Below are 111,099 nucleotides of genomic sequence, written 5' to 3'. Positions count from 1 at the left end.
CTACAGCGGAAAGTCGAGGGTGTTGAGATCGCCATCTGCGGGTTCTTCAACGGGAACGAGTTCATTGACCAGGTCAATTTTAATTTTGAGCATAAGAAACTATTCCCGGGCAACATCGGTCCTCAGACCGGCGAAATGGGGACGTCGATGTTCTGGGGCGGCCAGAACAAATTATTCAAAGAGACCTTCGGCAAACTGGAAGACTGGCTCGCCAACGAAGGATACGTCGGGAGCATCGACATCAACTGCATCGTGAACGAAAACGGGATCTACCCGCTGGAGTTCACGCCCCGGTTCGGGTACCCGACGATCGCCTTACAGGAGGAGTCGATCGAGTCGTCGACCGGAGCGTTCTTCTCCGATCTCGCGCACGGCAACGAGCCCGACGTGGACGTTCACAACGGGTATCAGATCGCCGTGCGAGTCGTCCTTCCGCCGTTCCCGTTCGACGACGAGAAGACGTACGATGAGAACTCTCGGAATGCAGCTGTGGTGTTTGAAACGGATAGCCGCGACGGGATCCATCTCGAAGATGCGAAGAAGGTTGATGGTCAGTGGCGCGCGGCGGGCGACAACGGAATGCCCATCGTCGTGACCGGTAAGGGCGACACGATGCAGACCGCGCGCGAGCAGGCGTACGACCGGATCGACGACATCGTGATGCCCAACATGTACTACCGCGACGACATCGGCGAGCGCTGGGTCGACGGTGACGGCGACCGACTGCAGGCGTGGGGGTACCTCGGACCGTAGACCGAGGGCGGGGAGCGGGCGGGAGAAACGCGGTCGACGCTCCCTGATCGCTGCGCGCTCCTCCACGACTTTTTAACCGTCCGGGTCTACCACTCGCGGTATGGCGAAGTACTCGACCGGCGGTGGCGGTGGCGGCGACGACGGCGACGCCTGCGAGCTCTGCGGACGCGAGACAGCGGAGCTCCAGCGGGCCACGGTCGCCGGCGCGAAGCTCCTCGTCTGCTCCGACTGTCGTCCTCACGACGACGCCGGCAACGCGCCCAGCGGGCACGGCGAGTCGGACAGATCGGGCGGGAGCCAGGGCGGGAGTTCCGGCAGCAGTCCCGGCGGCGCCAGCGCCGAATCGAGCGGCCCGGAGAGCCGGAAGAAGGAGCTCGCCCGCAAGCAGGCGAAGATGTACGACTCCGCGACCGGCGACTCCAAACACTGGGAGGAGGGCGGAACCAACTACGAGTCGGACCGGCTCCCGTACCTTGTTTCCGGCTACGGCGACGACGTGGCGGCGGCCCGACAAGAGGCCGGGCTCACCGTCGAGGAACTGGCCGAAGAGCTCGACGTCGACGAAGACGACCTGTTCGCGGTCGAGGACGGGCGCGCCGCGACAGCCGGCGTCGGCGGGTCCGTCGTCCGCGCGCTCGAAGAGCGGCTCGGCGTCGAGATCGTCGACGAGTAGCCGAGTCCCGGATCGCTCGGCGGGAGTCGCCGATCCGCTATCCGGATGGACGGGCTGGGTCTCGACCATCGACGATTCCGCCCACGTCCGCGCGGCTGCGAGCGAGGTGTTCGGACTCCGCGGCGACGGGGCGCGAGTCGGAGGTCAGTCGTCTCGGGGTGCCGGGACGGTGAAAACCGGGCGATCGGCCCCAAGGATGATATCTTGGATCACGCTTCCGAAGACGGCCTTCCCGGTCGGGCGTCGCTTGCGTCCGGAGACGCAGATCGCGTCCGCGTCGATGTCGGTCGCGGCCGCGAGCAACTCGTCCGAGGGGTCGCCGCTCGCCTCGTAGTGGACGCAGTTGATGCCGGAGTCTTCGAGGATCTCACGGGCGCGTCGCACCGCCGAGACCTGATGGACGGAGGCGCCCTCCGGGTTCTCCTGGAACACGTGACACAGATGGGCGGTCACCGCGCCCTCTTCCGCCGGGAGGTCCACGATCGCTTCCGCCTGTGCGACCGCACGGCTGTCCTCCGCGTTGTCGATCCCGATGAGTACGTCGTACATGGGCCACCGTTCGAGCACCTCACATATAAATCGTGCCGGCCGTTCCAATTTTCAGCCGCGAGCCGATCCCGGAGAATTCGGTCTCGACCGCTACCACTCCCGTCGCTTTTATCCCGGGCCGCCGAACGTCGACGCATGATCACGGTCAAGGACACCGTCCACGACCACATCGAGATCGACGGTGTCGCGGCGGACCTCCTCGACACCCCCGCCGTCCAGCGCCTCCGACACGTCAAACAGCTGGGGACGGTCCAGCTCGTCTACCCCTCCGCGAACCACACCCGGTTCGAGCACTCGCTCGGCGTCTACCACCTGGCCAGCCGAGCGCTCGACCATCTCGGGATCGAGGGAGCGCGCGCGGACCGGATCGAGGCGGCGGCGATGCTTCACGACGTGGGACACGGCCCCTTCAGCCACAACCTGGAGCCGCTCACTCACCGCCGCACGGGGAAGTACCACGACGACGTCGACGAGCTGCTCGCGACCGGCGCGGTCGGAGCGGTGCTTCGCGACCACGACCTCGACCCCGACCGGATCGCCGGGCTCGTCGCCGGCGAGGGACCGTACGGCGGACTCGTCTCGGGCGAACTCGACGTGGACCGGATGGACTACCTCGTGCGCGACGCCTACCACACCGGCGTCCCGTACGGCACCATCGACACCGAGCGGTTCGTCCGGGAGCTGACCTTCGTCGACGACGGCACGGGCGACGACACCCTCGTCTTGGACGAGGGGAACGTCCAGACGGCCGAGAGCCTCCTGCTCGCCCGCGCGCTGATGAATCCGGTCGTCTACACCCACCACGTCGCGCGCATCTCGAAGGCGATGTTGCGCCGGGCCGCCACGGACCTGCTCGACGCGACCCCGACGACCGCGGCCGAGCTCCGCCGGATGGACGATCACGACTTCCTCGCGGCGATCCGGTGCTGCCCGGAGACGGCCGAGCTCTCCCGGCGTTACGACGAGCGCGACCTGTACAAGCTGGCGGTGTGGGCCGAGTACGACGACGTGCCAGAGCGCGTCCACGAGGCCGGCCACGACGCCGAGACCGCGCTGGAACGCGAGATCGCCGAGGAGGCTGGCGTGGCACGCCAGCACGTGATCCTCGACGTACCACCGGAGCCGTCGATGCGGGAGTCGACCGCGCGGGTCACCGTCAACGGCGAGGTGCGCCGGCTGGAGCGGCAGTCCCCGCTGGTCTCCGCGCTCCGGACCGCCCAGCGCAACCAGTGGCGCCTCGGCGTCTACGCCCCCCGACCCGCGACCGATCGCGTCGGTCGCGCCGCCGCGGACGTGCTCGGGCTTGACCCCGACGGGCTCGTCGCGGAGGTGCGCGGCGCGATGCCGACGACGCTCGACGAGTTCCGAGGGGGGACGTGACCGGTCGCGGCGTGACCCCGCGAGCCGTGACCGAACGGGGCGAGCCCCTGTCGTGACCTTTTACCCCGCCGCTGGCGATTCTCGGGTATGCACCTAGAAGGGACCGTTCTGGTCGGTCCGGAGTTCGAGCCGGTCGAGGGACGGGTCGTCGTCGCCGACGGTGAGATCGTTCGGATCGAGGAGGAGTCGGTCGAGAGCGACGACGTGGTCCTCCCGGCGTTCGTCAACGCCCACACCCACATCGGCGACTCCATCGCCAAGGAGGCCGGAGAGGGCCTCTCGCTCGACGAGTTGGTCGCACCGCCGGACGGCCTCAAACACCGGCTCTTACGCGAGGCGAGCCGCGAGGCGAAGGTCGCCGCGATGGCGCGCAGCCTCCGATACATGGAGTCGACCGGGACCGGCACGTTCCTCGAATTCCGCGAGGGCGGCGTCGAGGGCGTCGGCGCGCTCCGTGACGCGGTCGCGGGCGAGGGGGTCGAGTTCGGCGAGCGCGCGATCGATCCGGTCGTGTTCGGCCGCGACGACCCGGACGTGCTCTCGGTCGCCGAGGGGTACGGCGCCTCCGGCGCCCGCGACGCCGACTTCGACGCGGTGCGCTCGGAGGCCCGCGACGCCGGGAAGCTGTTCGGGATCCACGCCGGCGAGCGCGACGCCGACGACATCAACCCCGCGATGGATCTGGACCCGGACTTCCTCGTCCACATGGTCCACGCCGAGAGGATTCACCTCGAACGGCTCGAAGACCGCGAGACGCCCGTGGTCGTCTGCCCGCGCTCGAACCTCGTGACGAACGTCGGCGTCCCGCCGATCCGCGACCTCGCCGAGCGGACGACGGTCGCGCTCGGCACCGACAACGTCATGCTCGACTCGCCGTCGATGTTCCGCGAGATGGAGTTCGCCGCGAAGCTCTCCGATCTCCCGGCCAGAGAGATCCTGCGGATGGCGACGGTGAACGGAGCGGAGATCGCGGGGCTGAACCGCGGCGTTATCGAGCCCGGCTCGGACGCCGACCTGCTCGCCCTCGACCGCGACTCCGACAACCTCGCGGGCGCACACGACCTCGTCCGCGCGATCGTCAGGCGCGCCGGCGCGGCCGACGTTTCGCGGGTCGTGATCGGCGGCGAGCCGGCCGGGAGAGAAACGGTTTAGTCGCTGGCTCGTTCCCGTCAGGGCATGCACGCGATCACTCGATCCGGCTGGATCGAGGTCATCTCGGGATCGATGTTCTCGGGGAAGACGGAGGAACTTCTCCGCCGGCTCCGTCGTTCGGAGATCGCCGGGCAGTCCGTCGCGGTGTACAAGCCCGCCGTCGACGACCGCTACGGCGAGACGACGATCGGGAGCCACAACGGCCGGCAGTGGGACGCGACCGTCGTCGACAACGAGGGCGACGGCCCGCTCGCGATCCTCGACGACGACCCGTACCCCGAGGTCGTCGCGATCGACGAGGCGAACTTCTTCTCCGACGCGCTCGTGAAAGTGTGTAACGCGTTGGCGGATAACGGGACCCGCGTGATCGTCTCCGGCACCGATCAGACGTTCCGCGGCGAGCCCTTCGAGCCCCTCCCGGAGCTGATGGCGACCGCCGAGTACGTCGACAAGCTGCAGGCGATCTGCTCGCAGTGCGGCGAGCCCGCCTCTCGGAACCAGCGCCTCATCGAAGGCGAACCCGCCCACGTCGACGATCCGACCATCCTCGTCGGCGCCGAGGAGTCCTACGAGGCGCGGTGTCGCGACTGCCACGTGTTGCGGACGGGAGAGCGCTCGGAGGCGGACCGGGCGTACTTGACCGACGACTGACGGGGTCGGGGGTCTCGGCGGCGTGTCGCGCCCGCGCGTCGCCGCTCCGCCAGCGACCGCCCGCCTACCCGCCGTCGGGCGCGTCGCGGTAGGCCCACAGGTGTCCGTGCCCGTCCGGGAGGTCGACCGGGCGGTACGTCCGCAGGAAGACGCGGCCGTCCGCGAGGGCGATCCGCTCGTCGTCGACTGGCCGCCGCGCGTCGACGATCGCTTCGATCCGGTCGACGAACGACCCGGAGTCGTCGAACAGCTCGCTCATCTCGACGGCGAACCGCGCGCAGTCGCGACCGATCGCCGCAGCCGGATCTCCATCGAGATCGAAGAGGTCGTACAGGTGACGGTTGACGCGGAGGACCCGCCTGTCCGCGTCCTCGGCGAGCACTCCGACCGGGAGCGTGTCGAGCACCGTCGACAGGACGGCGTTCGTGCGTTCCAGTTCCCGCTTGCGGTCCGTCCGTTCGGTGACGTCCTCGAACTGCGAGAAGACGCGGATCACCTCACCGTCGTGGCCGGTCACCACCTGATTGTGCCACACACAGCGGATCCGCTCGCCGTCCGCGCGCACGTTCTCGTTGACGCTCTGGTAGCCGCCTTTATCCGAGAGGAGCCGCCGTTCGACCTCCGCGACGTGGCGGTGGAGCTCCTCTGGGACGAAGCGCGTCCACGTCCCGTCGACCAGCTCCGACTCCGAGTAGCCGAGGATATCCTCCGCGGCCGGGTTCACCCGGACGATCCGGAACGCCTCGTCGTACTCGATCGTCCCGAGCGGCGACTGCTCGATGAACCGCGAGAGCCGTTCCTGACTCGCCGCCAGCGCCGCCCGCGAGCGGGCCTGATCGACCGCGTTTCGGACCCGGTTCGCGAGCACCGTGTACTGGTCGGTCCCCGATCGCTTCTGGATGTAGTCGGTGACGCCCGCGGAGATCGCCTCGCTCGCGATCTCTTCGCTTCCCTTCCCGGTGAAGAGGACGAACGGCACTGTCGGCTCACGCTCTCGGACGCGTTCGAGAAACGCCAGCCCGTCGGTTTCGGGCATCTCGTAGTCGCTGACTACGCAGTCGATCGACCCGGACTCGACGGCCTCAAGCGCGGCGTCCACGTCCGTCTCCGACCGGACTTCGAACGCGTCGTCCATCCGTTCGAGGTACGTCGCCACCAGATCGAGAAACGCCGGCTCGTCGTCGACGTGCAACACCCGGACGACCGATCCGCGATCGCCGTGTGGACGAAGGGCCCGGTCCGACATTGCCAGACCCTACCACGACGCCGCAGAAATACGTTCGGGTGGACCGCGTTCCGTGGGATCAATCCGTCAGTCAGGCGGTGTTTCTCGGATCGGCCGCGACCGATGTCTCGTCGGCGCCGTCACCCTCGTCGGCCGGCTCGTCGTCCTCGGCCGTCGCAACGCCGTACAGCCCAACGAGCGCGGCGAGGACGACGACCGCACCCTCGGCGCGTGCGGCGGCGTACACCCACTCGCGGGGCTCCGCGTCGCCCGCGTTCCGGTACAGCGCCTTCGTCCAGGCGCGCACGACGGCCCGGGGAACGAGCGTCTCGATCAGTCCGCCGATCCCGGCGACCAACAGCAGTAACGCCTTCATACCCCCCTTTCGCGGGGTGAGTGCAAAAGCGATGCGGCGCCCGGTCACGCTCGCGTCGTCTCGAACCACGAGCCCGTCACACGGGGTCTGCCGCCGAGAGGTACCGTCGGCAGGTCTCGGCGGCCCACTCACGGACTTCGGGGGCGTCCGACCACAGCAGCGCTGCGAGCCCTCCCTCGTCGAACAGCCCGACGACGGCGCGGTCGTCGACGAGAAGCACCCCGATCGGGGAGTCGCCGTCGTGACGGTACGCGTCGACCCCGTACTCGGCGAGGATCGGCTGTACCAGGGTCCCCGACGCGCTGGTCAGCCGATTTGCGGCCTGCCCGGTGAAGGCGAGCCGGATCGTCCCGCCGCTCCTGCCGTCGGCGTTCCCCAGCAGCCGCCGTGCGAGGGCGGGATCGACGCGAGGCACGACTCCGACGAGGGAGTCGCCCGGGCCGACGAGCGCGGAGAGCCGAGCCGCCGGCCCCGGGTCGTCGCCGCGTTCGGCGAGGTCGGCGGCGAGCGCCCCCCGGTCGGTCTCCTCGACGCCGACCGCCTCGGCGACCAGTCTCCGGAGGACCGTTCCGGCCGTGTCGCCGTCAGCCATCCGTTCGCTCCGCACCCGTCTCGCCCCGTCCGTCGACTTCGTCCTCCGTACTCCCCTCGCCGGGACGGGGCGGGTACGTCTGCCGCCCGCCGGTCGACCGTCGCGCGAGCAGCCGGGCGGTCGCGCGTCGGCGGTCGTCGGGGCGCTCCTCGGCCGTCTCGTCGTAGTACAGCACCGTCAGGCCGAGCCCGGCGCGGAGCAGCTCGTTGGCAGCGAATCGATAGCGGTCGGTGCTCGGCCCGGACGGGGTCGCGTCGGCCGACCGCAGGTGTCCCTCGACGAACAGGTAGCCGCCGGGCGCGAGCGCCTCAGTCAGATCGGCGAACCGGTCGAGCGCGTGGAAGAAGCTCATCGTGATCAGCTCGTACGTCGCCGCCGGGAAGCCGTGCGTCGAGACGTCGGCCTGAATCGTCTCGATCCGGTCGGCGACCCCGCGCTCCGCGGCGCGCTCGCGGACGATGGAAAGCCCCTCGCGGGAGGCGTCAAGGGCGTCGACCGCGTAGCCCGCCTCCGCGAGGTAGACGGCGTTGCGGCCGGTGCCGGCGGCCACGTCGAGCGCGCGGCCGTCGGGGATCGCGGGCTCGTACGAGCGCAACACGGCGGACGGCTCCGGCGCTCGCGGATACTCGCCGGACGCGAAGCGGTCGTCCCAGTCGGTCATGGCGGCGCTTGCGTCGCGGCGAGCGTAAACCCCACGGGCGTGGGGGCCACAGCGAGGGCATGGACGAACGCGACGAGTCGGCGCCGATCGAGGAGACGCTCGGCGACCTGCTGACCGACCGCGGTGAGACCCTCGCGACCGCCGAGTCGCTGACGGGCGGGCTCGTCGGGTCACGGGTGACCGACGTGCCGGGCGCGAGCGCCTACTTCGACCGCGGGTTCGTGACCTACGCGTACGACGCCAAACGCGAGGTGCTCGGGGTGTCCCGCGAGTCGCTCGACGCCGAGGGCGCCGTGAGCGCGCCGGTCGCCGAGCAGATGGCGGCGGGCGCGCGCGACCGCGCCGACACGACGTGGGCGGTCGCCACGACCGGAATCGCCGGTCCGGACGGCGGCACCGAGGACAAGCCGGTAGGGCTCGTCTACGTCGGAGTGGCCTACGCCGCGCCGTGGGGGACCGAGGAGTCGTTCGTCCGCACGGAGCGGGCCGTCCTCGACGGCGACCGCGGGACGGTGAAACGGAAGGCGGTCGACACCGCGCTCGCGGCGCTCGTTCGGACGGTCCGCGAGGTCGACGGCGAGGAGTGAGAGGCCGAGCCGACACACCATCCGGCAGGCCGCGTCGCCCGCTCACTCGATGTACGCGTGCCCGACGACGGCGACGAGCAGCGCGGCGACGACGATCCACGCGAGCGGCTCGGCGGCGAGCAGCCGAATCGGTCGGGCCGCGGACTCGTCGAAGCCGAACAGCGCCCCCGCCGACAGCACGCCCGCGAGCACGAGTGCGGCGACGACGCCGGAAACGCCGAGGAGCACGGCGTCGATCCGGTCCATACGCCGGATCCGCGGGGGACGCATATAAACGGATCTCCGCGGAACGGGAACGACGGAACAGGGAGGGGTCAGAGCCAGGGCAGGGACACGACCGGAAGGTTCAAAGTCCAACTTATTAAAGATAAGGTATCCCCAAAATGCCAGATCATAGGAAGCAAATCAGAAATCTCCATGACAAGATCGAGACGAGTAGTGACATCAAAAAGGAAGATAAGGATCTGTTGCTTGCCTTCAGTGATCGTCTTGACCTCCTGAAATCGGAGTATAGTGATGCACGGCACAACAAACTCCTCAGACATTGCACCATCATGGCCGAGGAAGTTGGTGGACTCGCCGAAGCGCTTGAGGATCGGTCCACGACGGAAGATCTCGTTCGGTGGATCAACCGCAATTACGATAACGAAAACACCAACTCGGACTACCGAACCGCTCTCCGTGTTATGGGGAAGCGTGTCACCGATGACAATGGGTATCCCCCAAGCATCGAATGGATCCCGTCTGGGACCTCCAACAGCTACAACCCCGTCCCTGATCCGTCGGAGATGCTTGATTGGAACGAAGACGTCGTCCCAATGATCGAGGAAACGCGTAACACCCGTGACGCCGCGCTCATCGCGATGGCGTTTGACTCCGGGGCTCGAAGTGGCGAACTCCGGGATCTCACGGTCGGCGACGTGAGCGACCACGACCACGGGCTCATGATCCGGGTCGACGGGAAAACCGGACAGCGCTCCGTCACCCTCGTGCCGAGCGTGCCGTACGTCCAGCGGTGGATGACCGACCATCCGGCACCGGATGATCCCGGCGCTCCCCTCTGGTCGAAGCTGTCGGAGCCGGAGGGGATCAGCTATCGGCAGTTCAAAAACTGTTTTGAGGACTCTGCTGACCGTGCAGGGGTCAAGAAGACCGTCACCCCGACCAACTTCCGGAAGTCGAACGCAACCTACCTCGCCCGTCAGGGGATGAGTCAGGCCCGTATCGAGGATCGACAGGGACGGAAACGGGGGAGTGACGCGACGGCCCACTACATCGCCCGGTTCGGAGGGGAGGCTGACTCCGAATACGCGCGGATACACGGAATGGAGGTCGAAGAAGAGGAACCCGACCCCATCGGGCCGGTGGAGTGTCCGCGCTGTCACGAACAGACCCCCCGGGAGCATGCGACGTGTGTCTGGTGTAATCAGCCGCTCGAATACGGAGCTCTCGGCTCGATCGAGGAGGAGGAGCGAGAAGTCCGGCAGGCCGTGTTCAGATTTGTCAAAGACAACAACGATCTTCTCGACGACCTCGAACAGTCCCGAGCGTTCTCCGAGCTCGTCGACGATCATCCCGAGCTTGTCGAAGACGCTCACGAGTTCGCGGAGGCGCTCTCGGAGGAATAGCGGTCGAACGATACCTCTCCATCGGCGAGTTTCGGCAGACAAAGCGGCTTGCTTCACAGTGGTGTGGTGCTGACGTGAAAACGGTCTGTTACCGGATCTCTCTGCGGATCTCGTCCAACTGCGCTTGGACCTCGTCTATTGCCTCGACGGAGCCGCTGTTGGCGAGTAGCGCGAGTGCGTAAGCTCTCGCCTCCTCGTCACCGTGGGCGAGAACGCGTGAAATGAACTCGGTGTTTCTACTCGCATACTCGGTTAGACTGTCAGATCCTTCTCTAGGCATGACGGACCCCCGTCGTACTGGACTGATGTGTTTTAGTGGCGATACGATTGCGATGGTTGACACTGGTGGCTTTTTTTGACATGGTGTGTCGGGCATTCTCAATTACCGGCTGAGGGAGCCGTGGGGAGCACATCGGACAGCCTCCACGGCGAAACTGCCGCCGTGTCGTGCTGTCATGTGTACCCGTGTGCTTCGATTACCGTGGATGTACCTGGATGCCGTAGTATTATAAAAATAAGCTTCTTAGTGGTGCCGGATCTTCTTGCCGAAACCGCACCAAGAGAGCCAGGTGTTTGTTACTATTCAGGACTAAATTAGAAGAATTCATTTATAAAAATCTCGCCGGGTAGCCCTTCCGGTTACGACAACCACTAGAATTCCTGTGAGGGGTCGTATATGGACGTATCCGTCTGGCCTCTCGTCTTTTTGCGGTCTTGATTAGGTGTTTCCGAGCCTTCGAGTGCTGGTAGTTCGTCCGGATTCCGCTTCACGTAGCATTGGATCGCCCGACGGATCACCTCCGAGCGGAGGGTACCACTCTGTTCTACGACCGCATCGACTTGTTCACTAAGCGATTCCGGCAACCGACATGAGACGTTCGACTTCACGCGTCAACAAACGGATACGGAGATAATGGGAGTTGGTGAAACGTTGGTAGTTAGGGTCATCTGGGTTGTAGTGAGTGAGATCCGATATTTCGACCGACTCACTCCAGTCTGCTTTGTGAATCCGATGACGGCGTGGGATCACTGTATGGAATCCTGCTCGGGGTTGTAGACTGCGGCGGTCAACACAAGTTCGCTCCTCTCGTCGAGCGCCAAGTCGATTTCCAGACTACGATGAGCGTTGGTGGATGGTCTGACTACTCTGCTATCGAGCCATACCTTGCAGAGCCGACCGAGGCCCGCATCGGAGAGACGATGCGGACATAGCGGAACGACATTAACACGGCCCAAGGCCAGCACGCCGTCGTTGGATCAGCTCACCGTCAGAGTTTTCAGATAGTTTCCTAATAGGAATTGTATGCCTAATAGGAAAGATTCTATCTCGATAGCGTTGCAATATCCGTTTCCGGAGGAGCGGGTATTCCGATACCAAGCGATGCAGGACGTTCTCGACGTTCTCATCGATCAACCGTATGCGACGTACTCGATGAGCGAGCTCGCGAACCTCACGGGGGCAAACCAAGGAACGATTTCGAAGGCGGTCAGGCTGCTTTCCGATCTCGACGTCATCGAGACTGCACAGAACGGACGGACCCAGCAGGTCCGGATCAACCGAGACCGGCTCACAAAACCGGACCCGATTCTCTCGATTCCGCAGGCCGAGTTCCACCAACCAGCCCGGGCATTCCTGGAACAAATTCAGGACGAGTTGGACGGGTTAGTCGGAGTGGTCCTGTTCGGAAGCGTCGCTCGGGGGGAAGCAGATAGGACCAGCGACATCGACCTCTTGGTGATCGTTGACGAAGACAGGACGGCAGCTCGCCGAGCTGTTCAGTCAGTCGTTAGTGATCTCGAAGACCAACGGTTCGAGGGGAACCGGTACACGTACCAGCCGCTCGTCGAATCGACGGACAGCGTCCAACGAATTGGTGACCAACTCCGCCCGCAGTTCGACGATGGGATTACCTTGGTGGGCTCCGACCAACTCTCCGAGCTTCGGACGGAGGTGTACGCCGATGAATGATAATATTCGAGATCAATTGATGGAGGCTGAGCGGACCTTCGAGGGCAGCCCTGGAACGATCGAGGAGGGACTCGACGTCGACGACGCAGAGTTGGTCCAACTTCGCCGTGCCTGCCGGCTGTTGGAGGTCGGCTCGAACCTCCTCGACCAAGGGTACTACACGGTCGTGATCGAGTCGGCGTTCGTCGCCATCGAGCGCACTATCCAGTTCCGGTTGATCCATGATGGGGCCATGTCCGCCGCAGAGGTCATCAGCAGCCACCGACGACTCTACCAACGTGGTGCCGAGATTGGCCTCTACGACGACGCGTTTGGGGAGGACCTTGCCGAGCTGTGGAACCGGAACCGAACGAAGACCTACTACAGGCTTGGGATCGCGACGAAGGAACAGGCCGAGGCGATGTACCGGCTCGCCGACGACATCCACCGGCATCTCGTCGATATGACTCGAGTGTCACACGAGTGTCTCTGTCGGGGGTGAGGTACTTCTCTATGCCACCAACGTCTACCGAACGTCCTCCACCGTTTCCACGGCCCTGTCGGCGCGTTTGAGGGCCCGGATACCTGCGAGGAGGAGCTCCCCGGCGTCGATGCGGTCTTGGATGTGCTTATTAAGGTGGTGAACCCCAACCGGAAGCTTCAGCCCCACAAGGGTTCGTCTGAAAGCGAGCCCCCGAGAGGTGGACATCGCCGACCCCGATGCTTCAACCCCACAAGGGTTCGTCTGAAAGACGGTGGTCGTCAGCTCGGACTTGATGTCTTCGAGGCTTCAGCCCCACAAGGGTTCGTCTGAAAGACGCGAGGTGACGCGGGCGCGGCCCGCGGACGTCGCTTCAACCCCACAAGGGTTCGTCTGAAAGGTCTCTGTCGAGTCGAGCGTAGAAATCGACTGGTCGCTTCAACCCCACAAGGGTTCGTCTGAAAGTCCCGGCTGGCGGGTAGTTCGACACCCCGAGCCCCTGCTTCAACCCCACAAGGGTTCGTCTGAAAGCACGGTGACGGTGAGCATCGGGCCGTCCTCCTCGCCGCTTCAACCCCACAAGGGTTCGTCTGAAAGATGAGTAGGTATATGATCCTCCTTCAGCATCAACAAGCTTCAACCCCACAAGGGCTCGTCTGAAAGTCGCCCGCTTCGCCTTCCAGTTCCAGATCAAGGCTGCTTCAACCCCACAAGGGTTCGTCTGAAAGCAGACGGTCGCGAGTCGTATTCTTCGCCATGGTAGCTTCAACCCCACAAGGGTTCGTCTGAAANNNNCCCCGGCCGCCATGACGATCAGCGGCGCCCACATGCTTCAACCCCACAAGGGTTCGTCTGAAAGCACGATCTCGGTTCATCGCGGGACCAACTCCTCTCGCTTCAACCCCACAAGGGTTCGTCTGAAAGCCGGCAGCGACCAGTCCGAAGAACACGAGGAGCAGGCTTCAACCCCACAAGGGTTCGTCTGAAAGAACTGCGGTCGATCCTTGTTGCGCTGCCAGAGGTCGCTTCAACCCCACAAGGGTTCGTCTGAAAGTGCTGTCGGCCTCGCGGACCGCTCCTCGATGTATCGCTTCAACCCCACAAGGGTTCGNTTCAACCCCACAAGGGTTCGTCTGAAAGTGCTGTCGGCCTCGCGGACCGCTCCTCGATGTATCGCTTCAACCCCACAAGGGTTCGTCTGAAAGCGCCCGTCGCCAGTTACGGCGGTTCTGTCGGTTCGGCGCTTCAACCCCACAAGGGTTCGTCTGAAAGAACCGTGATCGGCCTAAGGCTGTCCTGATTGATGCTTCAACCCCACAAGGGTTCGTCTGAAAGCCGGCCGTACTGGCCGGGGAGAATCGCCATCGCGAGGCTTCAACCCCACAAGGGTTCGTCTGAAANCCCCACAAGGGTTCGTCTGAAAGCCGGCCGTACTGGCCGGGGAGAATCGCCATCGCGAGGCTTCAACCCCACAAGGGTTCGTCTGAAAGGCGGGGAGTGCGGTGCGGAATACGACTGGTAACATGCTTCAACCCCACAAGGGTTCGTCTGAAAGTACATCGAGAAGATCGAGAAAATCACTGCGTGTCCCGCTTCAACCCCACAAGGGTTCGTCTGAAAGGCGATTGATCCCGACGAGTATCGCGAGACGATCATGCTTCAACCCCACAAGGGTTCGTCTGAAAGAAGTCGTTCGTCTTTGATGCTGAACCGGAGGACTCGCTTCAACCCCACAAGGGTTCGTCTGAAAGCCCCATTATTCCGTAACAGGTCAAGCATCCGAGCAGGCTTCAACCCCACAAGGGTTCGTCTGAAAGTATACGGACGCTAAGGTTGCTGCCATCGAGGAGCTGCTTCAACCCCACAAGGGTTCGTCTGAAAGAGCGGCGAGCCTGTCGACGTGAAAGGCTCGATGACGCTTCAACCCCACAAGGGTTCGTCTGAAAGATCACCCAAGAGGAGTGGAACCAACTCGAAGAGCAGCTTCAACCCCACAAGGGTTCGTCTGAAAGCGGCGACGGACAGGCGCGGAAGCGGGGCTACTACGCTTCAACCCCACAAGGGTTCGTCTGAAAGCGCTCTGGCATGTCTCCGCTGATGTGGTCGTCTCTGCTTCAACCCCACAAGGGTTCGTCTGAAAGGACAGTAGACATCCTCTCGGGAGGAGTTGTCTCCGCTTCAACCCCACAAGGGTTCGTCTGAAAGGAACAGTGCGAGCTCGACGGCGCCGAAGATCATGCCGCTTCAACCCCACAAGGGTTCGTCTGAAAGTGACCGTGATGCTCGTCTCGGAGCTCGCCGAGTAGCTGCTTCAACCCCACAAGGGTTCGTCTGAAAGGCGTTGCCCCACACCCAGAGCGCGATCCCGTCCACGCTTCAACCCCACAAGGGTTCGTCTGAAAGTCCAGTGCCCGTATCTCCAGCTCGCTCGGAGCGTTGCTTCAACCCCACAAGGGTTCGTCTGAAAGTACGTTTCAGTAAGGGTCGGTGCTACTTGTACGCCGCTTCAACCCCACAAGGGTTCGTCTGAAAGGCTCTCTCGTCGACGACTTCGACGACTGGGCGGAGGCTTCAACCCCACAAGGGTTCGTCTGAAAGGCCATCGAGGAACTCGGCGGCGGCGCGAGCATGGAGGCTTCAACCCCACAAGGGTTCGTCTGAAAGGCCCGCTCGTGACACGGCTTACAGTAGTAGTAGCCGCTTCAACCCCACAAGGGTTCGTCTGAAAGTGATGCAGCATTATCATTCCTCTTACTGCTCTACGCTTCAACCCCACAAGGGTTCGTCTGAAAGTAACCCAGCGATGAGGAGCTGGACAACTAACGCGAGCTTCAACCCCACAAGGGTTCGTCTGAAAGGCGGTACTCGTTGTACTCGGTCGCGTTCACCGCGCTTCAACCCCACAAGGGTTCGTCTGAAAGCCTGTTCTCCGTGGCGTTGCTGTGGGTCGCACAAAGCTTCAACCCCACAAGGGTTCGTCTGAAAGGAATGGACAACGAGCGAGGCAACGGGGTGATCGCATGCTTCAACCCCACAAGGGTTCGTCTGAAAGGTCTGTAGTTGCGTGTTTCATAGTCCTCTCTCGTCGCTTCAACCCCACAAGGGTTCGTCTGAAAGAACTCTAAACACCTCCGGCGCGGTTGTTGATGACTTTGCTTCAACCCCACAAGGGTTCGTCTGAAAGCACCTCGAAGCGGAGTTCTTGCGCGCCCTCGTACTGGCTTCAACCCCACAAGGGTTCGTCTGAAAGCACACGATTACGGTCGCGGAGTACGGCGCGGGCGGCTTCAACCCCACAAGGGTTCGTCTGAAAGGACTGATGAGACTGACGGTCCCCTTGTTGCTGGTGCTTCAACCCCACAAGGGTTCGTCTGAAAGCGTCGTCGCCTTCGCTCGCCTTGTTGGCGCGGTTGCTTCAACCCCACAAGGGTTCGTCTGAAAGCACTCCGTCAAAGTCCGCGTCGACGGGAAGCGTGGCGCTTCAACCCCACAAGGGTTCGTCTGAAAGCCGGCCGTACTGGCCGGGGAGAATCGCCATCGCGAGGCTTCAACCCCACAAGGGTTCGTNCCCCACAAGGGTTCGTCTGAAAGCCGGCCGTACTGGCCGGGGAGAATCGCCATCGCGAGGCTTCAACCCCACAAGGGTTCGTCTGAAAGACTCCGCGCCGAGATCGTCGACCCACCGGAGAGGCTGCTTCAACCCCACAAGGGTTCGTCTGAAAGGTATCTGGAACCGTTCCTACGGGCTCATTATCAACGCTTCAACCCCACAAGGGTTCGTCTGAAAGTATCGAGGTTCCGACCGACCCGGACGAGGAGCTTGAGCTTCAACCCCACAAGGGTTCGTCTGAAAGGATGATCGAAAGCTTTGGGTAGGTAATCCGACCAAGGCTTCAACCCCACAAGGGTTCGTCTGAAAGCCGCCTCCGCACGTGGAACCTACAGGACAAGCGTACGCTTCAACCCCACAAGGGTTCGTCTGAAAGCGTCCTTACCACCGACTCGCCGGACCGCCCGATCTTGCTTCAACCCCACAAGGGTTCGTCTGAAAGAGCGGTCCCGGGTCCGGGTCATCGTCGGGAGGAGTGCTTCAACCCCACAAGGGTTCGTCTGAAAGTACGCTCGACCAGATCGACAAGGTCGAGGTAATCGTGCTTCAACCCCACAAGGGTTCGTCTGAAAGCCTACTCGGGAGCGTCCCGTACACCTTCGACAACGCGCTTCAACCCCACAAGGGTTCGTCTGAAAGGTCGCCGATGAACTTGAGCGGGTCATCTTGAGTGCGCTTCAACCCCACAAGGGTTCGTCTGAAAGCGGCACGTCATGCGCCGTCACCTCGGAATTCGTGCTTCAACCCCACAAGGGTTCGTCTGAAAGGGCTTCCTCGACGCCGAGTCGTGGCTCGCGCGCTCGCTTCAACCCCACAAGGGTTCGTCTGAAAGCGCCGTCGAGCCGCGGGAACAGCACCCGGTCGGAGCTTCAACCCCACAAGGGTTCGTCTGAAAGCGGCGCCAGCTCGTCGCGCGGCGGGTCGGGCTCGTCGCTTCAACCCCACAAGGGTTCGTCTGAAAGCCGGTCACGTCGTCGCTGACGCGATCGCCAGCGAGGCTTCAACCCCACAAGGGTTCGTCTGAAAGACCTCAGTGACGGGTGTCGGCTCTGGCACGGCGGCGCTTCAACCCCACAAGGGTTCGTCTGAAAGGATCCCGGCCGACCCCTACCTCGAAAGCGAGTTTCAGCTTCAACCCCACAAGGGTTCGTCTGAAAGGACGTGCCGTTCACCCCGGTTGACCTTGTGTGTTGGCTTCAACCCCACAAGGGTTCGTCTGAAAGCAGACCTCTCGTCGAACTACGCGACGCCGCAGGCGCTTCAACCCCACAAGGGTTCGTCTGAAAGGACCCGAGTGGGTACATTGGTGTGCGTGGCGAACTCGCGCTTCAACCCCACAAGGGTTCGTCTGAAAGGATTGATCGCGGCTCATGCCCTCACCCCGTCCGGGATGCTTCAACCCCACAAGGGTTCGTCTGAAAGGACGTAGGCCGTCGCGAGGACGGTCCCGATGCCGATGCTTCAACCCCACAAGGGTTCGTCTGAAAGGAGCAGGTACGCGCTTCGGCGGGCTCGCAGACGATGCTTCAACCCCACAAGGGTTCGTCTGAAAGTCGTTACGTCGTTCCAGACGTGCTTTACCCGCGAGGGCGCTTCAACCCCACAAGGGTTCGTCTGAAANGCTTCAACCCCACAAGGGTTCGTCTGAAAGTCGTTACGTCGTTCCAGACGTGCTTTACCCGCGAGGGCGCTTCAACCCCACAAGGGTTCGTCTGAAAGTGCGCTACTCCCGCCGAGCCGTCCACCGAGCGCTCGCTTCAACCCCACAAGGGTTCGTCTGAAAGGGTGGCTGCTTTGCGCACCACAGGCGGTCTATTGGGGGCTCACACACAAATTTTTCTGTCGACCTTCAATAGCCCCCAAACCCCCAGGGGGTCGACGACGCTCGCGGGATTCCCCCAAGAGGCCGAGCCACTCGTTCGCCGATCGCCGGGTGGATATTCGAGGCGTAGGTGTCACTACCGGCATGAACTCGGACGTTCCTGTCGATCAGCGCGATATCTCACCCGACGCGACGTCGACGGTCACGGGAACAGGGCGCTTCGACAGCGAGCGCTCCGGGTCGATTTCGATCCGTCATATCGATCTGAATCTCAAATGAACTATCTATGGGGGAAAATATATTAACCAAGCTATAGTCGGCACAATATGCAACTTATTGATGATTCAAACACATATTGAACGAAGGATCAATCGATGCGCGTCGTAGCGCGGCTGTCGGCACGGGCAGACACCGCGTACGATAACACGTACCACCACAAGCTCCGCGGACGGGTGTGGCGCGCCCTCGACGGAACGGAGTACGAGGCCCCCCACGACACGAACGAGCCGCCGGGATTCACGTTCTCGAACCCATTTCCACCCCGAGATATGTCGGAAGGCGACGAGCGAACGCTGCTCGTCGCCTCACCGGACGAGGAACTGCTCACGCACGTGGCTCAGAATCTCCAGCAGGAGCCCGAACTCAATATCGGTCAAATGCCTTTCACGGTTGATGACCTCTCGGTGATCGAGCCCAACGTCGGTGAGCCCGGAAGCACCGGTGTCCTCGAGAGCGGTACCGGACTGCTCATTCGGATCCCTCCGTGGCGATGTGAGGAGTACGGCATCGACCATCCCGGCGGTGACACGGCGACCTTCTGGCAACCCGAATTCGGTATGGAGCCACTCCGAACGCAGATCGAGTCCAATCTCGACGCCAAACACGGGCGACACGCACCCGACCATCTACCGGGGCCAAGCGACCGACCGGGAGAGCTCTTCGACGGCTACGAGTTGATCAAGACGTTCGCAGTACCAGTCGAGGTGACACAGGGGCAGACGATGACGTACGTCCTTAGCAAGTGGCGACTTCCCTACACGGTTCGCGACGACCACCACCGTCGTCATCTCAACCTCGCGCTCTCGTGCGGGCTCGGCGAGCGGAATGGGCTTGGGCTCGGCTTCCTGAACGTCGCCGAGAAGCGAAGCCCGTTCGGCGAGCCGGCTCCGGAGGAACACAGCGGATGAGCCTCCTTCCGAAACCGGCGGAGTTCAGGAAGACGTACAGTGACGACGAGAACCTCGCCGCCGAGCTCCCCGATCGCCCGATCGCTTCGCTACGCGACCTCCAGTACCTCTACGGCCGGCTCTACACGCTCGCGACCGCCGGTGGCGGCGAGTTCGCGCCGTACCTCACGCCAGAGAAGTCGACGGACCTGTTCGGCGAGCCGGAGAGCCTAGCAATCCTCCGTGTCGACCTCACGGGTGACGACCCGAAACTCGACCCGAAGCACCCGGTCGAATTCCAGAGCTACTCGCGTGAGGACGTGGAAGCGGTCGCACACGCGTGGTACGACGCGGCACGGGGGTTCGACCACAGTATTACACACCGCACCGGTGCGGGCAAGGAACCGGAGAAGGTGGCCGAGTACCTCTACCAGCGGCTTACTTACTGGGCAGCCGACGAGGTAATCCAAAAGGCCGCCGCCGAGCACGAAGACGGCTGGATCGTCGAGGAGCTCGCCGAACTGGGCGATCGGGACGGTGTTAAGGAAACTATCGTTGACGCCGTCAAAAGACAGCTTGAGGGATCGACGACGGCACTGACGACCGTCGCGGTCAAGCTCGAACCCGACAGAGATTACGAGCTACCGGGTGCGTGCGGGACTACGGTGTTCAACGAGGCGATGCGTACGCGCAAGCGCTCGAAGCTTGTCTCGAAGAACGCCGCGACGAACTCCATCGGCCAAGCGACGGACCTCGTCACGGGGCAGGACGGACCGACCGTCGGAACTGCTGAGGACCCGCTAAACTACTTCCTCGGCAAGCAGCTTGAGAAGTTTCCTGGACTCGACCCCGACGAGGCGTGGCGATCGCACCCCGTCTCGGAGGACGTCGCCGTCACGCTGATGAACGCTTCGACGTTCATCGACGTCTGCTCGTACTACACACTGGAATCGAACGTCTACTACCTGCCGTACTTCTTCGGGCAGCCGACACCCGGAGACGCGCGGGAGCTGTACACTGCGCTGTACAAGGTGGCGGACGAAGAGGATCTGACTCCTGTTGAGCAGATGTACAGCGACTACAACCCTCAGGAGTGGGACGATCCTGATGGCGACCGACTTCAGTTCTACGTCGCCGCTGTGCTTCAACACCAAACCAAACGGTACGACGTGTTCGGCGATGAGATGAACGCCTCGCTGATGCACCCAGTCGAGCTCGCCCGCGAACACTGTGCGATACTCTCCAGTTGGGCCTTCGACGACACTGCGGACCTCCCGAACCCAGACGTTCGACCCGCGCTACCTGTACACGAGGAGTGGTCGTTGCTGCGTACAGATGTGGAGACGATGCTCGGTTTGATAGCCGGCGGTACCTACTTCCAGTCGACGTTCGCGACGCCGGATGACGACGACACGGTGTCCGCGGACGACCTCCGCATTCAAGCGCTGGTCGCGTCACTCTCCGGAGGATCGATCCCCGTTGAGCGCGTGCTCGAGGAGTATGCCGACCGTCTGATCGAGGAGAGCGACGAGGATGATGAGGGCTTCCCGTCGATGTTTGTCGCCATGCAGCACGCACAGCTGTGTGCGTTCGCGGCGGCAGGTCTGCTGACGGGCGAGGACGAATCGCTGACGAAACCGGCGGAGTACGCAACATCCCAGATGCAACTCGACACGACACAACGCGCTCGAACCGACGGCGGATCGAAAGCCGTCAAACGCGCACAGAAACTCGAACAGTTCCTCGATGACACGCCGGCGCTTGCGACCGAGAACCCGCAGCGGCGCGGAGGATTCCTGCTCGGCGTACTCGTCGGACAGGTCTCCAGCTACCAGCAGTCCTCGGAGAACCGGTCGACGACGCTCGTCGACCAGTACTCGATCAAATCCGTCACCGGCTCGAAGATAGAGCGGCTCGCGAGCGATGTCCTCGACAAGAACGTCGTTTACTCACGCGAAAACCGGATGTCCTCGACGATGTATGCCGAGGTCGTCGACAAGCTCGTCGAGACGCTCCCGCGCGCGGAGCGCGACGGCGGCTGGGACATCGACACGAGCGAACTGCGCTACTACTACGCGCTCGGCGTCGCCTACGGCATGAACAATTGGATCTCGGACGAGGAGGCCGACGAACAGACTGACGACGACGCAATCCCCGACACCAATGAGTGAACACGCCTACGCTGACGACGAGTACGAGCCCGTGGAGAATCGTTCGGAGATCGTTTTCTGTTACGACGCGGTCGACGCCAATCCGAACGGGAATCCACTAAGCGGGGCGAACCGCCCCCGGATTGACCCCCGGACGGAGCAGGCTATCGTCACGGACGTGCGGCTGAAACGCTATCTCCGTGACCAACTCGACGCCGACGGCCACGGCGTCTATGTCCGGAACGTCAAGGGAGAGGGTGGCAACCAAGCCCAGCGATGGGAGCTTCTGGAAAACTGTCTCAAGTCACTCGATCCGGATGAGTGGGACCTCGACGATCTCGACGAGGAGGAGGCGGCCGAGCTCCGTGAGGAGGTATTTGGTACCTTCCTCGACGACGCCGCCGACGTGCGTTACTTCGGGGCGACGATGAGTATGGACATGCAGGGAAACTACGAGGGATTCGAGGACTACCTCCCGGACCACTTCACGGGGCCCGTACAGTTCTCTCCGGGGAAAACGATCCATTCGGTTACCGAGAACGAGGAGTATAACAGCCTGACGAGCGTTATCGCGACTGGCGCCGATAAGGAGCAAGGTGGGTTCGACCTTGACGACCACCGGATCCAGTACGGCTTTATCGCGTTTCACGGACTCGTCGATGAGCATGGCTCGGACGATACGAAGCTGACGCCTGCGGATGTCGAGCGCCTCGACACACTCTGCTGGCGAGCGATTAAGAACCAGACGATTAGCCGGAGTAAGGTGGGACAGGAGCCTCGACTCTACCTCCGCGTCGAGTATGCCGACGAAGGGTTCCACATCGGCGGGCTCACTCGCGATCTCGCGGTCGACGAGTCGACATCGGAGCCGGTCGACGAGATCCGAAACGTTCGGGACCTCACGGTCGATCTGACCGACCTCGTCGAGCGGCTCGGCCGACACGCTGACCGCATCGAGCGCGTTCGCGTCGCGACGAGCGACGTGCTGGACGTGGCCGTCGACGGTGAGCGTCTCGCTGCCGGCGCCGAGGTCGGCGACCACGGGCTCCACGATGTCCTTCGTGACGTAGTCGGCGATGACGCCGTCAGCGTGGTCGACGTGTATGACGAGGCCGCCGAGACGATGCCGAGCGCGGACGACTGATGACCCAGCACTCGCTCGGCGACTGGGACGACGACAACTTCGGCACCGAGTCAGCTGAGTGTCTCTCGTTCGAACTCCGTGGCCAGTGGGGACACTTCCGGCGGGTCGAGGGGAACATCGTCAAACAGACGTACCGAATCCCTCCCCGGACGACGATTGCCGGGATCATCGCCGCGATCCTCGGGCTCGATAGGGACAGCTACTACGATGCCTTCGCTTCCGAACGCTCCGGGATCGCCGTTCAACCGACCGAGGAACTGCGCACGATGAACCTCCCACAGAACACGCTGTCGACGGCGAAAGAGGACATGAAGAGGGTACCGTCTCGCGGCCACGCGCGAATCTCGATGCCGGACTCAACCGAATTACGCCAGCAACACAACTATGAGGTACTCGTTGATCCCGCATATCGAATCGATGTCCAGCTCGACGACTCCGAGCTGTTCGGGGATCTTCGGACGCGCCTAGAGGAGGGGACGAGCCACTACCCGCCGAGCCTCGGCCTGTCGGAGCATCTCGCCGAGGTGGAGTACCTCGGAACGTTCGAGGCCGAATCATGTGAGGCAGAGGATACGGACATCGACTCGGTCGTCGTTGAGGCGATCGACGATGTCGAACTCGCCCCCGGAAATCCTGTTCGTGTGGAGCGGTCGCCGGGGTTTATGGCGGCCGACGCTGGCGGGCGCACGACGACGAAGTTCCTCTCGCTGGCCTACTCGCCGGACGCGGAGCCGGTCCACGTCCACGACGTCGAGACCTCACGTGTGGATGGACGGCGGGTGATGTTCAGTTGAACGGATTCGACATCGACGCACCACCGTCACACTTTCGCGAGCGTGACGGCGTCGACGTGCCACTGGACGTCCACCTCGCAGATGTCGCAGAGCGGATCGAGACGTTCGTCCCAGAGAGAGCGACGACTGTAGCCGGCAGCGCTGTCGTCGACATCGGTCAGCGGATAGCATGGATCCATGACATTGGAAAGCTCACCACGTGGTTCCAGAAGCACCTACACGCGGACGATGACAGCCGTGAGATAGGTGGGCCGTCCCACCACGCGCCGCTCGGTGCGCTCGTGGCATACTACGTGCTCGACGCGGCCGGGTTCGAGAGCGACGATCCGCTGGTCGGCTTTCTTACAGTCGCGAGACACCACGGCCAACTCCCGGACACAGCTGACTACGTCCGCAAGGCAACCGCCGAGCGCGACGAGGGGCCGCTCCACCGACTGTTCCGTGAGGATACCTTTGAGCAGGTCGCAAACATCGACGCGAACGAATCCACCGTCGCCGACGCCCTGATCGACCGCTCGACCGGCGGTGAGGGATCGTGGGAGGGGTTCTGTGAATGGCTACACGAGATCCACGAGCAGGACCGATTTACGCAGATCGGCAAGCACGTGCTTGGCGGTCGAAAGCTGTCCTTCAAAGAATCCGAACAACTGTCCGAAGAGTTCTACGATGGGGTTCTCCAGACCTGGAGCGCGCTCGTGCTCGCGGACAAGACGAGTGCCCGTCATTTGACGAGTGAAGTGGATCTGCCGTCGGAGATGATATACGGATCACCCACGCCGAGACGAACCGCGATCGACGCGAAAGTTCGGACGCTCCAGTGGGACGCCAAGCGCTCGGGTGTGGACGATCGAACGCGCTCGTTGAATGAGAAACGGGAACAGGCACGCCGAGAAGTTCGTTCCCGAGCGGAGGATTTCGCAGAATCGAGCGATTCCGTCGCAACGCTCACGCTGCCGACGGGGCTTGGGAAGACGCTCACCGGGCTCGATGCCGGGCTGACCGTTCTCGACCGAAAAGCGGGAGACGGACGGCTCGTGTATGCGCTTCCGTTCACCTCCATCATCGACCAGGTGGCCACAGAGAGTGAGTCCGTGTTCGACGTCGATCGTGTCGACAGCGACGTGTTGACCGTCGACCACCATCTCTCCGAGACGCGCGTGCCGCTTCCCGGATCGCCCGAGGAAGTTCCCGACGACACTCGGGCCGACGCGGAGGCAATTCTCGGTGAGAGCTGGCGGTCGGGAATGGTCGTGACGACGTTCGTACAACTGTTCGAGAGTCTCGCAGGACCGGGAAACGTCCAGTCGATGAAGCTGCCGTCTCTCTACGATAGCGTCGTGGTACTCGACGAACCGCAGGCGCTTCCCCACCGGTGGTGGGCGCTCGTCGAGCGACTTGCTCGCCTGCTCGTTGAGGAGTACGATGCCACGGTGATCGCCATGACGGCCACCCAGCCGAAGCTGTTCACCGGAAGCGAGGACGATGAGACAGCAGAGCTCGTTCCCGATCCCGAACGATACTACGAGGGGCTCGACCGCGTCCGGTTCGAGCTCGGCCCGTCTGTGGAGGCTGCGCTCGATGGCGAGCCGGCACCGCTCGACTACGACCGCGCCGGCCAGCGACTAGCTGAAGTCGCAAGCGAGGGTGCGTCCGTCCTTTCGATCTGCAACACTATCGACAGCGCGCGAGAGCTGACTCAGTCAGTCGAGCAGCATGCCAACCCGCTCGTAGTCAACGACGTGTACGACCGTGTGCTCGCGAGCGAGGGCGGGAAACCCGCCGACATATCGCCCGAGCTGACCGTCGAGCGAGCGCTCGATGGATGGGATAGTGACCGGCCGCTGCTCGTCCACCTTACAACGCGACACCGGCCAGTGGACCGCAAGCACCTCATCGACGTTGCAATCGAGCTGACGGAACACGAACTGCCGGTCGTCTTCGTCTCGACACAACTCATTGAGGCGGGAGTCGACGTGAGTTTCGACCGCGTGTTCCGGGACTTCGCCCCGCTTGACAGCATCGTTCAGGCGGCGGGCCGATGTAACCGATCGTTCGACCGGGAGACGGGTCTTGTAACAACTTGGGTCCTCGAACCGCCGGAGGGGAGAGAGCGAACACCATCCGCAGCCGTGTACGACTACGGCGGCGACAGCCTGACGAAGATCGCTGCGCTCGCGCTGGCAGAGGTGTACGACGGGGACCCGATGGACGAGTACACCGTCACGCGAAGTGCCGTCGAGTCCTACTTTGGGAAGCTCAACGAGCGCGGAGTCGGGAACCCGGAGTACCTCAAGCACATCAAGAAGGCGGACGCCGAAACGCTCGGACGTCTATCGCTGATCGACGAACCGCCGTCGGTCGAGGTTATCGTCACGCGTACACGTGAGGAGAAAATTCACATCGACGAACTCCGAGACGCCTATCGCGAATACGATTGGGAGACGGTCGAAGCGAAGACGGAGCTACTGAAACCGCTACAGGTCTCTGTGCCGATGTACGGAAGCGACGACGAGGAGTTGTTCGCTCACTGCTCACCGATCGACGAGCGAGACGATCGCCTCCATATCGACGCTCGACAGGCACGGTTCGACGACTACTTCGACGCGACCGAGGGAGTCGTCACGCCCGATGACTCCGTGGAGGCACGACTTCTATGACCCCGACAAACGGGGCAGGTGGAAATAGAGATAGAAAATCCGGTGCTGCTGGAGGGGATTTCGACGGCGTGGATCCCGTCAAGCGTCTTCGGGAGACCGTCGCCGGAGAGCGCGACGATGACCCCTTCCGCGTGACGGGTGTGATGATACAGTACTATGTCGTCTGCGAGCGCGAACTCTGGTTCGCTAGCCGGCATCTCGAGATCGACCGAGAGAATCCCTCCGTGGTTCGCGGCACTCGTGTCGACGACACGGCCTACGAGGAGGAACGAGACAACCTCTCGCTTGGGATGGTGTCACTCGACCTCCTACAGGACGGACGCGTCGTCGAGATCAAACCCTCCTCGTCGCTGGTGGAACCGGCGAAGATGCAACTGTCGTACTACCTCTGGTATCTCGAAGAGTTTGTGGGCGTCGAGCGCGACGGTGTGCTCGTTCACCCGACCGAACGAACACGCGAATCGGTCGAACTCGACGACGAGCGCCGCGAAAAGGTAGAGGACACGATCCGTGGAATCCACCGCGTCGTCACGAACGACACGCCGCCCGAAGCCATCGAAAAGCCCTTCTGCTCGTCGTGTGCCTATCACGACTTCTGCTGGTGTTAATATGGACAAGAACTACCACGTATTCTCCGACGGACACATCGAACGACGAGACGATACGCTTCGCGTCGTCACCGATGATGGCGAGAAAAAGCATATTCCGATCGAACACGCGGAGGCCGTGTTCCTCCACGGGCAGATCGATTTCAACACGCGCTTCGTTTCGTTCCTCAACAACGAAGGGGTCGCAGCCCACGTGTTTGGCTGGAAGGACTATTACGCCGGCTCGGTCATGCCGGAGAAAGGCCAGACATCCGGTCAAACGGTCGTCGCTCAGGTCTCCGCCTACGAGGACGACGATCACCGGCTTCGAATCGCCCGTGAGTTCGTCGCCGGAAGCATTCACAACATGCGCTCGAATGTCTCCTACTACCACAACCGTGGACGGGACCTCCAACGAGCGCTCGACGGACTGGATGATGCCGCCGAGCTAATTGACGACACCGACAACGTGCCTGAGCTCATGGGCGTCGAAGCTACGGCGAGAAAGGCGTACTACAGAACTTTCTCAACAATCCTCCCCGACAATTACCCCTTTAATGGGCGACACTTCGACCCCCCGACAGACGAGGTGAACAGTGTAATTTCGTTCGGTAACTCGCTCGTGTACGCAAACTGCGTCTCTGCCATTCGTGCCACCGCGCTTGAGCCCTCCGTGAGCTACCTCCACGAGCCCGGTGAGCGGCGCTATTCGCTCTCACTTGACATCGCCGACCTGTTCAAGCCGGTGATCGCGGACCGCGTGATGTTCCGGCTGTTCAACCGTCAACAGCTCTCCGAATCGGACTTCCGCTCCGAAGTCGGTGCCTGTCTCCTCTCCGAATCTGGCCGCAAGACGTATACGAGAGAATTCGAGAAAACCCTAGAGGAGACGGTCGACCATCCTCGGCTCGATCGAAAGGTGAGCTATCAGTACCTCTTGCGACTGGAGGCCTACAAGCTCAAAAAGCACCTTCTCGCCGACGAGCCGTATGAGGCGTTCCGGAGGTGGTGGTGATGTACGTGGTATTAGTCTACGATATGGAGGCGGAACGGACCCAACGGATGTTGAAACTCTGTCGGCGCTATCTCACCCACGTACAGAACTCGGTGCTTGAAGGTCACATCACAGAAGGAGACCTCTCAAAACTTCGAAATTCTATCGAAGACCTCCTCATAACCGGTGAGAGTGTGATAATTTACGAACTCTCATCAGAAACGCTTGTGGATCGAACCGTGTATGGTGAGGACCCTGCCGAAGACAGTCGGTTTCTCTAGTCTGGGCAGACGAGTATCATCGACCCTGTGGATCAGAGGTTACTGGAGGTCGACGGAACGCTTGTGTGTGAGGAGCCAGTAGACCGGCCATGGTGCCTAAATCAGCCACCGTTTCAGACGAACACTTGTGGGGTTGAAGCTCAGGGTCAACACGTTTGCCGACGAACAGACCAGGAGCGTTTCAGACGAACCCTTGTGGGGTTGAAGCTGCCTTCGAGGACGACGACATCCAGGGGGAGACCACTTTCAGACGAACCCTTGTGGGGTTGAAGCGTCCTCGACCTTGGTTCAGATGTACAGTCCAACGCACTTTCAGACGAACCCTTGTGGGGTTGAAGCGCCGCGCGGATCGCGGCGCCGGTCCAGACAGCGGCTTTCAGACGAACCCTTGTGGGGTTGAAGCTACGAGAAGTACACCGAGACATCGCTGTCGAACTCCTTTCAGACGAACCCTTGTGGGGTTGAAGCACCCGTGAGGGGCTGGGCAGCCAATTCCGCGACGCTTTCAGACGAACCCTTGTGGGGTTGAAGCCCGTTGTAGACCACGCTCGGGTCCCCGCCGATATCCCTTTCAGACGAACCCTTGTGGGGTTGAAGCAACCTCTGCCACAACCTGATCGACTCGGACGTGCTTTCAGACGAACCCTTGTGGGGTTGAAGCAAGAAATTGCGTCAACCGTGTATCGCCGCGCAACGAGCTTTCAGACGAACCATTGTGGGGTTGAAGCCTCGGCGAGCTTGCGCGACAGCGTCGTCGACGGGATGCAAGGTTTCAGACGATTCTTGTTGGATTGAGACGTTACGTCAATCAAATTGATTGCGGGATCGTCGAAGCTTACAGATGGAATTTTGCGGACTGAAGCGCGCTATAATTTGTTGGAGAATTTGCTACGGTAAGCAACGGTAGCAAGGCGCGCCGAGTCAGGCGCGCCGACCTCCTGTGTTTTTGCTGTAATCTGCCGAGCGAAGCGAGGCAGTGGTTTACTCCAGTGGCTCCTTAGCCACACACCTAACGGAGAGGTGGGTACCCCACCTCGGAGTTAGGGCGGTGCGGGAGAAAGTGTAGTCACTCAGGGAGCGAGAGATCGACGAACTAGTCGCGATCACCGTCAGAAAAGAAGCAAAATAATCCGCTAACTACCCGAATCGATAGTGATGCCTCTCACGAGGTGTCGCGCTAGCCGGGGGTTCCTAGCGCGTCGGCAAAGTGGCGGGGTTCGTATACGCGACCGTCGACGAGAGTGATTTTTGGCGCGAACTCGAACGCGAACTGCCGAAGGTCCTCGCCCGTCACCTTCGACCACTGGCTCGCCCCACTCCGGAGGAGACGACGCGCCTCAGTGAGAGTATCGGCCCGGAATCCGATGTCGAGATCATCCGGATCGGCACCCTCGGTTCGGCTGATCTCCCCGCCGTATCTGTCGAGCCACCGACTCCACGGGTCGTCGTCACCGGCGTGAGCCTCCGCTCTGGTGAGCCCGTCAAGAGCGTTCTCCAAGCCGGACTTGATGCTGTTCGACACCGAGTCGATGTAGCCCGTGAGCTCCTGGGCGATGTACTTCGATCCGAGTTGAACCTCCCCGTAGGTATGATCCACGAGCGGCGAGAGCCGCTTGAGAGCGCGATAGACGGTGTCGATATGAACGTCGATGGATTGGGCCAACTGCTTCGGAGATGTCTCTCCGCCGTCCGTGAGGAGCGTCTCGACCAGCTCTGTGTCCGTCTCGTTCATCCGCGCCGCCGTCGCGAAGATCTGGTCGTCTTGTTTGTCCTCGATTCGTGGCAGACGGTCGGGGAGAAGCTTCCGCCACCGACGAGAACCGGTCACCTCGAAATAGTCGTCGTCGACGAACATCTGGCCGTCCGGGCGGGTCGGAATGCTCGACCAGTTGAGAACGTTCAACAGCGCCTCGTCGAGCTCCGTGACGAGCGTGTCGAGGTCGTTCCAGTACAGCGTGTCGTCGTGGATCGAATTCTGGAAGGAGACCCCGATCTTCGGGTTTTCGAGTGGCGTTCCCTCGACGGCGTCGGGGTTTCGCATGTGATAGTGCTTGAACTCCTTCGCCAATTCGTGACCGCCGACTAACTCGCCGGCACGACGAGAATCGATGGTCGCGGTATGGTAGTGACCGGGACACTCCCGGTCGTCACGGACGGACTTCGCGTACCCTTCGCGGTCGCCGGCGAGCAACAGGGAGATTTCGTGAAGCGTTCCGTCGTACGCGATGACCTTACCGGTCTCTCCGTTGAGTACTCTGACGTACAGCTCCGCGTCGACGATGTTCGACGACTTATGAATCCGATCCTCATCGAAGTCGCTCGGATAGATCGGGGTCGGACTGTTGAACCGGAATCCCTGACGCGTTGCGAGCGCATCGAGCGACTGCCGGAGCACCGTTGGATACTGCTCGAAGTCCCAATATGAGCCCTCAACTTCCACGTCGTATCCCTCCAAGTCGTAGGGGTTGGACATCGCACTATACCCTTCCTTAGTCTCGATATCCGGCCACCGGGGAGAGATACGGAAGTACACGCGCTTCCGTGCCTCTGACTTGGCATCTACGTACGAATCATACCCCTTCGGATACACGTAGACTTTGTACTCTCTCACCTCTTCGAGTTGGAAATTTTCGACATTTCGGGGGGCAATACCGCAGCGTTTGAATCCGAAATCTACGTTCCACTCTTGACCATTGATTTCCGTCGTCGTTTCGAGCGGACCATATTCTTCAAAGTCGTGTTCGCCCTGTAGCGACCGAAGCCCGAAGTAAGACCGAAGCGGATTGTCAAGATCCGAACAATCCCATTTGAGATACGCGTGGAACTCGTGGGGTTGTGGGTCGATGAACCGCCGAGAGAAGTGTTCGTCGCCGGAGTTGGTCTCCTCATCGCTGTCGGCCCCATCCGACTCGGCCTCGTCGTCGAGGCGTTTCTCGGCGCGCTCGTACGCCTCACAGGTCTTGAGATGAATTTCTGGGTCGTCGGTCCGGGTATGCACCTCGCCGCAGTATCGACACTGCGTGACCGGTTCCGCGTCGCATCTGCCCTCGTGTCTCGCCGCGATGCGGTGTTGTTTGAATTTACTCTGACAGAAGCGACATCTGGCGATGTATCGGGGGTTAACGGTTCGTCGCCGTGACCCCGTAGATGTGGTTGAGTTGGCTGTCGTATCCGCATCTGCCCGGAGTGCATCCGCTTCCGTCTGCTCGACCGATGTTTCGACAGAATCCGTCTGGTCGTCAGTGACTACCTCGGCCTCGTCGAGCTGCCCGAAGAAGTCGTCCGGGTCGGTCACTGCGACCACCCCCTTCCGTCGCAGCTGGCGCGCGGAGCCACGGGTCGGCTCGCACGACACCCCATTTTATTTGGGTGGACACTAGTTGTATTAGGTGCGAACTCCCCTTTAGCAGGGGAAATTGAACGAATCGTACGAAGCCAGGGCAGGGATTTGAACCCCGGAAGTCTCGATTACAAGTCGAGTGCATGAACCGCCCATGCTCCCCTGGCGCAGGCGGGCGTACTCGGTCCTCCTATGAGTGCGTGTCGCTTTCGGCGAAGGTGACGAGACGCGATGTCGTCGTCAGGGCCTCGCGATGTCGCGGTCAGTCGCTCCGGTCGTCGCCGTCTCCCTCTCTCCCGCCTCCGTCGTCAGCGCCGTCTTCTTCCTCCTCGCCACTCGCCGTCAGCGACTTCGTCAGCTCCACGCGGTGCGGCTCGTACCCCTCCGCCGCGTAGAACTCGCGGGCGCGCTCGTTAGCGGCGAGCGCCTCCAGCGCGACGGTCTCGGCGCCCGCCTCGCGGAGGGCTCGCTCGGCCGCGTCGAGCAGGTCGGCGCCGATCCCCTCGCCGCGTCGCTCGGGGACGACGAACAGGTTGCTCACGACCCCGCGGGTGCGGTCGCGCTCGTAGCCGCCCCGATCGAGCTCGAACCCGACGAATCCGACCGGCTCGTCGTCGTCTTCGCGCGCGACGAGGATCTCACCGGTGACCACCGAGCGCGCGACCCACTCCCGGACCGCCCCGCGGTTCCCCTCGGACAGCAGCGTCGACCCGTGCGCCCGCTGTCCCTCGGCGAGAGCGACCCACAGGTCGGTGAGGAGGTCCACGTCGTCGACGCTGGCGGGCGTGACGCGCACGCCGTCGCTGTCATCCATTCGATCGGCCTTCGGCACGCCGGGCGTTTGAGCCTACCGGCGGCAGAACGAGGCGGTGCCGGCGGATCGAGTCACACCTCGCGACACTCGGGACAGACCGCCTGCCCGTTCGCGCTCACGAGGTCGGGGACGAGCGCCCCGCAGCTCTCGCAGACGCCCTGCGTCGGCGATCCCGACGCGTCGGTAGAGGACGCCTCCACGGCGGGGTCGACGCCGCCGTCAGACCCCATCATCGCCGTGTCTCCGCGTCGGGGCTCTCCGGTCGCTTCCCCGTCGCTGAGGGGGTCGTGGACGCCGTCGCCGCTCCGGGGCGCGCCCGCGGCGAGCACGTCGCCACCGGTGACGACGCCGACCGCCTCGCCGTCTTCGACGACGACGATCCGGTCGGACCCCTCCGCGACGAGCCGCTCCTCGACGGCGGCCAGCGAGTCGTCGGGCGCCACCGTCGGGAGCGGCGGTCCCATGACCGACCCGACCGTGAGGTCGCCGTCGCCTTCGCCGCCTTCGCCGCCTTCGTCGCCGCCCGTGTCGAGAAGTGCACCGAGGGCGTCCCGACAGCCCAGCCGACCGACGGACTCGCCGCCCCGGAGGACGACGAGGCAGTTCGTTTCCTCGTCGACTAAAAGCGCCGCCGCGTCGCGCAGCGGGTCCGACTCGCTCACGCCGAGGAACTCGCGATGCATCACGTCGCGAACCGTGGTGTCTGTTCGCATAACCCGTGGTTCCGCAGCGAACGGCTAAAAGGTGCCCCCGGTATCGTTATACGTATTCCGGGCGTAGACTGCCGATCGGCGGGGAAACCGCGTGAGGCGGGGCGGAACGGGTATGCTTCTCGGGACGGGGACGTTTTTAGCGATCGCGAGCGCGTCGAGGACGGCGACGAAAAGGAGCCTTCAAACCCTCCGACGCCCGAGTCGGGGGCATGACCATTCCCTCGTTCGTGATCGGGATCGCGGGGGGGACCGGCGCGGGGAAGACGACCGTCTCACGGCTCGTCACCCGCGACCTCGGCGACAGCGTCACCCGCATCCCGCTGGACAACTACTACGAGGACCTCTCGCACCTCGACTTCGAAGAGCGCCAGTCGGTCAACTACGATCACCCCTCGGCGTTCGAGTGGGAACTCCTCAGAGAGCACCTCGAAGCGCTGCTGGAGGGCCAATCCGTCGAGATGCCCCAGTACGACTTCGAGATCCACAACCGGAAGGAGGAGCGCGTTACGGTCGATCCCACCGACGTCATCGTGCTCGAAGGGATCTTAGCGCTGTACGACGAGGAGATAAACGACATGATGGACCTCCGGCTGTTCGTCGAGACCGACGCCGACGTGCGGATCCTTCGCCGAATCCGCCGTGACGTGATCGACCGCGGCCGCGACCTGGAGGGCGTCATCGACCAGTACCTCTCGACGGTGAAACCGATGCACGAGCAGTTCATCGAGCCCTCGAAGAAACACGCCGACCTGATCATCCCGGAGGGCGCCAACAGCGTCGCGGTGAACCTCCTCGAAGAGAAGCTCCGCGCCGAGGTCGACGGCGACGCCGTCCGGAGCTGGGAGCGCGGGAGCTTGGAGGAGGAGCTCGGCGAGAAGCGCTCGCTCGACATGGACGGCGACTGAACGAATTCGACGGTTGCGTTGGATCGGCGGGGTACGCTTCCGAAGGCCCAGGTGCTCGCTTATAAGTGGTTACTGACAGCGAATCGGCGGTGACCACCTCCAAAGCCCCAGCCGTGAGGCTGCCCTTTTGAGTCCCACCCGACCGCACCGCCGGAAGACGGTCGCCTCGCTTCGCTCGGCGCTGCGACTTCCGTGCTCCCGCTCGCTATCGCTCGCGGGAACGCAACCGCAGCCTCACACCTCCCCAGCCTCGTCGCTGGCGGCTGCCGCCGCCAGCGACTCCCTCGCGCGTGCGACTCGCGGCCTACGGCCGCTCGTCGGCACGCGCCACCGTACCGATTTATACGTAATCGTCGCGGCCGCTCGGACTGAATTAAATATCCTCCCTCGGATGGTCCCGCTCAACGCCGGCGGCTCGCGACCCGCTCCTCGGCGGTCTCCGCGCTGACGACCTCGTAGAGGGTCGCCCGACCGTCGTCGTCCTTGGGTCGGAGCACCCGCCCGAGCCGCTGGGTGAACTCCCGCTCGCTGCCCGACCCGGAGAGCACGACCGCGACGTTCGCGTCGGGCACGTCGACACCCTCGTCGAGGACGTTGGCGGCGACGACCCGACCGTAGGTCCCATCGCGGAAGCGCTCCAGTATCTCGCGGCGCTCCTTCGCGCCCGTCTCGGCCGTGATCGCCGGCAGCAGGAACCGCTCGGAGAGCCGGTAGACGAGGTCGGTGTGCGCGGTGAAGACGATCACCCGGTCGTCGCGGTGACGGTCGAGGATCGCTTCGAGCCGATCGACCTTCCGGCTCGCGTTCATCATGATCTCGCGGGCGTCCTGCTTCGCGAGGAGCGCCTCGCGGGCGGCCGGGTCGTTGCCCGACCGCTTGACCAGTTCCCGGTAGTCGCTCCCGCTCGTGAACGTGATCCCCGCGTCGCGGACGTACTCGACGAAGGTGCCTTGCTTCGCGTCGTAGCGCTCGCGCTCGTCGGGTGTCAGCTCCACCTCGATCCGGCGGATGTCGTAGGGCGCGAGGTGATCGCCGGCCAGGTCGTCCGCGTCGAGGGCGTACACGCGGTCGCCGATCAGCTCCGCGACCGCCTCGTGGGCGCCGTCGGGGCGCTCGAAGGTGGCCGTGAGCCCGAGCCGCGCGGGCGCCGCGAGCAGTCGCGCCACGTTTCGGTACCCCTCGCCGCCGAGGTGGTGGACCTCGTCGAAGACGACGAACTCGAAGGCGTCGCCGACATCCTCGACCTTGAGATACGCCGAGTCGTACGTCGACACCGTGATCGCCTCGCGGCGCTGCTCGCCGCCCCCGAACCGACCGATCGGAACGTCGAACTCCGCCTCCAGCTCCCGCTGCCACTGATCGAGGAGGTCGACCGTGGGAACCACTACGAGCGTCGGCACGCCCAACTCGACCATCGCCCGGATCGCGATCACCGTCTTGCCGGCCCCGGTCGGGAGTTCGAGCACCCCGCGGTCGCCGGCGTCGCGCCACGCGTCGAGCGCCTCGCGCTGGTACTCCCGGAGGTCGTAGTCGGTCGAGAGACCGCCGGCGAGTCCCGCGTCCGCCCCCGCGCGGTCGCTCGCGTCCAGCACGTGGTCCTCGACGGTCACCCCGGCGACCTCAAGGGCCCGGCGGATCGCGGCGTAGCGGTGGGCCGGCGCGCGGCCGGTCCCCGACCGCGGATCGCTCTCGACGCCGGGGAGCGGGGGGAGCGACTCCGGCGCGCCGCCGGCGGCGACCCGGATCGTCCCGTCCTCGTAGGTCAGCCGGACGTCCATCGGCGGACGTTGCCGACCGACTTACAAAGGGGCACCGCCTCCGTCCGCCATGCGCGCGGACGAACTCGACCCCGAGATCGCCGCCGTCGTCGACGAGATCGCGGCGCTCGGGCTCCCGGAGTGGCACGAACTCTCGGTCGACGCCGCGAGACGCGTCGAGGACGAGGTGTTCTCCGGCAACCCCGAACCGCCCGTCGCCGACGTGCGAGACCTCGCGTTCGACGGTCCGCACGGCGAGGTGCCGGTGCGTGTGTACCGCCCCGAGGCCGCCCTCGACGCCTCGGCCGGCGGCGGAGCGCGTGACGAGAGCGACGGCGCCGGCGGCGCCCGCACCCTCGTTCACTTCCACGGCGGCGGGTGGACCCTCGGCACGCTCGACTCGATCGACGGCCCGTGCCGCGAGTTGGCGAGCCGAGCGGACGCCGTCGTCGTCTCGGTCGACTACCGGCTCGCCCCGGAGCACCCCTTCCCCGCCGCGGTCGACGAGGCGGCCGCGGCCGTCGAGTGGGTCGCGCGCAACGCGACGGCGTTCGGCGGAGACCCCGACAGGGTCGGCGTCTCCGGCACCAGCGCCGGGGCGACGCTCGCGCTCGCGTCTGCCCTCCACGCCCGCGAGTTCGGACCCGAGTCGCCCGGCGTCGACTCCGTCGACATCGCCGGCCAGTTCCTGCTCTATCCGATCGCGGGCCACGACTTCGAGACCGACTCGTACCGCGAGAACGCCGACGGCCCCCTCCTCACCCGCGCCAACATGCGGTGGTTCTTCGACCGGTACCTCCGGAGCCCGGTCGACGCGCATAACCCCTTCGCCGTGCCGCTCCGCGCCGGCGACCTCGGTGACCTCCCCCCGGCGACGGTCGTCACCGCCGGGTTCGATCCCCTTCGGGACGACGGCGTCGCACTCGCGGAGCGGTTCGAAAGCGAGGGGACCCCGGTCGAACACCGCCACTACCCGGCGATGGCACACGGGTTCTGTAGCCTCGCCGACCGCGTCGACGACGCGGAGGCGGCGCTGTCGGCGGTCGCCGGCGACGTGCGGGAGCGGCTGTAGGGCGGGAGGGGACTGGAGGGCGGGAGCGGCTGTAGGGCGGGAGGGGACTGGAGGCCGGGAGAGCCGGCGAGCGATTCCGATCCCCCGCCGACGGCCCCAAGTGGCTCGCCCCGAAACGGAGGCCCATGAGCCTCATCGGATCGGCCGTCACGTTCGCAATCGGCCTGCTCGTCGGCGGGCTGGCCATCTTCATCGCCGCGGCGGTCGTGACCGGCACGCGCGACTACGGCCACGCCGTGTTCACGGCGCTCGTCGGCGCGATCGTGTGGGGGCTCACCGCCTTCTTCCTCTCGTGGGTCCCGCTGATCGGCGAGTTCCTCCCGCTTCTCGCGTGGGTCTGGGTCATCCGGGCGCGCTACGGGGCCTCGTGGGTCCACGCGGGGATCATCGGGTTCGTCGCGTGGGCGTCGGCGGTGCTGGTGCTGGCGGTGCTCCCGTTCGCGGGCGTCACCGACGCGGTCGGGGTGCCCTTCGTCCGGACGCTCGGCGCGATCTGATCGGTCGCGTGCGGCGGGAACACCGACCTGCTACTGCCGCCGTGGACTCACGCGGGGGAACGTTTAATCACGGCCTCCGCCGAAGTGGGTGACATGGCTCGAACCGCCGTCAGTGGGGGACGGTGAGCGTGGCGGGATCTGTCTTCTGGGTGCTCGTCGCGCTGGCGACGCTCACCAGCCTCGCCACGGCGTGGGCGCTCGGCGCCAACAGCAACTCGCCGCCCTTCGCCCCCGCGATCGGCGCCAACGCCATCTCGACGATGCGGGCGGCCTTCCTCATCGGTATCCTCGCCGCGCTCGGTGCGCTCACGCAGGGCGGAGCGATCTCCGAGACGGTCGGGGCGGGGCTCATCGACGGCGTCCAGATAACGTCGCTGGCGGCGACGGCGGGGCTGCTGACCGCGACCGGGTTCATGGCCTTCGGCGTCTACAGCGGCTACCCGGTCCCGGCGGCGTTCGCGACGACCGGAGCGATGGTCGGCGTCGGGCTCTCGCTCGGCGGCGACCCCGCCATCGACACCTACCGCCGCATCGCGCTGTTCTGGGCGCTCGTTCCCCCCGTTTCGGGTGGGCTCGCCTATCTCACCGCCACGATCCTCCGGCGCGACGACATCCCGGAGACGGTCGGCGTCCCGCTGCTCGCGGCGGTCGTCGGCGGCATCATCGCCAACGTGCGACTGGGCGTCATCCCCTCGCCGCCCGACGCGAGCCAGAGCTCCGTCGCGGGGTTCCTCGCGCGACGGGTCGAGACGCCGACCGTCGCCGACGTCGACCCCGTGGTGGTGCTCGTGACGCTGGCGGCCGCCGCGGCGTGGTTCTACCTGATTCGCCGGCGGACCCAGGCGTCGGTAGAGGGGGGTATCCGGACGTTCCTCATCGTCCTCGGGAGCGTCGTCGCCTTCTCCAGCGGCGGGAGCCAGGTCGGACTGGCGACCGGCCCACTCGAGAACCTCTACGGGGTCGAACTCGGGCTCCCCAGTATCGTCCTGCTCGCGCTCGGCGCGACCGGTATTCTCGCGGGCGCCTGGATGGGAGCGCCCAAACTACTCCAGGCGACCTCCCGCGAATACGCGCAGTTGGGAGTCAGACGCTCCATCGCCGCGCTGGTTCCCGGGTTCATCATCGCGCAGCTGGCCATCGCGCTCGGGATCCCGATCTCGTTCAACAACATCATCATCTCCGGCGTCATCGGCGGCGGACTCGCCGGGGGGTCGGCCGGTGTCTCCCGTCGGAAAATCGGCGTCACTCTCGCGTTCTGGCTCATCACGCTCGTCGCTTCGATCGCGATCGGATTCGGGCTCTACAAGGCCTTCGCCGCGGTTCTCGGCGGATGAAGTGGACCGTGTCTGGGTGAATCAGCGAACGACGGTCACGGTCACCGGTGCCTCGCCGACGACGCTCGTCGCCACGGTTCCGAGCAGTCGCCGAGCGATACTCCCTCGCTCGCCCCCGTGTCCCCCCATGACGACGTGGTCGACGTCGTGGGCGTCGACGTATTCGAGGATGGTCTCGGCCGGGTCGCCGGTCTCCACCACCGTTTCGATCTCGCGGTCGATCTCGGTGGCCCGTGACCTCGCCTGACTGATGACGCGGGCCGCCCGGTCACGTGCGTCCTGGCGGCGCTCCTCGCCGGATTCGAGAATCCCTCCCTCGCTCATTCCCGCGTCGAGCGGCGTCACGACGTTGAGGACCGTCACCCGACAGTCGAAGAGTTCGAGCGCCTGCGTGAGTGCGTCGTCCGCCAGCGGCGATCCGTCGAGCGGGACGAGGACGTGCGATGGCGCCATACCCGATCGTAGACCCCCTCACACAAGTCGATAGTGATCGTCTGGCACACGTGGGGGTGACGGCGTCACCCAGAGACCGTCGTCTTTACGATGCTCACGGGCGCGGTCGACTGCCGCGAGACGCGCTCGGTGACCGAGCCGAGCATCCGGCGGTAGTCTCCCGACCGGGTCTTCGAGCCCATCACGGTCAGGTCGATGTCCGCGTCGTCGATGTACTCGAGGATCGCCTCGTGGGGGACGCCGTACACCAGCTCGGTCTCCGTGTCGACGCCGGCGTCCGCGGCGTGCGAGGCCACCTCGTCGAGCGCCTCGCGGCCGCGCTCCTCCAGCGTCTCTTCGGCGCCCTCAGAGCCGTCGACGAACTCGTCGCCGGAGTAGGCGTTGACCACGTCGCTGTCGACGACGTAGAGCACGTGGAGGGTCGCGCCGTAGCGTTCGGCGGCGTCTATCGCGTGGTCTATCGCGCGGTCGACGCCCTTGCTGCCGTCCGTGGGGAGCAGTATCCGGTCGTACATACGCGAGGGTTCGTCCCGTCACCGAATAAATCGGTCGCCGTTTCCCGAACGGTTAACACGCTCCCACCCCCGGTCTCGCCCATGACCGACGCCGCGGACCGACTGTTCGTAAACGGAGAGGTACACACGCTCGCGGCCCCCGATCTGACCCACGAGGCCGTCGCCGTCCGGGACGGCGAAATCGCTCGCCTCGGCCGGAGCCACGAGGTGCGGTTCCTCGAAGGGGTCGACACCGAGGTGATCGACCTCGACGGGCGCGTGCTCCTCCCCGGGTTCATCGACGCGCACACCCACCTGACGACGGTCGGACGCTACCTCGTCCACGCCGACCTCTCCGTCGCCGACTCGCCGGACGAGGCGATCGATCTGCTCGCTGAGCGGGCGGCGGAGGTGGAAGACCGGGACTCGGAGGCGGCGGAGGTCGAGAACCGGGACTCGGAGGCGTCCGACGACGAGTCCGGCGATCCCGCGACCGACTGGGTCCTCGGCTACGGCTACGACGAGTCGGCGTGGGACGAGGACCGCTACCTGACCCGCGCGGACCTCGACCGCGTCTCGACGGAGCGACCGGTCGCGGCGTTCCGCGAGGACATGCACGTCGCAGCGGTCAACGGGGTCGTCCTCGACCGGTTCGCGGACGAACTGGCGAGCGCCCCCGACGAGACGGTGCCGACCCACGCCGCCGGCGAGCCGACGGGCGTGCTCTTGGAGAGCGCGATCGACCCGGTCTACGAGGCGGTCGAGCCGGGCGCGGAAGCAACTCGCAGCCTCGTCACGGCCGCGCTCGACGACTGCGCCGCGAAGGGGGTCACGGGCTTTCACGACATGGTTCGGGGCTCGCACGCCCCGCGCGTCTACCGCGACCTCGACGCCGCCGGCGAGCTGACCGCTCGCGTTCGGATCAACTACTGGAGCGATCACCTCGACGCGCTGCGGGAGGTCGGCCTGTCCACGAACGCCGGGAGCGACGCGGTCGAGACGGGCGCGATCAAGTCGTACACCGACGGGAGCTTCGGCGGGCGGACCGCGCGGATCTCGGAGCCGTACGCCGACGCCCCCGACGAGACCGGTCAGTGGGTCGTCGACCCGGACGAGCTGGCGGCGACGGTCGCGGACGCGACCGCGGCGGGCTATCAGTTCACCGCTCACGCCATCGGCGACGAGGCGGTCGACGCCGTCCTCGACGCCTACGAGGAGGCCTCCGAGGCCGACCCCGGCGAGGCTCGTCACCGGATCGAACACGTCGAACTCGCCGACGAGGCGGCGATCGAGCGGCTCGCGGAGACGGGCGTCGTCGCCAGCGTCCAGCCGAACTTCCTCAAGTGGGCGGGCGACGGCGGGCTCTACGAGGCGCGGCTCGGACCGGAGCGCACCGCCGCGACGAACCGCTACCGCGACATGCTCGACGCGGGCGTCCGCCTCGCGTTCGGCTCCGACGGGATGCCCATGGACCCCTTACTCGGCGTGCACCACGCCGTCAACGCCCCCGTCGAGGCGCAGCGGCTCACGGTGACCGAGGCCCTGCGCGCGTACACCCGGGGCGCGGCGTACGCGGGCTTCGACGAGGACCGGCTCGGCACGGTCGAGCCCGGCAAGCGCGCCGACTTCGCCGTCCTCGACGCCTCGCCGTGGGAGGAGTCGGCGGCGATCCGGGAGATCGAGGTGTCGATGACGGTCGTCGACGGCGACGTGGTGTACGACGGGCGGTGAGGGCGGCTCCCGACGGGTGTCGACCGGCACCCGTCCGGCGTCTCCCCGAGAACATCGCAAGCGCTGCCAGAAGAGCGTGTTTATTAATCATGTAGGATGTACGCGGAGGTATGGCCGAGATCGCCATCGAGTACGCCGCCGGCAGTCGCCTCCGGTCCGAGGCGGAGACCGCTCGACGCCTGATCGACTCCTACCTCGGCGACCGCCCCGACGTCGACCGAGTCACTCTCGCGCCTTCCAGCGAGTCCGTGTTCTGCGTCAGCGTCGAGGGCGACCGCATCTGGTGTACGGATCCCCGCGAGTGGATCGACGCCGTAGAAGCGGTGACCGCGGCCCGGCGACGGCTCTCGGAGCTGTCGTAAATCCCGACGCGATCAGCGTACAGGCCGACGCGATCAGTCGTCCCGGGCGGCTGCGTGCGACCGTGCGAACTCCCGGAGGAGCTTTCCCGCCAGCGCCGCCGCCTGCCCGTCGTCGCGGTCGTTAACCTCGACGACGTCGAACCCGTCCGCGGCGGGCGCGACCGCGCGGACGAGGTCGCGTACCTCCCGCGGATCGAGCCCGAACGGCTCTTTCGTTCCCGTTCCCGGCGCGAATCCGGGGTCGAGCCCGTCGATGTCGACCGAGCAGTACACCGACTCGCCTTCGAAGGCGGCCGCGTCGATCCCGTCGACCCACGCCCGGGCGTCCTCGGGCGGGACGACGGTCACGTCGGCGGCGGCTGCGCGGTCCCACTCTTCCTCCGAGCCGGTGCGCGCGCCGACGATCACGACGCGGTCGACGCCGAGGTCGTCGAGGGCGCGCCGGGTGACGCAGGCGTGGCTCAGCGGGTTCCCGTCGTAGGCGTCGCGCAGGTCGAGGTGAGCGTCGCAGACGACGAGCACGTCGGGGTCGACCGCTTCGACGCCGGCGTGCGTGACGGTGTGTTCGCCGCCGACGAGGAGGGGGACGGCGTCGTCGTAGGTGACGCTTCGAAGCTCGGCGGCGAGGTGGTCGAGGTACTCCTCCACGTCGTCCCACGGGCGCACGTCGCCGGCGTCACAGACGCCGAGCGCTGAGAAGTCGCTGTCCGTTCTGCGGTCGTAGTCGTCGTAGGTCTCGGCGAAGCGCCGGACCCGGTCCGGTCCGAACCGGGTGCCCGGCTGAAAGGTGGTCGTGGCGTCTAAGGGAGCGCCGACGACCACGTACGAAGCAGCCTCGCGGTCCGCCGTCGCTCCCGGAAACATCGACCTCGATTACCCGACGACCTTTCGCTGGCCCTCGTACTCCAGGTACTCGATGTTGTCGTCGGAGTTGAAGTCCTCCCCCTCGGGGATGCGCATGGTGAACGTCTCGTAGGTGTCCAGATCCATGACCTGCGCGTCGTTCCCGGAGACGGAGACGACCTGGCCCTGCTTCCGCTGGATGATCGGGACCCAGACCTTCGCGTCGACCGGCTGCGAGAGCGAGCGCTTCTTGTCGTCGAAGACGCCTTTGCCCTCGACGCGCGCCTTCGCGCTCCCGTGTTTCCCGGGTTTGGCTGTGCTGTAGTGGTTGATCTTGCAGGGCGAGCTGTCCATCATGACGTAGCTTCCCTCCTGCAGTTCGCGAACCTGCTTCTGCTCTCGCGGCATAAGCGCTACTTCCGGAGGCGCGGGTATAAACGGTTTGGAACGCCGTCGCGGGGGATCGGGAGACGGGATCGGCGGGCCGGAGCCGCTTCGGCCGTGAGCCGATCAGGGATCCATCTCGTCGACGTACTCGTCCTCGTCGGCGTTCCCGTCCGGCGGGACGAACTGCCCGGTGAGGAGGTAGCTGGCGACGAAGAGACCGATAAAGCCGACGCCGACCGCGGCGGTCGTCCGGACCACGAACGGGAAGTCGATCCACCAGAGCGCGCGGTCGGCGATCATCATCACGACGGCCGCGGCGAACAGCGCCTTCTGCTCGTCGGTCGGGTCGCGGACGAAGCCGACCACGTCCTCCTTGATGTCGCTGAAGAACCCCATCTCAGGCACCCCCTTCCGCGTCGGCGACGCTCGCGTTCTCGCCCTGGATGACGCGGCTCACGCGGTCGAGCCCCTCTTCGAGCTCCTCGGTCGGGAGCCCGAACCCGATCCGGAACCGGTCCGGGAAGCCGAACAGCCCGCCGGGCGCGAGCACGACGCTCTCCTCCTCGACGACGGCCCGACAGAACGCCTCGCCGTCGTCGAATCCGTCAGGAACCGTGACGAACCCGTTGACGCCGACGGGGTCGTACCAGTCGAGGCCGTGGCGGTCGAGCCAGTCGGCGACGAGCGCGCGGTTCGTCTCCGCCAGCTCGCGGTTCTCTTCCAGGATGTTCGGCTCGCGTCGACCGAGCGCCTGCTTCGCGACGTGTTGCCCGAACAGGCTCGGCGAGATGGTGGTGTAATCCTTCCAGCGCCACGCGCGCTCGACGACCGCCTCGGGGCCGGCGATCCAGCCGAACCGAAGCCCGGCGAGGCCGTACGCCTTCGTGAGGCTCGTCGTCGAAATGCCGTGAGACCCGAAGCTCGCGACCGGCGGCTGCGGCTCCTCGGCCAGCAGGCGGTACACCTCGTCGGCGAGGAGGTACGCGTCGCGATCGACCGCCACGTCGTAGACCGCCCGCATCGCCGCCTCGTCGTGGTATCGGCCGGTGGGGTTGTTCGGGTTGTTCACGACGATCACGGCGGTGTCGTCGCGGGCGGCGTCGGCGATCGCGTCCGGGTCCAGCTTCCACTCCGGCGGCTCCAGCTCGACGCGGGTGACCTCACCGAACGCGTCGGGGACCGCGTGGAGGGCCTGATACGTGGGCGTGACGACCACCGCGTGGGTTCCGGAGCCGACTCCGGCGGTCGGGCCCTCCGCGTCGTCCTCGCTCCCGTCGACGGCGCTCTCGTCGCCGAGCAGCGAGAGGAACGTCAGGAAGTTCGCCTCCTGCGTCCCGCAGGTGAAGAGCACTTCGTCGGCGCTCCGGCCGTATCGGTCGCCGACTGCGGCCCGGAAGTCGGGGTCCCCGTTCGTCGGGATGACGTAGTCGAGTTTCCCCGGGTCGAGGTCGAACCGACTCGCGTCGAGCGACCGGATGCCGCTTTCGGCCAACATGATGTCGGCCTCGTGTTCGTACTCCGCGAACCAGCGTTCGAGGCCGAACGGGTCGATGCGCATACCGGACGTGGGAGTGGCGCGAGGTTAGGTGCTACGGTCCCCAGTGGCGGCCTCGGAAGGAGAGACCCGGAACGCGGCGGTCGACACCGCCGTCGCGACCGCTCAGAACACCACCACCGCAACGACTTTTGCCGGGGGATGTGAGGCCGGCCTATGGTCCTCAACCGAGGGCGGCTGCTGGGCGCGCTGTTCGTGGCGTTGGCCGCGCTCGCGGCGGTCGTGCTGGCGGAAGTGCTCCGGACCGTCGTCTTCGCGGTCACCGTCGCGTACGTCCTGTACCCCGTTCGTCAGTGGCTCGTCGAACGGGGGCTGTCCCGACGGATCGCGTGCGTCACCACCACCGCCGTCGCCTTCGTCGCCGCCGTGCTCCTCGTGGTTCCGCTGCTCTACGTGCTGTATCGGCGGCGGGCGGAGCTGATCGAGATTCTCGGGCAGATACCCGACATCGTCCCGATCAGCGTGGGCGGGTTCGAGCTGGTCATCGAGACGGTGCCGTACGTGGCGGCCGCCGAGGTGTGGCTCCGGCAGGTCGCGATCGCGATCGCGGCCGCGGCGCCGCGGCTCGTCTTGGAACTCGTCGTCTTCACGTTCCTCGTGTACGGGCTCTTCTACCGGCCGAGAGCGGTCGGAACGGCCGTCTTCGGCGTGGTCCCGGCCGAGTATCACGACATCCCGACGCGACTCCACGAGCGGACGCGGGAGACGCTGTACTCGATCTACGTCCTGCAGGCGGCGACGGCGGCGGGGACGTTCGTGCTCGCGTTGGCGCTGTTCGCGCTCCTCGGGTACGATTCGCCGGTCCTGTTGGCCATCATCGCCGGTGTCCTCCAGTTCATCCCCGTCGTCGGGCCGAGCGTGCTCGTCGTGTCGATGGCCGCGGGCGACCTCCTCGTCGGGGAGACCGGGCGGGCGGTCGCCGTGTTAGCGCTGGGTCTCGTCGTCGTCTCCTTCGTTCCCGACGCGGTGATCCGGACGCAGCTCGCCGACTGGGCCGGCAGGATCTCCCCGGGGCTGTACTTCGTCGGGTTCGTCGGCGGGATCCTCACGCTCGGCGCGGTCGGGCTCATCGTCGGTCCCCTCGTCGTGTCGCTGCTGCTCGAAGTGATCGACATGCTCTCCGAGCGCGACGCGCCACCGGATCGACTCGGGGAAGCCGGGGAGTCGACGGAGTGACTGACCTCGCGCTCTCGGGTCGGAGCCAGACCGTCTGACGCGCTAACGGCGCGTTCGCCGGGCTCTCCCTCAGACGCTGGGCACGCCGCGACGTGCGGCGGAACGGTGAGCGTGTCGGGGTTCGATAGGGGATAAATAGCCCCTCAGAAGCATAAGCTCAGAAAGATATTAATACGATAAATTAAACAATTTCTGTTGGGTGTTATCAGCATGCACAGACGGCAGTTCCTTCGGACCGGTATCGCCGCGGTGAGCCTCGCGGGACTCGGATCCACGGTGAGCGGACAGTCGGGCGGTCGCGACTACCGACCGGGTGGCCCGTGGGCGCCGAACGAGCGCGCGATCAACTACAACGCGTACCTCGACAACGAGGAGCTCGGCAAGCGACTTCAGAAGATCGACCGGCGGAGCGACCGCATGGAACTGGACCAGATCGGTGCCTCGGCCGGCCGCGGAGACCCGATCTGGGAGGTCACGATCGGCGACGGCGACGAGAGCCTCCACCTCATCAACCAGATCCACGGGGACGAACCCTCGGGCGCCGAGGCCGTCGTGAAGATCCTCAACCGGCTGGCAACGGGCGGCTCGCGGCAGGTCGAGGAGATCCTCGACAACCTCACGATCACGATCGTCCCGCGAGTCAACCCCGACGGCGCCAACTTCGTCGGCGACGACGGGCTCGGCACCGACGGCGAGCTCCGACAGCGCCGGTACAACATCAACGCGTGGGAGGAGGGCGACTCGCGGTACCTCAACGCGCAGTCGTACTACTCCGGCGACGTGCCGGGGTACGACCTGAATCGCGGGTTCAGTATCCTCCCCGGCTTCGAGCCGGGCGACGAGGACGAGGACTGGTGGTCCGTTCTCGACGATTTCCCGGAGTTCGGATACCTGAACGTCCCGGTCGAAGACATCTCGCTCGACGTGCGCGACCCGAGCGGCGAGAACCCGTACGACGAGCTGTTCGGCGTCGGGCTCAACCTCAACCCCGAGACCCAGGCAGTGACCGAGTCGTTCCTCGACGCCGACCCCGACTGGGCGATCACGCACCACCACCAGGGCGCGAACGTGGTTCCGGAGTCCCCAGACAAGGGTAACGGCCCGCAGTGGCAGTCGATCATGAGCGTGATGGCGCCGTTCGGCCCGAGATACGCCGGCCTCGAGGGCGTCGACTACGCCGGTTACGTCGGAAGCGGAAACCCGTACCTCTCGGAGGACGCCCAGCGGCGCTCGCTGCAGCTCAACCAGCTCGTCAACGAGCGCGCCCAGCAGTTCGGCAAGGGCAAGTTCAACACGCTCACCCGGTACGGGTACGGGCCGCTGTGGGGGTCGTACCTCGACGCGCTGTGTCCCCGGACCGACGCCGCCGGGATGCTCTACGAGGTGTCTCACCAGAGCGACGAGCGCGGCCACAAGGCGATCGGGACGACGGTCAAGATCACCGTCGAGGGATTCATGGCGACCTTCGAGCGGATCGCCGACGGCTCGATCAGCGAGGTCGACGAGCTGGACTACTTCGACATGCCGCTGGCCCAAGGCATCGACAGCCCGTTCGATCGGTGAACCGCCGCGACACCGACGGGTCGCGGACGCCGAGAGCGCCCTCATCTCGGCGACCTGCAGATTCAAGGGCCTTACCCACCACGTGAAATCATGGCAGGACCGGACCCCGCCGAACTCCGGCGGGTCGTCGACGCGTTCCCCGCTGCGCGGGTCGTCGACGGGGCGGACCGCGTCGACGGGGCGGACCGCGTTGACGACCTCCTCGACGGGACGTACGGCAGGCTGATCCGCGAGTGGTATCCGGCGCTCGTGGCGGTTACCGAGGCGTTCGCCGACGGCGACGCCCTCCGCGAGGAGGTGCTCGCGCACGTCGAGTCGGTGCCGTCGTTTCGGCTCGCGGACGGCGCGGCGCCCCTCCCCGACCGCCGGCGGGCGCTCGCGGAGGCCGACGCGCTGCTCGACGAGGTGACCGAGATCGCCGGCTGGTACGCGACCCTCCGGTCGCTCGTCGACGACGACCCGGACGACCTGACCCGCGTCGAGCGACTGCTCCACGGGTTCGGCTACGCCCTCGCGCACGGGCTCTTCCTCGGCGCGTCGTCGCCGAAGCGCGTCGTCCGGCGGCTCCGGCTGGCGTATCGGTCGGTCGGCGTCGACATCGACGAGACCGAGAGCGAGGCCGGCGCCGAGCGGACGACGTTCACCTGCCCGTACCGCGACGTGGGCGCGCGGATCTACGGCGACAAGTGGGTGTGCCACGAGAAGCTCGACCGCGTCGACGACGGCTACGTGACGTATCTCGGGGAGCGGGGGATCGACTACCAGCGACCGCGGGACTGCGACGGGAGCGAGCGGTGTTACTCCACCGTCGCGCGCGACGGCCCGGAGCTGTGGTGGCCGAAGACGCCTCCCGCGGCGGTCCGCGCCCGCTCGTGACCCGAGACCGTCGGCGTCCGCAGTCGCGCTCGGCGGCGTCGCGGTCGCGCTCGGAAGGTGGGTCGCGCTCCGGGGGTGAGTCGGACCCCGAACACGACGACGAACCCGCGGTCCACCGGATCCAGCGCGGGTACGCCGCGTGGGCACGAGTCTACGACTGGTTCGCGCGAGCGACCGCCTCGGTCGGGGGCGTCCGCGCGGGCGGCGTCCGGGCGCTCGACCTCGACCCCGGCGACACCGTCGTCGAGTTCGGGTGTGGCCCCGGCGTCAACTTCCCAGCGCTGCGCGAGGCAGTGGGGCCGACCGGTCGCGTCGTCGGCGTCGACCTCACCGGAGCGATGCTCGACCGAGCCCGCGCGCTCGTTGAGCGACGAGGGTGGGAGAACGTCGAGTTCGTTCGGGGCGACGCCACCGTGCCGCCGGTCCGCTCGGCCGACGCCGTCCTCGCGACGTTCGTCACGTCGCTGTTCCCGGACCCGTACGCGGTCGTGAGCGACTGGTGCGGCGTGGCCGACAGCGTCGTCGTGGCGGCGTTCGCACCGCGGGGGACCCGCCCTGCCAACGCCGCCCTCTCCGCGTTCGCCCGACTGAACGGCCGGCTGTTCGACGCGGGAGGTGGCGACCCGCTCGATCAGCTCGACGCCCGGACCGCCGCGGCGCATCGGGCGCTCGCCGACAACGCGGAGGCGGTGACTGAGGACCGGTACCTGTTCGGGACGATCGGGGTGTGCGCCGGGCATGGGTGCGCGAACGACCGCCGCGAGTGACGGACCGACCCGAACGGAACGCAACGTTTAGCGCGCCCCCGACCCCACACCGCCCATGGACTTCTTCGAGACGCTCGCGGACCGGATCGAGTCGACCGACAGCGTCGTCTCCGTCGGGCTCGATCCCGACCCGAGCCGGCTCCCCGCGTTCGTCGCCGACGCCGACCTGCCGCGATGGGCGTTCAACCGCCGAATTATCGACGCGACTCACGAGCACGCCGCCTGCTACAAGCCGAACGCCGCCTTCTACGAGGACGCCGACGGCTGGCGCGCGCTGGAGGAGACGATCGCGTACGCCCACGGAAAGGACGTACCGGTCCTCTTAGACGCCAAGCGCGCCGACATCGGCAACACGACCCGCCGCTACGCCGAGGCGCTCGACCGCGCCGACGCGATCACGGTGAACCCGTACCTCGGTCGCGACTCTCTCCAGCCGTTCCTCGACCGCGAGGCGAAGGGCGTGTTCGTCCTCTGTCGCACCTCGAACCCGGGCGGAAGCGACCTCCAGGACCTCGAACTCGCCTCCGGCGAGCCCCTCTACGAACGCGTCGCGGCGCTCGCGGACGTGTGGAACGGCAACGGCAACGTCGGCTTAGTCGTGGGGGCAACCGCGCCCGAGGAGTTGGCCGAGGTCCGCGAGATCGTCCCCGAGATCCCCTTCCTCGTCCCCGGCGTCGGCGCGCAGGGGGGCGACGCGGAGGCCGCGGTCGAGCACGGGCTCGCCGATCATCCCGATGCCGCCGTCGACGTGGGGCTCGTCAACTCCTCGCGCGGGATCATCTTCGCGGGCGAGGAGTCGAGCCGACCGGGCGACGAGGCGACGTACTTCGGCGCCGCGGGCGACGCCGCCAAGCGGCTCAAAAAGCGGCTGAATCGGTACCGATAGGCGAGGCGTCGCCGGCGCGGTGCCCCTCGACCTCACTCACTGCGTCCGCCCCTGCGCGCACGCCGTGCAGGCCCCGGCGGCGTCGCTCCAGTGGTCCTCACAGACCGCGCGACCGCAGTGCGGGCAGCCGTGGCGCGCCGGCGCCGCCTCGCAGATCTGACAGATCCCGGTGACGCTCATGGTCCCCCTCGGGTCGGGTCGCTTATGAGTGTCGGGGGCGACCCCCGCGTATGCGCCAGTTCGTCGTCATCGGCCGCGACGTGCCCACTGACCCGGACGCGATCTCGCTGTCGGACCTCCCCGGCGCGGGCCGGCTCGACCTCCTCTGTAGATGCGTCGCCGCCGGCGTCTTCCTCTCGCACGGGATCCGCGAGGCGGTTCGGGTCCACCTCGTCGCCGCCGACGAGTTCACGGTCACCTTCGACGCCGACAGCCTCCGACACCTCCACCCCGACGAGCGCAACGTCGCCGCGCGGATCCGGGACGCGATCGACGCGCGAGACGACGCGATCGGGCACATGCCCGCCGACGTCTCGCCCGGCGTCGAGCTCCGCCGGATGGGGCTGGAGGCGACCCTCGACCGGGTGCTCGACGACGGCGGTGGTTCCCCCCGCTCCGGCACGTCCGCGGGCGCAGACGGCCCGACCCTCGTCCAGCTCCACGAGGACGGCGACCCCCTCGTCGACGCCGCGCCCCCGACCGACCCCGTGTTCGTGCTCTCCGACCACAACGACTTTCCCCCCGCCGAGCGCGACCTGCTCGCGGACCGCGCCGACCGCCGCGTGCGGGTCGGCCCGAAGCGCCTCCACGCCGACCACACGATTTCCGTCGTCCATAACTGGATCGACACCGATGGATACGCCTCCTACTGACGACCGGCGCACGACGACCGCGCCCGCGACCGACGACCGGTTCTCCGTCCCGCTCCGGGGCGTCGCCGTGGACCCCGAGACCCGCTGCGCGCACTGGGACAGCGCCGTCGACGTGGTCGCGCTCCGGTTCGGCTGCTGTGAGACGTACTACCCCTGCGACGCGTGTCACGACGCCGCGACCGACCACGAGGCTGAACCGTGGCCACGCGACCGGTTCGACGAGGCGGCAGTGCTGTGCGGCGCCTGCGGCGCGACGCTCACCGCCCGCGAGTACCTCGACGGCGACAGCGAGGGACAGAGTCCCTCGGGCAACCGGGCTCCGCCCGATGACGGAGAGGCGCAACGCGCCGCTGGCAGTCGAGAGAGGCCCGACGACGACGCCTGCCCCCGCTGTGACGCCGCGTTCAACCCCGGTTGCCGGGCCCACCGCGACCGGTACTTCGAGGTCTGAGGCGAGCGTTCGGTGGGAGTCGCGCCGCGAGCGGCGTCCGATCGCCCCGGTTTTCGGAAAGGTTAAAAGAACGAACGGCCTTCCTGAGAATGCGGGCCGGTGGGGTAGCTTGGTATCCTTCGGCCTTCGGGTGGCCGTAACCACGATTCAAATTCGTGCCGGCCCACTTCTCCCGCATCCGTTTTGGAACCGACGAAACCGCAACACAGCGTCGGCTCCATCATCACAGCACCGTACCGCTGCGGTTGCTGTGAATCGCGTCGCATCCGTGAGTCCCCGTCTTCATGGGATTTCGTCTGGAGTCGGACACCTTTCGCGTGCGAATTATGATAAGCCCTCGCACTATTCGAGTGTAGAGATCGACGACGACGGCGTTTATTGTAGTAGCTCTTCGAATGGATATATCGATCAGTATCACGAAGACGCGCAAGACCTGTCCAGGCTCCGTCTCAAAATGCGCCACTTAGAGGAGGACTGGAAGGCGATCCACGATGGCTGGGACCATCGGGGAAACATTCAGTCCGTGGAAGATGACCAGATTCCACTACTCATCTCCACGCCTGCCGCTATCGAGGACACCACTGCGCACCTGATTTTAGCATACGTAGCCAATGGCGAACCCCGTTTCGGGGAACTTACTCGCTTGCGCGTGCGCCAGCTCTCCATCCCCCTACGGGATGGAGGGGAGATGAACCCCGATATCGTAGAACGCGCTCGGCTCACCAGTCTGGAACAATACCGGTGATAAGTCGGACCGGGTATCAGCGGACGCGGACCGAGGCGAACAGCCCCTCACCGACGGGGAGGACGGTCGTCTCGAAGTCGGGATCGGCTCGAACTCGCTCATAGTAGGCCATGATACCGGGCAGCGAGGAGTCCGTGTCCGGTTCCGTCCCGTCTTCGAGATACGCAACCACGTCGTCTGGATCCATCCCGGTCGAGTGGAGCACGTTGTCCGCGATGACGAGGCCACCCGGCGCGACCTTCTCTCGAACGGCCTCGAAGCCTTCGACGTAGCGATCGTTCTCGTGATCGAGAAGCACCATGTCGAAGGGGCCGTCGTAGCGCTCGACCGTCTCTAGGGCGTCGCCGTGTTCGAAGACTGCGCGGTCGTCGTAGCCGCCGCGTTCGAAGTATGTCCGAGCGGCGTCGAGCTCGTCCTCGTCGACCTCTGTGAGCACGATGGTTCCGTCGCTCCCCACGACCGGCGCGATCCAGTACGCGGAGTAGCCGTAGCCCGAGCCCAACTCGAAGACAGTGTCCACGTCCGCGAGGCGGGCCGCGAGGCGGAGTGTCGAACCGACCTCCGGACCGACGGTCGGGAATCCATCACGCTCGGCGCGCTCTTCCATCTCTTCGAGGACGGCGTCCCGGTCGGTCGACGCGAGCGAAAGCAGCCGATCGACCGACTCGGTGTGTAACATCGACATCAGCTGGTCCGTCACGAGCTCACCGTAAAGTTCGTTGCAAACCGGTAGGTTTGTTCACAACTAGCAATTAATAGGCGGTAGAAGGCGTTGGCGTGCTGTGGCCGTCGCGACAGGCTGACCGGATGTCGACCGAGTCGGAACGGAATGTCGTGTGAGACGCAGCTGTTACCGCCGCCGTGCGGCCGATGACCGTCGCCGGGCGAGAAGCTCGGAAGACGTGACGTCGCACACGCTCCGCCACAGCGTCGCCTATCGGATGCTGAACATCGAAGGAGGAAACACGTTCTACGACGTGCGGAACCGACTTCGACACGCGAGCATCCAGACGACCGAGCGGGTCTACGACCACATCGACCGGGCCTGGCCGGTATTCGCATCGAGATCCCCGCATATTTCGATAGACTGTGTTCTGAGACCGGCCGGTTCGTATTTTTGCCGCCTGCAGAGGATTCGAGCAACACACTCATAGTCCCAACATCTCAACTTCCAGACATGGATTGTCCGATTTGCGGTAGTACTGTGGGGGGCGCCACGGGTAACTATCCAAACCCCGTCTGCAACGACTGTGACGAGCAGGCTGTAGGTGATGACGGCGGGCCCGCGAAGTACGGCTTCGAATATCTTGACCGCGAACCAGATCGCGACGGCGGGATACAAATGGAACCAGAAACCGGGACCAACCCGGTATTCATCAACGGGCAAAAATGCTGGCGAAGATACCGATTCGGGGGATGGGTAACGATGAAAGATGAACACGACTGTGACACCCTCGAAGAATTCTACGAAAAACACGGAATGATGTGATCACAGTTTTGCCACACTGCTGACCATCTAGGTGTCCTCTCCCAACTGAATCAGAGCGACAAATTCGGAAGTAGACTTATGTTCTATGGGGACATAGGTTACAGTACAGCAGGATGCCGGAGCACCACCCGATCGAGTTGAACCGCGCCGTCCCCGGTGGACGCGTGGAGATATTCGCGATCCGTGACGAGGAGTATCCGGACGGGTGGTTCTACCGGTTTCAGTACTATCATCCCGAGACCGGCGAACTGCTCCGATACGACGACGCGCACGACGACGACGATCTCGGCTGGCATCACCGGCACGTTCGGTTCGGCGAAGACACAGAGATCGAGTTCCACGGGATCGCGGCGCACGTGGCTCGGTTCCTGAACGAGATCGCGACGCTGGCGGACACGGAGACCACCAATGACTGAATCCGACAACGACGGTTGGCCCGACAAGTACAGCGACCCTCGCGACCGGCCGCACCCCGGCGTGCTTCGCGTCACCGTCGAGTCGTTCGACGCAATGCGCGAGGACACGTTCGGCACGGTCGACGCGGCCGCTCAGGGGGAAGCGCAGCCCGCGGTGGTGTCGTTCGCGACGGTCGGCGAGCTGCGGAAGATCCTCACCGATCGGCGGATCGAACTGCTCCAGACGCTGATGGACACCGACGGCGCCGCGGAGAGCATCAGCGCGCTCGCGGAGGAGCTCGATCGGGACTACAGGACGGTCCACGACGATGTCACGCTTCTTTCGGACTACGGCATCGTCTTCATCGTCGAAGACGACGAGCGCTCGAAGCGGCCGTACCTCCCGTACGAACGCATCCGCCTCGATGTCGAACTCACCGTGAGCGACTCCGGTGAGGAGCGCGCGGCGGCGTGAGGCCCGGTTCTCTAGACGTCCGGTCACGACTCCCTCTCTGTCGGATGCTGATCGGCCGAGGATCCGAATAGCCCAACGACGTGACCCAGTAGCCTCCCTGTGGATTCTTACACCCGGCCGTCGACGACGGATCCATGTCTGACATTCGCTACTGCTACTTTCCACGGACTCATGCGCCGCCTGATTTTGTCGACGAGATCGTTGCCGGGTTTCGGGCAAACGAGGACGCGATCTCGACAGCTGAGGGCGACAACGGGCTAAAGAGCGACGACGTGCTCGATGTCGTTCGCGACGACCTGGAGGCGATCGGGTTCGAGATCGAGGAAGGCAAAGCGAACGACGAGAAGATCTTCCGACCGGTGTTGTTCGGCGAGAACGGCGAGGCGGACCTCCAGTACGAGGTTGACGGGTATCACGAGAGCAAGCGGTACGGACTGGAGGTAGAGGCGTCGCGAGCCGTGTTGGGGAACGCACTGTACCGAGACATAGTGCAAGCGGCGGTGATGGTCCAAGTGGACACGCTCGTGCTCGTGGTTCCGAACGTGTATCGGTACAACAGCGGCGGCCGAACGACTGAGAGCCGAGCGTACGAGAAGAGCAGCGACGTGATCGACACCGTGTATGCGTCGGGCCGGATCGAACTCCCCTTCGAGACGCTGCTGATCGGGTACTGAGGAACGTGACCAGCGAGAACGCGCTGACACGGTTGGCTGACGACCTCGCAACTGTCATCCCGACTGTCGATCGGAACACCGAGGGACAGTACGGAGACGGGATCGGCTCGGAGGACGAGACGCAGCAGGTGGAACTCCTCGTCGACGAGCTACGGCGCCACAGCGCGGCGTACGGTGACACCCGGTTGGAGGTCCCGTATCCCGATGGCTCCGAGAGTTGCGATCTCGTCCTCCCGGACGGGATCCCGGTCGAATGCAAGCTCCTCCGATACTGGCGGGCGAACGGCGATCCGGAGGACTCGATGCCGATGCGCGTGTTCAGCCCGTTTCACGAGCACACCCTGCTGAGCGACGCCCAGAAGCTCCACGAGTCCGGGTTCGATCGTGACGGGGGGTTGCTCGGGCTGTTCTACGAGCGATCGGACGACGACCCGGAAACCGTCGCGAATCTTCCCGAGCAGTATACGGCTGAACGGTTGGCCGACAAGACGGCTCGCGACATCGAGCACTGGTTCGATATCGACGTCGACGTGTGTGGGGTTGCGGAGTTCGACGGCCTGCAGCATCCGGTGCAGGCGCAAGGGGCGGCAATTACGTGGCAGATCGAGTCGTAGAAGGATATTCTACAGATACTATATATCCCATCATTTCTGCTCAAATATTTCTGATCCGCTCCTTATTCCTCGATAATCCCCTCGTATGAATAGATATTATAGATATTCCCTAATATTCATCCGGGAACATGTGTGGTCCTGTGCTAATAATATCAAATTTGTACAAAAGACTAATATAAACTAGAATCATCTGACGTTTTGTATGTCGAAGGGCAATTTGGAACAGGAAGATAGCAAAGATGAATCAAAATCCGTTCTTTCATCAATAAATAGACGGACGATCCTAGGTTCGATAGGTGTGATAGGCAGCGCAGGTCTGCTGCCAAATACAGCACTTGCAGATCCCCCTCGTGGTAAACCAGAAGGTCACCCGGGCAATAAACCGAAAAAACCGCCAGGAAAACCGGAGTTCGATCCAATCGAGGCGACGGCAGGTGAGCTTCGGAAACTGTACCGGACGAATCAGATATCGGTCCAGAGCGTTGTTGCACAGTATCTTGAGCGGATCCGGGAATTCGAGGATGAGCTTGGCGCGATCGTTCGAATTAACCCCCACGTCATGGACCGAGCTGAGGAACTGGACGAAGCGCTCGAATCGAACGAATTAGTCGGTCCACTTCACGGAATCCCGGTACTGCTAAAGGACAATCACGATACGGAAGACATTCCAACGACTGCTGGCTCGGTCTCACTTAAAGACTCGACGCCACCTGACGACGCCACGATCGTATCTTGGATACGTAATGCAGGCGGCATCGTCCTCGCCAAGACCAACCTCAGTGAGTTCGCGTTCTCCTACAACACTGTGAGTTCATTCGGAGGCGTGACGTACAACCCATACGAACTAACGCACTCCGCTGGCGGGTCGAGTGGCGGGACAGGGGCCGGTATTGCAGCAAACCTCGGTGTGCTCGGAACTGGATCTGATACCGGCGGCTCTGTTCGAGTACCTGCGGCAGCGAACAGTCTGGTGGGGCTTCGCCCCTCCACCGGCCTGATTAGTCGGGACGGAATCGTCCCGCTAGCGCTCACGGAGGATACCTCGGGACCGATGACTCGGTCAGTTAGAGACGCGGCACTGCTAACGGACGCGATGGTTGGCTACGATCCAGCAGATTCGGAGACCGCCGAAAGCGTCCGTCGAACACCCATCGATGATGAAGGGAGCTATACTGACTATCTCAACGAAGACGGTCTGGAGGGCGCTCGTATCGGCGTGTACCGGGACTGGGTCGGCCCGGACGACGACGAGGAAGACCCAGATACGATCGCAGACGCCAAAGCGGTCGAAACGGTGTTCAACGAGGCGCTAGACGATCTCAGGGAAGGGGGCGCCACAGTCGTCGACCCGGTTGACCCGCCCTCTTGGGACTTCATCAACGAAGCGAACGTCTCGTCGGGAGATGAGTTCAATCGTGATATCAACAGCTATCTCGACAGCCTGGATGATCAAGATCAGCCCGATACGCTGGAAGATATTGTCGACTCCGAACTGTTCGCTCCGGAGATCTGCTACATTCGGTCCCGAGAAGAGGTGGACGTCGATGCGCTTGACGAGAACGTCGACTATCTCTATGGGCTAAGCCGACGCGATGACCTACAGGAGTTCGTCCTCCAAACGATGGCCGAACACGATCTCGACGCGATCGTATACCCGACTCTCAAGCAAACTCCGCCCACGCTCGACACAAACGAATCGTGGGGTTCGAACGCTCAGTTGACGCCGGCGCTGGAGTTCCCGTCGATGACCGTGCCAGCTGGCTTTACAGCGGAAAGCGATCTACCGGTCGGGATCGAATTCTTCGCCCGGGAGTACCAGGAAGAGGTGCTGTTTGAACTCGGGTACGCGTATGAGCAGGTGAGCTCGAAGCGACGTTCGCCCGAGTCCTTTGGATCGGTCGAGCCGGAAGTCGAGGAGTGGACACCGGACGTGATCGAATCGTGGAACGAGAGTCAGCATAAAAATCGAACGGCGAAACGCTTAGGCTGTGACGAGGATCCGCCGGATCTGCGGACGATCGGAGACGGATCCGAATCCGGATAGTATCGCGGAAGGCCTGAACTGATCCAACTCGGTCAGGCCTTCGATCGCGAGTCCTCGAACACGGTCCTCATAGAGGCCACCACCCGCTACAAGCCCGACGACGAGGACGGGCACGAGACCGACCAGTGGGACTACACGGAGGCGGGGTACCTGCCGGCGTTCCGGATCACGGACCCCACTGAGTGGGAGGCAGACCTGATCGAGCACTTCATTCCGGTCGCCGTCGACGAGGCGATCGGGTTCGCGAACTTCCGAGAGACGGCGACGAAGACGAACTCGCTCGCGTCGTCAGCGAGTACGTCCGGGAGAATTGCTTCGACGTTCGGGACGATCACGGCCGTAAGCCGCTCATAGCGAGCGCGCAGGGACGGCCGACGGGAACCGGGTGTGGAGCTACGGCGCTACGCAGCCGTGCGTGGCCGGAGGCTGTCCGCACGACAAGGACCCGGACACCTGCGAGTGGACGCGGTACGTCCACCTGAGCAAGTGCCCGTCGTCGAGATCTCCCCATCCGATACGGACGGGGTCGATCACGTGGCAACTGAACCAGGAGATCCCGCCCGAGGTCGCGGAGCGGGTCGACGCGACGGTGAAGACGATCGAGAATCACTACGACTGGGCCTCGTAGGAGGACCGGTGGAAACGCTACCGAGACCGGATGGAACAGCGGCAGGAGTACGTCGATCAGCTGACGAAAAACGGAGACTCAGATCACGAACGCAACTGGGCAGAACGACACGGGAGAACAGTGCGAGCCGATCACGAACACGGTTAGATGACATCGTGCCTGCCCACTTCTCCCGCACTTTTGATCGACTAACGACGGTCTTCCGGGTGGCCGCACCCGTTCTCCCGAGTGACGAGAGGCGGAAACCAGACGTAGTCGTCCCCGACAACTGTTACTTTAACAAGCTTCAAGTCCACCGCTGGCCGGGTACAACACGAATGAGACTCTTCGCCTCGGCGTCGGACAGACGGCGGGGAATCCTCGCGCTCGTCGGCGTCGCCGTCGGGTTCGTCGCCCTCTACCTCTTCGTCCGCGAGTACGCGGGATTCATCACGAACGCCGAAGCGTTGCGGGTGTGGCTCCAGCAGTTCGGCGTCCTCGCCCCGCTCGTGTTCATCGCCATCCAGGCCCTCCAGGTCATCGTCGCACCGATCCCCGGACAGGTTGTCGCCCTCGTCGCGGGCTATCTCTTCGGCTCCTTTTGGGGCACCGTTTACAGCCTCACGGGCGTGCTGATCGGGAGCTCGATCGCCTTCTCGCTCGCGAAACGGTACGGTCGGTCGTTCGTCGAGGACGTGATTCACGAGGACGTGGTCGCCCGCTTCGACGGATTCGTCGACACGGTCGGGGTTCCGGGGCTGTTCGCGTTCGTGATCATCCCCGGTCTTCCGGACGACGCCATCTGCTTTCTGAGCGGGCTCACGAAGTGGAAGCTCCCCACCTTCATCGCCGTGATCAGCGTCGGTCGCCTGCCGGCGTACGTGTTCACCGTCTACGCCGGCGGCAGGATCGCCGACGGACAGTTCCTCTTAGCGTTCGCGCTCATCGCGGTCGTCGTCCTCGCGTCGATCGTCGGCTACTACAAGCAGGAAACGGTCAGAGACCTCGTCGCTCGTATCGAGCCGCGACTCCCCTTCTGAAGACTCGCCGCGTCGGGGTGTCCCGCGGCGGGTCATCGCCACGCCCGACGCCGTCCCGCGTCCGACGGCGATTCCCACGCCCGACGCTACCCTGACGACTATCCCCACGTCCACTGGGAGTCGAGGACGAAGCGATAGAGCCCGCTGAGGAAGATGGCGATCGCGTTGGCGACGAGGTACATGAGACTCCCCCACTCCACGAGGGCGTAGAGGACCGCGAGCTGGATCGGGATGGCCGTCCCACGGACCAGATTCGTCTTCAGCAGACCGGTGAGGTAGTCCGTGGTGCCCGTGTTCTGACTCGCTTGGAACGTCCACGCGTTGTTGAGCACGTACGAGAGGATGATCGTGATCTCGATCGCGATGGTGGCGCCGATCAGGTAGTTCACTCCCGCGACGTCGACAAACGACCACAGCAGGCCCATCTGTATCCCCGCCGTGAGCGCACCGACGACGACGAACCGACGCATCTGAACGGCGATCGGCCCGCTCGTAAGGTTCCTGAGAACGGATCGAATCATCACCGGTAGCCGAGCGCTTCGAGGCGGGCTTCGAGGTCCTCGTCGACCTCTCCGTCGTCGCCCTCCTCGGTGTCTCCGGCCGCCACCGCGTCCGCCTGTCTGTCGCGGAGCTCCGCGACGTGGTCGGCGGCGATCGGCGCGAACCGCTCGACGACCGCGAGCGCCTCGTCGGACGGATCCGCAGAGCGGTCCTCCTGCTGAGTCGGGTCCGACGGTCGGTGATACAGCTCCGTCTCTCCCGTGTCCGCGTTCTCGATGTACGTCCACTCGTCGTCGCGGACGCTCACGAGGAGGTCGCCGTCAGACAGGGACCGCGGGATCGGCTGGTCGGTCACCTCCTCGCCCCGGACGGTGACGGAGACCACCGGGTCCTGATCGGGCGACTCCTCACCGCTGACCGTCGGTGCGAGCGACTCGCCGCGCCACTCCGGGGGCGATTCGACGTCGAGCAAGTCGGCGACGGTCGGCGGGATCGCGTCGAGGCCGACGTGTTCGGACACCCGACGCCCGCCGTCCTCGCCGGGGACGTTCACGATGAGCGGCACCCGAATCAGCTCGTCGTACAGCTTCGGGTAGTGCGCGAGGTGGCCGTGCTCCTGGAACTCCTCGCCGTGGTCGCCGGCGACCACGATCGCGGTCTCGTCGGCGATCCCGGCCGCTTCGAGCGTGTCGAGCAGGCGTCCGACGCTGGCGTCGACCTGTCGAACCGTCGCCTGATACAGGGTCCGGAGCTCCCGCAGGGTCCGCTCGCCGACCTCCCACCCGAGGCTCGTGCGCGTGTGGGCGTGGAGCATCCGGTGGGTGCCGACCAGCCCGTCCGAGACCTCGCGGATGTACCGCGGCGCGGGGACGTACGGGGTGTGGGTGTCCATGTAGTGGACCCACAGGAAGAACGGGTCGTCGGCGTCCTCGACGAAGTCGGTCGCGGCGTCCTCGACGTCGAACATCCGCGACGCGTCGAGGAAGGGGCGGTCGTCGCTGTCGCCTCGGATCTTAGAGCCGAGGCGGCGGAACGGCGACGTGACGAGCTGGATCCACGCCTCGACCGTCGGGTGCGCCGCGAGATACCGACTGTACCGGCTCGACCCGACGCTCGTGACGAACGGTTCGAACTCGTCGAACCCCTCCGGATACCCCCAGTGGGAGGTGAGGAACCCGTTCGCGGCGTTGAAGCCGCCGGTCGCGACGCCGGCCTCGGAAAGCACCGACGCGAGCGTCCGGGACCCTTTCACGCCGATGTCGCCGTTCCGGGCAAAGACGGGCTCGGAGGCGAGGATCGACGGGAACGAGAACGGCGTCCAGTTTCCGGTCGCGAACGACTGGTCGAAGACGGTCCCGTCGGCGGCCAACTCCGAGAGCACCGGCGAGTGCCGGTCGTCGTCGTAGGGTCCGATCGCGTCCGCCCGGAGAGAGTCGATCGTGACGAGGAGGACGTTAGATATCTCTTCAGTCGACACCGAGGGGGAGTCCGTCGAATCCGGGTCCGTCGAATCCGGGTCCGTCGAATCCGGGTCCGTCGAATCCGGGTCGACCGAGCCCGATCCGTTCGAGTCCGACGACTTCGAAGCCGATGCCGCTGTGTCCGAGGCCGACGTATCCGATACCATGTTATGCGAGAGGAGATTCTGACGCCGTCGAACCGCGAACCGGCCCGACCGGTCGCACCGGGTCTCGCCTCCGGAGGGAGCGGAACGCGAACCTCCGTCGAGTTGAGGGGTCGGCGAAGACCCCCGAACTCGTCGGGCCGATCGACAGAATCACTAGTATACCCGACAGCGGTCTGCCAGCGGCTTGAGGATTTCGGTTCCCAAGGCGGCGTCGGGCGGTGCGAATTCCCCTGACGGAACGTAGCTATTTGACGCTCGCGCGCCGAGAGGAACGCATGACCGACGCGTCGAGCCAGGGGAGTCAGGAGGGAGAGCCGGCCGGCGACCGACGTCTCGGGGTCGAGGCGCTCGACGAGCCCGTCCCGTCGGACGAGATCCCCGAGGGCGTTCCGGGGGAGTCGCGGGCGATCGACGCCGGTGACGTCCGGCTTCACGTCGTCGAGGCGGGTCCCGAAGACGGGAAGCTACTGGTCCTTCTCCACGGGTTCCCGGAGTTCTGGTACGGCTGGCACGAGACGCTCGCGCCGCTGGCCAACGCGGGTTACCGCGTCGTCGTCCCCGACCAGCGCGGCTACAATCTCTCCGAGAAGCCGCCCGCCGTGAGCGACTACCGGATCGACGCGCTGGCGCGGGACGTAGTCGGCCTGATCGACGCCTACGACCGCGAGACCGCCGCCGTCGCCGGCCACGACTGGGGCGCGGCGGTGGGGTGGTGGCTCGCGCTCCATCACGCCGACCGAGTCTCGGAGTTCGTCGCGGTCAACGTCCCGCACCCGACCGTCTTCGAGCGCGCCATCCGGAACTCGTGGGACCAGCGGCTCAAGAGCTGGTACATGCTGGCGTTCCAGCTTCCGAAACTCCCCGAGGCGGTCGCCAGCGCCGGGAACTGGCGGCTCGCCGTGCGGGGGCTCCGGAAGTCGAGCGATCCGGGGACGTTCGGCGACGAGGACTTCAGGCGCTACCGCCGCGCGTGGAGCCGCGACGGCGCGTTCGAGGCGATGGTGAACTGGTACCGGGCGATCGTCCGCGACCGCCCGACCCCGGAGACCGAGACCGTCGAGGTGCCGACGCTCGTGATCTGGGGCGCGCGGGACCGGTTCCTCTCGAGGCGGCTGGCCGGCGAGAGCGTCGAGCGCTGCGCGGACGGTCGCCTCCTCACCCTTGACGCGGCGACTCACTGGGTCGTCCACGAGGAGCCCCACCGCGTCGCTGAGGCGATCGCCGACCACGCCGATCCGCTGCCGCCGGGCGCGCGGGAGTAGGCCGCCGAGGCCGCGCCTCTCTCCGGGGCGCGTCCGGGCTCCGATCCCGCCCCGCCAAACGCCTTTTGTACCAACGCCGGAGAGGGGTGGTATGACGCTCGATCGATACGCCGACGCGGTCGACGACCTCTCCCCCGACGACGGAGAGGTCGAGACCGCCGAACTGGTCGTCACCGACGACGTGCTCGTCAAGGCGTTCGCGCTCGGACCGGGCGCGACCGTCGAGCCGCACGAGCACGGCGACGCCACCAACGTCTTCCACATCCTCGAAGGCGAGCCGACCGTTATCCGCGGGGACGAGGAGGAGTCGCTCGCGGCGCCCGCGGTCGTCGTAAACGAGCGCGGAACCGTCCACGGCGCCCGGAACGACACCGACGAGCGCGCCGTCATCACGGCGAGCCTCTGTCCGCTCCCCTGATGGACGGCGAGATCGACCCCGACGAGCTGGCGGCGCTGCTCGACGGCGATGGGGCCGACGCCGATGACGCCGACGCCGATGACGCCGACACAGACGACCTCCGAATCGTCGACATCCGCGACCGGCGCGCCTTCGACCGCGGGCACGTCCCCGGAAGCGAGTGTATCCCCTTCCCGGAGCTGACGACCCGGATCGCGGAACTGGAGGGCTCGGCGCGGATCGTCACCGTCTGTCCCCACGGGATCTCCAGCCGGCAGGCGGCCCAGCTGATCGGGAGCTACGCGGGAACGCAGGACGCGCGCGTCGAGAGCCTCCGCGGCGGCATCGAGGCGTGGGAGCGCAGCGCCGGCGAACTGGTCGCGACGAGCGTCGACGGGGGCGACGGCGGGACGAACCCGAACGAAGGCGTGGACGAGGGACCGGACGCGCCGTTTTAGCTCCGCACCCTCTGGCTACCCGCTCCGCCGACCGGGACGCGCGAGCGCCGCGCCGGCGACGGCGATTGAGACGAGAGCGACCCCGGGACCGAATCCGGGCGCGCCGTCGGCCGAGACCGGTCCGTCGCCCTCGACCGCCACCGTCGTCGACGCCTCGTCGACCGGACCGACGGCGCTGACCGTCACGTTTCGGGGACCGACGCCGATCGACCCCCCGTCCCCGAATCGGATCTCGCGTTCGACCGTCGTCTCCTCGCCGGCGTCCAGCCGCACCGGGGCGGTCTCGACCGTCTCGCCGTCGGCCCGGAACGCGATCTCCCCGCCCGCGGGCACACTCGCGTCGTTGCCCACGGTCGCGGTCGCGACGACCGACTCGCCGGCGGAAACGCGGTCGCGGTCGGTCGAGACCTCGCGGACGTTCGGGCGGGCGGGCTCGGAAACGGCGACGGTCAGGCGCTCGCTGCCGATCCGGACCTCGTACTCGCCCGGCTCGTCGAACCGATGCTCGAAGCGCTCGACCGCCTCGGCGCCGGCGTCGAGCATCCCCGACCGGTTCGCGACCGACTCGCCGTCGACCGAGAGCGACAGGTCGTAGCTCCCGGCCGCGCCGCCGGTGTTCGACGCGACGACCGCCACGGCGAGCGACTCGCCGACGACGAGTTCGACGGGGTCGCGGGCGACGGTCCGGTTCCGGTACTCGCCGGTCGCCCGGACCCCGTCGGCGGCGAGCCCGTATCCCACCTGCGCGGGGGTCTCGCCGAACGCCGCCGCGTGGGCGTCTCGGTCCCACATCTCGGGGGCCTCCCGCGTGGTCGTCAGTCGCTCGGCGGCGGCGCGGATCTCGCTCGCAGTGGCGTCGTCGGCCCCCTCGGCGGCCGCCGCCTCGACCGCGTCGAGAACGTCCTCGTTGGTGACCGGCCCGTCGGCCTCGTTGAGGTCGCGGAGGACCGTCGCCAGCGACGCGGCGCCGTCGGTCTCGTTCCGGAGCCGGCGGTCGATCTCGCCGGCGACGAGCGCGCCCTTCGTGTAGTCGGGGTTCCCCTCCCACGTCGCCGGATCGGCGAGCACCGCCGAGGCGTCGGGATCGCGCTCGCCGCGGGCCAGCGTGCGCTCGAACGCGTCGAAGTCCGCGGCGCCGCGTTCGAGCGCGAACAGCGCGGCGTAGTGGGTCGCGCTCGCCTCCGTGATCCACCGACCGCTCGCCTCGGTGCGGTACGCCTGCCGGGTGTGGACGTACTCGTGGGTCCAGACGTCCGCGGCCGTGCCGGCGGGCTCCTCGTCGCTGACCCACAGGTCCGCGTCGCCGGTCTGCAGCCCGCGGACCGCCCACGACACCTCGCCCGTGGGCGCGGCGAACGCGACCACTTCCTCGTCGCGGGCGCCGACCTGAAGCGCGTTCGAGGCGTCGGCGAACACGCCGAACACCTCGTCGGGCTCCGCGACCGGGTCCGCGGCGTCGGGGACGATCAGCCGGTAGCGCTGGCCCGCGGCCTCGCGGACGTACTCCTCGTGCGGCCCGAGGAACGCCATCGACTGCGAGGCGACGCCCTCCCCGGGAACGACCGTCTCGCGGTCCAGCCGGACCTGCGCCTCGTACTGCCCGGTGTACGACCACGCGGCGGCGACGCGGGGGGTCCGGACGAGCGCCCACTCGCCCGCGTCGACGAAGCGGTAGGTGCCGTCGGTCGCGAGCGGCCCCTCCTGCTCGACCGTGTCGTTCGCGTCGACGGCGTACGTGAGCGAGGGGTCCGCGGTCTCGCCGTCCCACTCCCAGACGGACTCGCCGGTCTCGGCGTCGTCGACCGGGGCGAACCCGTCGGCCTCGACATCGGCGCCGGCGTCGACGCTGAGCAGCGTCACTTCGAGCTCCGTGACCCGATCGGGGATCGCCGCCCGCGTCGTGACGTCGATCGACCCGCGCTCGTCGGTCTGGGCGAGTTCGTGGCGTAACCGAATCACGTCGGCGTCGTCTCCGGATGTCTGTGCCACCGAGTCCGCGTCGAGACTTCCCGAGAACGATTCGGCGGGGGAAGCCGTCTCACCGGTGGCGACCGGAGCGACCCCGACGCCGGCGGCCGCCACCCCGACGATCAGGAGCGCGACGACCAGGGACGCGACGACCGCGGTTCGAACACCGGAGGACGGCTCGGACCGGCTCATGTGTGCCGTACCGCGCGCACCGGGTTTAGGACTGTTCGTGGCTGCGTTGACACGACTGCGTTGGCGCGACCGCGTTAACACGACCGCGCTGACGCGACCGGGGCGACGAGTCGGCGTCGCGATGCGACGCTGGGCGGGTCGAGAAGTAGGGGGGAGGGAGCGTGTGACGTGCCCCTCCGACTGCGCGATGTCGAGGCCGGGATATAGTTATGCGGTGCTTGCGGGGGTCATCTCGCCCTCAGATCGCGTGGATCCGGGTCGTCCAGAAGTCACGGAAGGCGTCGGCGAGCGCGTCCCGCGGCTTCCCGGTCGCGTCGGAGACATCGGTGACGTCGGCGTGTTCTCGGAGCTCGCCGAGCACGCTGCGCTCGCCGACGACGATCGTCCGGTCGATCGGGGCGTCAGAGTCGTCGAGGTCCGTCAGCGCCGCGGTCGCCTTCTTGAGGTGGTCGTCGATCTGCCCCTCGCGCCGGCGCTCGAACCGCCCCTGCGAGAAGCCGCCCTTCGAGTGCGCCTCCTTCACGTCGGAGGTGAACCCCTCGAAGTCGACCCGCTCGTCGCCCTCGTAGACGCCGAGCGCGAAGGTGTCCGACCGGACGAGCGCGAAGGCGACCCGCCCTGTCGGTCGGAACCACGACTCGTCGAGGCGGAACTCGTCGCTCCACCGGTCGAACGGCGCCGGCTCGATCGGGGGCGTCAGCGCCGCGCTCACCGCCCCGGTGTCGTCAGCGATGACGACCGCGGGGGCGGCCCGCCTGACGAGTCGGGTCCGGTCGCCGAACCACTCCGCGACGCTCGACGGGACCGCGTCCTCGTCCGGGACGAAGGCGGTGAGGAGCCCCTCGGCGTCGTCGCTTTCGACCGCCCGGAAGCGCCCGAGCGCGTCGACAAGCCTCGGCCCGCGGGCGTCGCTCACGCGGCGGAACTCGACCGACTCCTCCTCTCCTTCGGCGCGGTCGAGGCGCTCCTCAAGCGACTCGATCCGGTGTTCGAGTTCGTTGACGCGCTCCTCGGCGCGCTGGCGGTCCGCGACGGCGTCGGACCGACGCTCCTCCTCGGCCTCGGCGCGGCGTTCGAGGTGGCGCTTCTCCTCCTCCAACTCCGCGATCCGCTCCTTCAGCTCGGCGCGCCCGAGCAGCCTGTCGATCATACCCGAACGGGAACCCTCCGCCACCTAAAAGGTGCGTCTGCGGCGGCGACGAGAGCGCGACCGCTCATAACTGACGGGCGGTGGCGTGTGCCGGTGAGCGCCGCAACGCGGCGCGAACCGCACGCGCGCGGTCGCCGGCGGCGTTGCCGCCGGCTGCCAGAGGGACCGTCGGTCCCTCGCTGGAGTCGGTCGCCCGAGCGAAGCGATGGGCGACCGACGAGGCTGGGGAGGCGTGAGGTGCGGTTGCGGTGCGGGCGGGACTCAAAGGGGCGGCCGCGAGGCGGTCACAGGCGACGGAAGCACTGGAGGGAGAACGGAGTGAGCGACCGCGTCGCACTACGCGTTCACGTGCGGTTCCCAGCCCTCCCAGCGCAGCAGCGTCTCGGCGCGGTCCGCGTCCGCCAACAGCACGTTCCGCCGATCCGGGAGGGCGTCGTCCGCGAGCTCTTGGGGGATCGCGAGCGTGCCGCTCGGCACGTCCTCGTCGCCGCCGACCGGGATGTGCCCGCCGCCGACCTTCATCACGAGCGGGGCGTCGAGTCGCTCGACGCCCTCGCCGTCGGCGTACAGCTGCTCGTTGACGTGCTCGTGGTCGACCCGCTGGATGACGGCCCGCTCGCCGTCGTGGGGTTCCACGTACAGTTCCCCCAGGTAGTAGCCGCTTGAGAATCGCTCGAACATTCTGTGCATGTTAATCTCTGTCACGGAAATACATAAGTGTTTCTCGGACAGGATCAAGCGTGATAATTAGGAGACCAAAGCCCGTCGGCGTCACACCGGAACCGGTCGGTCATCCGCGACACGCCGCCCTCTCCGCACTCTCCGCACTCTCCGCCCGGCCTCACTCCTCGTCGGAGCGTCTCGCGACCTCGTGGCGCCCGAAGCCGTACCGGAGCCGGTTCGCGAGCCGCCGGGAGAAGCGCCCCTCGTTCCGGGAGTCGAACCGCTCCGCGAGCGCCTGATAGATGATCGGCACGGGGACCTCCTGTTCGAGCGCCTCTCGGACTGTCCACGTCCCGGTGGATCCCCCTGCGACGTGGTCCGCCACGTCGCCCAGATCGGAGCCCTCCTCGCGGAACGCCTCCTCGCAGAGTTCGAGGAGCCACGACCGGATCACGGCGCCGTTGTTCCAGGTGCGCGCGACCGACTCCATATCGAGGTCGTAGCGCCCCTCGGTGAGCAGTTCGAACCCCTCGCCGTACGCCTGCATCAGCGCGTACTCCACGCCGTTGTGGACCATCTTCACGTAGTGGCCCGACCCCGACTCGCCCATGCGGTCGTGGCCGTCCGGGCCGGTCGCGACCGCGTCGAACACCGGCACGAGCGCCTCGTAGGCCCACTCGGGACCGCCGACCATCAGCGAGAAGCCCGCCTCGGCGCTGGCGGGGCCCCCGGAGGTGCCGCAGTCGAGGTACGCGGCGTCGGTCTCCTCGGCGCGCCGGACCGACGCCTGAAACTGCGAGTTCCCGCCGTCGACGACCACGTCGTCGGCATCGAGGTGCGGCTCCAAGTCGTCGAGCGTGGCGTCGACCGCGTCGCCCGCGGGGACCATGAGCCAGACGCGCTTGCCGTCGTCGTCTCCCTCGCTCGACCCGTCGAGCCGGTCGCACAGGTCCGCGACCGAGTCCGCGGCCGTCGCGCCCGCCTCCGCCGCCTCCGCGGTCGCCTCCGCCGAGAGGTCGAACGCGACCACGTCGTGGCCCGCGTCGAGCGACCGATTCACCACGATCTGCCCCATCCGCCCGAGTCCGATGACGCCGAGTTCCATGCGCGAGGGGTGGCGACCGCCCGCCGTAGTGGTTCCGGTTCGGGGCTCGCTCCGGCGCGTCAGCGACCGCGGAGGGACGCCCGAACGGTTTTGCTCGCGGCGGTCGTGTCACGCCCATGCCACGAGTCAGCGAGAGCGACCTCGACTGGACCGACACGGAGCGCGGGGAGACCCGGTTCCGCCGAAAGCAACTCGCCGAGGCCGCCGACGGCGGGGAGATCGGCTGCAGCCTCTACGAGCTGCCGGCCGGCGCGAAGTCGTGGCCGTACCACTACCACACCGCCAACGAGGAGGCGATCTACGTGCTGTCTGGGAACGCCACCTTGCGTCACGACGGGGAGACGGTCCGGATCGAGGCCGGCGACTACGTCCCGTTCCCGGCGGACGAGTCGGGCGCCCACCGCGTCATCAACGAGGGCGACGAGCCGGTCCGATACCTCGCGATGTCGACCATGACCGAGCCGGACGTGACGGTGTACCCCGACTCGGACACCTTCGGCGTGTACGTCGGGTCGCCGCCGGGCGGCCGCGAGGAGCGCTCGCTGGAGGGGTACTACGCGATCGACGGCGACGTCGACTACTGGGAGATGTAGCCGTCCGGTCGCGCTCTCACGAGTCGATGTCGTCTCCCGCCGTCTCGGTCGCCGCCTCTCCCGCCTCAACCTCCCGCTCCCCGAGGTGCGCGCGCAGGGCGTCGACGTCCTTGTTGCCCGCGCCGGTGTTCAGGAGGACGACGGTGTCATCGGGGCCGAACTCGCCCGACTCCGCCAGCGCGAACGCCCCCGAGACGCAGGCCGCGCAGGTCGCGCCGACCTCCAGCCCCTCCGTCCGAGCGACCTCGATCGCGGCGTCGAGGATCGCGCGGTCGGTCGTCGCCACCGCGCCCCCGTCCGACTCTCGGATCGCGTCGAGGACGAGCGGGCTCGCGCCCGGATCCGGGATCGCGATCCCGTTGCAAGCCGTGTCGACCTCGTCGTCCGGGACCGGTTCGTGGCGGTCGGCGCCCGACTCGTAGGCGTCGACGACGGGCGCACACCCGGCCGCCTGCGCGGCGTACATCGGAACGAGTTCGTCGGTCCACCCCAGCTCGCGAACCTCGCGGGCGGCCTTGTGCATCCCGACGAGGCCGACGCCCCCGCCGGTCGGGTAGACGACGCCGTCGGGCGCCCCCCAGTCGAGCTGTTCGAGCAGCTCTAACGCCATCGTCTTCTTCCCCTCGTGGCGGTACGGAGTCACGAACGTCTTCGTCGAGTACCAGTCGGGGTGGTCCTCCATCGCCTCCGCGTACGCGCGCCCGGCGTCGCCGATCTGCGAGTTTCCGTCGATCGGATCCGTCACGGTCAGGTCGGCGCCGTGGACCTCCGTCATCGCCTTCTGGGTGAACCCCGCCCGCGAGGGGAGGAACACGTGGGCGTCCAGATCCGCGCGGGCCGCGTACGCGGCCGCCGCCTGTCCGGCGTTGCCGGCGCTGTTCAGCGCGACCTCCTCCGCGCCGTGCTGGCTCGCGGCCGTCATCGCCAGCGACTGCCCCCGGTCCTTGAACGTCCCCGTCGGGTTCGATCCCTCGTCTTTCAGGAGGACCCGTCCCACGCCCATCGCGTCCGCGAGCCCCGGACACTCGATCAGCGGCGTCGCGCCCTCGCCGAGCGACACCGCCGCGTCAGTCGCGAAGGGTAGCAGCTCCGCGTACCGCCACATCGACTCGAACGGACGCTCGGCGAGGTCCTCGGGGGAGAGGTCGATCCGATCGAGGTCGTACGTCGGGTCGAGGATCCCGCCGCAGTCCGGGCATCGGTGCGTCGCGGCCTCCGGACCGAACGCCTCGCCGCAGTCGACACACGAGAGCCCCGTGAACGCGTCCGTCGTTTCCATGGAGTCGCGTTCGACCGCTCCCGACTTCGGTCCATCGGTCCGAGATCGGCTTCAAACCCGAAACGGATGAAGAGGAAACGGGAGAGAGCGGGAGGTGCTACCTCCGCGTATGACCCGACTGACGGTCCGGCTCGACTTCCCGAGCGGCTCGTGGCTGGGTGACGTGTCGCGGAGCCACCCGGACGCGACGCTCCGTGCGACCGAGACGGTCGCCGCCGCGGAGGGAGAGGTGACCCCGCTCGCCGTCGCCGGCACCGACCGCGCGGCGACGGAGGCGACGCTGCGCGACCATGACCGCGTCGATCGGGTCGACGTCAGCGAGCGCGCCGGCCCGGCGACGCGGCTCCGAGTCGTCGCCCCCGCACCGCCGCCGCACGTCGCAGCCGCGCGAGCGGTCGGCCTCCCGATCGAAGAACCGGTCACGGTGACGAACGGGCGCGCGACCGTCGAGGTCGCCGGCGATCGCTCCCGGCTCACCGCGTTCTGCCGACGGCTCACCGGTGAGGGCGTCACCGTGGGTGTCGAGGCGAGCAACACCGAGGAGGACCTCGTCCTCACGGACGCCCAGCGCGACCTCGTCCTCGCCGCCGTCGCTGCCGGGTACTACGACACCCCCCGAGAGTGCACGCTCACGGAGCTCGCCGAGTCGCGCGACCTCGCGAAGTCGACGTGCAGCGAGACCCTCCACCGCGCCGAGGGGCGGGTGTTACGCCGGTTCGTGGACGGCGAGTTCGACTGCGACGACCGGGAGAAGAGCGGGGAGACGCCGTTCGGCGACGACGCCGAGCCGAGGCGCGAACGCGACCGAACGGAGCCGGTCGACATCGCTACCAGCGAGCCGTGAGGGGCGCTACTCCCCGTCCAGCGCCTGCCACGAGAGCTTCGGATCCCGCGCGGCGCTCACCTGGTCGATCCGAGCCGCAGCGGTGCGGTTCGGGGCGGCGTCGAGCGCCTCGTCCGAGTCCGCGTACGCGAGATTGAACGCCTCCGCGAGGTCGTCGAGCGACGACCGACCTTCGATCTCGGTCGGCTCCGTCAGCATCGCCTCGGGCACCATCTCCGGCCACTTCGTCGTCGGCGGGTGAACGCCGAAGTCGAGCATGCGCTTCGCCACGTCGGCGGCGTCGCGCTCGCCCGCCGTCGCCGCGAACTCGTGGTGGAAGGGGCCGTACGGCACGTCCAGGTCGATCTGCTCCGCGAGGTAGTTCGCGTTGAGCACCGCCTTCGCGGCCGCGTCCGCGAGCCCCTCGTCGCCGAGCCGAGCGATGTACGCGTAGGTCTTGACGAGGACGAGCCAGTTGCCGCCGAACCCGTGGACCTTCCCGATCGTCTCGTCGGGATCGAAGGGCTCGTAGCCGCTCCCGTCCTCTCGCTCGCGGACCCGCGGGGAGGGGAGGAACTCGGCGAGTTCGTCGACGACGCCGACCGGGCCGGCGCCCGGCCCGCCCCCGCCGTGCGGGGTCGCGAACGTCTTGTGGACGTTGTAGTGCATCACGTCGAACCCCATGTCGCCGGGCCGACCGCGGCCGAGCAGGGCGTTGAGGTTCGCGCCGTCGTAGTAGAGCAGCCCCCCGGCGTCGTGGACGATATCGGCGATCTCCGTGATGTCGCGCTCGAAGAGCCCGACCGTGTTCGGGTTGGTCAGCATGAGCGCGGCGGTGTCGTCGCCGACGGCTGCCTCCAGCGCCTCGACGTCGACCCGCCCGTCGTCGCCGGACGGCAGTTCGACCACGTCGTAGCCCGCCATCGCGGCGGTCGCGAAGTTGGTGCCGTGCGCGGAGGCGGGGATCACGACCTCGGACCGGTCGTTGCCGTGGTGCTCGTGGTACGCCTTCGCGACCGCGATGCCGGTGAACTCGCCGGCGGCGCCCGCGGGCGGCTGGAGCGTGACCGCGTCCATCCCGCCGATCTCGCCGAGGTACTCCTGGAGCCGGTACTGCAGTTCGAGGTTCCCCTGGGCCGCCCGCGCGGAGCGGTCCGGGTGGATCGCCGCGTTCGGATCGGCGGCCACGTCCTCGGTGAACTTCGGGTTGTACTTCATCGTACAGCTCCCGAGCGGGTACGGCCCCGAGTCGATCGCCCAGTTCATCTGCGAGAGCCGGGTGTAGTGGCGGGCGATCTCCGGCTCGGAGGGCGCCGGGAGGGTGAGCTCCTCGCGCGTCAGGTCGTCGGGCAGCGGCGACCCCTCGCGCACGTCGACGGTCGTCTCGTCCTTCTCCGAGAGCAGCGGCTCGTGGACGTCCTCGCCCTCGCGGGCGTAGTCGGCCTGGTCGTGGATCACTCAGATCACCTCCTCGAAGGCGGCGACGAGACCGTCGGTCCGCCCCGCGTTCAGGTCGGTCACGCACACCTGCAGCAGGTGTTCGCCGATCGTGTGGACCGCGAACCCCTCCGCCTCTAAGTCCGCCGCGATGGCCGCCGCGGGCTGGTCGACGCGCACGGCGAACTCGCGGACGTGGTGCCGGTCGTGGACCGGCGCGGCGGCGCCTTTCACCTCGTCGATCCGGTCAGCGAGCGCGGCCGCCTCCCTGACGCAGTCGTTCGCGAGGTCGACGAGCCCGTCGGGACCGAGCGTCGCCGCGTGGATCGCGGCGCGGAGCGCGACCCACGCCTGATTCGTACAGATGTTCGAGGTCGCCCGCTCCTTCCGGATGTGCTGTTCGCGAGTCTGAAGCGTGAGCGTGAACGCGCGGTCGCCCGCCGCGTCCTCGGCGGCGCCGACGAGCCGCCCCGGGACCTGCCGGAGGAAGTCGTCGCTGCAGGCGAAGAGGCCGAGCCCCATCCCGTAGGCGGTGGGAAGTCCGAGCGCGCCCGCCTCGCCGACGACGACGTCGGCGCCGACGCTCGCGGGCTCTTCGAGCACCGACAGCGACACCGGGTCCGACCCGAGCGTGAACAGCGCGTCGGCGTCGGCCGCGAGGTCGCCGATCGCTCCGAGGCGCTCTTCGATGCAGCCGCGGACGGTGGGGTTCTCGGCGTACACCATGACCACGTCGTCGCCGGCGCGGTCGGCGAGCGCGTCGACGTCGACGTTCCCGTCGGTCATCGGGTACGACTCGACGGTCAGGTCGGCGCCCGCGCAGTAGTTCTCCAGCACCGCGCGCTTCCCCTCGCGGAGGTGGTCGGGGACGAGGACCACGTCGCCCGAGGTCGAGCGGACGCGGTCGGCCAGCGTCGCCGCCTCGCCGAGCGCGGTCGCGGCGTCGTACATCGAGCAGTTCGCGACCGGGAGCCCCGTCAGCTCCACGAGCATCGACTGGTACTCAAAGAGGGCCTGCAGGAACCCCTGCGACACCTCCGGCTGGTACTGGGTGTAGCTCGTGAGAAACTCCGCGCGGTCGGCGAGGTGGTCGACGACGCTCGGCACGTAGTGACCGTAGTGGCCCCGCCCGAGGAACTCGGCGAGGTCGTCGTTGCGCGCGAAGATCCGCGAACACTCCGCGCGGATCTCCCGCTCCGAGCGCGGTTCGATCCCGAACTCGCCGTCGAACGCGACGGCGTCGGGGATGTCGAACAGCGCCTCCTCGTCGTCGACGCCGATCGCCGAGAGCATCGCCGCGGTCTCGCTGTCGGTGTGGGGCGCGTACGGCGTGCCGCCGCTCCCGCTCATCGGTTCGTCCCGTCCTGTCTGCGGTCGTTCGGTCGCCCGGTACCGGCTCGTCGATCGAAGGGTGGCGTGGTCATGGTCGTATGTCCGCTGGTGGATCGCGCTTCGAGATCCGGCCGCTACGCGATCTGGTCGTCGTACTCGTCGGCGTCGAGTAGCCCGTCGGCGTCGCCGCCCTCGACGCGATCGACTTCGAGCATCCACCCGTCACCGTACGGGTCCTCGTTGACGAGCTCCGGGCGGTCGAACAGCTCCTCGTTGACGGCGACGACCTCGCCGGACACCGGTGCGTACAGGTCCGAGACGGCTTTGATCGACTCGACGACGCCGAACGTCTCGCCGCCGGCGATTTCGTCGCCGACTTCGGGCAGCTCGACGAACACCACGTCGCCGAGCTCGTCCTGCGCGAAGTCGGAGACGCCGATCCGAACGGCGTCGCTGCCGGTCGTCGCCCACTCGTGCGATTCCAGGTACCGTCTGTCGTCGGGTACTTCGAAACTCATTGGTCAGGGGTCGTCGCGGTCCGCCTCCGGGATCGACGCGCGAGCGCGCCGTCGGCGTCTGCTCCGCATCGTTGGCCGGTTACTTCCGGAATCCCGTGTTGGAACGCGGTCCGCGACACGTGTACGTCACCCTTCTGACGACGAGGAAATAAAAGGTGTGTTCGCGGCGGACTTCCGTCCGCGACGGGACTCCGGCGGCTCACGTCCACCGGTCGAGCCCGGTCTGGACCTGCGACTCCGCGATGCGCTCGAACCCGCGCTCGACCTCGTCGGCGGCGACGCCCCACTCCTCGACGACGTACTCGCGGGCGGCGTCGACGTCGGGGTTCACCGTCGCGTCCACCTCCACGTCGGTCGCCGGCGGGTCCATGAACAGCTCGCGGATCGCCTCGGCGTTCGGGATTTCGGCGCCGCGCGCGTCCAGGACGCCCCACAGGTCGCCGTGCTCGCGGACCGCCTTCACCGCCGTCTTCGGTCCGATCCCGCGGACGCCCTCGTTGAAGTCGGTGCCGCAGAGCATCGCGGCGTCGACGAGTCCCTGCCGGTCGAAGCCGAGGCCGTCGAGCGTCGCCGCCAGGTCCATCAGCTCGGGATCGCCCCTGCTCGTGAGCTGGCGGAGGGTCGTCGGCGCGCCGAACAGCAGCGTGTCGTAGTCTTCGCTGCCGGCGTGGTCGACCGTCCCCGTCGCCGCCATGTGCGCGCACTGCGCTTCGCCCTCCGCCGGCGCCTCGACGATCGGCACGTCGAGTAAGCGGAGCAGTTCCCGGGTCGTCTCCTGAATCGTGTCGGTGAGCCGTTGCGTCCGGGCCTCCAGCCGCGCCGCCTCGACCGCGTCGCCGCGCTCCTCGGCGGCCGCCCGGCGCTCTTCCGCCGCCTCACGTTTCTCACGCCGGTCGGCGACCTCGTCGGCCTTCAGCTCGGTCACCGCCCCGTCGAACACCATCACGGGAGTCAGGCCGTGCTCGAAGAACTTCGGAAGTCCCTGCGCGACGCCGATCAGGTTGGCGACCTCGACGCCGTCGGCGGTGGTGTACGCTTCGTCGCTCGTCCACTTCACCGTCGTCGTGAGGTACCGGTACAGCCAGTTGTGCGCGTCGACGGCGACGACGCTCCCCTCGATCTCCGCGAAGGCCACGTCGCGGATCGCCGCGAGGTCGCGCAGGTCCGCGTTTCCCATCACCGATCCGTGGTCGTGGCGGCTCTTAAAGGATCGATTCGGGATCGGTCCGCGGGCTGGGCGGTCAGCGACCGGACGCACCCCCGCCTGCCGGCTTGTGGAGCGTTTATGTGCGTGAGCCGACTAGCTCCGGTACCGAATGGTCTCGCCGTTCGATGTGCTTGATGTCGACGAGGACGCCGACGAGGCGGCCATCGAGCGGGCCTACCGCGACCGCGTGAAGGAGGCCCACCCGGACCAGGGAGGGACCGTCGAGGAGTTCCAGCTCGTCAGGCGCGCCTACCGCGAACTCGACGATCGAGACCGGAACGGCGAGGCCGACGACGGCACCGACCCCGCCGACATCGACCTCAGCGACGACGAGGGCGAGGCCGACGCGGTGCAGCCGGTCCGCGTCGAGTTCCTCGACTATGCAGCGATCGACGACTACGGCTGGTCGCTCGACGACGACGACCTGTTCCGGAAGGCGTCGCACGCCGACCTCGACGAGTCGGCTCACGGCCGGTTACTGGTTCACCCCGACGAGAGCCTGCTGGAGGCGGCCGAGAACCGCGGATTCGCGTGGCCGTTCTCCTGTCGCGGCGGCGCGTGCGCGAACTGCGCCGTCTACCTCGTGGAGGGGGAACTGTCGCAGCCGACCGACCACATCATGCCCGAGGAGCTGGCGGAGCGCGGGTTCCGGCTCTCCTGTAACGGCTACCCCCTGAGCGACGATCTGAAAATCGTCTTCAACGTCAAACAGCTCGCCGAACTCGACGACCTCATCCTCCCGCCGGGGCCGTTCACCCGGCGGTGACGAGCCGGCGAGGCGCGTGGCACCCCCGACGACGACGGCAACCCTGGAAGTCGGTCGCGTGGCCTCAGAGACGGCGATATCCTCATCTCGAAGCGCCCATATGAGAGATAATTATATATACGATCATTTGTTTTCTGTCATACATGAGTTCGAGTGAGGTGAAACTCCGGAGCGCGATCGGCGGAGTCTCGGTCGAAGGACAGCTCCACACGCTGAGCGTGTGGTTCATTCTGGCGCTGCGGCTGATGATCGGGCTCGCGTTCTTCCAGAGCGGTCTCGACAAGGTCCTCNAGCTCCACACGCTGAGCGTGTGGTTCATTCTGGCGCTGCGGCTGATGATCGGGCTCGCGTTCTTCCAGAGCGGTCTCGACAAGGTCCTCAGCGGGGAGTTCAGCGCCGCAGGATACCTGCAGAACGCGCCCGCGGCGAACGGGAGCCCGGCGGCCGGGCTGTTCGCCGCGATGGGCGAGAACGCGCTGTTCGTCGACTTCGTGAACGTCGCGGTGCCGTGGGGNGCGAACGGGAGCCCGGCGGCCGGGCTGTTCGCCGCGATGGGCGAGAACGCGCTGTTCGTCGACTTCGTGAACGTCGCGGTGCCGTGGGGCGAGGTCTTCATCGGGCTCGGCGTGATCGTCGGCCTGCTCACGCGGCTCGCCGCCTTCTGGGGCGCATTCATGATGCTCCTCTTTTACCTCGGCAACTGGGACATCTCGCACGGCTACATCAACGGCGACTTCGCGTACATGCTCGTGTTCCTCTCGGTCGCCGCCTTCGGCGCCGGTCGGATCCTCGGGCTGGACTCGATCGTCGAGCAGTACGAGGTCGGCGGGCAGCCTCTCGTCGAGCGGTACCCGTGGACCCGATACCTCCTCGGGTGAGTCGTCTCAGAAAAGCGTCAGTCGGTCCTCAGAACGCCTCGGCGAGGGCCGCGACGACGGCGTCCTCGACGGCGTCGCGCTCGCCGGAGAGGAACTCGATCTTCCCCTCGCGGAGGCCGGCGGTGGCGACATCGGCGTTGGGCGCCAGTTCGGCCGCGCGCTCGGCCACGTCGCGGACGGACACGTCCGCGGTCGTCCGGACGTACAGTTCGTCGGTGCCGATCCCGACCGTCGCGTACGCCTCGCCGTTCGCGTTCCGGCGGTGGAGGTCGTCAAGCAGCAGCGGCGTCGGCGGGAAGTCGTATCGGTGGGTGTAGCCGTCGGTGTCGAGCACGGCGAACTCGACGCCGTCGACCGCCTCGGTGACGACGTTCTCGGTCGCGGTCTTGACTTCCGTCTCCAGCTTCTCGCGGAACTGCTCGGAGACGTGGGCCGCGAGGTTGCCGCCGTCCTCGAAGAGGAGGTCGGCGACGAGTTCGCGCTTGTCCTGATACGACTGGTAGTACGCCTCCAGGGCGATCGCCTCGCGGAGCTCCGCGACGCGCTCGGCGTCGTAGCCCGCGTCGCGGGCGAGTTCGACGTAGCGGTCGGGGGTCTCGGCCCAGTAGCTCACCGCCGGCAGGTGTCGGAGGTCGTCGCGGACCTCGTCGTTGACCGCGGAGGCCAGCGACGCGACGAGCGCGCCCGTGGAGAGGTCGGCGTCGACGCCGTCGATTTCGGGGGAGACGAGGGTGTCGACCGACTCTCGCGTCTCGGGGTCCGCGACCTCGGCGTCGACGACGACCGCGTCGACGCCGTAGACGGACAGGAGGTCGATCCCGTCGGCGGACTCGACCGTGGAGCCGGTGCCGACCAGCAGGAACAGGGGGAGCTGCTCGTCGTGGCGGTCGCGGTCCTGCAGCATGCGGGTCGCGTCGTTCGTCGCCGCGTCCATCCCGTAGACGGGGTCGTCGAGCGGGCGGCGGGTGAAGTAGTGGTACTCGGCGTCGCTCTTCGCGTGCTCGTCGCGGATCAGCGGGAGCACGGCGCGCTCGACCGCGGCGCCGGCGACGTAGCCGTCGGCGGTGGCCGGGTGGCGCACGACGATCGGACGCGATTCGAGGACCGCGCGGCGGATCGCCTCCGCGGCGTCGAGGAGCCCGTCGGCGAGCTCCGCGACCGCCTCGTCGCCCGCGAGCGGCTGGAGACCCTCCGGGCGGGCCTCGGCGGTGAGCGCCTCGGCGAGCCGGCGGCGGACGGCCTCGGCCTCCTCGCCCGCTAAGAGAACGAGCGCCTCGGACTCGACCTGCACGTCGCCGCGGTGGCTCTCGACCTCGCCGTCGATCCGCACCGCGTCGCCGACCTCGACGTCCGGGTACGCGCGGACGCCCGGCTCGACGAACGCGGCCACGTCGACGACGCCCGTCTCGTCGCGGACCTCGAAGACGGTCGGGCCGCCGGTCTGTCGGACGCTGACGACCTCGCCGTCGATCCGCACCGCGTCGCCGATGGCGTCCGCGAGGGTCCCGATCCCGACGCGCTCGCGCTCGTCGTCGAGGTCGTCGGCGGCGGTCTCGTCGTCGTCACCCTCGTCGGCGGCGGTCTCGTCGGCGTCACCCTCGTCGGCGGCGGTCTCGTCGGCGGCGGTCTCGTCGGCGGCGCTTTCCGCGGGCTCCGCGTCGTCGACTTCGCTAGTGTCGGCTTCGTCGGCCTCGACGGCCTCGTCCGGCTCCGCATCGGTTTCCGGCTCCTGCTCCGCATCGGTTTCCGGCTCCTGCTCCGCATCGGCTTCCGGCTCCTGCTCCGCCTCGGTTTCCGGCTCCGGTTCCGAATCGGTTTCCGGCTCCGGTTCCGAATCGGTTTCCGGCTCCGCGTCCGTTTCCGGTTCCTCCTCGTCCTCCTCCGGGAGGTACTCGGTGTCGCCGTCCTGCACGAGCACGCCGCGGAACTCGCGGTCGGCCTGCCGGATCGACCACGCGAGGTCGATGTTCCCGTTGTCGCGAACGCCCTTCACCTGCACGAACACCTCGTCTCCCGGCTCCCAGTCGAGGCTGTCGAGCCGTCGATCGAGCTCCGACCGGTGGAGGAGTCCGGTCACGCCGGGCGCGAGGTCGACGAACACGCCGAACTCGGCGTAGCCGTCGACGACGCCGCGGTAGAAGCGGTCCGATACGAGCTGATCCGGGGAGTCGCCTCGGAAGTCGAACACGACGTCCTCTTGGTGCGGATCGCAGATGCGACCGCCACCGTCGACGTCGACGCCACAAATGATACAGGATCCCATTTGAGTACACCGAGAGTCTCGGGCTTAAAACGGTTGTCGAAAGCCTCGCGGGAGCGAACGGCCGAATACGGCCTCGCGGCGGGCGCCGGAAGGGCTCCCGCCCAGCGGCGCGTCCGGTGACCGGCCGAGCCGTCACCGTCACCCCCCGGAGCGTCAGCCGATCAGAGACCGGACCGCGGCGACGACGCGGTACCCGACGCCGTACCCGAGAAGAGCGGGGGGGAGCCCGGCGATGAGCGTCCGAATCGGCGTCGTCCGGTGGACGGTGCGGAACCCGATCAGCAGTAGCACCGTCGCGTAGGTACCGCAGACGACCCGGAGCAGCGGTATCGGCGGGCCGGCCAGCGCCATCGGCGAGCTGGCGTACGCGACCACCTGCACCGTCTCGCTCACGCCGCCTCGGTCACGGAGCGCGACCCCGTCGTCGTACTCGACGCTGGCGAGGATCGCCGACAGCGTCGCGACTGCCGCGGTCAGGTGGAGCCCCACCGGGGCGGCCAACACGACCACGACGAGGAACAGAATCGCCGCGGAGACGGGCACGGACGCGACGATTCCGGGGACGACACCCGGGTCCGAGACGATCCAACCGAGCGCGTAGGCGCCGGCGACGGCGACCGCGAACGTCAGCGCCGGCGCCTGATCGCCGGGCGCCACGCCGTTCGCGAAGAGGCGGCGCGGTCGGACCAGCGCCTCGATCCACGCCCGAGCCAGCGCGCGCGGTCCGCGAGCCCGCCCGCCCTCCGGATCCTCGATCCACGATGTCACGGGCGCGCTTCGGGCGGGTAGAATAACGGGGTTCCGGTTCGGGCCGGCACCGCGGTATCGGACAAACGGCCTCCGAGCGCCCGCGCCGTTATCTCGTCTGATAGTCGGCGCGCAAACTCTTATACCGTTCCTGTCGGAGAGACACGCGAATGAGCGCGTTCCGGAACGACGAACGGGGGTTCACCCCGATAGCCGGCTCGGGGATGCTCGTCGGCATCGTCGTGGTGCTCTTGGCGCTCGTCGGCGCCGCTGTCTTCGGAATGATCGACGGCGTCGCACCGCCGGACGCGGAGTTCCAGGTCGAGAAGGAGGGGTCTGACCTCGTGGTCGTCGCTGTCGGCCCCGAGCCCGTCCCCGCCGAGGAGCTGTACGTCCGCGGCGAGGACCCCGACGAGGAGGTCCAGTTCGGCGCGTGGCCGGGTGACGGGGTCGTACGGCCGGGCGATCGGGTGACCGTGCCCAACGCGACCGGCAACGAGGATTTCGAAGTCGTCTGGGAACCCGTCGCCTTCGACACGCACGAGACGCTCGGCGCCTACACGGGCGAGGACTCGGCGATCGAGGGCAGTTCCAGCCGGGACCCGCTCGGCGCGACCGGCGTTTGAAGCCGCTCGCGGAGCTACTCCACCGACACCCACTCGCCGCGCTCGTCGGCGCGGGTGACTGCGTCGAGGAGCTTCTGTACCTCGTACCCCTGTTCGAACGACGGCTCGAACTCGCCGCCCTCGGCGACCGCCGAGAGGAACTCGTAGTTCTCGTGGACGAAGGTGTGCTCCCAGCCGATGACGTGGCCCGGCGGCCACCAGTGGTCGATGTACGGGTCGCTCTCGTCGGTGACGAGCACGGTCTGATACCCGCGGTCGCCCTCGCGGAGCACCTCCAGCTCGTTGAACCGCTCTAAGGAGAACTTCAGGCTCCCCTTCGATCCGTGGACCGCAATCGTGTGGTCGTTCTTGTGACCCTCCGCGAACCGGGACGCCTCGAAGTTCCCTATCGCCCCCGACTCGTAGGCGACCTGCGCGGTGTATGCGTCGTCGACGGTCACGTCGCGGTACTCCTCGACGCCGCCTTCCTCGTCGTAGACGGGGCGCTCGTCGACGAACGTCTGTAGGTGGCCGGAGACGCGGTCGATCTCTCCGACCGCGTCGCCGACGAGGAACTCCGCGAGGTCGATCGAGTGTGCACCGAGATCGCCGAGTGCGCCGGAGCCCGCCATGTCGGCGTCCAGCCGCCACGCCCACGGAGCCTCGGGATCGGCGAGCCAGTCTTGGAGGTATCGGCCGCGTACCTGTCGGATCTCCCCGAGTTCACCGTCCTCGATCAGCCCCTTCGCGTACCGGACCGCGGGGACGAACCGGTAGTTGAACGCGGTGGCCGTCGGCACGTCGGCGTCGGCCGCGGCGTCGCGCATCGCCGCCGCCTCGTCGAGGGTCGGTGCGAGCGGCTTCTCACAGAGGACCGGAACGCCGGCGTCGAGGGCCGCGATCGACGGCTCAGGGTGGATGTGGTTCGGGCCGAGGTTGTAGAACACGTCCACGTCGTCGATCGCGTCCTCCCAGTCGGTCGCGGTGTGCGAGAACCCGAACCGCTCCGCGGCGTCCGCGAGCGCCTCCTCGTCGCGTCCGACGAGCGTGTGCCGTTCGACGTCGGGCGCGTCCGGGAAGAACATCGGCAGCCGCGCGAGCGCGTTCGAGTGAGCTCTGCCCATGAATCGATACCCCAACACGCCAATGTTGAGCGTCATGTCTCGCCATTCTGTCGGCACCGTTTTATCTGTTCTCACGTCTCTCGAAACAAATATGATCATTGTTCACACGCAGCGTGATATTCATGTGTCGCCGCGCGAATTCACAGCCGTGTCAGTCACCGGACGCACGCTCGGAGGGCCGCTGGTTCGACGGGCGATCAGGCCGATCATCGCCTTCCTGCTGGTCGTCGGCGGCGGGATCGCGGGGTTCGTCTCGCTCGCGGGCGTCGGTCCGATCGAGGCGGCGTTCTGGCTGATCGACCCGGCGAGTATCAGCGTCCATTACCAGGCCCGCGCCGGCGACGGCCGGCGCGTGAAGGCGTTCGCTACGGTCGTCTTCGGGACGCTGGTCGTCGCGGGAGTCTGGATCGGTGAGACGGTTCTGACGACGGCGTTCGGCGGACAGATGCGTGAGGGAATAGAACACATGCAGACCAAACGAGCCATCGACGAACTCGACGACCACGTGATCATCTGCGGCTACGGCCTGTTCGGTCGGACCGTCGCTAAGCAGATCGGCGAACGGGAGCGACCGGTCGTCGCCATCGAGCGCGACGGGGACACCTTCGGCCGCATCGACACGGAATCGGTGTTCGCCGTCGAGGGCGACGCGAGGGACGAGACGGTGCTCCGCGAGGCGGCGATCCGCGACGCCGACGCCGTGGTTGCCGCCATCGACGACTCTAACGCCAACATTCAGATCGCCATCACGGCGAGCGGTATCGCTCCGGACGTACGACTCGTCGTCCGCGTCGGCGACGAGGACTACACGTCGGTCGCGCGGCGGGCCGGCGCCGACGAGGTCGTCATCCCGGAGGTGTTGAGCGGCGAGGACGTGAGCGACTCGCTGTGAGGGCCCCTACGCCCAGTAGGCGTCGCCCGGCTCCGTGTCGAACACTGCGCGGCCGAGCACGTCGACCGCCTTCTCTAACCCCTCCCGCGAGGAGGTCAGCGAGTCCTCGTGTTCGATCGACAGCGCGCCCTCGTAGCCGACCATCCGGAGCGTCGAGACGACGTCCTTCCAGTGGCTCTCGTCGTGACCGTAGCCGATCGAGCGGAACAGCCACGAGCGGTCGGCCTCCGCGGTGTACGGCTCGGTGTCGAGGACGCCCTTCACGCGAGCGTTCGCGTCGTACACCTTCGTGTCCTTCGCGTGGAAGTGATGAATCGCGTCGTGCTCACCGAGGAAGCGGATCGCTTCGGTCACGTCGATCCCCTGCCAGTAGAGGTGCGAGGGATCGAAGTTGGCGCCGATCCGCTCGTTCGTCGCCTCCCGCAGCGCGAGCATCCCGGTCGGCTCGTACACGAGCATGTTCGGGTGCATCTCGATGGCAACGTCGATGTCGTGGTGGTCGGCGTGCTCCGCCAGATCCCGCCAGTACGGGACCGCGACCTCGTCCCACTGGTAGTCGAGCGCCTCGGCGTGTTCGGTCGGCCATGGTGCCGTGATCCAGTTCGGGGTCGAGTCGCCCGGCGCGCCGCCGGGGAGCCCGGAGAAGCAGGTGACCGTGCCGGCGCCGAGCTGGTCGGCCAGCTCGATCGCCTCGCGGAGCTCCCGGTCGGCTTCCGCGGCGCGCTCCTCGTCGGGGTGTATGGGGTTGTTATGCGTCGCGAGCGCGGAGAGCCGAAGGTCGTGCTCGTCGAGCAGGTCTCGGAGCTCAGCCTGCGCCGCGTCGTCGTCGAGGATCGCCTCGCGGTCGACGTGATCCTCGCCGGGCCACCCGCCGACGGCGAGTTCGACGGCGTCAACCCCGATACCGTCGAGATACGCGATCGCGTCCTCGATCGATTCTCCGCCCAAGGGGACAGTTAGCACACCGATGTCCATGCGTGGGGATAGTACAACCCACCGAATAAATCTTCAGAAAGCGGCGGCCGATCCGGCGGGCGTCGGACGTGAGGAGCCGCGAGGCGCCGCGGAGAGTCCCCGGGCGGTCATCAGCTTCTCGGCCCGTTTCACCCCCCGAACGGGCCGTGAACCACATGAGGTTTTAACGGGTGGAGCGCGTACGACGGGTATGGGAATCCTCTCGCGCGCCTCCTACGTCATTCGCTCGAAGGTGAACGCCCTCCTCAACCGGGCGGAGGATCCGACGGAGTCGCTCGACTACTCGTACGAACAGATGCGCGACGAGCTCCAGGACGTCAAGCAGGGGATCGCCGACCTGACGACCCAGAAGAAGCGCCTGGAGATTCAGAAGCGCAAGCTGGAGGAGAACGTCGAGAAGCACAACCGGCAGGCCCGCGAGGCGGTTCAGCAGGACCGCGACGACCTCGCGCGGAAGGCCCTCGAAAAGAAGAAGTCGAAGATGACCCAGATCGAGGAGCTGGAGGGTCAGATCGCGGAGCTGAACAACACGCAGGAGCAGCTCGTCGAGAAGAAGAACAAGCTCCAGAACCGCATCGAGGAGTTCCGCACGAAGAAGGAGACGATGAAGGCCCGCTACGAGGCCGCGGAGGCGTCCTCGCGCGTCTCGGAGGCCATGACGGGCGTCGGAGACGAGATGGAGGACGTGAGCCGCTCCATCGAGCGCGCCGAGGAGCGCACCGAGGAGATGGAGGCGCGCGCGGAGGCGATGGACGAGCTGGAGGACTCCGGCGCGTTCGAGGACGCGCTCTCCGACAAGGACAGCATCGACCGCGAGCTGGAGAGCCTCTCGACGAACAGCGAAGTCGACGCCGAGCTGGAGACGCTGAAAGGCGAACTCGGGAAGGGCGAGCCGGCGAGCGACGACGGCGAGGCGAGCACCGACGAGGAGATCGACGACGAGCTCGCGGACATCGAGTCGGAGATCGACTCGGACGACCTCGAGGCCGAACTTGACGGCGACGCCACCGAGGAGGTCGACGTGGAGTTAGAGGAGTCCGAGGTCGACGCCGACGAGCAGCGGAACTGACGGCGGCTCGCGACGCGCGATCGGTCCCCGCCTCCGGTACTTATTCTGATCGCGGCCGCGCCCCGGTCCCCGCGCGGTCCCGGTCCCCGAGCCGTATCTCGCCGCCCGACAGGTCCACGCCGTCGTACGGGTCCTCGGCGAGCAGCAGCGAACCGTCGAGGTCGGCGTAGTCGAGCAGCGGCGCGAGCTGCGCGGCCGCGGCGATCGACGCGTTCGACTCGATCATACAGCCGCACATCACCTCCAGTCCGTGAGCGCGCGCGGCGGCGATCAGCCGCCTCGCCTCCAGCAGACCGCCGGTCTTCATCAGCTTCAGGTTCGCGATGTCGCAGCGGTCGGCGATCGCGGGAACGTCGGAGAGCGTCACGCACGACTCGTCGGCGGCGATGGGAAGCGCGGACCGCTCGTGGACGAACCGGAGCCCCTCGGGGTCCTCGGCGGGCACCGGCTGCTCGACGAACTCCACGTCGCGGTCGGCGAGCCACTCGCTCTTGTCGACCGCCTCGCGGGGGCTCCACGCCTCGTTGGCGTCGACCCGGAGTCGGGCGTCGGGCGCGGCCTCGCGGACCGCGTCGACCAGCTCGCGGTCCCGGTCGGTGCCGAGCTTGATCTTGAGGACCGGGTAGCCGGCCTCGACGGCGGCCTCGGCCTTCTCCCGGACGCGCTCCGTCTCGTCGAGCCCGATCGTGTAGGAGGTCGCGGGCGCGGCAGAGGGGTCGAGCCCCCAGAGGCGGTGGAGGGGGACGCCGAGGCGCTTCGCGGCGAGGTCGTGAACCGCGATCGAGACGGCGGCGCGGGCGGCGGGGTTGTCGTTGACGACGGACGCCAGTTCGGCCTCGATCTCGTGGAGCGCGTGGGGGTCGCCGACGCGCTCGACGGCGTCGAGGAGATCCGGGAGCACGGCCTCCACCGTGTCGGCGGTCTCGCCGTAGTGGGCGGAGGGGGCCGCGCCGCCGACGCCGGTCATCCCGGCCTCGTCCGTAATCTCTACGACCACGTTCTCGGCCGCCGTCTGGGTGCCCCGAGCGATCGTGAACGGGTTCTCCAGGGGGAGCGACACCCGCTCGAAGGTCGCGTCGAGGCTCATTCGCCGGCGGGCCCTCTGTCGGTCGCCGGGGTCTCCCCGCCCAGTCCCGCGTCGACGATCCCGTCGACGATCCGGTCGGCGCCGTCCCGGACCGGGTCGGCGGCCGGAGTGCCGATCTCGTCGCCGAACTCGGCGACCGCGTCCGCGGCGGCCGCGTCGTCGTCGACGTCCTTCGTGTTGAGCGCGCCGGCGACGACGCTCGCCTCGTTGACGGGCGTCGCGAGCCCCTCGTAGAGGTCGACGTACTCGGAGAGCGGCGGGAGGTCGAACGACTCGTAGCCGTGGATCGCCTCGCGGCCGGCGGCGTGACAGAGGACGAGCCCGTCGGCCATCGAGCCGTGAAGGATGCCGCAGGTGACCGCCGAGTAGGCGGGGTGAACGATGCTCCCCTGCCCCTCGACGACGAGGAGGTCGTGGTCGTCGCCGACCTCGACGAGCATGTCCTCGACCGCGCCCGCCGTGAAGTCCGAGACGACGCGGTCGATCGGGTTCCCCCAGCCGGCGATCATGATTCCGGTCTGGCCGGTCGGGACGAACGCGGCGTCGATCCCGCGCTCGCGGGCGGCCGCGACGATCTCCAGCGAGGCCGTCATCTTCCCGACCGAGCAGTCGGTGCCGACCGTACACACCACGTCGGCGTCCACGTCGCCGGAGCCCCCCGTGGCGACCGTGAGGTCGTCGTCGGGCTCGCGCACGTCGACGAGGTCGACGCCGTGCTCGTCGGCCATCGCGGCGAACTCGGCGTCCTCGTTCAGGAAGTAGTGGAGCCCGCTCACCACGTCGCAGCCGGCCTCGATCGCGTCCTCCACGTCCGACCGCCACGACTCGTCGAAGCCGCCGCCGATCGGCGCGATCCCGATGTAGAGGGCGTCCACGTCGCCGTCGGCGGCCGCGTACGCGTCGTCGAACGACTCGACGATCGGCGCGTCAGAGATGTCCGGCACGTGGTCGTTGACGCGGTCGCCGGCGCGGTCGCGGTCGAGCACGGCGCGCACGTCCTGGTCGCCGTAGCGCATCACGCCGAGGGCAGTCTTCGCGCGGTCGGGGAACTTCTCGTGGGCGAGGATGACGATCCGGTCGTCGCTCATAGTGGGTCGCTCGCTCCGGGCGGGCTTAAAAGAGTCGAGCCGCGGTCGGGATCGGCGGATCGGGGTTCGAACCGGGAGTCGGGACGCCCCGGAGACGCCGGGCCCGACTCAGTCGAGGTCGATCGCCGCGTCCGACTGCAGCCCGGCCGCCTTCACCGTGTTGTAGAGGAGCATCGCGCGCGTCATCGGACCGACACCGCCGGGGACCGGGGTGATCGCGTCCGCAACCGCCTTCGCCGACTCGTACTCCACGTCGCCGACGAGTTCGTACCCCTTCTCGGTGTCCGCGTCGACGCGGTTGACACCCACGTCGATCACGGTCGCGCCCTCTTTGAGCGTCGAGCCGTCGATGAACTCCGGGACGCCGACGGCGGCGATCACGATGTCGGCGGTCGACAGCTTCCCTTCGAGGTCCTCCGTCCGGGAGTGGCAGACGGTCGTGGTCGCGTTGCCGACCGGTCCCTTCTGAATCAGCAGGTTCGCCATCGGCTTCCCGACGATGTCCGACCGGCCGACGACGACCGCGTCGGCCCCTTCGGTCTCCACGTCGTACGCCGCGAGGAGCTTCTGGACGCCGTGGGGCGTGCAGGGTTTGAACCGGGCGTCGCCGGCGACGAGCCGCCCGACGTTCTCCGGGTGGAAGCCGTCCACGTCCTTCTCGGGGGCGATCCGCCGGAGCACGCGCCGCTTGTCGACGTGGTCGGGGACCGGGAGTTGGACGAGGATGCCGTGCACGTCCTCGCGCTCGTTGAGGTCGTCGATGGTCCCGTACAGCTCCTCGGCCGGGGCGTCGGCGTCGATCTCGACGTGGACGCTCTCGATGCCGACCTCCTCGCAGTCGCGCTGTTTCATCGAGACGTACGTCTCGCTCGCGGGGTCGTCGCTCATCAGCACGGTGGCGAGCCCCGGCGTCACGCCACTTTCCTCGAGCGTCTCGACGTGGGCGGCCACGTCGTCGCGCACGTCGGCGGCGACCGCCTCGCCGTCGATTATCTCCGTCCCGTCGGCGTCCCCACCGCTGGTCTCGGTCATACCGAATTCGAGGGCGAGGCGATATAAAAACGACGCGGGATCGTGTCTATCTCTCCGACGTAACAACGCCGAATATCCAGGAACGTGGATCGGACCCGCCCGCCGTTCACTCCGGGAACAGTTCCTCCTCGCGTTCGACGGCGTCGATGGCGGCGATCTCCTCGTCGGTCAGTTCGATGTCGGCGGCCGCCAGGTTCGCCCGGAGGTGCCGCTCGCTCGACGCTTTCGGGATCGCCACCACCGGCTCCTTCGCGGTCGCCCACGCGATCGCGACCGCCTCGGGCGTCGCGTCGTGCGCCTCCGCGACATCGACCACGGCGTCGACCTCGCTCACTCGCCCGCCCGCCAGCGGGGAGTAGGCGACCACGGCGTACCCGTGCTCGCGGGCGTGCTCCAGGAGTTCCGGTCGATAGAACAGGGGATGCAGCTCCGTCTGGTGGGCCGCGAGCGGCGCGTCGAGAACGTCGAGCGCGCGGTCGAGGTCGTCGATCTCGAAGTTCGAGACGCCGACTTCGCGTACGACCCCCTCGTCGACGAGTCGATCGAGCGCCGGGAGGGTCTCCGCCGGGTCGTACGCCCCGCGCGGGCGGTGGACGTAGAGGAGGTCGAGCGTCGCCACGCCGAGCAGGTCGGCGCTCTCGCGGGCGGTCGGGGCCACGTCGTCCGCGCCGAGGTCGTCGATCCACAGCTTCGTGGCGACCGTGACCGCCTCGCGATCGACATCGCTCGCGTCGAGTCCGTCGGCGAGCCCGTCGCCGACGACCGCCTCGTTGCCGTAGATCCGGGCGGTGTCGAGGTGCCGGTAGCCGAGCGAGAGCGCGGTCGAGACCGGCTCCGGGTCGTCGATCCCCATCGTTCCGAGGCCGATAGACGGAAGGTCCATACCAAGCTTTCGGGCCGACCGACGCAAAAACCGACCGGCTCGCCGAGCGACCGTCCGCCGGCTCTCGTCGCCGGTGGCCCCATTTTAACACGAACGCCAGCGAAGCGAGGGTGTACCCTCCATGTCGCCGCCAGCCGCGCCGCGTTCGAGAGCCCGGTCCCCGCCGACGAACCGATGACGCGTTCGACGAGTGGCCACGACGCGTGGGCGTTCGAGACGGTTCGGGGATCGGTCCGCGTCGCTCCCGCCGAGCTCCGGATCCGCCGCGGCGTCGTCAGAACCGTCTCCGAGGCGGGAAGGGCCCTCGCCGCCGGACGCCTCCCGTCGGCCCTCCGTGACATCGGCTGGACCGGGGTCGTCGCCGTCACGGCGATCGCCCCCACGGTGATCGAGTGGATCCTCGAAGGCGGAGCCGCGCAGACGACCCTCGGCGCACTCGGCTTCCTCATCGCGGTCGGCGGCGTCGCCGTGTCCGTCGCCCGCGAGCGAACGGCGACCATCTCCCACCGCGACATCGACCACGTCGCCTTCGACGACGGCGAGCTCGTGATCGCCCACCGGAGCGAGGAGGAAGACGGCGAGCGCGAGACCGATACCGTTCGTCCTCGCGACGACGCGGCGCGCGCCGACGCCGCGGTCGCGCTCAGGCTCCGGGGCGTCGAACTCCGCGGCGTCGAGGACGACGAGGCGGTCTCCCGAACGGTCGTCGACGCCCCGAAGACGACGCTCCTCGCCGAGTCCGACTCGAACGAGTGGTGACCGGTCTACCGCGAGAGCGAGACCGTTCGGTCGAGGACCTCGTACCCCTGCGCCGCGAGCACGTCGGCGTAATACCGGCCGGCGACGAGCCCCTGCGGGAGACGGCGAAGATCGAACCGCCGCGTCGGACGCAGTTCGACGTCAACGATGGTTCCAGACTCGTCGGAAGGCGCCTCAGAACCCGCCTCGGCGTCGCGGACCGTGACCCCGTACGCGCCCCACGGCCGACCGTCGGCCGTCGCGTCGATGTCGACGACCGCGACGGCGTCGGGCGGGACCGCCCCGTCGGCACCCGTCCCGTCGGCGGGCGAGTCGCTCGGCCTCGTCACGTCGACATCGAGGCCCAGCGACACGGAGCGCAGTCCGAGGAGGTACGAGAACTCGTAGGTCGCGTCCGAGCCGGATTCGGGATCGCTCCCGTCTCCGCCTCCGTCCTCGTTCCCGTCGCCGACTCGGACGACCTCGTCGGCGACCGCCCACTGGAACGCGAGCACGGGCGGAGTCGCCGACGCGAACTCGTCGACCACCGCCTCCGGAGCGGCCTCGGAGCGGAGCCGGACCGTGCCTCGCCGCCGGAACACCGGCACGCGGAGCGCGACGACGAGGGCGACGGCGACCCCCAGCGCCGGAAGCGGCGAGAACGCGGCGAACGCCGCGAGAAACGCTCCGGCGGCCGCGAGCGCCGTGAGCCAACTGACGGCGCGCTCGGCGCGGTGATACCGCCGGGCGACCGACTGCACGCTCGGTGACTCTCGATCGGTGCTCCGGCTCGCGGAGGGCGAGGGCATGGCCCGATCCTCGACGACCGATCGGATGTGGATTTCGGTCGTCGCGGCTCTGTTGGAATATTATTCTTCAGACATATAATTACCTGAAATAGCCAGTCGCTGCAGAGTGCGAACCTCCCGATCAAAAATATGTGCCCACTAAGGATTTCAACAGAGCCGTAAGCTGAGTTACCTACTCTTTTGTCTCCCTATACAATTGAACAGTTACTGCTAACGGGAGATAAAATAAAAGATGCTCCCGCCCTAGTGTTCCTGCAGACGGACGCCTTGAATTCATCTTGTCGGGTGCAGTAGATCCCGCCATCAGGTAACTCCATCCTGCATTGATCCGAAAATAATCTTTGACGAGGGGTTCTGTGTAGGCATCACAAAGACTACTATAAATAGAGACTCCACGGTGGCGGGCTTGATCACAGTCTGGTTCTGGGAAAAACTCGCGTGCAAAAAAGGAGTACACGTGTGGAGACTCAAATATGCCGTCTATGAAGGTATCAATCGAAGTCGAGTGTGTGTCTGGGTCGAATATTGTGTTTTCATTGATATACTCTACAATTGGTTCAATTGCTTCTAATTCTGGACCGGTCTCCTCGGATCGTTCATATTCCGAAAAATAATCAATACAACACTCTGGGTAACCGTGAAGGGCTCCCTGATACCGTTCAAACTCAGCACGGTCCCCAGTCACGACTGCGTCAATGTTCCGATTGAGGATGTCGATCGGCGCTGGTGCATCATCCTCACGGAAAAGATAGATACGTGCGCCGTACTTGAGTTCTTTAGGTGTTTGTAACCACTCCGGAATCACAAAACACGTGCCGGGAAAGTGCTGTTTGAGGTATTTCACCTCTGGAAGCTGTTGAAGCAGTTCCCGATATTGCGTTGACGCTGATTTGAGATTTTTGTGTGTAAGTGAATCAAAGTCAATCTGGATTTGGTTGTAGAACTGGCGTGATTGGGATGCAATGTTCTGGCGCTCTGTCAGTGACAACGTAGTCTCAACCGCATTTGTTGCTAATTCTTGTCCTCGAAAGTACTCTTCATCTACCAGAATACTTGCACCGCGTCGTTCTTTTTCAATCACTGCTCGTACATCCAGTGCTGCGAAGGTGGGGAGGGCTGCGATGTCCTCTGTCACTGATGATGACACGGGGATGTCACTATCCCAATTCCTAATCAATATTTAAAAAATTTGTTCTTTTTAACTCACATAGGGTTTTAACAGGTATTGAGAATATCAACGAGCTGGTCGATACGTGTATTTCCTGTATTGACCGCAGCCGGGGCAGAATGTGTCACCTGTTGAGGATGTCAACAGAGCCGTCGTCGCGGATATCGGCCGACACCCCGTATCTGTCCCGTTCGGCCTGCGCCGCGGCCGGAGCGCCGAAAGAACTACGCGCCGAGCGCGAGAGGTTGCCGCCGATGCAGCCGCCCTCCACGCGGACGCTCCTCGCCGGCCTCGGCGGCGGGGTCGCTCACCTGGCCGCCGTCGAGGCGCTGTTCCGTCAGCTGGGTCACGTCCCCGAGACGCTGTGGCCGCTCGCCTCCGTCGCGGAGGCCCTCTCACTGTTCGTCGCGGGGTTCCTCGTCGCCGCCGCGACCGCCCACACCGGGCTGGCGTCGCCCCCGTCGGGACTCGCCGCGCTGCTGGGGTGGGCGACGTACCGCGACCTGGCGACGCCGGATCCGACGTGGTCGGAGCTCGGTGGACGGCTCGTCGTCGACGGCGAGGTGTTCCTCACGAGCTACGCCGGGGCGTGGCACGTCTGGCTCGGCCTGATCGCCGCCACCGCCGCCGTCGAGTTCGGTCTGCGTCGGGAGTTCGGCATCGCCGACGGCCGGCTCCGAAACCTCCCGTCGGCGGCTGAACTCCGACGCGACGGCCGGGGCGTCAGCGCCGCTGCGATCGCCCCCGCCGACACCCTCGCCGCCGCGGTCGGGGGCGCCTTCGGGATCGCCGTCGTCGCTCGGACGGCCGGTGTCGGCGTCACCCCGGCCGCCGCCCTCCCGGTGCTGGTCGTGACGACGGGCGCGGCGGGCGGGGTCCCGGTCGCGGGCGCGCTCCGCGGGCTCGTCGCGCCCGCGGTGGGGTTCGGGGCGCTCGTCGTGCCGCCGCTCCTCCGGACGACTCTCACTGGGGGCGAGGGAGGGCCGGTCTTCCTGCTCCTTCTGGGGCCGCTCGCGGGCGCACTCGCCCTCGTCGGGGTGGTCGAGAGCGCGATCCGGCGACGGCTTCGGGGCCGGTGAGGCGAGCGGCCCGCGGACCGCAACGTCCATCGGCCAGTCGAGCCGTCGTTCATATCTCTCCGTCGGCGTCGACCGGGGCGCGTCCGCAGATGCTCACGAGGTCGTGGAGGTCGCCGATCTCATAGGTGGGCTGACAGGAGAGCTCGGCCGACTGCCGGTGCGGCCGCCGGACGAACGCGGAGTCGATCCCGGCGTTGTCGGCGGCATGGATGTCTGACTCGTTGTCGCCGACGAAGATCGCGGTCTCGGCGCCGAGGTCCTCGAGGGCGCGCTCGATGTAGTACGGGGACGGCTTCTTCCGTGAGAGGCTGGCGATGGAGGGCTCGCGGCCGTACGCGACCTCGAACCGCCCGGAGAGCCCGAAGTGGTCGAGGACCGCGTCGACGGTCGCCTGCTGGTTCGAGGAGACGACCCCGAGCGAGGCGTCGAGGTGGCGGAGCGCGTCGACGTCGTCGTAGGGTGTCTTCCGGCCGCTCCGCGCCGCGTCGACCTGCGCCGCCGCGGCGGTCTCGTCGCGGACCCGCCAGAACTCGACCGGGTCGAGCCCGTAGCGCTCGCAGATGTCCGTCAGGGTGGCCGGGTCGACGCCGACTGCGATGTCGTCGACGTGGGCGAGGTCCGGATCCTCGACGCCGGAGCTCACGAAGGCGTCCCAGGCGGCTTCCCGAAGGGTGTCGAACGGAGTCCGGCCGACGAGGACTCCGTCCTTATCGAGGACCACGGCGTCGTACACGGCTTCCCCTCCGTCGGTAATCGGCAAAAGCCTTTCACCGGCCCGGTGGGGGATGGACCCCACGGCTCGGTCCACCGGAGCCGCGTCCCGACCCCTCAGAGGCGACGGTCCGCGGAGCTCACTCACCGAGCAACCTGAGTGCGAGACCGACGAGCAGGAGGATCGTTCCGACGAACAGCCCGATGAACGGAATCGGAACCGGTAACGGGATCACGATGAGCAGGAGTCCGATCGCGATCAGCGCCGTTGACAGTCGCATGGTCGCTTCTCGGCGCCTGAACGGAAAGGTATTGAGACTCGCGCGCCTGGGGACGAGTGATCTCAGAGACAGGTACGCCTCCCGCACTTTCAATACCCGGCGCGTCCAACCCTCAGATTGGACCATGAATATTGTTGATATCGCGGTGCCGGAGTACGTCGAGGTCGACGTCAGTGAGCGACTCGCCAAGGTCCGGTCCATCTTCGAGCGCGAGAACCCGAAGGGGATCGTTGTTACCGAAGACGGTGAGTACGCGGGCGTAGTCGGTGAAAAGCAGCTCATGCGCTCCCGGATGGAAGACGATACGAAGGTGTCGGCCGTGATGAAGTCGGCCCCGTCCGTCGACCGCCACGAGGACCTCCGAGAGACCGCCCGGCTGCTCGTCGAGGGCGACGTGAAGATCGCACCGGTGTACGAGGGCGAGAAGCTCTACGGGATCGTGACCGTCGACCAGATCCTGGAGGCCGTCCTCGACAGTCTCGACGCGATCACCGTCGGCCAGATCGCGAGCGAGGACGTGATCGGGATCAGCGAGAAGGACAGCGTCGGAAGCGCGATCAACCGCCTCCGAGAGAACGGGATCTCCCGGCTCCCCGCGCTCGACGAGGACGGCCAGCTCGTCGGCGTCGTCACCACCAACGACATCGTCGAGTTCGTCGTCCGCGACCAGGAGCGACAGGGGAGCGGCGACCGCGCCGGCGACATCGACCGGATGCTCGACATCCCCGTCTACGACATCATGTCGAGCCCCGTCGTCACGGCAACCGCGGAGGAGACCGCAGAAACCGTCGTTCAGCGCATGTTCGACAACAACGTCTCCGGGCTGGTCGTCACCCCGGAGGGCGCCGACACCGTCGCCGGGATCGTGACGAAAACCGACGTGTTGCGCGCGCTCACGTTCACCGAGCAGGACTCGATGGACGTGCAGATCACCAACGTCGAACTGCTGGACACGACCTCCCGCGAGCACATCGTCGAGTCCATCGAACAGGTCGCGAACAAGTACGCGGACATGCACGTCATCCACGCGCACGTCCGGCTCCACGCGCACAAGGAGAAGCTCCGCGGCACGCCCCTGATCCAGTGTCAGATCCGCCTCCGAACCAACGAGGGGCAGGTCGGCGGCTCCGGCGAGGGGTACGGCGCCGAGCACGCGTTCCACGTCGCGCTCGACAAACTGGAGCGTAACGTCCTAGAGATCAAAGGCGTCAACGCCGACGAGGAGTACCGCGGCCAGCTCCTCCGCAAGCTCGGCCAGCTGTAAGGCGATAGAGGCCCGACGCGACGGGTCTTCGATCGCAGCCTTCGACTGCCTCCGGCGCTCCGCCGTGACGGTTCTCGTTTCCGTCTCCGTTTTCGCCTTCATTTTGACCCCTCCACGACGCGTCGGCTGCCCGACTAGTTACTCTCCTCCGCCGCGTCCGCGACGCCGCCCGACAAGGAGCGCCGCTGCGAGGACCGCAACGGCGCCGACGGCGGGACCGAAGCCGGGCGCGCCGTCGGCCGAGCCGCCCCCGTCGGCGCCGCCGTCGCCCTCGGATCCTCCGTCGGTCGCCTCGCCAGCGTCGTCGTCTCCGGACTCTCCAGAGTTGTTCTCGTCACCGCCGTCCGCCGGGCCGTCACCGACCGGCTCGTTCGTCTCGTTGGTCGGCTCGTCGGTCACGTTTTCGGGCTCGTCGGTCACGTTTTCGGGCTCGTCGGTCACGTTTTCGGGCTCGTCGGTCACGTTTTCGGGCTCGTCAGTCGCGTTTTCGGGCTCGTCGTCAGTGTCGTCTGCGGGGGGTGACGGCTGACCACCGCCTCCTCCGCCGCCTCCCCCGCCTCCGTCGTCACCTCCGCCGCCGTCGCCACCTCCGTCGCCTCCTCCTCCGCCGCCGTCAGTGGATCTACTTCCGCCACTGCCGCCGACCGCAACGAACGTGTGCGTCTTCTCGCTGTCGGGAGTCGCGGCGGTCACGGCGTACGTCCCGGTCGGTGCGCTCGATCCGAGCGACACGGAGAACGATTTCGACTCGGAATCACCGACCGCAACGCCGTCGATCGACACCGGATCGGGACTCACAGAGCCGCTCCGGTTCAGCGAGATGTCCACGGACGCGTCGTCGGTAACCCGGCCGTCGTTTTGCACCGCGAGCCCGAAGCTCCCGCTCGATCCCTGTTCAATCTCGGTGTCGCCCGAGAGGTTGGTAATGATAAACACGCCCCGAGGAGACAGCGAGACGTTCAGGTCACGGGTGTCGTTCGCGGCCAGCGTGAGCGTCCGGCTTTCCCGCGCGTATCCGTCCGCGGAGACGGTTATCTCCCGTTCGCCGCGATCGAGCGCGTCGAGCGCGTAGGTGCCGTTCGCGTCGGTCGTGGCCGTCCGATCCCCGCCTATCGTGACCGTCGCCCCCGAAATCGCCCCGCCGTCGGTCCCGTTCGTCACGGTACCGGAGAGAGACGCCGGCCGAGGCGTCAACGCGAAGTCCTCGCTCGCCGTCGCGTTCGGCGAGACGGCCACGTCGGCTGTCCTTCGGTTCTCGAAGTCCGGCGCGTCCGCGGTGGCGTCGTAGGTTCCGGGCCGGAGTTCGGTGGCATACGTGCCGTCGCCGGCCGCGTCGATCGCCGCAACCACTTCTCCCGTCTCGTTCCTGACCGTCACGGTCGCGTTCGACGGGTGATCGAGGCCGTCGCTCGCGCCAACGGTACCGGTCAGCGTGCCGTTGCGGAGTGCGAGCGAGAAGTTCGCAGTCGCGGTGTCACCGGACCCGGTCAGCGCCACCGTCTGGTTCGCCGGGGCGTACGTCGCGTTACTCGCGGCGACGGTGAGCTCCGTCGCCGGAACGTCGACCGCGTAGGTGCCCTCGGTACCCGTCACCGTCGCTCCCACCACCTCCGTGCCGTCCTCCACGACCACGTCGATGCCGGCCAGGGGCGCGTCCGTCTCCGCGTCGGTGACGCTGCCGTTGATCGTCCCGACGGCGTCGGCGATCCGGATCGGCGCCGAGGCGGCGTCCTCGGGAGAGGCGACGGTAACGGTCGTCTCGCCGGTTCCGAACGCGCTCGGGACGGTGCCGTTGAGCGAGAGAGTCTTCGTGTTTCCGGAGCCGAGGGAGACGTTCTCCGCGGCGACGACGCTGACGTTGCTCGCGTTCCCGGGGTCGACGAGACGGAACTCGACGGTGCGGTTGTCGCCGGCCACCTCGCCGTCGTTCGTCACGTCCACCGTGGCGTTGAGCGGTTCGCCACGTTCGGCGAGTTCGGGTGCGGTGAAATTCGATGCCCGATAGAGGGGTGCAACTGACGACACTGCCGCATAGCCGTCGACAATCCCAGTTCCATAGCGGTCATCGGGATCGGTTGCGTTCGCCGGATGGTTCGCGGTGTCACGGAGCGTATCGTAGAGTTCGTCGTCCGAGATCTTTCGTGTACTCGCAGAGAGAACCAGCGCGGCGACGCCGCTGACGTGCGGGGCGGCCATGGAGGTCCCCGACTTATATCCGTATTTGTCGCCTGGAAGTGAAGAACCGACAGATACGCCCGGAGCCGAGATATCCGGAACAGCGTATTCGTTCGGCCAGTCAGCGGGCGCGTCATTTTTCCACGCGTTTGAGGTGTTGATCATCTCCCCACCGGAGAAGTCAGCGACGCTCCGGCTGTCATCAACGGCGCCAACCGCGAGCGAGTCATAGACGTTCCCGGGCGAACTCGACGTCCCTTGACCACTGTTCCCAGAGGAGACGACGACGATCTTCCCAGCACTGCGGGCGTTTCGAACCGGTTCGATGTAGCTAGGGACATATCCGTCTGCACCGAGGCTCATCTGGAGCACATCGACATCCGGATCCTGCGTCGCGTGTTCCATTCCGGCGGTAACGCGGGCGAACGTCGCGTTGGTCCCGTCGTCGTCGAACACCTTGATCCCGTGGAGCGACGCGTTCGGCGCGACGCCGATCGCGGTCCCGCTCGCATTTCCACCGGCTACGGTGCCGGCAACGTGCGTCCCGTGTCCGTTCCCGTCCGTCGCATCAGATAAATTATCACTAGTCAAGTTCCCCTCGGCGTCGTACTCCGCCCACCCGCTCACGTTCAGATCCGGGTGGTTCGGGTCGACCCCGGTGTCGATCACNGATAAATTATCACTAGTCAAGTTCCCCTCGGCGTCGTACTCCGCCCACCCGCTCACGTTCAGATCCGGGGGGTTCGGGTCGACCCCGGTGTCGATCACGGCGACGGTCGCGCCCTCCCCGCGGGTACCGAACACCTCCCAGACCTCCGGGGCGCGGACCATGTCGACGCCGTAGGTCGCGTCAGTCCCGGTCGAAGAGGTCGAAACGCTCGAGACGGCCCCGGAAGCGGGCGCTGACGGTGGACCCGCCGGCCCGACCGCCCGCGAACCACCGTCGCCGTCGGTCGCCGTCGAGTCGAGTTCGACCTCGAAGTTCTCGTGGACGCGTTCGACGCCCCGAACCTCGAGGAGGCGTTCGACCGCGACGCTCTCGGTGTCGACCGTGACGAGCATCGCGTTCGCGAGCCAGAAGCTCCGCTCGACCGCGACACCGGGCTTCCGCTCGGCGAAGGTCTCGAAATCGGCCTGTGCGTTCGCGGCGTTCGTCTTGAGGTCGTTCGCGGAGAGCGTCGCCGAGCCCCCCGAACCGTCCGCACCGCCGCCGTCGGCCCCGAGACGCGCGTCGCTCCCGAACCGCACCACGACCTCGACGGTGCCGTTCGCCGAGCGGAGGCCGGGTGCGACCGCGTCGCTCCCTGGCGCCGAACGGGAATCGACCGCGGCGGGATCGGTCGACGCGGGTTCGGCCGCCGCGGAATCAGCTGTGACGGTATCGGCCAGGTCGGTATCGTCCGTTTCAGAGTCATCCGCGATGAACCCGCCCGCGACCGCGCCCGGCGCGACGGCGGCGACGAGCAGACAGGCGACGAGAAGGACTGTGGCGGCGGTTACATATGAGAAAGGCGACTGGTCGCTCACTACGAGTTACGCCGTCTCGATCCTGATAACCCTCACGACCCGCGTGTCACCGCTGATAACCCCCGACCCGCGCGACGCTTACGCGTCCGCGCCCTCGGCGAGCCCGTCGGCGACGATCCGGAAGGTCGCGGTGTCGCCCGCGGGCTTCGAGCGGTGCTTTTCGAGGGTCACCCGACGGTTCCCGCCGCGGAACCGGTCGACGCGGAGGATCGCGCCGGTCCAGTGGTTGAGGGTGTTGCCGCCGAGCGCGCGATCGCGGTCGCTGTCAGGGTCGGTGAACACCTGATTCGTGATCACGACGGCGACGTCGTGGCGCCGGGCCAGAGACAGGAGGTGGGTCACCTGCTTGGCGACCTTGCGGAGCGACTCGCCGCCCTCGGTGTCGCCGGCGCGCTCCAGTCGGTAGAAGCCGGTCGCGGAGTCCAACACGATCAGCTCCACCTCTTCCGCGAGCTCCTCGGCGTCTCGGACGGCCTCGCGCTGGTCGTCGAAGTCGTACGCCTCGGAGATCACCAGTCGCGAGGCGATCTCCTCGACGGTCTCGTCGGCGTCGGGGCGGTCGGCCCGCCCCACGGCCATCTGCTCGAACCGATCGATGGAGAGACCCTCGGTGTCGATGTAGAGGGCGCGGTCGCCGCCGGCCGCGACCTCGACGGCCGCGGCGAGCGCGAGGTTCGTCTTGCCGGCCGCGGGCGGACCGTACACCTGCGTGACGACCCCGCGCTCGAATCCCCCGCCCAACAGGTCGTCGACCGGCCGACAGCCGGTCGGGATCGGATCGCTCACTGGGGAGGGCTTCGCTCGCGTTCGTATTTAAACGGTCGATCGCGGTAGGGACGGAGCGAGACGCACCGCTCGTCGGCGGAACCGCCGGCTCCCCTTCGGGGAAGCGCCGCCGCTCGTCGAGAGTCGATAAGTGTGAAAGAAACGGAGATGGCGTCGATCACGTCGAGCGACAGCCGAGATCCGGTGGTGCGTGCGGACGCGGTGTCCGCGACAGAATCGTTAGTTGCGCGTCAGGTTCGTCGCTCGGGGTCCCTTGGGGGACGACTCGATGTCGAATTCCACTTCCTGACCCTCCTCGAGGTCCGGGCCGCCGACGTCTTCCATGTGGAAGAACACGTCTTCGTCGTCGTCGAGGTCGCCGTCGTCAGTCGAGATGAAACCGTAGCCGCCAGTGTCGTTGAAGAAGTCAACCTTACCGTTTGCCATTGCAAACAAACGTACTGCCCGTTCGGGGATAACCCTTGCGAGGGTCACGGTACCACGACCGCCTCGGTGGGGACTCACACCTGCCCGGAGAGGCTCACGTCGGTGCGGAGACGGTCTCGATCGCCCGTGTTCAGCGCGTGCCATCAGGCGCGGGGTTCATTTACGAGCGTCCACGTATGTCGGGTAACGACATGGACCGCCGCTACTTCCTCCGCTCGCTCGCCGCCACCGGTGCCGCCGCCGGCACGACCGCTACGGCCGGTTGTACCGGAGTCCTCGGTGGCTCCGGCGGCGAGGGAACCGTCCTAGGCCCGCCGGAACAGACCCGGGGCGACCCGGTTCACCCGATCCACGGCGACGAGATGCCCGAGTTCACGGTTCCCGACCCGATCACGGGCGAAGAGATCTCGACGGCGCAGTTCGAGGGGGAGCGCGCGTTCCTGTGGACCTCTTTCTACACGAACTGTCCCGACGGCGTCTGTCCGGCGCTGATCCTCCGACTCCGGCGGGTTCAGGAGGTCGCCGCCGAGGAAGGGTTCGGCGACGAGGCCGCGTTCCTGCCGCTCACGTTCGACCCCGAGCGCGACACCGAGGATGTCCTCCGCGAGTACGCCAGCGAACGCGGCGTCGATCTGGACGCCGGCAACTGGCACTTCCTGCGCCCCGAGAGCTACGAGGCGGGTGTGGAGCTAATGGACGAGAACTTCGGGCTCAAGATCGAGAAGACGGACGGGTCAGAGTACGAGAACTTGGAGTACGCGTTCCCGCACTACGGGCTGATCCTGCTCGTCAACAAGCAGGGGATCGTCGAGCGGGCGTACCCGCGCGGCCCGGGCACCGAGGTCGAACGGATCGTCGACGACTTCCGACGGGTGGTCACGGCGTGAGGCGACGGCACCTGCTGGCCGGACTCGCGAGCGTCGGGGTTCTCGGCGGAGCGGGCGCCGTCGCGACCGGCGGGGTACCGGACGCGATCGGCGGCGACCCCGCCGGGAGTCAAACCAGCGGTGACGAACCGGAGCCGATCGAGCCGGTGACGCTCGACACCATCGAGGCGCCGGGTAGCCGCGACGGCGAGGTAACGCTACCCGCCCCCGACCGGCCGACGTTCGTCGACTTCTTCGGGACGTGGTGTCCCCCCTGCGCCGAGCAGATGCCGGCCCTCGCGGAGGCCCACGATCGGATCGGCGACGAGGTGCTGTTCGTTTCGGTGACGACGGAGCCGGTCGGCGACGCGGTCAGCGAGGAGACGGTGGTCGACTGGTGGCGCGAGAACGACGGGGACTGGCTCGTCGCGGCCGACGTGACGGCTGAACTCGCGTCGCGGTTTCCGATCGGCAGTTACCCGAGCGCGCGGGCCATGGACGCCTCGGGACGCGTCCGCTGGGCCACCTCCGGGACGCACACCACGGAGGAGTTCGTCGCCGGCATCGAGAGAGCGCTCGACTGATGACGAGGCGGAGTGACCGATGACCGATATCTCGCTCGCGACGAACCTTCCCTTCGCCGTGACCGCGGGGGTCGCGACGTTCTTCTCCCCGTGCGCGTACCCGCTGTTGCCGGGGTACGTCGGCTTCTACGTGAACTCCGTCGACGCCGACTCCGCCTCGGTCCTCGGTGCGGGCGTGCGCGGCGTCGCCGCCGCCGTCGGCGTGTTGGCGACGTTCGCGCTGCTGGCCGGCGCCACCGTCCGGGTGGGCTACTCGACGCTGTCGAACATCACCGTCTTCGAGACGCTCGTCGGCGCGCTGCTCATCGTCTTCGGGCTGCTCGTGGTGTCCGGGCGCACTCCGTCTGTCTCGGTCCCGCTGCCGAAGAGACGCACCGGGGTGTTCGGCTTCGGACTGTTCGGTGCGGGGTACGCGCTGGCCGGCGCCGGCTGTGTGGCGCCGGTGTTCCTCGGCGTTATCGCCCGTGCGATCGCGCTCCCGTCAGAGACGGCACTCCTCGTCCTCTCGGTGTACGCCGGGACCGTCGCGGTCCTGATGGCCGCGACGACCGTCGCGACGGGCGTGGGGCTCATCAGCAACGCTAATCGGGTGATGGACCACGCCGGCCTGTTGAAGCGGGTCGCGGGCGCGGTGATGGTCGTCGCGGGGATCGGGCAGCTGTACCTCTCGCTCGTCGTCTACTGAGCGGTTCCGACGGCGGCCCGCCGGCCGGTCGACCGATCGGCATTCTGGCGACTCCACGCGAGCCCCCGACCCCCACATTCTTATTCGATGGCGCGGAATCTCCGTCCAGCCGAACCCCCAGGTTCGGTCCCCGCAACATGAATCTCGATCAGTTCACCGCCGAAAACGCACCGACCGACAGCGCGGAACCGTTCCAGCGCGAGAACAGCTACACCTTAGACGTCGACGTCGACGGCACCGTCATGGCGAAGGCCGGGTCGATGATCGCGTACACCGGGGACGTCTCGTTCACCGGGAAGGCCTCGGCCGAAGGGGGGATCAAGGGATTCCTCAAGGAGGCGACGACGGGCGAGGGAACGCCCATCATGGCGGTCGAGGGCAGCGGTCACGTCTACTTCGCGGACGACGGCAAGAAGGTCCAGGTCGTCGAACTCGACGCCGGCGAGTCGATCACGGTCAACGGCGAGGACGTGCTCGCGTTCGAGGAGTCGCTCTCCTACGAGATCAACACCATCGACAGCCTCGCCGGGGCGCTCGCCGGCGGCTTCAGCAACGTCTACCTCGAGGGGCCGGGCTACGTGGCGCTCACCACCCACGGCGACCCGATCGTCTTGGAGCCCCCGGTCGCGACCGACCCGAGCGCGACCGTCGCGTGGGGCGGCACCTCGCCGGACGTCGAGGTGAACCGGAGCCTCTCCGACATGATCGGTCAGGAGTCCGGCGAACGGTATCAGATGCGGTTCGACGGATCGGACGGCTTCGTCGTGGTCCAGCCGCGCGAAGAGCACGTCTGACCGAGCCGCCGAAGATGGACGAGCACGGCGATTTCGACGACGCGGCGGGCGCGTCTCAGAACGTCGAGACCGAGAGCGCTTCCGGTGCGGGCGACGGAGTCACCGACGAGCAGTCCGGCCCGCTCGCAAGGGTCAGAGCGATCGGCGTCGAGGCGGTCGGCGCGGTGGTCGACGCCGTGCTCGACGCGCTGTGACCCGTCTCGTCGACGGCGGCCCCGCCCTGTTCGCCCACCGCGGATTCGCCGGGGAAAACCCCGAGAACACCGTCGCCGCGGCCGAGGCGGCCGCGGGTGCCGGCGGCGCCGACTGGATCGAGATCGACGTGGTCCCCACCGGCGACGGCGACCCCGTGGTCTTCCACGACGCGGCGCTCTCCGGCCGGGGCGGTCCGCCCGGCGAGCCGAGCGATCGGGGACTCACCGACGCGACCGGTGTCGTCTGGGAGACGGACACCGCGACCGTCACCGCCGCCGAGGTCCTCGGTAGCGGCGAGACCGTGCCGCGTCTCGGTGAGGTCCTCGACACGATCCCTCCCGAGGTCGGCGTGAACCTCGAACTCAAGAATCCCGGCCGGCGACGCTCCTCCCTCCGGCCCGACGAGACGCTCGCCCCGGACGTGCTGTCGGACCGGAAGGCGGTCTGGCGCCCGTTCGTCGAGCGAGTGCTCGACGTCGTCGGGGGACGGAAAAACGACCTCCTGATCTCGTCGTTTCACGAGGCCGCGCTCGCCGCGACTCGGGAGCGGTCCGAGGTCGCGGTCGCGCCGCTGTTCTCGGAGTCCGCCGCGGACGCGCTGACGATCGCCCACCGGTACGACGCGGCCGCCGTGCATCCGCCGCTCGACGCAGTTCGGGGGACCCCGTTCTTCGACGCGTCGCGGTTCGGCGACGCTGACGTGGTCGACGCCGCGCACGACGCGGGACGCGCGGTGAACACCTGGACGGTCGAGACGTGGTTCGAGGCCGAGCGGCTCGCGGCGGCCGGCGTCGACGGCGTGATCGCCGACTACTCGACCGTTTGAAAGCGGTGAAAACGGGAGTCGGCCGCGCTGGGTTCCGTCTACCTCGCGGCCAGCCACTCGGCGAAGTCGCCGGTGAGGAAGCCGACGTAGTCGACGATTCCGAGGTACAGCGACACGATCACGACGATCACGATCGGGATCCGGACCGCCCAGATCCACGCGTCGCCGAGGCCGCCGATGTCGGCAATTCCCTTCCGGAGCTCCTCGCGTGCGATGTCCGGGATGACCCAGCCGACGAACAGCGCGAGCAGGAGCGACCCGAGCACGAGCAGGATGCCGTCCGCGAGCAGGTCGTACAGGTTGAGGAACACCAGATCGATGGTGACCGGGACTCCGAAGAGGAAGACGGCGACGCCGAGCGCGACCGACGCCGGGACCCGAGCGACGCCGAGTTCGTCGATCAGGTACGAGACGAGCACTTCGAGGATGCTGATCGCGGACGAGAGCGCGGCGATACCGACCATCCCGAAGAAGACGACGCCGATGGCTCGGCCGCCGGGGATCCCGGCGAACGCCGAGGTGAGACTCACGAAGATTGCGCCGGGGCCGCCCGTGCCCGGTTCGATCCCGACCGTGAACAGAACGGGGAAGACGACGAAGCCGACGAGAACTGCGACGAGCGTGTCGAGTGTGGCGATAATACCGGCGTCGGCCGCCAGATTCCGGTCTTCACCGAGGTAAGAGGCGTAGGTGATCATCACGCCCATCCCGATCGAGAGGGTGAAGAACGCCTGGCCGGCGGCGGCAGGGAGAATCTCCGTCCAGTTCGCCGCGATCGTCCCGAAGTCGGGCGCGAGGTAGTAACTGTACGCCGCGCTCGCGCCGTCGAGCGTGAATCCGTAGGCGGCCAATCCGAGAAGCAGCACCAGGATGGCGGGAACCATGACCTTCACGCTCAGCTCGATGCCGCGCCTAACGCCGGCGGCGATGATGCCGATGACGAGCGCCATGAACACGGCGTGGAAGAGGAGCGTGTCGAGGCCGGTCGAGACCGACTCGTACAGAGCGTTCGCTGCCGCCGGATCGGTGGCCGTGAACCCCTCGGTGATCCCGATCAGGGTGTACCGGAGGAACCAGCCGGCGACGACGCTGTAGTACGACAGGATGATGAAGCCGGTGACGACGAACAGCCAGCCGGCGTACGCCCACACGCCGCTACCGAGTTCCCGGAGCGCGCCGACGGGGTTCCGTTCGGTCCGACGCCCGATCACGAACTCGACGAGGATCGCCGGGAACCCGATCAGCGCGACGAACGCCAGATAGGTGATCAGGAACGACGATCCGCCGTACTGTCCGGTGATGAAGGGGAACCGCCAGATGTTCCCCAGTCCGACTGCGCTGCCAACCGCGGCGAGGATGAATCCCGCACGGGTTGCCCATGTCTCGCGTGCCATTTGTGTGCAGACCGAATTCTCGCATCGCCTAAAACGTGTCTCTCCGGCGCTCTAACCGATAATAATCATACATGATCAATTGGTCACCGACGCGGTAGAGGGGTGTCGGCCTCGAGAGGAGGCCGGGTCTGATCCCCGCCGGGGACCGTGAATTTAATAGCCGGACGGCAACCTCACGGGGTATGGAACGCGTAGACGTCGCGATCGTGGGTGGCGGCCCGGCCGGGTCCTCCGCAGCGCACGCGGCCGCGACCGACGGCGCCGACGCGCTCGTGCTCGAAAGGGGAGTCCCTCGCGCGGACCGCGACCGGCTCGGTCCCGACTCGACCGACGCCGCTGGCATCCTCGACTACTGGGTCGACATCATGGGGATCCACCCCGACGAGTTCGACGAGGGGGTCGTCCAGCGCGAGCTGAACCGCGCGGAGTTCCGCGGTCCCGACGAGTCGGCGACGCTCACGAGCACCGGGATCGACTCCTCGTACGACAAGTTCGGCTACACCTTCCACCGCGCCCGATTCGACGACTGGCTCCGCGACCGCGCCGAGGACGCCGGGGCCGAGTACCGCGCCGACGTGTCGGTCCGCGGCGTCGACACCGACCTCGCCGTCTCGCCCGGGAGCACCGACCCCCGCCACGTCGTCGAACTCGCCTCCGGGGAGTCGGTGGGCGCCGACTTCGTCGTGCTCGCCGACGGCCCCCAGCGCACGGTGACGAACAAGGTGCTCGACGAGTACCTTCCCGCGGACGCGGCCGCGTCCGACCGGCTCGCCTCGCGGACGGCCAACCACATCGCGTATCAGGAGTACCGCCGCGTCCCGGAGGAGGTGTACGAGGACGTGAACGACGCCATCGTCTTCTGGTGGGGCGTGATGCCCGGCGAGACCGCGTACCCGTGGATCTTCCCGAACGCCGACCGCGTCTGCCGGATCGGGCTCACGATGCCGATCGGGCTCGACATCGACGAGTTCGACCGCGACGCCTACGCGCTGCTCGACGCCGACGACGAGTCGATCCCGCAGGGCGGCGAGTACGTCCAACGCCTCCTGGAGTGGCAGTACGGCGACGAGTACGACGTCGAGGAGGACTTCCCGCTCGTCGAGGAGGCGGGCAAGCGGAACGGTACCGAGACGTACCCGATCTCCTCGACCCGCCCCATCGACTCGCCGACCGGGGCCGGGATCGCGGTCGCCGGCGGCGCGATGGGCACCACCTCCGCCTTCCACGAGGGAGGCGACCACGTCGCGGTCCGCACCGGTGCGATCGCGGGCGAGCTCGCCGCGGAGGGCGATCTGGCCGCCTACAACCGGCGGTGGAAGGAGGCGATCGGCGACGAGATCGTCCGGAACGTGACGATGGCGGACATGGTCGCCGACTACGAGCCCGACGACTGGAACCGGGTCATCGGCGCCGCCGACGCCATGCTCGCGGCGGAGACCGGCGACGGGCTCCTCTCGCAGCCGTACCGCTCCGGGTGGGAGTCGCTGAAGCTCATGGTCGGCTACAAGTGGAACAAGCGCCGCGTGAAAAAGGGGTACGTCGGCATCGACGAGAGCGAGTACGTCTACTGAACGCGGTTCGCGGGCAGTTCGCCTTTTTCGAAATCGCCGGCGCCGGCTACCGAATAACCGGTGCGGACAGCTCTCGCGGCTCGGTCGCGATCCCGTCGACCTCGACCGGCTCCACCTCGTGGGTCGGCCACTGGCCCGTCTTCGTCAGCGTCTCGGTCAGATCGGGCGACACGAGGTGGGTGTCTTCGCTTTTCGCTCCCTGCACGGTGGGGTTCCACGCGTACCCCATCGGCCACCGGACCGGCTCGTCGCTCTCGGGCGTCGCGATCCACTCGCGGCCGGAGAACCCCGCCGCGCCGCCCTGGTGGTGCTCGCGCCACTCCTCCGCGAAGCCGACCGCGTCGTACGCCTCGCGGATCGCGTCGAACACGTCGCCCGCTGTGTCCGGGGCGTCGGAGTCGGTGAGATCACCGGCCGCGGCGGCCTCGGTCGCGGCGAGCGCGGTCGCCTCCACGCGAGCGGCCGCGTGGTGACGTTCCTCCAGCCAGTCGGGGGCGTCGAACGCGACGGTCCGGGTCACCGAGGCGTACAGCCCGGCGCGCTCGGCGGTAACGGAGACGAGCGCGTAGTCGCCGAGCGTCGCGTCGCTGGGGGTGTAGTGGCGGTACCGCTGGGCGCGCTCCGCGCCGCCGACGAGCACGACCGGGGTGTCCACGTCGCGGGACGCGAGCGAGATGTCGATGCCCGCGGCGACCTCGTACTCCGGATCGTCGGGTTCGAGGTTGCGGCAGACCGTTTCGAGCGCGGCAGCGACCTCCCGGCCGAGTTCGCGGTAGCGCTCCACGTCGTCGTCGGTGAGCGGCTGCCGGAGTCGGCTCCCGTCGACGCGCTCGAAGCCCGGCACGTCGAAGTCGGCGGCCGCGGGCGCGGGCGAGCGCTCGGCGACGGCCTCGGCCAGCGAGCGCGCGTGCCACGGGAACGACTCGACGGCGACGGCGTCGGGAAGCTCCTCGTCGACGAGTCGCTCCGCCTCGATGTCGTCGGTGATCACACGGAGGTCGCCGTCGTACCCGGCGGCGGCGACCCCGATGTCGGCGTCGTCGTCGACGACGTTGTCTCCCCCGGTGAGCCACGCGAACCCGTTCGGCTTGGCGAACCAGACCGCTTCGAGTCCGCGCTCGTCGAGGTACGCGTCGAGCCTCTCGGTGCGGGCGGCGAGATCGACCATATCTGTCGACTCTCGCCGAGCCAGTAAAACCGGTCGAAAACGCTCCGCTCCGCGAGGAAACGAAGCGGCAGGCGGTCGAATCGACCGACCGCATCCCCGTGGGAGGAACCGAAACGAAAGGTTCAATTACGTCCCCCGGATACGAGGAGATGCGTCAGTAAGCCCCTGCGGGTTGGTAGTCTAGTCCGGTTATGACACCTCCTTGACATGGAGGAGGCCGGCAGTTCAAATCTGCCCCAACCCACTCACTTATACCCGAAAACCGCACGACGGCGAGAGTCGGTTATATGCAGATGCCGATCGAGACGGGCGCTTTGCGGAGGTCGATACACTCGTTCTCAGCGACCCGATCCGCGGAAGGTACAAACCGCTCGTCGCCCAAGGGCAGAGCATGTCATCACCGCTCGCGGACGAGCCGGTCGAGCCGGCCGACGAGGGGACCGAGCCGCTGACCGACGACGAGTACGCCGAGTACCTCGACGCGCTCGGTCCGGCGTGGGAGGTCGTCGACGACCACCACCTCGAAGCGACTTACGAGTTCGACGACTTCGCGGACGCGCTGGCGTTCACGAACGAGATCGGCGAGCTCGCCGAGGAGGAGTGGCACCACCCCGACATCCACCTCTCGTGGGGCGAGGTCGGCGTCGAGATGTGGAGCCACGACATCGGCGGGCTCCACGAGTCCGACTTCGTGATGGCCGCGCGGATGGACCGGATCTACGACGGGGACGACTGAGTCCCGCCGAAGCAACGAACGGGTTTAAACCCCTCCCGACGGAAATAGGGGTAATGAGCGCGAACGTCTTCCTGGTCCCGATCGACCCGGAGAACTTCGATCGAACGGTCCGGTCCGCGGTCGACCTCACCGAGTACGACGACCGCCCGGACAACCTCGCTGACCTCGACGAGGCCCGCCTGTGGGCCGTCGACGACGACAGCGGGAACGGCTCGACGTTCGAGCGGATGAGCGAGGGCGACCTCCTCCTCTTCTACCACGACGGCGAGTACCTCGCCACCGGGCGGGTCGGGACGACCTTCGAGGACGAGGACCGCTGGGTCTCCAGCACGTTCTGGACCGCGTTCCCGACGACGCGCGTGTACACGGTCACCGACTTCACGGCCGTCTCCGCCCCGAAGCGCGCGGTCAACGCAATCTTCGACTACTCGAAGTCGTACACCCCCGGCTTCATGCGCGTCGCCGACAGCCGGGTCAACGCCGATCTCTCCTCGATCGAGTCCGCCATCGACCACTACAGCAAGCGGAACGCTGAGGCCTGACCTCGCAGTAGCGGTATCCCCGGATTCCCCGTTCTCTCGTTAGACGGCGTCGATCAGCGTCTCGTAGGCGTGGCCGTAGCGCTCGGCGACGCGGCTCGGATCGCCGCGTTCGTCGCCCGAGAGCGCCGGCAAGTCCACCGTCGCTAGCGGTTCGATCATCTCGGTGACGGTTCCGGTGTGCTCCTCCATCGTCCCCTCGCGCGGGCTGCCGGACGCGACCGCGCGCGCTTTCGCGTAGCGGTCACCGGCGTAGATCCGCGCGCGGCCGGGGTCGACGACCGCGACCGCGTCGGGCTCGACCGGCCCGTCCCGCGGGAGCGGCCCGGCGACGTCCGCGTACGACTCGACGACGACGGGCACCGACGCCGCCGCGACCCGTACAGCGAGGCGGTCGAAGGCCGGGAGGTAGTCGGCCGCCATCACGTCGTTGAACGCCGCCACGTCGTCGACGCGGGTCGCCTCGTCGAGGGGGAGTCGGTCGGCGAGGTTGTCGGGGAGCAGTCCCGCCGCCTCGGCCGCCCCGTTGACGACGAACCGGGAGCCGTCCTCGGTCGTCACCCGATCGCAGAGGTACGTCCTGTCCGTGTCGCCCAGCATTCCGGTCCGGCCGGGCGTCGGCCGCCAGAGGCGGTGAACGGGGTTGATCGACTCAGGGGTGATCACCTCGGGGGGGCTCCGATCGCCGACGGCCGGGAGCGGCCGCGTGCTCGCGGCCGCGAGGCGCCTCGCGTCTTTCCCGTAGAGCCGGCCCGCGTCGCTCGCGATCCGGTAGTCGTCGTGGTCGTACCAGTAGTCGTTGCCGGCGCGGGGCTTGACGCCGACCGCGTCGCCGGCACGGGCGGCGAGGCTCGCGGTCAGCCCGGCCGAGAACGTCGTCTTTCCGGCGTCGACGCGGGCGCCGCCGGCGACCAGGACCACCGGCGCGTCGGGTCGCTCCCGGCTCACGCTCCGTCTTGCGGGTCGGCGTCTTCGCTCTCCTCTTCGCCCTCTCCCGCTTCTCTCCCTCCCGCTTTACCCTCGACCGCGTGCGGTGCGACCCCGTAGTAGCCGGGGCCGTCCTCCTCCAGCGGCTCCGCGATCACGAGGTCCTCGGCGTGGGTCATCACCCACGGGATCGCCCAGTCGATCAGCACGGCCTCGGTGTCGGGGTCGACCTCGGCGTCCGGCTCCAGCTCCTGTAGCAGCCGGGCGATCTCCGGGATCGTGTACATCTGATCGGGCTCGAACAGCTCCGCGGGCTCGTAGAAGTCGCACGGGTAGGTGGCGTCGAACGCCGACTTCGGTTCGGGCATGCGCGAGGATACGCGACCGCGTCCGTAAACGCTGCCGATACGGTTCCGACGGTACGGTGGCGCGTGCCGGTGAGCGCCCCTCGGGCGCGAACCGCACGCGCGAGGGAGTCGCGAGCGCTGTCAAGTGCGAGCGACGAGGCTGGGGAGGCGAGAGGTGCGGTGCTGTACGGAGCGTTCGGGGCTCTGAAGGTGTCCGCCGCAGCGACGACCGTTCAGGGACCGATCGAGGGCGCGTACCGTGGTCACTAACCCGTCAACACGTCACGAAAAAATGCGGATCTCGACGCGCGTAACGCGTCCTCTCGAACGCGCTTACTCGAACAGCTCGACGGCCTGCTCGTAGCGGGTCGCGGGCTCGTCCCAGTCGACGACCTCGAAGAAGTTGTCGACGAACTCGCCGCGGGCCNGGGTGACCGCCCCAGATCGCGCCCTGGTCGTGCTTGTCAACTACGACGTTCCGGAGCTGGTTCGAGAACGTGTCGTACACCAGAAGCGCCCAGCCGCCGGCCGCGGAGGCCGCTGCCTCGAACTCGCCCTTCCACGCCTCGTAGGAACCGAAGTCCTCCTCGATCCGGTCGGCGAGCGCGCCCGAGGGCTCGTCGCCGCCCTCCGGGCTCATGTTCTGCCAGAACAGATCGTGGAGGATGTGCCCCGACGAGTTGTGCGTCACGTTCCGCATGGCGCCGCCCGACGACGAGAAGTCGCCCGCCTCGCGGTTCTCCTCGAGCGTCTCCTCGGCCGAGTTCCACCCGTTCACGTACCCCTGATG

110 protein-coding genes, 3 tRNA genes, 3 pseudogenes and 2 CRISPR repeat arrays (1 of these 118 only partly in view) are annotated in these 111,099 nt (G+C 66.8%); of the genes and pseudogenes, 64 read left to right on the top strand and 52 right to left on the bottom strand.

Annotation, left to right across the window (positions count from 1 at the left end; translation table 11 throughout):
* Together C471_RS02295 and C471_RS02290 are read left to right on the top strand one after the other, a co-directional pair.
* Positions 1-753: the 3' portion of a phosphoribosylamine--glycine ligase gene (locus tag C471_RS02295; RefSeq protein ID WP_004046346.1), read on the top strand. The gene continues 558 nt to the left of window position 1, outside the view; 753 of the gene's 1,311 nt are visible here — the last part of the coding sequence; its start codon lies beyond the left edge, outside the window; the stop codon is at positions 751-753.
* A 100-nt stretch (positions 754-853) separates the two neighbouring features.
* The gene (locus C471_RS02290) at positions 854-1,426 is read left to right on the top strand and encodes a helix-turn-helix domain-containing protein (RefSeq protein ID WP_004046345.1); all 573 of its coding nucleotides are present in this window, start codon (positions 854-856) and stop codon (positions 1,424-1,426) included.
* Positions 1,427-1,570: 144 nt separating this feature from the next.
* Here C471_RS02290 and C471_RS02285 read toward each other — a convergent pair whose 3' ends face one another.
* Positions 1,571-1,975, bottom strand: coding sequence for a universal stress protein (locus C471_RS02285; RefSeq protein WP_004046344.1), 405 nt, complete (start codon positions 1,973-1,975; stop codon positions 1,571-1,573).
* A 135-nt stretch (positions 1,976-2,110) separates the two neighbouring features.
* On the opposite strand from C471_RS02285, the gene C471_RS02280 reads away from it, so the two are divergent.
* From C471_RS02280 to C471_RS02270, 3 genes are all read left to right on the top strand, one after another.
* On the top strand, positions 2,111-3,355 hold the full coding sequence (locus C471_RS02280; protein WP_004046343.1) for an HD domain-containing protein: 1,245 nt from the start codon (positions 2,111-2,113) through the stop codon (positions 3,353-3,355).
* An 87-nt stretch (positions 3,356-3,442) separates the two neighbouring features.
* Complete coding sequence (locus C471_RS02275) at positions 3,443-4,507, top strand: amidohydrolase family protein (protein WP_004046342.1); 1,065 nt, start codon at positions 3,443-3,445, stop codon at positions 4,505-4,507.
* Positions 4,508-4,531: 24 nt separating this feature from the next.
* Positions 4,532-5,158, top strand: a complete 627-nt coding sequence (locus tag C471_RS02270; protein WP_004046341.1) for a thymidine kinase — start codon at positions 4,532-4,534, stop codon at positions 5,156-5,158.
* A 64-nt stretch (positions 5,159-5,222) separates the two neighbouring features.
* Here C471_RS02270 and C471_RS02265 read toward each other — a convergent pair whose 3' ends face one another.
* The 4 genes from C471_RS02265 to C471_RS02250 form a co-directional block, all read right to left on the bottom strand.
* A complete protein-coding gene (locus tag C471_RS02265) occupies positions 5,223-6,404 on the bottom strand; it encodes a PAS domain-containing response regulator (protein WP_049908926.1) in 1,182 nt (393 codons plus the stop codon).
* A 70-nt stretch (positions 6,405-6,474) separates the two neighbouring features.
* Positions 6,475-6,759, bottom strand: coding sequence for a hypothetical protein (locus C471_RS02260; RefSeq protein ID WP_004046339.1), 285 nt, complete (start codon positions 6,757-6,759; stop codon positions 6,475-6,477).
* Between the two features lie 76 nt (positions 6,760-6,835).
* Positions 6,836-7,351: a transcriptional regulator FilR1 domain-containing protein gene (locus tag C471_RS02255; protein WP_004046338.1), complete on the bottom strand. Its 516-nt coding sequence runs from the start codon at positions 7,349-7,351 to the stop codon at positions 6,836-6,838.
* Positions 7,344-8,012 carry a class I SAM-dependent methyltransferase gene (locus tag C471_RS02250; protein WP_004046337.1) on the bottom strand — a complete coding sequence of 223 codons (669 nt, stop codon included), beginning with the start codon at positions 8,010-8,012 and terminating at the stop codon, positions 7,344-7,346. The genes C471_RS02255 and C471_RS02250 overlap by 8 nt, the downstream gene beginning before the upstream one ends.
* Before the next feature lie 59 nt (positions 8,013-8,071).
* Between C471_RS02250 and C471_RS02245 the strand changes: the two genes are divergently transcribed.
* Complete coding sequence (locus C471_RS02245; protein ID WP_004046336.1) at positions 8,072-8,599, top strand: CinA family protein; 528 nt, start codon at positions 8,072-8,074, stop codon at positions 8,597-8,599.
* Positions 8,600-8,641: 42 nt separating this feature from the next.
* Here C471_RS02245 and C471_RS02240 read toward each other — a convergent pair whose 3' ends face one another.
* On the bottom strand, positions 8,642-8,845 hold the full coding sequence (locus C471_RS02240; RefSeq protein ID WP_004046335.1) for a hypothetical protein: 204 nt from the start codon (positions 8,843-8,845) through the stop codon (positions 8,642-8,644).
* 137 nt (positions 8,846-8,982) lie between these two features.
* Here C471_RS02240 and C471_RS02235 point away from each other — a divergent pair, with 137 nt between their 5' ends.
* Positions 8,983-10,227: a tyrosine-type recombinase/integrase gene (locus C471_RS02235; RefSeq protein WP_049908925.1), complete on the top strand. Its 1,245-nt coding sequence runs from the start codon at positions 8,983-8,985 to the stop codon at positions 10,225-10,227.
* Positions 10,228-10,315: 88 nt separating this feature from the next.
* Here the strand turns inward: C471_RS02235 and C471_RS02230 are convergent, their stop codons facing one another.
* On the bottom strand, positions 10,316-10,507 hold the full coding sequence (locus tag C471_RS02230) for a hypothetical protein (protein WP_004046332.1): 192 nt from the start codon (positions 10,505-10,507) through the stop codon (positions 10,316-10,318).
* A 371-nt stretch (positions 10,508-10,878) separates the two neighbouring features.
* Positions 10,879-11,115, bottom strand: a complete 237-nt coding sequence (locus tag C471_RS18305) for a ribbon-helix-helix domain-containing protein (RefSeq protein ID WP_152421797.1) — start codon at positions 11,113-11,115, stop codon at positions 10,879-10,881.
* Positions 11,116-11,608: 493 nt separating this feature from the next.
* On the opposite strand from C471_RS18305, the gene C471_RS02225 reads away from it, so the two are divergent.
* The 10 genes from C471_RS02225 (at position 11,609) to cas2 (ending at position 27,861) form a co-directional block, all read left to right on the top strand.
* Entirely contained in the window at positions 11,609-12,196 is a 588-nt protein-coding gene (locus C471_RS02225) for a nucleotidyltransferase domain-containing protein (protein WP_004046331.1), read from the top strand.
* Complete coding sequence (locus C471_RS02220) at positions 12,189-12,677, top strand: hypothetical protein (RefSeq protein ID WP_049908924.1); 489 nt, start codon at positions 12,189-12,191, stop codon at positions 12,675-12,677. The genes C471_RS02225 and C471_RS02220 overlap by 8 nt, the downstream gene beginning before the upstream one ends.
* A gap of 155 nt (positions 12,678-12,832) precedes the next feature.
* Positions 12,833-18,050: direct repeats of the CRISPR family, unit length 30 nt; unit sequence GCTTCAACCCCACAAGGGTTCGTCTGAAAG.
* A 412-nt stretch (positions 18,051-18,462) separates the two neighbouring features.
* A complete protein-coding gene (cas6, locus tag C471_RS02215; protein WP_004046329.1) occupies positions 18,463-19,275 on the top strand; it encodes a CRISPR-associated endoribonuclease Cas6 in 813 nt (270 codons plus the stop codon).
* Positions 19,272-21,425, top strand: coding sequence for a type I-B CRISPR-associated protein Cas8b/Csh1 (cas8b, locus tag C471_RS02210; protein ID WP_004046328.1), 2,154 nt, complete (start codon positions 19,272-19,274; stop codon positions 21,423-21,425). Before cas6 ends, cas8b begins: the two co-directional genes overlap by 4 nt.
* Entirely contained in the window at positions 21,418-22,548 is a 1,131-nt protein-coding gene (gene cas7b / locus C471_RS02205) for a type I-B CRISPR-associated protein Cas7/Csh2 (RefSeq protein ID WP_004046327.1), read from the top strand. Before cas8b ends, cas7b begins: the two co-directional genes overlap by 8 nt.
* Positions 22,548-23,342 carry a type I-B CRISPR-associated protein Cas5b gene (gene cas5b / locus C471_RS02200; RefSeq protein WP_004046326.1) on the top strand — a complete coding sequence of 265 codons (795 nt, stop codon included), beginning with the start codon at positions 22,548-22,550 and terminating at the stop codon, positions 23,340-23,342. The genes cas7b and cas5b overlap by 1 nt, the downstream gene beginning before the upstream one ends.
* The gene (locus C471_RS02195; protein WP_239638601.1) at positions 23,339-25,999 is read left to right on the top strand and encodes a CRISPR-associated endonuclease Cas3''; all 2,661 of its coding nucleotides are present in this window, start codon (positions 23,339-23,341) and stop codon (positions 25,997-25,999) included. Before cas5b ends, C471_RS02195 begins: the two co-directional genes overlap by 4 nt.
* 68 nt (positions 26,000-26,067) lie before the next feature.
* Entirely contained in the window at positions 26,068-26,607 is a 540-nt protein-coding gene (cas4, locus tag C471_RS02190; protein WP_004046324.1) for a CRISPR-associated protein Cas4, read from the top strand.
* Between the two features lies 1 nt (position 26,608).
* A complete protein-coding gene (gene cas1b, locus C471_RS02185) occupies positions 26,609-27,601 on the top strand; it encodes a type I-B CRISPR-associated endonuclease Cas1b (RefSeq protein ID WP_004046323.1) in 993 nt (330 codons plus the stop codon).
* The gene (cas2, locus tag C471_RS02180) at positions 27,601-27,861 is read left to right on the top strand and encodes a CRISPR-associated endonuclease Cas2 (RefSeq protein ID WP_049908923.1); all 261 of its coding nucleotides are present in this window, start codon (positions 27,601-27,603) and stop codon (positions 27,859-27,861) included. Before cas1b ends, cas2 begins: the two co-directional genes overlap by 1 nt.
* A 110-nt stretch (positions 27,862-27,971) precedes the next feature.
* Positions 27,972-28,589: a CRISPR direct-repeat array (repeat unit 30 nt; unit sequence CTTTCAGACGAACCCTTGTGGGGTTGAAGC).
* Positions 28,590-29,038: 449 nt separating this feature from the next.
* Here cas2 and C471_RS16785 read toward each other — a convergent pair.
* The 4 genes from C471_RS16785 to C471_RS02160 all read right to left on the bottom strand — a co-directional run bounded on the left by C471_RS16785 (position 29,039) and on the right by C471_RS02160 (position 32,728).
* Positions 29,039-31,156 (bottom strand): DUF7845 domain-containing protein, encoded by a 2,118-nt coding sequence (locus tag C471_RS16785; protein ID WP_152421796.1) that lies wholly within the window; start codon positions 31,154-31,156, stop codon positions 29,039-29,041.
* Positions 31,157-31,294: 138 nt separating this feature from the next.
* A tRNA-Thr gene (locus tag C471_RS02170) sits at positions 31,295-31,368 on the bottom strand.
* A gap of 95 nt (positions 31,369-31,463) precedes the next feature.
* Complete coding sequence (locus C471_RS02165) at positions 31,464-32,015, bottom strand: GNAT family N-acetyltransferase (protein WP_004046320.1); 552 nt, start codon at positions 32,013-32,015, stop codon at positions 31,464-31,466.
* A 71-nt stretch (positions 32,016-32,086) separates the two neighbouring features.
* A complete protein-coding gene (locus C471_RS02160; protein ID WP_004046319.1) occupies positions 32,087-32,728 on the bottom strand; it encodes a CBS domain-containing protein in 642 nt (213 codons plus the stop codon).
* A 209-nt stretch (positions 32,729-32,937) separates the two neighbouring features.
* On the opposite strand from C471_RS02160, the gene udk reads away from it, so the two are divergent.
* Positions 32,938-33,633 (top strand): uridine kinase, encoded by a 696-nt coding sequence (gene udk, locus C471_RS02155; RefSeq protein WP_004046318.1) that lies wholly within the window; start codon positions 32,938-32,940, stop codon positions 33,631-33,633.
* A 401-nt stretch (positions 33,634-34,034) separates the two neighbouring features.
* Here udk and C471_RS02150 read toward each other — a convergent pair whose 3' ends face one another.
* Positions 34,035-35,411, bottom strand: coding sequence for a DEAD/DEAH box helicase family protein (locus tag C471_RS02150; protein WP_004046317.1), 1,377 nt, complete (start codon positions 35,409-35,411; stop codon positions 34,035-34,037).
* Positions 35,412-35,460: 49 nt separating this feature from the next.
* On the opposite strand from C471_RS02150, the gene C471_RS02145 reads away from it, so the two are divergent.
* The 3 genes from C471_RS02145 (at position 35,461) to C471_RS02135 (ending at position 38,293) form a co-directional block, all read left to right on the top strand.
* The gene (locus tag C471_RS02145) at positions 35,461-36,462 is read left to right on the top strand and encodes an alpha/beta hydrolase (RefSeq protein WP_004046316.1); all 1,002 of its coding nucleotides are present in this window, start codon (positions 35,461-35,463) and stop codon (positions 36,460-36,462) included.
* Positions 36,463-36,587: 125 nt separating this feature from the next.
* Positions 36,588-36,959: a hypothetical protein gene (locus C471_RS02140; protein WP_004046315.1), complete on the top strand. Its 372-nt coding sequence runs from the start codon at positions 36,588-36,590 to the stop codon at positions 36,957-36,959.
* Between the two features lie 128 nt (positions 36,960-37,087).
* Positions 37,088-38,293: an inorganic phosphate transporter gene (locus tag C471_RS02135; RefSeq protein WP_004046314.1), complete on the top strand. Its 1,206-nt coding sequence runs from the start codon at positions 37,088-37,090 to the stop codon at positions 38,291-38,293.
* 21 nt (positions 38,294-38,314) lie between these two features.
* Here C471_RS02135 and C471_RS02130 read toward each other — a convergent pair whose 3' ends face one another.
* On the bottom strand, positions 38,315-38,746 hold the full coding sequence (locus C471_RS02130; RefSeq protein WP_004046313.1) for a universal stress protein: 432 nt from the start codon (positions 38,744-38,746) through the stop codon (positions 38,315-38,317).
* A 65-nt stretch (positions 38,747-38,811) separates the two neighbouring features.
* A complete protein-coding gene (locus tag C471_RS02125; protein ID WP_004046312.1) occupies positions 38,812-39,261 on the bottom strand; it encodes a universal stress protein in 450 nt (149 codons plus the stop codon).
* 81 nt (positions 39,262-39,342) lie between these two features.
* On the opposite strand from C471_RS02125, the gene C471_RS02120 reads away from it, so the two are divergent.
* Positions 39,343-40,971, top strand: coding sequence for an amidohydrolase (locus C471_RS02120; protein WP_004046311.1), 1,629 nt, complete (start codon positions 39,343-39,345; stop codon positions 40,969-40,971).
* 110 nt (positions 40,972-41,081) lie between these two features.
* The gene (locus C471_RS02115) at positions 41,082-41,333 is read left to right on the top strand and encodes a hypothetical protein (RefSeq protein ID WP_004046310.1); all 252 of its coding nucleotides are present in this window, start codon (positions 41,082-41,084) and stop codon (positions 41,331-41,333) included.
* A gap of 33 nt (positions 41,334-41,366) precedes the next feature.
* On the opposite strand, the gene speB is transcribed toward C471_RS02115, so the two are convergent.
* From speB to C471_RS02095, 4 genes are all read right to left on the bottom strand, one after another.
* Positions 41,367-42,197 (bottom strand): agmatinase, encoded by an 831-nt coding sequence (gene speB, locus C471_RS02110; protein ID WP_004046309.1) that lies wholly within the window; start codon positions 42,195-42,197, stop codon positions 41,367-41,369.
* Positions 42,198-42,206: 9 nt separating this feature from the next.
* Positions 42,207-42,584: a translation initiation factor IF-5A gene (locus C471_RS02105; protein WP_004046308.1), complete on the bottom strand. Its 378-nt coding sequence runs from the start codon at positions 42,582-42,584 to the stop codon at positions 42,207-42,209.
* Between the two features lie 102 nt (positions 42,585-42,686).
* Positions 42,687-42,959, bottom strand: a complete 273-nt coding sequence (locus C471_RS02100; protein WP_004046307.1) for a hypothetical protein — start codon at positions 42,957-42,959, stop codon at positions 42,687-42,689.
* 1 nt (position 42,960) lies between these two features.
* Positions 42,961-44,121: an aminotransferase class I/II-fold pyridoxal phosphate-dependent enzyme gene (locus C471_RS02095; RefSeq protein ID WP_004046306.1), complete on the bottom strand. Its 1,161-nt coding sequence runs from the start codon at positions 44,119-44,121 to the stop codon at positions 42,961-42,963.
* A gap of 153 nt (positions 44,122-44,274) precedes the next feature.
* Here C471_RS02095 and C471_RS02090 point away from each other — a divergent pair, with 153 nt between their 5' ends.
* The 5 genes from C471_RS02090 to pyrF all read left to right on the top strand — a co-directional run bounded on the left by C471_RS02090 (position 44,275) and on the right by pyrF (position 49,386).
* Positions 44,275-45,294 (top strand): AI-2E family transporter, encoded by a 1,020-nt coding sequence (locus C471_RS02090; RefSeq protein WP_004046303.1) that lies wholly within the window; start codon positions 44,275-44,277, stop codon positions 45,292-45,294.
* 210 nt (positions 45,295-45,504) lie between these two features.
* Complete coding sequence (locus C471_RS02085; protein WP_004046301.1) at positions 45,505-46,857, top strand: M14 family zinc carboxypeptidase; 1,353 nt, start codon at positions 45,505-45,507, stop codon at positions 46,855-46,857.
* Between the two features lie 90 nt (positions 46,858-46,947).
* Positions 46,948-47,733, top strand: a complete 786-nt coding sequence (locus tag C471_RS02080; protein WP_004046299.1) for a hypothetical protein — start codon at positions 46,948-46,950, stop codon at positions 47,731-47,733.
* Entirely contained in the window at positions 47,691-48,500 is an 810-nt protein-coding gene (locus tag C471_RS02075) for a class I SAM-dependent methyltransferase (protein WP_004046297.1), read from the top strand. Before C471_RS02080 ends, C471_RS02075 begins: the two co-directional genes overlap by 43 nt.
* Before the next feature lie 55 nt (positions 48,501-48,555).
* Complete coding sequence (pyrF, locus tag C471_RS02070) at positions 48,556-49,386, top strand: orotidine-5'-phosphate decarboxylase (RefSeq protein ID WP_004046295.1); 831 nt, start codon at positions 48,556-48,558, stop codon at positions 49,384-49,386.
* 36 nt (positions 49,387-49,422) lie between these two features.
* On the opposite strand, the gene C471_RS17565 is transcribed toward pyrF, so the two are convergent.
* Complete coding sequence (locus tag C471_RS17565) at positions 49,423-49,566, bottom strand: hypothetical protein (RefSeq protein ID WP_169332421.1); 144 nt, start codon at positions 49,564-49,566, stop codon at positions 49,423-49,425.
* Positions 49,567-49,616: 50 nt separating this feature from the next.
* On the opposite strand from C471_RS17565, the gene trmY reads away from it, so the two are divergent.
* From trmY to C471_RS02055, 3 genes are all read left to right on the top strand, one after another.
* A complete protein-coding gene (trmY, locus tag C471_RS02065) occupies positions 49,617-50,258 on the top strand; it encodes a tRNA (pseudouridine(54)-N(1))-methyltransferase TrmY (RefSeq protein ID WP_004046294.1) in 642 nt (213 codons plus the stop codon).
* Complete coding sequence (locus tag C471_RS02060) at positions 50,239-50,709, top strand: CHY zinc finger protein (RefSeq protein ID WP_004046292.1); 471 nt, start codon at positions 50,239-50,241, stop codon at positions 50,707-50,709. The genes trmY and C471_RS02060 overlap by 20 nt, the downstream gene beginning before the upstream one ends.
* Before the next feature lie 93 nt (positions 50,710-50,802).
* A tRNA-Pro gene (locus tag C471_RS02055) sits at positions 50,803-50,875 on the top strand.
* A 595-nt stretch (positions 50,876-51,470) separates the two neighbouring features.
* Here the strand turns inward: C471_RS02055 and C471_RS02045 are convergent.
* On the bottom strand, positions 51,471-52,139 hold the full coding sequence (locus tag C471_RS02045; RefSeq protein WP_049908921.1) for an O-methyltransferase: 669 nt from the start codon (positions 52,137-52,139) through the stop codon (positions 51,471-51,473).
* Positions 52,140-52,234: 95 nt separating this feature from the next.
* On the opposite strand from C471_RS02045, the pseudogene C471_RS16160 reads away from it, so the two are divergent.
* The 10 genes and pseudogenes from C471_RS16160 to C471_RS02010 form a co-directional block, all read left to right on the top strand.
* Positions 52,235-52,497, top strand: a pseudogene (locus C471_RS16160) (tyrosine-type recombinase/integrase); the annotation flags it as partial.
* A 134-nt stretch (positions 52,498-52,631) separates the two neighbouring features.
* Positions 52,632-52,943 (top strand): hypothetical protein, encoded by a 312-nt coding sequence (locus C471_RS16155; protein WP_080505520.1) that lies wholly within the window; start codon positions 52,632-52,634, stop codon positions 52,941-52,943.
* 113 nt (positions 52,944-53,056) lie between these two features.
* On the top strand, positions 53,057-53,359 hold the full coding sequence (locus tag C471_RS02040; protein ID WP_004046285.1) for a toxin-antitoxin system TumE family protein: 303 nt from the start codon (positions 53,057-53,059) through the stop codon (positions 53,357-53,359).
* Entirely contained in the window at positions 53,352-53,813 is a 462-nt protein-coding gene (locus C471_RS02035; RefSeq protein ID WP_004046283.1) for an HVO_A0114 family putative DNA-binding protein, read from the top strand. Before C471_RS02040 ends, C471_RS02035 begins: the two co-directional genes overlap by 8 nt.
* Positions 53,814-53,947: 134 nt before the next feature.
* Complete coding sequence (locus C471_RS02030; protein ID WP_004046281.1) at positions 53,948-54,487, top strand: hypothetical protein; 540 nt, start codon at positions 53,948-53,950, stop codon at positions 54,485-54,487.
* Positions 54,488-54,492: 5 nt separating this feature from the next.
* A complete protein-coding gene (locus C471_RS02025; RefSeq protein WP_004046279.1) occupies positions 54,493-55,101 on the top strand; it encodes a hypothetical protein in 609 nt (202 codons plus the stop codon).
* A gap of 202 nt (positions 55,102-55,303) precedes the next feature.
* Entirely contained in the window at positions 55,304-57,145 is a 1,842-nt protein-coding gene (locus C471_RS16150) for an amidase (RefSeq protein WP_080505519.1), read from the top strand.
* A 42-nt stretch (positions 57,146-57,187) separates the two neighbouring features.
* Positions 57,188-57,427, top strand: a pseudogene (locus C471_RS18300) (restriction endonuclease); the annotation flags it as partial.
* 133 nt (positions 57,428-57,560) lie between these two features.
* On the top strand, positions 57,561-57,773 hold the full coding sequence (locus C471_RS17930; protein ID WP_239638600.1) for a hypothetical protein: 213 nt from the start codon (positions 57,561-57,563) through the stop codon (positions 57,771-57,773).
* Positions 57,774-58,090: 317 nt separating this feature from the next.
* Positions 58,091-58,792 (top strand): TVP38/TMEM64 family protein, encoded by a 702-nt coding sequence (locus C471_RS02010; RefSeq protein WP_004046270.1) that lies wholly within the window; start codon positions 58,091-58,093, stop codon positions 58,790-58,792.
* 98 nt (positions 58,793-58,890) lie between these two features.
* Here C471_RS02010 and C471_RS02005 read toward each other — a convergent pair whose 3' ends face one another.
* Together C471_RS02005 and C471_RS02000 are read right to left on the bottom strand one after the other, a co-directional pair.
* Positions 58,891-59,313, bottom strand: a complete 423-nt coding sequence (locus C471_RS02005; RefSeq protein ID WP_004046268.1) for a GtrA family protein — start codon at positions 59,311-59,313, stop codon at positions 58,891-58,893.
* Entirely contained in the window at positions 59,313-60,920 is a 1,608-nt protein-coding gene (locus C471_RS02000; RefSeq protein ID WP_004046266.1) for a sulfatase, read from the bottom strand. The genes C471_RS02005 and C471_RS02000 overlap by 1 nt, the downstream gene beginning before the upstream one ends.
* Positions 60,921-61,195: 275 nt before the next feature.
* Between C471_RS02000 and C471_RS01995 the strand changes: the two genes are divergently transcribed.
* From C471_RS01995 to C471_RS01985, 3 genes are all read left to right on the top strand, one after another.
* Positions 61,196-62,182 (top strand): alpha/beta fold hydrolase, encoded by a 987-nt coding sequence (locus tag C471_RS01995; RefSeq protein ID WP_004046264.1) that lies wholly within the window; start codon positions 61,196-61,198, stop codon positions 62,180-62,182.
* Between the two features lie 91 nt (positions 62,183-62,273).
* A complete protein-coding gene (locus tag C471_RS01990; RefSeq protein ID WP_004046263.1) occupies positions 62,274-62,600 on the top strand; it encodes a cupin domain-containing protein in 327 nt (108 codons plus the stop codon).
* Positions 62,600-63,037, top strand: coding sequence for a rhodanese-like domain-containing protein (locus C471_RS01985; protein WP_004046261.1), 438 nt, complete (start codon positions 62,600-62,602; stop codon positions 63,035-63,037). Before C471_RS01990 ends, C471_RS01985 begins: the two co-directional genes overlap by 1 nt.
* A gap of 15 nt (positions 63,038-63,052) precedes the next feature.
* On the opposite strand, the gene C471_RS01980 is transcribed toward C471_RS01985, so the two are convergent.
* The 4 genes from C471_RS01980 to C471_RS01965 all read right to left on the bottom strand — a co-directional run bounded on the left by C471_RS01980 (position 63,053) and on the right by C471_RS01965 (position 68,115).
* Positions 63,053-65,197: a hypothetical protein gene (locus tag C471_RS01980; protein ID WP_004046259.1), complete on the bottom strand. Its 2,145-nt coding sequence runs from the start codon at positions 65,195-65,197 to the stop codon at positions 63,053-63,055.
* 238 nt (positions 65,198-65,435) lie between these two features.
* A complete protein-coding gene (locus C471_RS01975; RefSeq protein ID WP_004046256.1) occupies positions 65,436-66,347 on the bottom strand; it encodes a Vms1/Ankzf1 family peptidyl-tRNA hydrolase in 912 nt (303 codons plus the stop codon).
* A gap of 336 nt (positions 66,348-66,683) precedes the next feature.
* The gene (locus C471_RS01970) at positions 66,684-67,028 is read right to left on the bottom strand and encodes a DUF5802 family protein (RefSeq protein ID WP_004046253.1); all 345 of its coding nucleotides are present in this window, start codon (positions 67,026-67,028) and stop codon (positions 66,684-66,686) included.
* 160 nt (positions 67,029-67,188) lie between these two features.
* Positions 67,189-68,115 (bottom strand): decarboxylating 6-phosphogluconate dehydrogenase, encoded by a 927-nt coding sequence (locus C471_RS01965; protein ID WP_004046252.1) that lies wholly within the window; start codon positions 68,113-68,115, stop codon positions 67,189-67,191.
* 116 nt (positions 68,116-68,231) lie between these two features.
* Here C471_RS01965 and C471_RS01960 point away from each other — a divergent pair, with 116 nt between their 5' ends.
* Positions 68,232-68,708: a cupin domain-containing protein gene (locus C471_RS01960; protein WP_004046250.1), complete on the top strand. Its 477-nt coding sequence runs from the start codon at positions 68,232-68,234 to the stop codon at positions 68,706-68,708.
* A 16-nt stretch (positions 68,709-68,724) separates the two neighbouring features.
* Here the strand turns inward: C471_RS01960 and C471_RS01955 are convergent, their stop codons facing one another.
* The gene (locus tag C471_RS01955; RefSeq protein WP_004046246.1) at positions 68,725-69,987 is read right to left on the bottom strand and encodes a threonine synthase; all 1,263 of its coding nucleotides are present in this window, start codon (positions 69,985-69,987) and stop codon (positions 68,725-68,727) included.
* 109 nt (positions 69,988-70,096) lie between these two features.
* Here C471_RS01955 and C471_RS01950 point away from each other — a divergent pair, with 109 nt between their 5' ends.
* Positions 70,097-70,831, top strand: a complete 735-nt coding sequence (locus C471_RS01950) for a helix-turn-helix domain-containing protein (protein WP_004046244.1) — start codon at positions 70,097-70,099, stop codon at positions 70,829-70,831.
* A 6-nt stretch (positions 70,832-70,837) separates the two neighbouring features.
* Here the strand turns inward: C471_RS01950 and gcvPB are convergent, their stop codons facing one another.
* The 4 genes from gcvPB to fen all read right to left on the bottom strand — a co-directional run bounded on the left by gcvPB (position 70,838) and on the right by fen (position 75,274).
* Positions 70,838-72,268 (bottom strand): aminomethyl-transferring glycine dehydrogenase subunit GcvPB, encoded by a 1,431-nt coding sequence (gene gcvPB, locus C471_RS01945; protein WP_004046242.1) that lies wholly within the window; start codon positions 72,266-72,268, stop codon positions 70,838-70,840.
* Complete coding sequence (gene gcvPA, locus C471_RS01940; protein ID WP_004046240.1) at positions 72,269-73,597, bottom strand: aminomethyl-transferring glycine dehydrogenase subunit GcvPA; 1,329 nt, start codon at positions 73,595-73,597, stop codon at positions 72,269-72,271.
* A 116-nt stretch (positions 73,598-73,713) separates the two neighbouring features.
* Positions 73,714-74,097 carry a glycine cleavage system protein GcvH gene (gene gcvH / locus C471_RS01935; RefSeq protein WP_004046238.1) on the bottom strand — a complete coding sequence of 128 codons (384 nt, stop codon included), beginning with the start codon at positions 74,095-74,097 and terminating at the stop codon, positions 73,714-73,716.
* A 199-nt stretch (positions 74,098-74,296) separates the two neighbouring features.
* Positions 74,297-75,274 (bottom strand): flap endonuclease-1, encoded by a 978-nt coding sequence (gene fen / locus C471_RS01930; RefSeq protein WP_004046236.1) that lies wholly within the window; start codon positions 75,272-75,274, stop codon positions 74,297-74,299.
* A 139-nt stretch (positions 75,275-75,413) separates the two neighbouring features.
* On the opposite strand from fen, the gene fer reads away from it, so the two are divergent.
* Both fer and C471_RS01920 read left to right on the top strand, forming a co-directional pair.
* Positions 75,414-76,070 (top strand): ferredoxin Fer, encoded by a 657-nt coding sequence (gene fer, locus C471_RS01925; RefSeq protein ID WP_004046234.1) that lies wholly within the window; start codon positions 75,414-75,416, stop codon positions 76,068-76,070.
* Positions 76,071-76,213: 143 nt separating this feature from the next.
* Positions 76,214-76,948 (top strand): DoxX family protein, encoded by a 735-nt coding sequence (locus tag C471_RS01920; RefSeq protein WP_004046231.1) that lies wholly within the window; start codon positions 76,214-76,216, stop codon positions 76,946-76,948.
* Between the two features lie 28 nt (positions 76,949-76,976).
* Here the strand turns inward: C471_RS01920 and C471_RS01915 are convergent, their stop codons facing one another.
* Together C471_RS01915 and C471_RS01910 are read right to left on the bottom strand one after the other, a co-directional pair.
* Positions 76,977-79,211, bottom strand: a complete 2,235-nt coding sequence (locus C471_RS01915; RefSeq protein ID WP_004046228.1) for an OB-fold nucleic acid binding domain-containing protein — start codon at positions 79,209-79,211, stop codon at positions 76,977-76,979.
* A 153-nt stretch (positions 79,212-79,364) separates the two neighbouring features.
* Positions 79,365-79,979, bottom strand: coding sequence for a YIP1 family protein (locus C471_RS01910; protein WP_004046226.1), 615 nt, complete (start codon positions 79,977-79,979; stop codon positions 79,365-79,367).
* Between the two features lie 149 nt (positions 79,980-80,128).
* On the opposite strand from C471_RS01910, the gene C471_RS01905 reads away from it, so the two are divergent.
* A complete protein-coding gene (locus C471_RS01905) occupies positions 80,129-80,584 on the top strand; it encodes a type IV pilin (protein WP_004046224.1) in 456 nt (151 codons plus the stop codon).
* 14 nt (positions 80,585-80,598) lie between these two features.
* Here the strand turns inward: C471_RS01905 and C471_RS01900 are convergent, their stop codons facing one another.
* The gene (locus tag C471_RS01900) at positions 80,599-81,723 is read right to left on the bottom strand and encodes a Gfo/Idh/MocA family protein (RefSeq protein ID WP_004046222.1); all 1,125 of its coding nucleotides are present in this window, start codon (positions 81,721-81,723) and stop codon (positions 80,599-80,601) included.
* Positions 81,724-81,835: 112 nt separating this feature from the next.
* Here C471_RS01900 and C471_RS01895 point away from each other — a divergent pair, with 112 nt between their 5' ends.
* Positions 81,836-82,579 carry a potassium channel family protein gene (locus tag C471_RS01895; protein ID WP_004046220.1) on the top strand — a complete coding sequence of 248 codons (744 nt, stop codon included), beginning with the start codon at positions 81,836-81,838 and terminating at the stop codon, positions 82,577-82,579.
* 6 nt (positions 82,580-82,585) lie between these two features.
* On the opposite strand, the gene C471_RS01890 is transcribed toward C471_RS01895, so the two are convergent.
* On the bottom strand, positions 82,586-83,554 hold the full coding sequence (locus C471_RS01890) for a sugar phosphate isomerase/epimerase family protein (protein WP_004046218.1): 969 nt from the start codon (positions 83,552-83,554) through the stop codon (positions 82,586-82,588).
* 190 nt (positions 83,555-83,744) lie between these two features.
* Here C471_RS01890 and C471_RS01885 point away from each other — a divergent pair, with 190 nt between their 5' ends.
* On the top strand, positions 83,745-84,623 hold the full coding sequence (locus C471_RS01885; RefSeq protein WP_004046216.1) for a PspA/IM30 family protein: 879 nt from the start codon (positions 83,745-83,747) through the stop codon (positions 84,621-84,623).
* Between the two features lie 40 nt (positions 84,624-84,663).
* On the opposite strand, the gene C471_RS01880 is transcribed toward C471_RS01885, so the two are convergent.
* The 4 genes from C471_RS01880 to C471_RS01865 form a co-directional block, all read right to left on the bottom strand.
* Positions 84,664-85,710: a dipeptide epimerase gene (locus C471_RS01880; RefSeq protein ID WP_004046213.1), complete on the bottom strand. Its 1,047-nt coding sequence runs from the start codon at positions 85,708-85,710 to the stop codon at positions 84,664-84,666.
* Complete coding sequence (locus C471_RS01875; protein WP_004046211.1) at positions 85,707-86,798, bottom strand: DUF1611 domain-containing protein; 1,092 nt, start codon at positions 86,796-86,798, stop codon at positions 85,707-85,709. The genes C471_RS01880 and C471_RS01875 overlap by 4 nt, the downstream gene beginning before the upstream one ends.
* A gap of 108 nt (positions 86,799-86,906) precedes the next feature.
* The gene (locus tag C471_RS01870) at positions 86,907-87,830 is read right to left on the bottom strand and encodes a bifunctional methylenetetrahydrofolate dehydrogenase/methenyltetrahydrofolate cyclohydrolase (protein ID WP_004046209.1); all 924 of its coding nucleotides are present in this window, start codon (positions 87,828-87,830) and stop codon (positions 86,907-86,909) included.
* A 106-nt stretch (positions 87,831-87,936) separates the two neighbouring features.
* On the bottom strand, positions 87,937-88,713 hold the full coding sequence (locus C471_RS01865; RefSeq protein WP_004046206.1) for an aldo/keto reductase: 777 nt from the start codon (positions 88,711-88,713) through the stop codon (positions 87,937-87,939).
* A gap of 174 nt (positions 88,714-88,887) precedes the next feature.
* On the opposite strand from C471_RS01865, the gene C471_RS01860 reads away from it, so the two are divergent.
* Positions 88,888-89,472 (top strand): hypothetical protein, encoded by a 585-nt coding sequence (locus C471_RS01860; RefSeq protein WP_004046204.1) that lies wholly within the window; start codon positions 88,888-88,890, stop codon positions 89,470-89,472.
* A gap of 5 nt (positions 89,473-89,477) precedes the next feature.
* Here the strand turns inward: C471_RS01860 and C471_RS01855 are convergent, their stop codons facing one another.
* Together C471_RS01855 and C471_RS16780 are read right to left on the bottom strand one after the other, a co-directional pair.
* Positions 89,478-90,260 carry a hypothetical protein gene (locus tag C471_RS01855; protein ID WP_004046202.1) on the bottom strand — a complete coding sequence of 261 codons (783 nt, stop codon included), beginning with the start codon at positions 90,258-90,260 and terminating at the stop codon, positions 89,478-89,480.
* A 172-nt stretch (positions 90,261-90,432) separates the two neighbouring features.
* Positions 90,433-91,395, bottom strand: coding sequence for a hypothetical protein (locus C471_RS16780; protein WP_152421794.1), 963 nt, complete (start codon positions 91,393-91,395; stop codon positions 90,433-90,435).
* A 287-nt stretch (positions 91,396-91,682) separates the two neighbouring features.
* Between C471_RS16780 and C471_RS01850 the strand changes: the two genes are divergently transcribed.
* The gene (locus C471_RS01850) at positions 91,683-92,507 is read left to right on the top strand and encodes a hypothetical protein (protein ID WP_004046200.1); all 825 of its coding nucleotides are present in this window, start codon (positions 91,683-91,685) and stop codon (positions 92,505-92,507) included.
* A 49-nt stretch (positions 92,508-92,556) separates the two neighbouring features.
* Here C471_RS01850 and C471_RS01845 read toward each other — a convergent pair whose 3' ends face one another.
* Together C471_RS01845 and C471_RS17555 are read right to left on the bottom strand one after the other, a co-directional pair.
* Positions 92,557-93,240 carry an HAD family hydrolase gene (locus C471_RS01845; protein WP_004046198.1) on the bottom strand — a complete coding sequence of 228 codons (684 nt, stop codon included), beginning with the start codon at positions 93,238-93,240 and terminating at the stop codon, positions 92,557-92,559.
* Positions 93,241-93,358: 118 nt separating this feature from the next.
* Positions 93,359-93,499, bottom strand: coding sequence for a hypothetical protein (locus C471_RS17555; RefSeq protein ID WP_169332420.1), 141 nt, complete (start codon positions 93,497-93,499; stop codon positions 93,359-93,361).
* Between the two features lie 124 nt (positions 93,500-93,623).
* Here C471_RS17555 and C471_RS01840 point away from each other — a divergent pair, with 124 nt between their 5' ends.
* On the top strand, positions 93,624-94,763 hold the full coding sequence (locus tag C471_RS01840; RefSeq protein ID WP_049908920.1) for a CBS domain-containing protein: 1,140 nt from the start codon (positions 93,624-93,626) through the stop codon (positions 94,761-94,763).
* A 138-nt stretch (positions 94,764-94,901) separates the two neighbouring features.
* On the opposite strand, the gene C471_RS01835 is transcribed toward C471_RS01840, so the two are convergent.
* From C471_RS01835 to C471_RS01825, 3 genes are all read right to left on the bottom strand, one after another.
* A complete protein-coding gene (locus C471_RS01835; protein ID WP_449272077.1) occupies positions 94,902-97,769 on the bottom strand; it encodes a S8 family serine peptidase in 2,868 nt (955 codons plus the stop codon).
* A 774-nt stretch (positions 97,770-98,543) separates the two neighbouring features.
* Positions 98,544-99,251, bottom strand: coding sequence for a DNA repair and recombination protein RadB (gene radB, locus C471_RS01830; protein ID WP_004046193.1), 708 nt, complete (start codon positions 99,249-99,251; stop codon positions 98,544-98,546).
* Between the two features lie 219 nt (positions 99,252-99,470).
* A complete protein-coding gene (locus C471_RS01825) occupies positions 99,471-99,677 on the bottom strand; it encodes a cold-shock protein (RefSeq protein WP_004046191.1) in 207 nt (68 codons plus the stop codon).
* 191 nt (positions 99,678-99,868) lie between these two features.
* On the opposite strand from C471_RS01825, the gene C471_RS01820 reads away from it, so the two are divergent.
* The 6 genes from C471_RS01820 (at position 99,869) to C471_RS01795 (ending at position 103,627) form a co-directional block, all read left to right on the top strand.
* Complete coding sequence (locus tag C471_RS01820) at positions 99,869-100,564, top strand: SCO family protein (RefSeq protein WP_049908919.1); 696 nt, start codon at positions 99,869-99,871, stop codon at positions 100,562-100,564.
* A complete protein-coding gene (locus tag C471_RS01815; RefSeq protein ID WP_004046187.1) occupies positions 100,561-101,127 on the top strand; it encodes a TlpA family protein disulfide reductase in 567 nt (188 codons plus the stop codon). The genes C471_RS01820 and C471_RS01815 overlap by 4 nt, the downstream gene beginning before the upstream one ends.
* 19 nt (positions 101,128-101,146) lie before the next feature.
* Entirely contained in the window at positions 101,147-101,812 is a 666-nt protein-coding gene (locus C471_RS01810) for a cytochrome c biogenesis CcdA family protein (RefSeq protein WP_004046184.1), read from the top strand.
* Positions 101,813-101,949: 137 nt separating this feature from the next.
* On the top strand, positions 101,950-102,606 hold the full coding sequence (locus C471_RS01805; RefSeq protein ID WP_004046182.1) for an AIM24 family protein: 657 nt from the start codon (positions 101,950-101,952) through the stop codon (positions 102,604-102,606).
* Positions 102,607-102,620: 14 nt separating this feature from the next.
* Positions 102,621-102,800, top strand: coding sequence for a hypothetical protein (locus tag C471_RS01800; RefSeq protein WP_049908918.1), 180 nt, complete (start codon positions 102,621-102,623; stop codon positions 102,798-102,800).
* On the top strand, positions 102,797-103,627 hold the full coding sequence (locus C471_RS01795; RefSeq protein WP_004046180.1) for a glycerophosphodiester phosphodiesterase: 831 nt from the start codon (positions 102,797-102,799) through the stop codon (positions 103,625-103,627). The genes C471_RS01800 and C471_RS01795 overlap by 4 nt, the downstream gene beginning before the upstream one ends.
* A gap of 38 nt (positions 103,628-103,665) precedes the next feature.
* Here the strand turns inward: C471_RS01795 and C471_RS01790 are convergent, their stop codons facing one another.
* Positions 103,666-105,021 carry a sodium-dependent transporter gene (locus C471_RS01790; protein ID WP_004046178.1) on the bottom strand — a complete coding sequence of 452 codons (1,356 nt, stop codon included), beginning with the start codon at positions 105,019-105,021 and terminating at the stop codon, positions 103,666-103,668.
* A 182-nt stretch (positions 105,022-105,203) separates the two neighbouring features.
* Between C471_RS01790 and C471_RS01785 the strand changes: the two genes are divergently transcribed.
* Complete coding sequence (locus tag C471_RS01785) at positions 105,204-106,592, top strand: NAD(P)/FAD-dependent oxidoreductase (protein ID WP_004046176.1); 1,389 nt, start codon at positions 105,204-105,206, stop codon at positions 106,590-106,592.
* 46 nt (positions 106,593-106,638) lie between these two features.
* On the opposite strand, the gene C471_RS01780 is transcribed toward C471_RS01785, so the two are convergent.
* Positions 106,639-107,760: a M24 family metallopeptidase gene (locus C471_RS01780; protein WP_004046174.1), complete on the bottom strand. Its 1,122-nt coding sequence runs from the start codon at positions 107,758-107,760 to the stop codon at positions 106,639-106,641.
* A gap of 169 nt (positions 107,761-107,929) precedes the next feature.
* Between C471_RS01780 and C471_RS01775 the strand changes: the two genes are divergently transcribed.
* The 3 genes from C471_RS01775 to C471_RS01765 all read left to right on the top strand — a co-directional run bounded on the left by C471_RS01775 (position 107,930) and on the right by C471_RS01765 (position 109,038).
* Positions 107,930-108,004 (top strand) — tRNA-Val (locus C471_RS01775).
* 147 nt (positions 108,005-108,151) lie between these two features.
* Entirely contained in the window at positions 108,152-108,496 is a 345-nt protein-coding gene (locus tag C471_RS01770) for a 4a-hydroxytetrahydrobiopterin dehydratase (RefSeq protein ID WP_004046172.1), read from the top strand.
* 53 nt (positions 108,497-108,549) lie between these two features.
* Positions 108,550-109,038, top strand: a complete 489-nt coding sequence (locus C471_RS01765) for a hypothetical protein (RefSeq protein ID WP_004046170.1) — start codon at positions 108,550-108,552, stop codon at positions 109,036-109,038.
* Positions 109,039-109,077: 39 nt separating this feature from the next.
* Here C471_RS01765 and C471_RS01760 read toward each other — a convergent pair whose 3' ends face one another.
* The 3 genes and pseudogenes from C471_RS01760 to C471_RS01750 form a co-directional block, all read right to left on the bottom strand.
* Positions 109,078-109,983: a hypothetical protein gene (locus tag C471_RS01760; RefSeq protein ID WP_004046168.1), complete on the bottom strand. Its 906-nt coding sequence runs from the start codon at positions 109,981-109,983 to the stop codon at positions 109,078-109,080.
* A complete protein-coding gene (locus C471_RS01755) occupies positions 109,980-110,330 on the bottom strand; it encodes a DUF5827 family protein (protein ID WP_004046167.1) in 351 nt (116 codons plus the stop codon). The genes C471_RS01760 and C471_RS01755 overlap by 4 nt, the downstream gene beginning before the upstream one ends.
* A gap of 312 nt (positions 110,331-110,642) precedes the next feature.
* Positions 110,643-111,099: pseudogene (locus C471_RS01750) on the bottom strand (superoxide dismutase); the annotation flags it as partial.

The sequence above is a fragment of the Halorubrum saccharovorum DSM 1137 genome (assembly GCF_000337915.1).
Classification (GTDB): Archaea; Halobacteriota; Halobacteria; order Halobacteriales; family Haloferacaceae; genus Halorubrum; species Halorubrum saccharovorum.
This window is presented reverse-complemented; position numbering and strand designations above follow the sequence as displayed.

Excerpts from the sequence above, each read along its gene's own strand:
- C471_RS01890 (WP_004046218.1), bottom strand. The coding sequence starts at position 83,554 with ATGGACATCGGTGTGCTAACTGTCCCCTTGGGCGGAGAATCGATCGAG.
- C471_RS02030 (WP_004046281.1), top strand. The coding sequence starts at position 53,948 with ATGTCTGACATTCGCTACTGCTACTTTCCACGGACTCATGCGCCGCCT.
- C471_RS01995 (WP_004046264.1), top strand. The coding sequence starts at position 61,196 with ATGACCGACGCGTCGAGCCAGGGGAGTCAGGAGGGAGAGCCGGCCGGC.
- C471_RS02275 (WP_004046342.1), top strand. The coding sequence starts at position 3,443 with ATGCACCTAGAAGGGACCGTTCTGGTCGGTCCGGAGTTCGAGCCGGTC.
- C471_RS02230 (WP_004046332.1), bottom strand. The coding sequence starts at position 10,507 with ATGCCTAGAGAAGGATCTGACAGTCTAACCGAGTATGCGAGTAGAAAC.
- C471_RS01905 (WP_004046224.1), top strand. The coding sequence starts at position 80,129 with ATGAGCGCGTTCCGGAACGACGAACGGGGGTTCACCCCGATAGCCGGC.
- C471_RS02285 (WP_004046344.1), bottom strand. The coding sequence starts at position 1,975 with ATGTACGACGTACTCATCGGGATCGACAACGCGGAGGACAGCCGTGCG.
- C471_RS17565 (WP_169332421.1), bottom strand. The coding sequence starts at position 49,566 with ATGAGCGTCACCGGGATCTGTCAGATCTGCGAGGCGGCGCCGGCGCGC.
- C471_RS01975 (WP_004046256.1), bottom strand. The coding sequence starts at position 66,347 with ATGATCGACAGGCTGCTCGGGCGCGCCGAGCTGAAGGAGCGGATCGCG.
- C471_RS02105 (WP_004046308.1), bottom strand. The coding sequence starts at position 42,584 with ATGCCGCGAGAGCAGAAGCAGGTTCGCGAACTGCAGGAGGGAAGCTAC.
- C471_RS01955 (WP_004046246.1), bottom strand. The coding sequence starts at position 69,987 with ATGGAAACGACGGACGCGTTCACGGGGCTCTCGTGTGTCGACTGCGGC.
- C471_RS01960 (WP_004046250.1), top strand. The coding sequence starts at position 68,232 with ATGCCACGAGTCAGCGAGAGCGACCTCGACTGGACCGACACGGAGCGC.
- C471_RS02010 (WP_004046270.1), top strand. The coding sequence starts at position 58,091 with ATGAGACTCTTCGCCTCGGCGTCGGACAGACGGCGGGGAATCCTCGCG.
- C471_RS01875 (WP_004046211.1), bottom strand. The coding sequence starts at position 86,798 with ATGAGCGACGACCGGATCGTCATCCTCGCCCACGAGAAGTTCCCCGAC.
- C471_RS02090 (WP_004046303.1), top strand. The coding sequence starts at position 44,275 with ATGGTCCTCAACCGAGGGCGGCTGCTGGGCGCGCTGTTCGTGGCGTTG.
- trmY (WP_004046294.1), top strand. The coding sequence starts at position 49,617 with ATGCGCCAGTTCGTCGTCATCGGCCGCGACGTGCCCACTGACCCGGAC.
- C471_RS02260 (WP_004046339.1), bottom strand. The coding sequence starts at position 6,759 with ATGAAGGCGTTACTGCTGTTGGTCGCCGGGATCGGCGGACTGATCGAG.
- C471_RS01825 (WP_004046191.1), bottom strand. The coding sequence starts at position 99,677 with ATGGCAAACGGTAAGGTTGACTTCTTCAACGACACTGGCGGCTACGGT.
- C471_RS02165 (WP_004046320.1), bottom strand. The coding sequence starts at position 32,015 with ATGGATGACAGCGACGGCGTGCGCGTCACGCCCGCCAGCGTCGACGAC.
- C471_RS02035 (WP_004046283.1), top strand. The coding sequence starts at position 53,352 with ATGACTGAATCCGACAACGACGGTTGGCCCGACAAGTACAGCGACCCT.
- C471_RS02280 (WP_004046343.1), top strand. The coding sequence starts at position 2,111 with ATGATCACGGTCAAGGACACCGTCCACGACCACATCGAGATCGACGGT.
- C471_RS01805 (WP_004046182.1), top strand. The coding sequence starts at position 101,950 with ATGAATCTCGATCAGTTCACCGCCGAAAACGCACCGACCGACAGCGCG.
- C471_RS01865 (WP_004046206.1), bottom strand. The coding sequence starts at position 88,713 with ATGGACCTTCCGTCTATCGGCCTCGGAACGATGGGGATCGACGACCCG.
- C471_RS02115 (WP_004046310.1), top strand. The coding sequence starts at position 41,082 with ATGGCCGAGATCGCCATCGAGTACGCCGCCGGCAGTCGCCTCCGGTCC.
- udk (WP_004046318.1), top strand. The coding sequence starts at position 32,938 with ATGACCATTCCCTCGTTCGTGATCGGGATCGCGGGGGGGACCGGCGCG.
- C471_RS01860 (WP_004046204.1), top strand. The coding sequence starts at position 88,888 with ATGACGCGTTCGACGAGTGGCCACGACGCGTGGGCGTTCGAGACGGTT.
- C471_RS02290 (WP_004046345.1), top strand. The coding sequence starts at position 854 with ATGGCGAAGTACTCGACCGGCGGTGGCGGTGGCGGCGACGACGGCGAC.
- C471_RS01770 (WP_004046172.1), top strand. The coding sequence starts at position 108,152 with ATGTCATCACCGCTCGCGGACGAGCCGGTCGAGCCGGCCGACGAGGGG.
- C471_RS16150 (WP_080505519.1), top strand. The coding sequence starts at position 55,304 with ATGTCGAAGGGCAATTTGGAACAGGAAGATAGCAAAGATGAATCAAAA.
- C471_RS01780 (WP_004046174.1), bottom strand. The coding sequence starts at position 107,760 with ATGGTCGATCTCGCCGCCCGCACCGAGAGGCTCGACGCGTACCTCGAC.
- C471_RS02005 (WP_004046268.1), bottom strand. The coding sequence starts at position 59,313 with ATGATTCGATCCGTTCTCAGGAACCTTACGAGCGGGCCGATCGCCGTT.
- C471_RS01840 (WP_049908920.1), top strand. The coding sequence starts at position 93,624 with ATGAATATTGTTGATATCGCGGTGCCGGAGTACGTCGAGGTCGACGTC.
- pyrF (WP_004046295.1), top strand. The coding sequence starts at position 48,556 with ATGGACTTCTTCGAGACGCTCGCGGACCGGATCGAGTCGACCGACAGC.
- C471_RS02140 (WP_004046315.1), top strand. The coding sequence starts at position 36,588 with ATGAGCCTCATCGGATCGGCCGTCACGTTCGCAATCGGCCTGCTCGTC.
- cas6 (WP_004046329.1), top strand. The coding sequence starts at position 18,463 with ATGCGCGTCGTAGCGCGGCTGTCGGCACGGGCAGACACCGCGTACGAT.
- cas7b (WP_004046327.1), top strand. The coding sequence starts at position 21,418 with ATGAGTGAACACGCCTACGCTGACGACGAGTACGAGCCCGTGGAGAAT.
- C471_RS02100 (WP_004046307.1), bottom strand. The coding sequence starts at position 42,959 with ATGGGGTTCTTCAGCGACATCAAGGAGGACGTGGTCGGCTTCGTCCGC.
- C471_RS01990 (WP_004046263.1), top strand. The coding sequence starts at position 62,274 with ATGACGCTCGATCGATACGCCGACGCGGTCGACGACCTCTCCCCCGAC.
- C471_RS01915 (WP_004046228.1), bottom strand. The coding sequence starts at position 79,211 with ATGGGATCCTGTATCATTTGTGGCGTCGACGTCGACGGTGGCGGTCGC.
- C471_RS02060 (WP_004046292.1), top strand. The coding sequence starts at position 50,239 with ATGGATACGCCTCCTACTGACGACCGGCGCACGACGACCGCGCCCGCG.
- C471_RS01785 (WP_004046176.1), top strand. The coding sequence starts at position 105,204 with ATGGAACGCGTAGACGTCGCGATCGTGGGTGGCGGCCCGGCCGGGTCC.
- C471_RS01950 (WP_004046244.1), top strand. The coding sequence starts at position 70,097 with ATGACCCGACTGACGGTCCGGCTCGACTTCCCGAGCGGCTCGTGGCTG.
- C471_RS02235 (WP_049908925.1), top strand. The coding sequence starts at position 8,983 with ATGCCAGATCATAGGAAGCAAATCAGAAATCTCCATGACAAGATCGAG.
- C471_RS01765 (WP_004046170.1), top strand. The coding sequence starts at position 108,550 with ATGAGCGCGAACGTCTTCCTGGTCCCGATCGACCCGGAGAACTTCGAT.
- cas1b (WP_004046323.1), top strand. The coding sequence starts at position 26,609 with ATGGACAAGAACTACCACGTATTCTCCGACGGACACATCGAACGACGA.
- C471_RS02080 (WP_004046299.1), top strand. The coding sequence starts at position 46,948 with ATGGCAGGACCGGACCCCGCCGAACTCCGGCGGGTCGTCGACGCGTTC.
- C471_RS02040 (WP_004046285.1), top strand. The coding sequence starts at position 53,057 with ATGCCGGAGCACCACCCGATCGAGTTGAACCGCGCCGTCCCCGGTGGA.
- C471_RS01755 (WP_004046167.1), bottom strand. The coding sequence starts at position 110,330 with ATGCCCGAACCGAAGTCGGCGTTCGACGCCACCTACCCGTGCGACTTC.
- cas5b (WP_004046326.1), top strand. The coding sequence starts at position 22,548 with ATGACCCAGCACTCGCTCGGCGACTGGGACGACGACAACTTCGGCACC.
- C471_RS01880 (WP_004046213.1), bottom strand. The coding sequence starts at position 85,710 with ATGAGCCTCGACGCGACCTTCGAGCGGGTGTCGCTCCCCCTGGAGAAC.
- C471_RS01985 (WP_004046261.1), top strand. The coding sequence starts at position 62,600 with ATGGACGGCGAGATCGACCCCGACGAGCTGGCGGCGCTGCTCGACGGC.
- C471_RS01855 (WP_004046202.1), bottom strand. The coding sequence starts at position 90,260 with ATGCCCTCGCCCTCCGCGAGCCGGAGCACCGATCGAGAGTCACCGAGC.
- C471_RS02265 (WP_049908926.1), bottom strand. The coding sequence starts at position 6,404 with ATGTCGGACCGGGCCCTTCGTCCACACGGCGATCGCGGATCGGTCGTC.
- C471_RS02125 (WP_004046312.1), bottom strand. The coding sequence starts at position 39,261 with ATGTACGACCGGATACTGCTCCCCACGGACGGCAGCAAGGGCGTCGAC.
- C471_RS02145 (WP_004046316.1), top strand. The coding sequence starts at position 35,461 with ATGCGCGCGGACGAACTCGACCCCGAGATCGCCGCCGTCGTCGACGAG.
- C471_RS16155 (WP_080505520.1), top strand. The coding sequence starts at position 52,632 with ATGGATTGTCCGATTTGCGGTAGTACTGTGGGGGGCGCCACGGGTAAC.
- C471_RS02240 (WP_004046335.1), bottom strand. The coding sequence starts at position 8,845 with ATGGACCGGATCGACGCCGTGCTCCTCGGCGTTTCCGGCGTCGTCGCC.
- C471_RS01970 (WP_004046253.1), bottom strand. The coding sequence starts at position 67,028 with ATGTTCGAGCGATTCTCAAGCGGCTACTACCTGGGGGAACTGTACGTG.
- C471_RS02130 (WP_004046313.1), bottom strand. The coding sequence starts at position 38,746 with ATGGCGCCATCGCACGTCCTCGTCCCGCTCGACGGATCGCCGCTGGCG.
- C471_RS01870 (WP_004046209.1), bottom strand. The coding sequence starts at position 87,830 with ATGACCGAGACCAGCGGTGGGGACGCCGACGGGACGGAGATAATCGAC.
- C471_RS01885 (WP_004046216.1), top strand. The coding sequence starts at position 83,745 with ATGGGAATCCTCTCGCGCGCCTCCTACGTCATTCGCTCGAAGGTGAAC.
- C471_RS01820 (WP_049908919.1), top strand. The coding sequence starts at position 99,869 with ATGGACCGCCGCTACTTCCTCCGCTCGCTCGCCGCCACCGGTGCCGCC.
- cas8b (WP_004046328.1), top strand. The coding sequence starts at position 19,272 with ATGAGCCTCCTTCCGAAACCGGCGGAGTTCAGGAAGACGTACAGTGAC.
- C471_RS02150 (WP_004046317.1), bottom strand. The coding sequence starts at position 35,411 with ATGGACGTCCGGCTGACCTACGAGGACGGGACGATCCGGGTCGCCGCC.
- C471_RS02270 (WP_004046341.1), top strand. The coding sequence starts at position 4,532 with ATGCACGCGATCACTCGATCCGGCTGGATCGAGGTCATCTCGGGATCG.
- C471_RS02045 (WP_049908921.1), bottom strand. The coding sequence starts at position 52,139 with ATGTCGATGTTACACACCGAGTCGGTCGATCGGCTGCTTTCGCTCGCG.
- speB (WP_004046309.1), bottom strand. The coding sequence starts at position 42,197 with ATGTTTCCGGGAGCGACGGCGGACCGCGAGGCTGCTTCGTACGTGGTC.
- C471_RS02085 (WP_004046301.1), top strand. The coding sequence starts at position 45,505 with ATGCACAGACGGCAGTTCCTTCGGACCGGTATCGCCGCGGTGAGCCTC.
- C471_RS02000 (WP_004046266.1), bottom strand. The coding sequence starts at position 60,920 with ATGGTATCGGATACGTCGGCCTCGGACACAGCGGCATCGGCTTCGAAG.
- gcvH (WP_004046238.1), bottom strand. The coding sequence starts at position 74,097 with ATGAGTTTCGAAGTACCCGACGACAGACGGTACCTGGAATCGCACGAG.
- C471_RS01800 (WP_049908918.1), top strand. The coding sequence starts at position 102,621 with ATGGACGAGCACGGCGATTTCGACGACGCGGCGGGCGCGTCTCAGAAC.
- fen (WP_004046236.1), bottom strand. The coding sequence starts at position 75,274 with ATGGGAAACGCGGACCTGCGCGACCTCGCGGCGATCCGCGACGTGGCC.
- C471_RS02095 (WP_004046306.1), bottom strand. The coding sequence starts at position 44,121 with ATGCGCATCGACCCGTTCGGCCTCGAACGCTGGTTCGCGGAGTACGAA.
- C471_RS02120 (WP_004046311.1), top strand. The coding sequence starts at position 39,343 with ATGACCGACGCCGCGGACCGACTGTTCGTAAACGGAGAGGTACACACG.
- C471_RS02225 (WP_004046331.1), top strand. The coding sequence starts at position 11,609 with ATGCAGGACGTTCTCGACGTTCTCATCGATCAACCGTATGCGACGTAC.
- C471_RS01850 (WP_004046200.1), top strand. The coding sequence starts at position 91,683 with ATGCAGCCGCCCTCCACGCGGACGCTCCTCGCCGGCCTCGGCGGCGGG.
- C471_RS02160 (WP_004046319.1), bottom strand. The coding sequence starts at position 32,728 with ATGCGAACAGACACCACGGTTCGCGACGTGATGCATCGCGAGTTCCTC.
- fer (WP_004046234.1), top strand. The coding sequence starts at position 75,414 with ATGGTCTCGCCGTTCGATGTGCTTGATGTCGACGAGGACGCCGACGAG.
- cas2 (WP_049908923.1), top strand. The coding sequence starts at position 27,601 with ATGTACGTGGTATTAGTCTACGATATGGAGGCGGAACGGACCCAACGG.
- gcvPA (WP_004046240.1), bottom strand. The coding sequence starts at position 73,597 with ATGAGCGGGAGCGGCGGCACGCCGTACGCGCCCCACACCGACAGCGAG.
- C471_RS02245 (WP_004046336.1), top strand. The coding sequence starts at position 8,072 with ATGGACGAACGCGACGAGTCGGCGCCGATCGAGGAGACGCTCGGCGAC.
- C471_RS01900 (WP_004046222.1), bottom strand. The coding sequence starts at position 81,723 with ATGACGCTCAACATTGGCGTGTTGGGGTATCGATTCATGGGCAGAGCT.
- C471_RS02255 (WP_004046338.1), bottom strand. The coding sequence starts at position 7,351 with ATGGCTGACGGCGACACGGCCGGAACGGTCCTCCGGAGACTGGTCGCC.
- C471_RS02220 (WP_049908924.1), top strand. The coding sequence starts at position 12,189 with ATGAATGATAATATTCGAGATCAATTGATGGAGGCTGAGCGGACCTTC.
- C471_RS01790 (WP_004046178.1), bottom strand. The coding sequence starts at position 105,021 with ATGGCACGCGAGACATGGGCAACCCGTGCGGGATTCATCCTCGCCGCG.
- C471_RS17555 (WP_169332420.1), bottom strand. The coding sequence starts at position 93,499 with ATGCGACTGTCAACGGCGCTGATCGCGATCGGACTCCTGCTCATCGTG.
- C471_RS01810 (WP_004046184.1), top strand. The coding sequence starts at position 101,147 with ATGACCGATATCTCGCTCGCGACGAACCTTCCCTTCGCCGTGACCGCG.
- C471_RS01980 (WP_004046259.1), bottom strand. The coding sequence starts at position 65,197 with ATGAGCCGGTCCGAGCCGTCCTCCGGTGTTCGAACCGCGGTCGTCGCG.
- C471_RS01965 (WP_004046252.1), bottom strand. The coding sequence starts at position 68,115 with ATGGAACTCGGCGTCATCGGACTCGGGCGGATGGGGCAGATCGTGGTG.
- C471_RS02250 (WP_004046337.1), bottom strand. The coding sequence starts at position 8,012 with ATGACCGACTGGGACGACCGCTTCGCGTCCGGCGAGTATCCGCGAGCG.